The 115343-nt window shown below is 55.8% G+C and carries 109 protein-coding genes, 2 tRNA genes, 1 other RNA gene and 1 riboswitch (1 of these 113 cut by a window edge); of the genes, 58 read left to right on the top strand and 54 right to left on the bottom strand.

Annotated features, from left to right (window positions below):
• Positions 1 to 19 precede the first annotated feature (19 nt).
• Positions 20 to 1870 (top strand): VCBS repeat-containing protein, encoded by a 1851-nt coding sequence (locus IPM59_13790; GenBank protein ID MBK9216638.1) that lies wholly within the window; start codon positions 20 to 22, stop codon positions 1868 to 1870.
• On the opposite strand, the gene IPM59_13785 is transcribed toward IPM59_13790, so the two are convergent.
• The 4 genes from IPM59_13785 to IPM59_13770 form a co-directional block, all read right to left on the bottom strand.
• A complete protein-coding gene (locus tag IPM59_13785) occupies positions 1863 to 2627 on the bottom strand; it encodes an inositol monophosphatase (protein ID MBK9216637.1) in 765 nt (254 codons plus the stop codon). The two genes, IPM59_13790 and IPM59_13785, sit on opposite strands and share 8 nt — an antisense overlap.
• Before the next feature lie 86 nt (positions 2628 to 2713).
• Positions 2714 to 3958 (bottom strand): M24 family metallopeptidase, encoded by a 1245-nt coding sequence (locus tag IPM59_13780; GenBank protein MBK9216636.1) that lies wholly within the window; start codon positions 3956 to 3958, stop codon positions 2714 to 2716.
• A 25-nt stretch (positions 3959 to 3983) separates the two neighbouring features.
• Entirely contained in the window at positions 3984 to 4271 is a 288-nt protein-coding gene (locus tag IPM59_13775; protein ID MBK9216635.1) for a zf-TFIIB domain-containing protein, read from the bottom strand.
• Positions 4272 to 4345: 74 nt separating this feature from the next.
• Positions 4346 to 5281, bottom strand: a complete 936-nt coding sequence (locus IPM59_13770; protein MBK9216634.1) for a DUF2270 domain-containing protein — start codon at positions 5279 to 5281, stop codon at positions 4346 to 4348.
• Positions 5282 to 5394: 113 nt separating this feature from the next.
• On the opposite strand from IPM59_13770, the gene IPM59_13765 reads away from it, so the two are divergent.
• The 3 genes from IPM59_13765 (at position 5395) to aqpZ (ending at position 6838) form a co-directional block, all read left to right on the top strand.
• Positions 5395 to 5853 carry a nucleoside deaminase gene (locus tag IPM59_13765; GenBank protein ID MBK9216633.1) on the top strand — a complete coding sequence of 153 codons (459 nt, stop codon included), beginning with the start codon at positions 5395 to 5397 and terminating at the stop codon, positions 5851 to 5853.
• A gap of 52 nt (positions 5854 to 5905) precedes the next feature.
• Positions 5906 to 5995 (top strand) — tRNA-Ser (locus IPM59_13760).
• Between the two features lie 93 nt (positions 5996 to 6088).
• Positions 6089 to 6838: an aquaporin Z gene (gene aqpZ / locus IPM59_13755; protein ID MBK9216632.1), complete on the top strand. Its 750-nt coding sequence runs from the start codon at positions 6089 to 6091 to the stop codon at positions 6836 to 6838.
• 56 nt (positions 6839 to 6894) lie between these two features.
• On the opposite strand, the gene ffs is transcribed toward aqpZ, so the two are convergent.
• The 6 genes from ffs to IPM59_13725 all read right to left on the bottom strand — a co-directional run bounded on the left by ffs (position 6895) and on the right by IPM59_13725 (position 9617).
• Positions 6895 to 6993: signal recognition particle sRNA small type (gene ffs / locus IPM59_13750), an RNA gene on the bottom strand.
• 5 nt (positions 6994 to 6998) lie between these two features.
• Positions 6999 to 7088 (bottom strand) — tRNA-Ser (locus tag IPM59_13745).
• A gap of 69 nt (positions 7089 to 7157) precedes the next feature.
• A complete protein-coding gene (gene gatA / locus IPM59_13740; GenBank protein ID MBK9216631.1) occupies positions 7158 to 8555 on the bottom strand; it encodes an Asp-tRNA(Asn)/Glu-tRNA(Gln) amidotransferase subunit GatA in 1398 nt (465 codons plus the stop codon).
• Positions 8556 to 8559: 4 nt separating this feature from the next.
• Positions 8560 to 9018, bottom strand: coding sequence for a hypothetical protein (locus tag IPM59_13735; GenBank protein MBK9216630.1), 459 nt, complete (start codon positions 9016 to 9018; stop codon positions 8560 to 8562).
• 3 nt (positions 9019 to 9021) lie between these two features.
• Positions 9022 to 9303, bottom strand: a complete 282-nt coding sequence (gene gatC / locus IPM59_13730) for an Asp-tRNA(Asn)/Glu-tRNA(Gln) amidotransferase subunit GatC (GenBank protein MBK9216629.1) — start codon at positions 9301 to 9303, stop codon at positions 9022 to 9024.
• A 26-nt stretch (positions 9304 to 9329) separates the two neighbouring features.
• Positions 9330 to 9617: a DUF721 domain-containing protein gene (locus IPM59_13725; GenBank protein MBK9216628.1), complete on the bottom strand. Its 288-nt coding sequence runs from the start codon at positions 9615 to 9617 to the stop codon at positions 9330 to 9332.
• Between the two features lie 106 nt (positions 9618 to 9723).
• Here IPM59_13725 and maf point away from each other — a divergent pair, with 106 nt between their 5' ends.
• Positions 9724 to 10296, top strand: coding sequence for a septum formation protein Maf (gene maf, locus IPM59_13720; protein MBK9216627.1), 573 nt, complete (start codon positions 9724 to 9726; stop codon positions 10294 to 10296).
• Between the two features lie 102 nt (positions 10297 to 10398).
• On the opposite strand, the gene IPM59_13715 is transcribed toward maf, so the two are convergent.
• The 7 genes from IPM59_13715 to IPM59_13685 form a co-directional block, all read right to left on the bottom strand.
• Entirely contained in the window at positions 10399 to 10905 is a 507-nt protein-coding gene (locus IPM59_13715) for a TlpA family protein disulfide reductase (GenBank protein ID MBK9216626.1), read from the bottom strand.
• A gap of 61 nt (positions 10906 to 10966) precedes the next feature.
• A complete protein-coding gene (locus IPM59_13710; protein ID MBK9216625.1) occupies positions 10967 to 11821 on the bottom strand; it encodes a pantoate--beta-alanine ligase in 855 nt (284 codons plus the stop codon).
• A gap of 1 nt (position 11822) precedes the next feature.
• The gene (locus IPM59_13705) at positions 11823 to 12185 is read right to left on the bottom strand and encodes a DUF86 domain-containing protein (GenBank protein MBK9216624.1); all 363 of its coding nucleotides are present in this window, start codon (positions 12183 to 12185) and stop codon (positions 11823 to 11825) included.
• A complete protein-coding gene (locus tag IPM59_13700) occupies positions 12175 to 12474 on the bottom strand; it encodes a nucleotidyltransferase family protein (protein MBK9216623.1) in 300 nt (99 codons plus the stop codon). Before IPM59_13700 ends, IPM59_13705 begins: the two co-directional genes overlap by 11 nt.
• A complete protein-coding gene (panB, locus tag IPM59_13695) occupies positions 12471 to 13331 on the bottom strand; it encodes a 3-methyl-2-oxobutanoate hydroxymethyltransferase (protein ID MBK9216622.1) in 861 nt (286 codons plus the stop codon). The genes IPM59_13700 and panB overlap by 4 nt, the downstream gene beginning before the upstream one ends.
• Before the next feature lie 137 nt (positions 13332 to 13468).
• Positions 13469 to 13975 (bottom strand): 2-amino-4-hydroxy-6-hydroxymethyldihydropteridine diphosphokinase, encoded by a 507-nt coding sequence (gene folK, locus IPM59_13690; GenBank protein MBK9216621.1) that lies wholly within the window; start codon positions 13973 to 13975, stop codon positions 13469 to 13471.
• Between the two features lie 78 nt (positions 13976 to 14053).
• The gene (locus tag IPM59_13685; GenBank protein MBK9216620.1) at positions 14054 to 15430 is read right to left on the bottom strand and encodes an AAA family ATPase; all 1377 of its coding nucleotides are present in this window, start codon (positions 15428 to 15430) and stop codon (positions 14054 to 14056) included.
• Positions 15431 to 15921: 491 nt separating this feature from the next.
• Between IPM59_13685 and IPM59_13680 the strand changes: the two genes are divergently transcribed.
• A complete protein-coding gene (locus tag IPM59_13680) occupies positions 15922 to 16932 on the top strand; it encodes a hypothetical protein (protein ID MBK9216619.1) in 1011 nt (336 codons plus the stop codon).
• Between the two features lie 202 nt (positions 16933 to 17134).
• Here IPM59_13680 and IPM59_13675 read toward each other — a convergent pair whose 3' ends face one another.
• Positions 17135 to 17851 (bottom strand): class I SAM-dependent methyltransferase, encoded by a 717-nt coding sequence (locus IPM59_13675; GenBank protein MBK9216618.1) that lies wholly within the window; start codon positions 17849 to 17851, stop codon positions 17135 to 17137.
• A 58-nt stretch (positions 17852 to 17909) separates the two neighbouring features.
• Here IPM59_13675 and IPM59_13670 point away from each other — a divergent pair, with 58 nt between their 5' ends.
• Entirely contained in the window at positions 17910 to 18638 is a 729-nt protein-coding gene (locus IPM59_13670) for a hypothetical protein (protein ID MBK9216617.1), read from the top strand.
• A gap of 103 nt (positions 18639 to 18741) precedes the next feature.
• Here IPM59_13670 and uvrC read toward each other — a convergent pair whose 3' ends face one another.
• Positions 18742 to 20592 (bottom strand): excinuclease ABC subunit UvrC, encoded by a 1851-nt coding sequence (gene uvrC / locus IPM59_13665; GenBank protein ID MBK9216616.1) that lies wholly within the window; start codon positions 20590 to 20592, stop codon positions 18742 to 18744.
• A 62-nt stretch (positions 20593 to 20654) separates the two neighbouring features.
• Here uvrC and IPM59_13660 point away from each other — a divergent pair, with 62 nt between their 5' ends.
• Entirely contained in the window at positions 20655 to 21596 is a 942-nt protein-coding gene (locus tag IPM59_13660) for a threonylcarbamoyl-AMP synthase (GenBank protein ID MBK9216615.1), read from the top strand.
• Here the strand turns inward: IPM59_13660 and IPM59_13655 are convergent, their stop codons facing one another.
• The gene (locus tag IPM59_13655; protein MBK9216614.1) at positions 21597 to 23075 is read right to left on the bottom strand and encodes a glycosyltransferase family 39 protein; all 1479 of its coding nucleotides are present in this window, start codon (positions 23073 to 23075) and stop codon (positions 21597 to 21599) included.
• A gap of 45 nt (positions 23076 to 23120) precedes the next feature.
• On the opposite strand from IPM59_13655, the gene IPM59_13650 reads away from it, so the two are divergent.
• The gene (locus IPM59_13650) at positions 23121 to 24119 is read left to right on the top strand and encodes a Gfo/Idh/MocA family oxidoreductase (protein MBK9216613.1); all 999 of its coding nucleotides are present in this window, start codon (positions 23121 to 23123) and stop codon (positions 24117 to 24119) included.
• Here IPM59_13650 and IPM59_13645 read toward each other — a convergent pair.
• The gene (locus tag IPM59_13645; protein MBK9216612.1) at positions 24116 to 24556 is read right to left on the bottom strand and encodes a hypothetical protein; all 441 of its coding nucleotides are present in this window, start codon (positions 24554 to 24556) and stop codon (positions 24116 to 24118) included. The genes IPM59_13650 and IPM59_13645 overlap by 4 nt on opposite strands.
• A gap of 75 nt (positions 24557 to 24631) precedes the next feature.
• Between IPM59_13645 and IPM59_13640 the strand changes: the two genes are divergently transcribed.
• The 3 genes from IPM59_13640 (at position 24632) to IPM59_13630 (ending at position 28222) form a co-directional block, all read left to right on the top strand.
• The gene (locus IPM59_13640; protein MBK9216611.1) at positions 24632 to 25744 is read left to right on the top strand and encodes a beta-lactamase family protein; all 1113 of its coding nucleotides are present in this window, start codon (positions 24632 to 24634) and stop codon (positions 25742 to 25744) included.
• A 77-nt stretch (positions 25745 to 25821) separates the two neighbouring features.
• Entirely contained in the window at positions 25822 to 27015 is a 1194-nt protein-coding gene (locus tag IPM59_13635) for a VWA domain-containing protein (protein MBK9216610.1), read from the top strand.
• Between the two features lie 61 nt (positions 27016 to 27076).
• Complete coding sequence (locus IPM59_13630) at positions 27077 to 28222, top strand: VWA domain-containing protein (protein MBK9216609.1); 1146 nt, start codon at positions 27077 to 27079, stop codon at positions 28220 to 28222.
• Here the strand turns inward: IPM59_13630 and IPM59_13625 are convergent.
• Positions 28219 to 29514 (bottom strand): glucose-1-phosphate adenylyltransferase, encoded by a 1296-nt coding sequence (locus IPM59_13625; protein MBK9216608.1) that lies wholly within the window; start codon positions 29512 to 29514, stop codon positions 28219 to 28221. The genes IPM59_13630 and IPM59_13625 overlap by 4 nt on opposite strands.
• 61 nt (positions 29515 to 29575) lie before the next feature.
• Between IPM59_13625 and IPM59_13620 the strand changes: the two genes are divergently transcribed.
• Together IPM59_13620 and IPM59_13615 are read left to right on the top strand one after the other, a co-directional pair.
• Positions 29576 to 29929 carry a four helix bundle protein gene (locus IPM59_13620; GenBank protein ID MBK9216607.1) on the top strand — a complete coding sequence of 118 codons (354 nt, stop codon included), beginning with the start codon at positions 29576 to 29578 and terminating at the stop codon, positions 29927 to 29929.
• 54 nt (positions 29930 to 29983) lie between these two features.
• Positions 29984 to 30775 carry a transglycosylase domain-containing protein gene (locus IPM59_13615; GenBank protein MBK9216606.1) on the top strand — a complete coding sequence of 264 codons (792 nt, stop codon included), beginning with the start codon at positions 29984 to 29986 and terminating at the stop codon, positions 30773 to 30775.
• Between the two features lie 63 nt (positions 30776 to 30838).
• On the opposite strand, the gene IPM59_13610 is transcribed toward IPM59_13615, so the two are convergent.
• The 11 genes from IPM59_13610 to IPM59_13560 form a co-directional block, all read right to left on the bottom strand.
• Positions 30839 to 32995 (bottom strand): S46 family peptidase, encoded by a 2157-nt coding sequence (locus IPM59_13610; GenBank protein ID MBK9216605.1) that lies wholly within the window; start codon positions 32993 to 32995, stop codon positions 30839 to 30841.
• A gap of 136 nt (positions 32996 to 33131) precedes the next feature.
• A complete protein-coding gene (locus IPM59_13605) occupies positions 33132 to 33776 on the bottom strand; it encodes a M23 family metallopeptidase (protein ID MBK9216604.1) in 645 nt (214 codons plus the stop codon).
• Between the two features lie 430 nt (positions 33777 to 34206).
• Positions 34207 to 34410: a hypothetical protein gene (locus tag IPM59_13600; protein MBK9216603.1), complete on the bottom strand. Its 204-nt coding sequence runs from the start codon at positions 34408 to 34410 to the stop codon at positions 34207 to 34209.
• Positions 34411 to 34439: 29 nt separating this feature from the next.
• Positions 34440 to 35189, bottom strand: coding sequence for a B-box zinc finger protein (locus IPM59_13595; GenBank protein MBK9216602.1), 750 nt, complete (start codon positions 35187 to 35189; stop codon positions 34440 to 34442).
• On the bottom strand, positions 35189 to 35971 hold the full coding sequence (locus IPM59_13590; protein MBK9216601.1) for a zf-HC2 domain-containing protein: 783 nt from the start codon (positions 35969 to 35971) through the stop codon (positions 35189 to 35191). The genes IPM59_13595 and IPM59_13590 overlap by 1 nt, the downstream gene beginning before the upstream one ends.
• A 115-nt stretch (positions 35972 to 36086) precedes the next feature.
• Entirely contained in the window at positions 36087 to 36662 is a 576-nt protein-coding gene (locus IPM59_13585) for a sigma-70 family RNA polymerase sigma factor (protein MBK9216600.1), read from the bottom strand.
• Between the two features lie 243 nt (positions 36663 to 36905).
• Entirely contained in the window at positions 36906 to 38729 is a 1824-nt protein-coding gene (gene terL, locus IPM59_13580) for a phage terminase large subunit (protein MBK9216599.1), read from the bottom strand.
• Positions 38730 to 39025: 296 nt separating this feature from the next.
• Positions 39026 to 40192: a DUF262 domain-containing protein gene (locus IPM59_13575; GenBank protein MBK9216598.1), complete on the bottom strand. Its 1167-nt coding sequence runs from the start codon at positions 40190 to 40192 to the stop codon at positions 39026 to 39028.
• Positions 40193 to 40291: 99 nt separating this feature from the next.
• Positions 40292 to 40726 carry an IS200/IS605 family transposase gene (gene tnpA / locus IPM59_13570; protein MBK9216597.1) on the bottom strand — a complete coding sequence of 145 codons (435 nt, stop codon included), beginning with the start codon at positions 40724 to 40726 and terminating at the stop codon, positions 40292 to 40294.
• A 948-nt stretch (positions 40727 to 41674) separates the two neighbouring features.
• On the bottom strand, positions 41675 to 42826 hold the full coding sequence (locus IPM59_13565; GenBank protein MBK9216596.1) for an adenine-specific methyltransferase EcoRI family protein: 1152 nt from the start codon (positions 42824 to 42826) through the stop codon (positions 41675 to 41677).
• 137 nt (positions 42827 to 42963) lie between these two features.
• Positions 42964 to 43350, bottom strand: coding sequence for a hypothetical protein (locus tag IPM59_13560; GenBank protein MBK9216595.1), 387 nt, complete (start codon positions 43348 to 43350; stop codon positions 42964 to 42966).
• Positions 43351 to 43781: 431 nt separating this feature from the next.
• Here IPM59_13560 and IPM59_13555 point away from each other — a divergent pair, with 431 nt between their 5' ends.
• From IPM59_13555 to IPM59_13535, 5 genes are all read left to right on the top strand, one after another.
• Entirely contained in the window at positions 43782 to 44843 is a 1062-nt protein-coding gene (locus tag IPM59_13555; GenBank protein ID MBK9216594.1) for a flippase-like domain-containing protein, read from the top strand.
• An 83-nt stretch (positions 44844 to 44926) separates the two neighbouring features.
• The gene (gene nrdR / locus IPM59_13550; GenBank protein MBK9216593.1) at positions 44927 to 45412 is read left to right on the top strand and encodes a transcriptional repressor NrdR; all 486 of its coding nucleotides are present in this window, start codon (positions 44927 to 44929) and stop codon (positions 45410 to 45412) included.
• Between the two features lie 933 nt (positions 45413 to 46345).
• Entirely contained in the window at positions 46346 to 46684 is a 339-nt protein-coding gene (gene nrdR, locus IPM59_13545; protein ID MBK9216592.1) for a transcriptional repressor NrdR, read from the top strand.
• A gap of 83 nt (positions 46685 to 46767) precedes the next feature.
• A protein-coding gene (locus tag IPM59_13540) for an IS3 family transposase (protein ID MBK9216591.1) occupies positions 46768 to 47921 on the top strand; the annotation gives its coding sequence in 2 pieces (ribosomal slippage) (positions 46768 to 47020 and positions 47020 to 47921; 1155 coding nt in all).
• A 450-nt stretch (positions 47922 to 48371) separates the two neighbouring features.
• Complete coding sequence (locus IPM59_13535; GenBank protein MBK9216590.1) at positions 48372 to 49211, top strand: Bro-N domain-containing protein; 840 nt, start codon at positions 48372 to 48374, stop codon at positions 49209 to 49211.
• A 166-nt stretch (positions 49212 to 49377) separates the two neighbouring features.
• On the opposite strand, the gene IPM59_13530 is transcribed toward IPM59_13535, so the two are convergent.
• The gene (locus IPM59_13530) at positions 49378 to 50139 is read right to left on the bottom strand and encodes an HNH endonuclease (GenBank protein MBK9216589.1); all 762 of its coding nucleotides are present in this window, start codon (positions 50137 to 50139) and stop codon (positions 49378 to 49380) included.
• Positions 50140 to 50333: 194 nt separating this feature from the next.
• Between IPM59_13530 and IPM59_13525 the strand changes: the two genes are divergently transcribed.
• The 9 genes from IPM59_13525 to trxA all read left to right on the top strand — a co-directional run bounded on the left by IPM59_13525 (position 50334) and on the right by trxA (position 57952).
• Positions 50334 to 50531 carry a DUF433 domain-containing protein gene (locus IPM59_13525; GenBank protein MBK9216588.1) on the top strand — a complete coding sequence of 66 codons (198 nt, stop codon included), beginning with the start codon at positions 50334 to 50336 and terminating at the stop codon, positions 50529 to 50531.
• A 5-nt stretch (positions 50532 to 50536) separates the two neighbouring features.
• Positions 50537 to 50773, top strand: coding sequence for a hypothetical protein (locus IPM59_13520; protein ID MBK9216587.1), 237 nt, complete (start codon positions 50537 to 50539; stop codon positions 50771 to 50773).
• On the top strand, positions 50760 to 51098 hold the full coding sequence (locus tag IPM59_13515; protein ID MBK9216586.1) for a type II toxin-antitoxin system PemK/MazF family toxin: 339 nt from the start codon (positions 50760 to 50762) through the stop codon (positions 51096 to 51098). The genes IPM59_13520 and IPM59_13515 overlap by 14 nt, the downstream gene beginning before the upstream one ends.
• A gap of 100 nt (positions 51099 to 51198) precedes the next feature.
• Positions 51199 to 53571, top strand: a complete 2373-nt coding sequence (gene lon, locus IPM59_13510) for an endopeptidase La (protein MBK9216585.1) — start codon at positions 51199 to 51201, stop codon at positions 53569 to 53571.
• 311 nt (positions 53572 to 53882) lie between these two features.
• Positions 53883 to 55361 carry a lytic transglycosylase domain-containing protein gene (locus IPM59_13505; GenBank protein ID MBK9216584.1) on the top strand — a complete coding sequence of 493 codons (1479 nt, stop codon included), beginning with the start codon at positions 53883 to 53885 and terminating at the stop codon, positions 55359 to 55361.
• A gap of 100 nt (positions 55362 to 55461) precedes the next feature.
• Positions 55462 to 55887, top strand: coding sequence for an Rrf2 family transcriptional regulator (locus tag IPM59_13500; GenBank protein ID MBK9216583.1), 426 nt, complete (start codon positions 55462 to 55464; stop codon positions 55885 to 55887).
• A gap of 8 nt (positions 55888 to 55895) precedes the next feature.
• Entirely contained in the window at positions 55896 to 56543 is a 648-nt protein-coding gene (locus tag IPM59_13495) for a YceI family protein (GenBank protein ID MBK9216582.1), read from the top strand.
• Positions 56540 to 57547, top strand: coding sequence for an NAD(P)-dependent alcohol dehydrogenase (locus IPM59_13490; protein ID MBK9216581.1), 1008 nt, complete (start codon positions 56540 to 56542; stop codon positions 57545 to 57547). The genes IPM59_13495 and IPM59_13490 overlap by 4 nt, the downstream gene beginning before the upstream one ends.
• Positions 57548 to 57625: 78 nt before the next feature.
• Positions 57626 to 57952, top strand: a complete 327-nt coding sequence (gene trxA, locus IPM59_13485) for a thioredoxin (GenBank protein ID MBK9216580.1) — start codon at positions 57626 to 57628, stop codon at positions 57950 to 57952.
• A 77-nt stretch (positions 57953 to 58029) separates the two neighbouring features.
• Here trxA and IPM59_13480 read toward each other — a convergent pair whose 3' ends face one another.
• Positions 58030 to 59565 (bottom strand): VCBS repeat-containing protein, encoded by a 1536-nt coding sequence (locus tag IPM59_13480; protein MBK9216579.1) that lies wholly within the window; start codon positions 59563 to 59565, stop codon positions 58030 to 58032.
• A 165-nt stretch (positions 59566 to 59730) separates the two neighbouring features.
• A complete protein-coding gene (locus IPM59_13475) occupies positions 59731 to 61428 on the bottom strand; it encodes a VCBS repeat-containing protein (protein ID MBK9216578.1) in 1698 nt (565 codons plus the stop codon).
• 196 nt (positions 61429 to 61624) lie between these two features.
• Between IPM59_13475 and IPM59_13470 the strand changes: the two genes are divergently transcribed.
• Positions 61625 to 62728, top strand: coding sequence for a VWA domain-containing protein (locus tag IPM59_13470; protein ID MBK9216577.1), 1104 nt, complete (start codon positions 61625 to 61627; stop codon positions 62726 to 62728).
• Here the strand turns inward: IPM59_13470 and IPM59_13465 are convergent.
• Together IPM59_13465 and IPM59_13460 are read right to left on the bottom strand one after the other, a co-directional pair.
• Positions 62725 to 63111 carry a type II toxin-antitoxin system VapC family toxin gene (locus IPM59_13465; protein MBK9216576.1) on the bottom strand — a complete coding sequence of 129 codons (387 nt, stop codon included), beginning with the start codon at positions 63109 to 63111 and terminating at the stop codon, positions 62725 to 62727. The two genes, IPM59_13470 and IPM59_13465, sit on opposite strands and share 4 nt — an antisense overlap.
• On the bottom strand, positions 63108 to 63359 hold the full coding sequence (locus IPM59_13460; GenBank protein ID MBK9216575.1) for an AbrB/MazE/SpoVT family DNA-binding domain-containing protein: 252 nt from the start codon (positions 63357 to 63359) through the stop codon (positions 63108 to 63110). The genes IPM59_13465 and IPM59_13460 overlap by 4 nt, the downstream gene beginning before the upstream one ends.
• Before the next feature lie 64 nt (positions 63360 to 63423).
• Between IPM59_13460 and IPM59_13455 the strand changes: the two genes are divergently transcribed.
• Genes IPM59_13455 through IPM59_13445 form a run of 3 tightly spaced genes read left to right on the top strand, consistent with a single transcriptional unit; the run spans position 63424 to position 66357 of the window.
• Positions 63424 to 64605, top strand: coding sequence for a phosphopentomutase (locus tag IPM59_13455; protein MBK9216574.1), 1182 nt, complete (start codon positions 63424 to 63426; stop codon positions 64603 to 64605).
• A gap of 4 nt (positions 64606 to 64609) precedes the next feature.
• Complete coding sequence (locus IPM59_13450; GenBank protein MBK9216573.1) at positions 64610 to 65665, top strand: DUF885 family protein; 1056 nt, start codon at positions 64610 to 64612, stop codon at positions 65663 to 65665.
• On the top strand, positions 65662 to 66357 hold the full coding sequence (locus IPM59_13445; GenBank protein MBK9216572.1) for a DUF885 family protein: 696 nt from the start codon (positions 65662 to 65664) through the stop codon (positions 66355 to 66357). Before IPM59_13450 ends, IPM59_13445 begins: the two co-directional genes overlap by 4 nt.
• Before the next feature lie 78 nt (positions 66358 to 66435).
• Here the strand turns inward: IPM59_13445 and IPM59_13440 are convergent, their stop codons facing one another.
• Both IPM59_13440 and IPM59_13435 read right to left on the bottom strand, forming a co-directional pair.
• A complete protein-coding gene (locus tag IPM59_13440) occupies positions 66436 to 66843 on the bottom strand; it encodes a hypothetical protein (GenBank protein MBK9216571.1) in 408 nt (135 codons plus the stop codon).
• 86 nt (positions 66844 to 66929) lie between these two features.
• Positions 66930 to 68378 carry a DUF2779 domain-containing protein gene (locus IPM59_13435; protein MBK9216570.1) on the bottom strand — a complete coding sequence of 483 codons (1449 nt, stop codon included), beginning with the start codon at positions 68376 to 68378 and terminating at the stop codon, positions 66930 to 66932.
• A 50-nt stretch (positions 68379 to 68428) separates the two neighbouring features.
• On the opposite strand from IPM59_13435, the gene IPM59_13430 reads away from it, so the two are divergent.
• Together IPM59_13430 and IPM59_13425 are read left to right on the top strand one after the other, a co-directional pair.
• Positions 68429 to 68734 carry a DUF4286 family protein gene (locus tag IPM59_13430; protein ID MBK9216569.1) on the top strand — a complete coding sequence of 102 codons (306 nt, stop codon included), beginning with the start codon at positions 68429 to 68431 and terminating at the stop codon, positions 68732 to 68734.
• Between the two features lie 25 nt (positions 68735 to 68759).
• A riboswitch (SAM riboswitch) is annotated at positions 68760 to 68835 on the top strand.
• A 46-nt stretch (positions 68836 to 68881) separates the two neighbouring features.
• On the top strand, positions 68882 to 72586 hold the full coding sequence (locus IPM59_13425; protein MBK9216568.1) for a homocysteine S-methyltransferase family protein: 3705 nt from the start codon (positions 68882 to 68884) through the stop codon (positions 72584 to 72586).
• A gap of 55 nt (positions 72587 to 72641) precedes the next feature.
• On the opposite strand, the gene IPM59_13420 is transcribed toward IPM59_13425, so the two are convergent.
• Positions 72642 to 76331 (bottom strand): VCBS repeat-containing protein, encoded by a 3690-nt coding sequence (locus IPM59_13420; GenBank protein MBK9216567.1) that lies wholly within the window; start codon positions 76329 to 76331, stop codon positions 72642 to 72644.
• Positions 76332 to 76561: 230 nt separating this feature from the next.
• Between IPM59_13420 and IPM59_13415 the strand changes: the two genes are divergently transcribed.
• Positions 76562 to 77485, top strand: coding sequence for a 1-acyl-sn-glycerol-3-phosphate acyltransferase (locus tag IPM59_13415; protein ID MBK9216566.1), 924 nt, complete (start codon positions 76562 to 76564; stop codon positions 77483 to 77485).
• Positions 77486 to 77670: 185 nt separating this feature from the next.
• Positions 77671 to 80790: a VCBS repeat-containing protein gene (locus tag IPM59_13410; protein MBK9216565.1), complete on the top strand. Its 3120-nt coding sequence runs from the start codon at positions 77671 to 77673 to the stop codon at positions 80788 to 80790.
• Between the two features lie 165 nt (positions 80791 to 80955).
• Here IPM59_13410 and IPM59_13405 read toward each other — a convergent pair whose 3' ends face one another.
• Positions 80956 to 84357, bottom strand: a complete 3402-nt coding sequence (locus IPM59_13405) for a hypothetical protein (GenBank protein ID MBK9216564.1) — start codon at positions 84355 to 84357, stop codon at positions 80956 to 80958.
• Positions 84358 to 84712: 355 nt separating this feature from the next.
• On the opposite strand from IPM59_13405, the gene IPM59_13400 reads away from it, so the two are divergent.
• The 7 genes from IPM59_13400 (at position 84713) to IPM59_13370 (ending at position 89529) form a co-directional block, all read left to right on the top strand.
• On the top strand, positions 84713 to 85837 hold the full coding sequence (locus IPM59_13400) for a 6-phosphofructokinase (protein MBK9216563.1): 1125 nt from the start codon (positions 84713 to 84715) through the stop codon (positions 85835 to 85837).
• 3 nt (positions 85838 to 85840) lie between these two features.
• Complete coding sequence (locus IPM59_13395) at positions 85841 to 86308, top strand: transcription elongation factor GreA (protein ID MBK9216562.1); 468 nt, start codon at positions 85841 to 85843, stop codon at positions 86306 to 86308.
• Between the two features lie 91 nt (positions 86309 to 86399).
• Positions 86400 to 87041: a CDP-alcohol phosphatidyltransferase family protein gene (locus IPM59_13390; GenBank protein MBK9216561.1), complete on the top strand. Its 642-nt coding sequence runs from the start codon at positions 86400 to 86402 to the stop codon at positions 87039 to 87041.
• Positions 87034 to 87462, top strand: a complete 429-nt coding sequence (locus tag IPM59_13385) for a hypothetical protein (protein ID MBK9216560.1) — start codon at positions 87034 to 87036, stop codon at positions 87460 to 87462. Before IPM59_13390 ends, IPM59_13385 begins: the two co-directional genes overlap by 8 nt.
• Positions 87463 to 87468: 6 nt before the next feature.
• On the top strand, positions 87469 to 87750 hold the full coding sequence (locus IPM59_13380) for a hypothetical protein (protein MBK9216559.1): 282 nt from the start codon (positions 87469 to 87471) through the stop codon (positions 87748 to 87750).
• A 47-nt stretch (positions 87751 to 87797) separates the two neighbouring features.
• Positions 87798 to 89306, top strand: a complete 1509-nt coding sequence (accC, locus tag IPM59_13375; protein MBK9216558.1) for an acetyl-CoA carboxylase biotin carboxylase subunit — start codon at positions 87798 to 87800, stop codon at positions 89304 to 89306.
• Between the two features lie 13 nt (positions 89307 to 89319).
• Positions 89320 to 89529 (top strand): hypothetical protein, encoded by a 210-nt coding sequence (locus tag IPM59_13370; protein MBK9216557.1) that lies wholly within the window; start codon positions 89320 to 89322, stop codon positions 89527 to 89529.
• Between the two features lie 89 nt (positions 89530 to 89618).
• On the opposite strand, the gene IPM59_13365 is transcribed toward IPM59_13370, so the two are convergent.
• From IPM59_13365 to IPM59_13355, 3 genes are all read right to left on the bottom strand, one after another.
• Positions 89619 to 90206 carry a C40 family peptidase gene (locus tag IPM59_13365; GenBank protein MBK9216556.1) on the bottom strand — a complete coding sequence of 196 codons (588 nt, stop codon included), beginning with the start codon at positions 90204 to 90206 and terminating at the stop codon, positions 89619 to 89621.
• Between the two features lie 588 nt (positions 90207 to 90794).
• Positions 90795 to 91151: an iron-sulfur cluster assembly accessory protein gene (locus tag IPM59_13360; GenBank protein MBK9216555.1), complete on the bottom strand. Its 357-nt coding sequence runs from the start codon at positions 91149 to 91151 to the stop codon at positions 90795 to 90797.
• Positions 91152 to 91209: 58 nt separating this feature from the next.
• Positions 91210 to 92289 carry an Mrp/NBP35 family ATP-binding protein gene (locus IPM59_13355; protein MBK9216554.1) on the bottom strand — a complete coding sequence of 360 codons (1080 nt, stop codon included), beginning with the start codon at positions 92287 to 92289 and terminating at the stop codon, positions 91210 to 91212.
• 30 nt (positions 92290 to 92319) lie between these two features.
• Here IPM59_13355 and IPM59_13350 point away from each other — a divergent pair, with 30 nt between their 5' ends.
• Genes IPM59_13350 through IPM59_13340 form a run of 3 tightly spaced genes read left to right on the top strand, consistent with a single transcriptional unit; the run spans position 92320 to position 94521 of the window.
• A complete protein-coding gene (locus IPM59_13350; protein ID MBK9216553.1) occupies positions 92320 to 93219 on the top strand; it encodes a folate-binding protein YgfZ in 900 nt (299 codons plus the stop codon).
• A gap of 6 nt (positions 93220 to 93225) precedes the next feature.
• On the top strand, positions 93226 to 93474 hold the full coding sequence (locus tag IPM59_13345; protein ID MBK9216552.1) for a hypothetical protein: 249 nt from the start codon (positions 93226 to 93228) through the stop codon (positions 93472 to 93474).
• A 36-nt stretch (positions 93475 to 93510) separates the two neighbouring features.
• Complete coding sequence (locus tag IPM59_13340) at positions 93511 to 94521, top strand: NAD(P)-binding domain-containing protein (GenBank protein MBK9216551.1); 1011 nt, start codon at positions 93511 to 93513, stop codon at positions 94519 to 94521.
• Here the strand turns inward: IPM59_13340 and IPM59_13335 are convergent.
• Together IPM59_13335 and IPM59_13330 are read right to left on the bottom strand one after the other, a co-directional pair.
• The gene (locus tag IPM59_13335) at positions 94506 to 95147 is read right to left on the bottom strand and encodes a hemolysin III family protein (GenBank protein MBK9216550.1); all 642 of its coding nucleotides are present in this window, start codon (positions 95145 to 95147) and stop codon (positions 94506 to 94508) included. The two genes, IPM59_13340 and IPM59_13335, sit on opposite strands and share 16 nt — an antisense overlap.
• A 14-nt stretch (positions 95148 to 95161) precedes the next feature.
• The gene (locus IPM59_13330) at positions 95162 to 96616 is read right to left on the bottom strand and encodes an NAD-dependent malic enzyme (GenBank protein MBK9216549.1); all 1455 of its coding nucleotides are present in this window, start codon (positions 96614 to 96616) and stop codon (positions 95162 to 95164) included.
• A gap of 102 nt (positions 96617 to 96718) precedes the next feature.
• On the opposite strand from IPM59_13330, the gene IPM59_13325 reads away from it, so the two are divergent.
• Positions 96719 to 96955, top strand: a complete 237-nt coding sequence (locus tag IPM59_13325) for a hypothetical protein (GenBank protein ID MBK9216548.1) — start codon at positions 96719 to 96721, stop codon at positions 96953 to 96955.
• A 108-nt stretch (positions 96956 to 97063) separates the two neighbouring features.
• Here IPM59_13325 and IPM59_13320 read toward each other — a convergent pair whose 3' ends face one another.
• The 6 genes from IPM59_13320 to IPM59_13295 form a co-directional block, all read right to left on the bottom strand.
• Positions 97064 to 97339, bottom strand: a complete 276-nt coding sequence (locus IPM59_13320) for a hypothetical protein (GenBank protein MBK9216547.1) — start codon at positions 97337 to 97339, stop codon at positions 97064 to 97066.
• An 82-nt stretch (positions 97340 to 97421) separates the two neighbouring features.
• Positions 97422 to 98216, bottom strand: a complete 795-nt coding sequence (locus IPM59_13315) for an enoyl-CoA hydratase/isomerase family protein (GenBank protein ID MBK9216546.1) — start codon at positions 98214 to 98216, stop codon at positions 97422 to 97424.
• A gap of 1 nt (position 98217) precedes the next feature.
• A complete protein-coding gene (locus IPM59_13310; GenBank protein MBK9216545.1) occupies positions 98218 to 98499 on the bottom strand; it encodes a zinc-ribbon domain containing protein in 282 nt (93 codons plus the stop codon).
• 54 nt (positions 98500 to 98553) lie between these two features.
• Complete coding sequence (locus tag IPM59_13305) at positions 98554 to 99495, bottom strand: histone deacetylase (protein ID MBK9216544.1); 942 nt, start codon at positions 99493 to 99495, stop codon at positions 98554 to 98556.
• Between the two features lie 5 nt (positions 99496 to 99500).
• Positions 99501 to 100673 carry an FAD-binding oxidoreductase gene (locus tag IPM59_13300; GenBank protein MBK9216543.1) on the bottom strand — a complete coding sequence of 391 codons (1173 nt, stop codon included), beginning with the start codon at positions 100671 to 100673 and terminating at the stop codon, positions 99501 to 99503.
• Complete coding sequence (locus IPM59_13295; protein MBK9216542.1) at positions 100674 to 101087, bottom strand: VOC family protein; 414 nt, start codon at positions 101085 to 101087, stop codon at positions 100674 to 100676.
• A gap of 26 nt (positions 101088 to 101113) precedes the next feature.
• Between IPM59_13295 and IPM59_13290 the strand changes: the two genes are divergently transcribed.
• From IPM59_13290 to IPM59_13255, 8 genes are all read left to right on the top strand, one after another.
• Positions 101114 to 102280 (top strand): SAM-dependent methyltransferase, encoded by a 1167-nt coding sequence (locus tag IPM59_13290; protein ID MBK9216541.1) that lies wholly within the window; start codon positions 101114 to 101116, stop codon positions 102278 to 102280.
• Positions 102281 to 102339: 59 nt separating this feature from the next.
• On the top strand, positions 102340 to 102561 hold the full coding sequence (gene rpmE / locus IPM59_13285; GenBank protein MBK9216540.1) for a 50S ribosomal protein L31: 222 nt from the start codon (positions 102340 to 102342) through the stop codon (positions 102559 to 102561).
• Between the two features lie 164 nt (positions 102562 to 102725).
• Positions 102726 to 103865: a DUF1385 domain-containing protein gene (locus IPM59_13280; protein MBK9216539.1), complete on the top strand. Its 1140-nt coding sequence runs from the start codon at positions 102726 to 102728 to the stop codon at positions 103863 to 103865.
• Positions 103866 to 103946: 81 nt separating this feature from the next.
• Positions 103947 to 105023 (top strand): peptide chain release factor 1, encoded by a 1077-nt coding sequence (prfA, locus tag IPM59_13275; GenBank protein MBK9216538.1) that lies wholly within the window; start codon positions 103947 to 103949, stop codon positions 105021 to 105023.
• Between the two features lie 35 nt (positions 105024 to 105058).
• Positions 105059 to 105361 carry a nucleotidyltransferase family protein gene (locus tag IPM59_13270; protein MBK9216537.1) on the top strand — a complete coding sequence of 101 codons (303 nt, stop codon included), beginning with the start codon at positions 105059 to 105061 and terminating at the stop codon, positions 105359 to 105361.
• Positions 105345 to 105698, top strand: coding sequence for a DUF86 domain-containing protein (locus IPM59_13265; protein ID MBK9216536.1), 354 nt, complete (start codon positions 105345 to 105347; stop codon positions 105696 to 105698). Before IPM59_13270 ends, IPM59_13265 begins: the two co-directional genes overlap by 17 nt.
• 2 nt (positions 105699 to 105700) lie before the next feature.
• Positions 105701 to 106360 (top strand): histidine phosphatase family protein, encoded by a 660-nt coding sequence (locus IPM59_13260; protein MBK9216535.1) that lies wholly within the window; start codon positions 105701 to 105703, stop codon positions 106358 to 106360.
• 240 nt (positions 106361 to 106600) lie between these two features.
• Complete coding sequence (locus tag IPM59_13255) at positions 106601 to 109861, top strand: carboxypeptidase regulatory-like domain-containing protein (protein MBK9216534.1); 3261 nt, start codon at positions 106601 to 106603, stop codon at positions 109859 to 109861.
• A gap of 144 nt (positions 109862 to 110005) precedes the next feature.
• On the opposite strand, the gene IPM59_13250 is transcribed toward IPM59_13255, so the two are convergent.
• Positions 110006 to 111028 carry a tetratricopeptide repeat protein gene (locus IPM59_13250; GenBank protein ID MBK9216533.1) on the bottom strand — a complete coding sequence of 341 codons (1023 nt, stop codon included), beginning with the start codon at positions 111026 to 111028 and terminating at the stop codon, positions 110006 to 110008.
• A 122-nt stretch (positions 111029 to 111150) separates the two neighbouring features.
• Between IPM59_13250 and hflX the strand changes: the two genes are divergently transcribed.
• The 3 genes from hflX to IPM59_13235 form a co-directional block, all read left to right on the top strand.
• On the top strand, positions 111151 to 112845 hold the full coding sequence (hflX, locus tag IPM59_13245) for a GTPase HflX (protein MBK9216532.1): 1695 nt from the start codon (positions 111151 to 111153) through the stop codon (positions 112843 to 112845).
• Positions 112842 to 115271, top strand: a complete 2430-nt coding sequence (locus tag IPM59_13240) for an HDIG domain-containing protein (protein MBK9216531.1) — start codon at positions 112842 to 112844, stop codon at positions 115269 to 115271. The genes hflX and IPM59_13240 overlap by 4 nt, the downstream gene beginning before the upstream one ends.
• 69 nt (positions 115272 to 115340) lie before the next feature.
• On the top strand, positions 115341 to 115343 hold the start of the coding sequence (locus tag IPM59_13235) for a hypothetical protein (protein MBK9216530.1). Its footprint extends 537 nt past the window's final position; only the first 3 of its 540 coding nucleotides appear in the window; its start codon is at positions 115341 to 115343; the stop codon falls past the right edge of the window.

The following is a 115343-nucleotide window of genomic DNA, read 5'->3' as shown; positions in this document are numbered from 1 at the left end:
TGCTACCTTTCTAGCAAATATGACGAAAGCGATAAGGCTATTTTTGTTGTTGGGATTCCTTTCAGCCCCGGCTGCGGCGGCGGTCCGGACGTGGGACGGCGGCGGCGTGGATGCGAATTGGGGAACGGCTGCGAACTGGACAACCGATGTCGCTCCTGTCGCAGGCGATGATCTCGTGTTTCCGGCGACGTCGGCCCAGTTTGCGACAAACTGCAACATAGGTTTTCTCACAACATTTAATACGATCACGGTCGAGGGCGGAGCATACACATTTGGCGGCAATCCGATACGTCTGTCGAACGGCATTAACGCTACCGGCGGCACGCCGACATTTAATCTTGCGATCACGCTTGCCGGCCCGCAGACGATCACAACCGGGACCGGAGTCACGCTGACCATGGTGATCCTGTCGATCGGAAGTTTCCCGTTGACCGTTGACGGACCGGGAATCACGGGCATCGGTCTGCTTTCCGGCTCGGGCGTTATCACCAAGAATGGCCTCGGGGCTGCGGCGATCGTTGCGGCGGCGGGCTATTCGGGCGGTTTGATCCACAACAACGGGATCTTTGTCGTCGATGCGAATATTCCAAATAGCACCGTCAACATCAACAGTACAGCACCTAGCGGGACTGCTATCAGCGGTTTTGGCGGGACGGGCACAGTCGGTCATACAAATGTCAATTCAGGAGTGCTCAGCGCCGGGACGCTCACATCACCGACCGGAATTCTGAACATAAATAACGGCCTTACCTTCTCTCCGGATGGCAGCTATATCTGCAAGATCTCGGGGACCTCGCCTGGCGCCGGCGGGCATGACCAACTAAATGTCACCGGCTCGGTGACCCTAAATAATGCTCGTCTTGGACCATTGCCGCTAAATGCTTTTCGGCCTGCGGTCAATGATACGTTCGTGATCCTGAGAAACGACGGCACTGACGCGATCAACGGCACGTTTCTCGGTATTCCGGAGGGATCTGTTTTCTCGGGCCCACTGAATACGGCGTTTCAGATAACGTATCTCGGCGGTGACGGCAATGATATCAGTATCAAGCGCGTTGCTCGGGCGCCATTCGACATGGACGGCGACGGTATGACCGATATTTCCGTGTTTCGGCCATCGACGGGCACATGGTACGCGACGCTAAGCTCGAACAGTTTGGTCACGACGAATCCGTTCGGCCAAGCGAATGACAAGATAGCACCGGCCGATTTCGACGGTGACAACAAGACCGATATCGCGGTCTTTCGGCCGTCCAACGGCCACTGGTATATTCTGCGCAGTTCGGACCAGACGTTCACGATATCGCAATGGGGAGCCAACGGCGATCTGCCCGTCCCGAACGATTTTGATGGCGACGGCCGAGCGGACCTTGGCGTCTTCAGGCCGTCAAACGGGACATGGTACCAGATGCGCAGTCTGCTTAGCGATGTGTATCAGGAACAGTTTGGTCAGGATGGCGACGTACCGCTGATGGGTGATTTTGATGGCGACGGAATCGGTGATATCTCGATATTTCGCGGCGGAGTCTGGTATGTCTCGCGAAGTTCGGATGGCGAATACTCGATCACTCAATGGGGCCTCGCTACCGACCGGCCCGTTGCCGCGGACTATGACGGCGATGGAGCGTCCGACCTGGCCGTTTACCGCGACGGTTACTGGTATATTCTCGGCTCGACGCAGGGATTTGTCGCTTACAATTTCGGCCTGGCAACCGATCGGCCCGTGCCAGGCGATTATGACGGCGACGGCCGGGCTGATGTTGCGGTTTACAGGGACGGCGCGTGGTACCTGCTCAGATCAACGGCCGGCTTCGCGAGCTCGTTCTTTGGCAACGCAACCGATCGGCCCGTGCCGGCTGCTTTCAACTAAGGACCGCGAGCATTTGCGAGTGGATGAGTCCGTTGCTGGCACAGATCGGCGGATGGTAGATGCTGTGCCGCGAGCCGTCGTAATAGCTGACCTGGCCACCTGCTTCCTCGATCAGCAGCACACCCGCGGCCATGTCCCACGGATTAAGGCCCTCTTCCCAAAAACCGTCAAAGCGACCGCACGCGACATATGCCATATCGATCGCCGCCGAACCATCACGCCGGATACCGCGAGAATTTAGCAGAAATTCGGTCAAATGCCTTGCAAAATCGTCGCGACGCTTGATGTCGTAGGGAAATCCAGTCACGATCAGTGCGTCGCCTAGCGATCCGGTTGCGGAGACGCGAATTGGTTGGTTGTTGAGGCTCGCACCCCGGCCGCGCTCGGCTGAGAAAAGCTCGTCGCGTGTCGGATCATAGGTCACGCCTATCACGATCTCGCCGTTATGTTCGAGGGCGAGCGTAACGCACCAGCACGGATATCCATGGGCGTAATTTGTCGTTCCGTCGAGCGGGTCGATGATCCACTTCCACGCCGTGTCTCCTCCGGCTGCGGCCGCTTCGCCCGATTCTTCTGCGAGGATAGAGTGTTTTGGATAATAAGACCTGATGCGGTCGATGATCAATTCCTCGCTCGCGAGGTCAGCCTCCGTAACGAGGTTAATGTCGCCCTTTTTCGAAATGGCGATCCTGCGGCCAAACTTCTCGAGTAACAATCGTCCGGCGTCGCGGGCAGTCTCGATCGCAAAGTTGAGCATAAGATCATTCTAGCCACGTAGCACACCGAGGGCACAGAGGACATACGACAAAAACCTGTCCTCCGTGTTCTCCGTGGGCTCTGGGGCTATTTAAGGATCGCTATGATCTCGGTCTGGTGCGGAGCGGTGATGATCGCGTCGTTTTCGCTAACATAAACGTCGATCTCAGAACGGATACCGAACTTGCCCGCGAGATAGATGCCCGGCTCGATCGAAAACGCTGTTCGTGGGATCAGGCGGCGGGTGTCGCGTGTCTCCAGATTGTCGATATTAGCCCCGTTTCCGTGTCCGTCCTCGCCGATCGAGTGGCCCGTCCGGTGAAGGAATTGCTCGGCGTACCCGGCTCTCTTTATTACGCCGCGAGCAACATCATCGACCTCGGCACCTCGTATCGAGCGGCCGGCGCGAAACGCATCCTGGACGAACTTAAATGCCGCATTTCTTGCATCCCGGACGATTTCCCAGATCTTGACGTATTCCTCAGGCACGGATTCGCCGACATATCCGACCCACGTCAGGTCAACTGCGGGAGCTTTTGGCTTCGTGAGTTTTGAGGTTGCATCGATCAGGACAAGGTCGCCTTTCGTTATCGGAGCATTCCTGTTCTTTGTCGGAAAATAGTGTGGAGACGCGGCGTTTGCATTTACGGCAACGATCATGGGCGAAGGCTGCAGTCCCTCGTCGCCGAGCCGTTTCATCATAAACTGCTGCAGGTCGATCTCGGTGGTCGGGATATTCGCATTGACGCGGCGTTTTAGTTCGGCAAACCCATCGATAATGACCTTTTGAAGCTTGATGCATGCCTCCGTATGCATCGAGAGCTGTTCCGGCGTCCAGACGGCCTCAAATTGCTGCACGAGGTCCGCACTTGTTTCGATTGAGACCCCAAGCGAGCGAGCCATCTCGATCGTTCCCGCATCGACGCGAGAGATATAGGGAATATCGTTATTCGGAGAATACTGCATCGCGATACGCTTGCCCTTAACGGACCTGCCGCCGCCCGCGATCGCGTTTCGTATCTGGTCGCGCAGCAACTGCCATTCGCGATAGATCAGCTTCTTGCCCGGAAGCGAATCTAGTTGTCCCGGCTCGATTGCGTGGACGACCTTGACCGGCTCTCCCTGACGTGGAATGTAGTAGAACCAACGGCGCGATCCGCCGAGGCGCTCTGTTCTAAGTATTCTCGGTGCCAGCGGATCACTGCCCCGGAAATCGTAGAACAACCAGCCGGCAAGATCTGTCTTTTGCAAGGCCGCCTGAATCTCACCCACGCGGGCCGCCTGCTCCGACTGTGCCAGGCTGCTGCCCGCAAGGGCGAGGCAGGCGAGCATGAAGAATACCGATCTCGCAAACATGTTACTTAAAGAGTTTCCCGAACCAACCGGTCTCATCTTCCTTTCCCGCAATGTGGGTCAACTCGCCAGCATCCAGCCAGACGCCCGAACATTTGTCACAGACGTCGATCTTGATGTTATCGAAATCCGTTTCGATCAGTGTGCCATCGCATTTCGGGCACGATATCTCCAGGCTCTTAGCCTCGTCCTCCTGGAGCTTCGCTTTCATTTTTGCGATCAGTTCCTGTTCCTTACGGCGAAAATACTCGTTTTCCAACGCATCGCCTCTTGCTTCAAGATCAATTGCCATAGTTACAAGATAGGTGAAAAGGGTTAAAAGGGAAAAAGTGAAAAAGAATTAACGTCTTTTTCACTATTGCACTTTCAGGGTTCGGTCTTATGAACGGAGCGCATTCGCTGCCGCGCCTTCTTTGAGCGGCGGATCGTATTGCGGCGCTTCAAATTGCTGCCTGCCCAATCCGAAACACTCTTGAGTGGGTGCCACTCAAAGCTCTCGAGAGGCAAGACCTCGCTCGATGCATCCTTGAGTTTCATTGTGCTAAAGGCAACGAAAACGACGAGCAGGTTGAACAAGGCACCGGCCATTACCACCAACCAGCCCGGAGCCAGGCCAACCGTCGCACGCTGAAAGATGATCTCCCAAAATATCCTGCGGTCAGCCTCGGTCGTGGTTGGTATCGGTGAGGGATGAATATAGATCTTAAGCGTCCATGATAGGGCCAGCAAGACAAATATCCACAGATAATTTGCCCTCAGACGCCGGCCGACCGCTTCCCACGTGCTTATCGTAAAATGCGGTGCCAGCAGGTCTGCCGACAGATGCTCGGCCCACTCCTTGTCGGGCGGTAACGCGCGGTGCGAGAGCATCGGCCCAAAATAACCCGTTTCAAGCACTCTCACGCGATTGGCCCAGACCTCGTAATAGCGATACCGGCGGGCCTCCATAAAAAGAAAGATCGATACAAGTATCGAGTTTATCGGGATCGCAAAATGTGGATTGTCTGGCGAGCTAAAGACGAACGACAGCGTCGCACCGGCCGTGATAACGGCCCAATTCGTTGTCGCATCCAGCCGATTTCGCCAGACATTTGATCTCTGGACCTCGCCGCGATAGAAATGCACCATCGCGGTATTAAATTCCGCGGGCTGCAGCTTTTGCGAGATAGATACCGCCGTTGTGCGTGGCTTCTGGTGGCGTTTCTGGACCTCTTCAGCAAAGGCGCGAAACGACTGCGGCACACTCGTGATGTGAATGTCCGCATCGACGCCTTTGGGTTCGGTTCGAACCTCGTCGTTCATATTTTGACTGCGGTGAGCTCTCGAAGGGGACAGAAAGCGCTTTTACCAGTAATGGTTTAACATTTTGGGCACTCGGATGCAAGAAAACGCCCGTTTGGGCTAAACTCGATTCGATGCCTGATATTGATGAAAGCTGGATGTGGCGGGCCATCGGCATGGCCCGCGAGGCGGAAAAGATCGGTGAAGTGCCGGTCGGTGCGGTGCTCGTCGGCCCGGACGGCAAGATACTCGCCGCCGCTGGCAACCGAACCATCAAAGACATCGACCCGACCGGCCACGCTGAGATACGAGCGCTGCGTATCGCGGCGACACGTGTAGGCAATTATCGCCTGATCGGGACGACGATGTATGCCACAGTCGAGCCGTGTGCAATGTGCGCCGGTGCCCTGGTCAATGCTCGCGTCGCGAGGTTGGTCTTTGGTGCCCCCGACGAGCGGTTTGGCGCCGTCCGCAGTATCTTTCAGGTCTGTGACAACGAGAAGCTCAACCACAGGCTCGCTGTCGAGGGAGGCGTTCTTGAGGAAAACTGCCGACGCCTCATGCAGGATTTCTTCAAGGCGCGGCGCAAGTAGGCTTTCACCACTTTGTCCTTTATTCCTAATCATTTATACTTTCGTATCGCGCGGAGAGGTGCGAGAGTGGTTGAATCGGGCAGTCTCGAAAATTGTTGTACCTTTACGGGTACCGTGGGTTCGAATCCCACCCTCTCCGCCAGCTTTTCATTAACTTACAATTGCAACCAGTAATTAGCTACGGTGCGCCTTGCGCACGTTGAGATTTGCAAAAAATGCGAAAGGAGGTTGTTTCATGCCTTTAACAAAAAGGTTGTCGGCTGAGTTTTTAGGTACGTTATGGCTCGTTCTCGGCGGATGCGGCACAGCGGTGCTCGCGGGGTCGCAGGCCGGGAATGTCGGCATTGCTCTGGCGTTTGGCCTTACGGTTTTGACCGGTGCATATGCACTCGGGCATATTTCAGGGGCCCATTTCAATCCCGCGGTCACGCTCGGATTCTGGGCCGGTAAGCGGTTTCCTGCCAACGAGATACTACCGTATGTTGTCGCGCAGGTGCTTGGCGGGCTTGCAGGTGCCGGTATCCTGTATATCATAGCAAGCGGCAAGGCGGGCTTCTCGCTGACGACCGGCTTTGCGTCCAACGGGTTTGGCGATCATTCGCCCGGCAAGTATGAGGCTCTGGCGGCATTTGTCTCAGAGGTCGTGATGACGTTCTTTTTTGTCGTCGTTATTCTCGGGGCGACGCACAAGCGGAAAATGTCGCGCTTTGCTCCGCTTGCTATTGGCCTGTGTCTCACATTGATCCACCTGATCTCGATCCCCGTCACCAATACGTCGGTCAATCCGGCCCGCAGCACGGGCCCGGCGGTGTTTGCACAGGGATGGGCATTGAACCAGTTGTGGATGTTCTGGGTGGCTCCGCTGTTGGGGGCCCTATTGGCCGGCTTCCTGTATGATTGGCTCGGCAGTAAGGACGTCGCCGCTCCGGCTGCCGAAGTGAAGGAAGAAGCCGCGGGTGACGAGAAGGCCGAGGACGATTCCTAGCGAGCCCAAAAAACTGGAAAGGCCCGCCTGTAAAGCCCGGGCCTTTCTTATTTTGGAGGCTTCAGACCTGATCGCAACACAGGCTGTAATTGCTACCGTTGCTCGATTCCTCGCCTAGCGGAGTTCACAACACAAGCCTTGTGCGGGGCCTGAAGCCACATGGCGGAAAGGGTGGGATTCGAACCCACGGAACCCGTTAAGGCTCACAGCATTTCCAATGCTGCCAGTTCAACCACTCCTGCACCTTTCCGCGCGAGCGGAATTGATAGCATAGCGAATACCGGCAGAAACCGGAAATTGAAGTATGCGAACGCTTCGCCTATTCCGCAAAGATCGGCGGCCTTGCCCCGAGCGGATGCACCGTCTCGTATTTGTGCGCGAGATTGAGCAGCGTCGCCTCTGACCAGAAATTGCCGACTAGCTGCAACCCGATGGGCAGCCTTTCGCTCGATAATCCACACGGCACACTGATCGCGGGGACGCCCGCGAGATTTGCCGAGACCGTGTAGATATCGCTCAGGTACATCGCGATCGGGTCGTCCGATCTCTCACCTAGCTTGAAAGCCGTCGTCGGCGATGTAGGCGTCACGATGGCATCGCATTTCTTAAATGCCTCGACATAATCGCGTTTGACCAACGCTCGCACCTTTTGGGCTTTCGCATAATAAGCATCGTAATAACCGCTCGAAAGAACATAGGTCCCGAGCATGATGCGGCGTTTGACCTCGGGGCCAAAGCCCTCTTCGCGGGTCTTGAAATACATCTTGCGCAGCTCATCCGCCTCTTCCGCACGAAAGCCGTAACGTACGCCGTCAAATCTCGCCAGATTCGACGACGCCTCGGCCGTTGCGATGATGTAATACACGGCGATGCCGTATTTTGCGTAGGGAAGCTCGACATCAACGGTCTCGCAGCCGAGGGCTTTGAGGTTTTCGATAGCAGCCAATACCGACTCGCGAACCTCGTCGTCCAGCCCCTCACCGAGCAGTTCACGCGGCACGCCGATGACTTTGCCTGCGATGTCGTCGTCGAGGGTCGCCGCGTAATGCGGCACCGGCACGTCGGCTGAGGTCGAATCCTTTTCATCACGCCCTGCTATCACGCCGAGCACATCAGCCGCATCGCGTGTCGTCTGACCAAAAATGCCGATGTTATCGAGCGACGAAGCAAACGCCACCAGCCCATAACGCGAGATGCGGCCATAGGTCGGCTTTAGCCCGACAATGCCGCAAAGCGATGCCGGCTGCCTCACCGAGCCGCCTGTCTCGCTGCCCAACGCCGCGCGCACCACGCCCGAAGCCACCGCCACCGCCGACCCGCCCGAACTACCGCCCGGCACGCGCGTCACGTCCCAAGGATTCTTGGCCGGCCCAAACGCCGACGACTCATTCGATGAGCCCATCGCGAACTCGTCCATGTTCGTCTTCCCGATGACGATCGCCTCGGCTTCATTCAATCTCGTAATTGCGGTCGCATCGTAATGAGCCCTGTAATTCCCCAATATTCGCGATCCGCAAGACGTTCGCATGCCCTCGGTGCAGATGTTGTCCTTAACGGCTATGGCGATGCCTTTCAACGGGCCGGCGCCGTCGGTCATGTCGAGCATTTCAGAGCGCGCGAGCGCATGATCACGCTCGATCGACAAGAACGAGTTCAGTTCGGGGTTCAGCCGCTCGGCCTTATGAAGTGTCTTTTCGGTCTCCGAAAGAATGGACATAGATCTATCTGGTTTTGGACCCGACACCGTCGAGGCGCCACTCGTCGCCCAGCCTTACCATATTTGCGATCACTTCCTGCTGTACTGTCTTTTCGTCATCCTTCCAGTAGAGCTGTATCTGCAGGTCAACGTCGGTTGGCGATACCTCGCGGCATTCGCCGATCTTGAATGTTCGCGGATATTCGCGCGTCATCGTGAACGGGTCGAGATCGCTCGCCTCGCCGGCTGACAACATCTCGAAGTACCTCGGCGTCAGATACCGTTGACGGGCCTTAAGTCCCACATTCGAGGGGCTCATCTCATTTGCAAAATGAAATGAATAGAACCGCTTGCCGGCTTCACGAGCTGCCGAACAGGTTGTCGATTCAAGGCTCGGAGCGCCGCATCCTGCAATAAGAAATGCACAATTCAGAACGACGGCTAGGCCGATCCATTTTTGAATTCTGCATTTTGAATGTTGCATTTCCTACAGTACCTTCGGCACCTGAAAATGTCCTTCGACGGCCGATGGCGCCTGCGAAAGTGCAGCCTGCTGTCCGAGCGAGCCGCCCGGCGTGTCTTCTCGGATAGTATCGGTCGCCGAACCTTCGTCTGTGAGGCCGCCGAGCATCGGCGCGATATCGCCTGTGTCGAGCTCATTTAGCTGCTCGACGTACTTCACGATATTCGCCATCTGCGGAGTGTAGATCGCGACCTCTTCGTCGGTGATCTCGAGGTGGGCGAGTTTTGCTACGTGTCGAACGTCCATAAAAATCGAAACTCAAAATTCAAAAACTAGCTCTGTCTGATCCGGAACTCAATGTACTCAACCATTCCTTCGCCGGCGGCCTCGTTGACGCGGGCGACGAGTTGCGGGGCGAGTGCCTGCATATGCTTTTGCCACGTCTTGTCTTCGACGGCGACGACCAGCTTCTTGTCGGCGTATTGGATCGGCACGGCACGACGGCTGAGGGGTTCGCCGGCGGAGCGACGCCAAGCGGCGAAGACGACCGATTCCTCGGCCCGCGGCGTGTGCTCGATCTGCTTCAGAACGGCGGGAAGGACTGTAAATAACTGCTGCATTTGTCTTACACCGACGAAACTATCATTCTAGACGAGAAGCCGTCAGTAGCCCAAACGTGAGTGCGGGCGTGGCGGCGCCCTCCCTCACAGTCGGGCTACGGACACTATGATCGATCTACCAAAACTGATTCTCGCCTCGGGCAGCCCGCGGCGGGCCGAGATACTGAATTCCGTCGGCTGGCCGTTTGATAAGCACGTCGCCGACATCGACGAGACCGAACGCACCGGCGAATCGCCCGAGGATTACGTCGTCCGCTTGGCGCGTGAAAAGGCGGAAGCTGTCGCGCCATATTATCCCGGCGGACTCGTCCTCGGCGCCGACACGACCGTCGTCATCGACGGCAGCATCCTTGCTAAGCCCATTGATCTGGACGACGCTCGGCGGATGATCCGTATGCTCGCCGGCAATTGGCACGATGTGTTGACGGGCATCGCGGTTGTCAATGGCGGCACAACGACAGGCCTCGAACGCACTTCCGTAAAGTTCGCCCCGATGACCGATGCCGAGGTCAACTTTCTCGCCGAAATGGGCGACCCGCTCGACAAAGCCGGCGCCTACGCCATCCAAAAGCAAGCCGCGCTCTTTATCGAAAAGATCGAGGGCGACTATTGGAACATCGTCGGACTTCCGATCAGGCTGGCGTATGAGCTTGTCGGCGTGTCGGAACCGCCTGCGTAAGCGGGCGATCAGTTCGTTACACCGGACGAAGCAGCCGCCACGACCACTCAAACTTGAAACTCGCCAAAGGTACTGGCCGCCCGCATACACAGGCGGTTCTGACTAGAGCAGTTTATCTATCGCCTTCGACATCGGGACGGCGATGTCGTATTTCGGGTCTATGCCGCCGAAAGGCTCGCCCGACTGGTTGCCGTTCTTGTCGAGTATGACGAACGACGGTATCTGGTCGATGTCATATTTCTTCAGCGTCGCAGCTCCATCAGGGTCGCGCAATAGAGGCATTGCGAGCTTGTTCGTAAACGCCCATTTCTTGAGCGTCTCGGTGTCGGCAAAGTTCTTTGACTTGGTATTCGTCGAATCTGTCACGACGAAGTAGAACACCGCCGGCTTGCCCTGATATTTTTTCATCAGCGCGTTGGCATACTCAGCCTGTTTGTCGGAGAGCGGCAGCCAACTCGCACCGACGGCAAGCACGACGACCTTGCCGTGCTGCGCCTCAACATCGACACGCGAACCGTCAACCGACGTTAGGCTCGTCTGCGCCGTTGCGGCGGCCGAGACCAATAGCGCGAGAGTTAATGTTAAGAATGTCGCTCTTAGCGTTTTCATAGTCGTAGAGATGCACGAATGGCGTGATCTCACGGCAATTAGATGCAAGTTTGATACCAAACTACTGTTTTCGATTTAGTATCACGTTGTCGATCAGCCTTATGCCCTCGATCTCGACCGCGACTGCGATCAACGTCTCATCATCCCCAATCTTTTCAATAGTTTGCAGCGAATCGCGATCGACGATCGCGACATAATCGAGCGTCGCGGCCGGTTCGTCGGCTACACGGTTTCGCACGATCTCGGCGAGGTCTGCGGCATCTCGTTCACCTTTCTTGTATGCCGTTTTGGCCTCGCGCAATGCCTCGATGATGACCGCCGCTTTTTCACGCCCTTGCTCCGACAAACGCTCGTTTCGTGACGACATCGCGAGGCCCGAGTCCTCACGGACCGTCGGTATCACGACGATCTCGGTCTCAAACCCAAGGTCGCGCGTCAAACGCCTGATCACGGCGGCCTGCTGCGCGTCCTTTTGACCAAAAAAGGCCATGTCGGGCCTAATAGTATTAAAAAGTATCGTCACTACGGTCGCCACACCGCGAAAATGCCCCGGCCTCGACGCGCCTTCCATTGTGTCGGTCAGCCCTTCGACATTGACATAGGTCGAGAAGCCCTCGGGATAGACCTCGTCGGCGTCGGGAGCATAGATGAAGTCGACACTGTGTTCCGCGAGCATCGCCGCGTCGGCAGTCAGGTCGCGTGGATATTTTTCAAGATCGCCGGCGTCGTTGAACTGCGTCGGATTGACGAATATCGAGACGATCAATACATCGCAGCGCTGCCGAGCCTCCTCGACGAGCTTCAGGTGCCCTGCGTGCAACGCACCCATCGTCGGCACAAACCCCACTGTCTGAGCCTCACGTCGCAGCTTGCGTGCGATCGAGAACATTCGCTGTCGGCGGTTGATTATTTCCATGTCAGTCCGATTCCTCTGTGTCCTGGCTGAAATCATGGCGGATAATCGCCTCGATCTGCTCAGCGAGTGGAATCACACGGCGCTTTGCGGCCTTCCATACGGTTTCGAGACTCAGACTGTGGTACGCATGCACGATCACGTTTCTAAACGCAATGATCGCGCTCCAATCTATCTCGGGATAGAGCTCCTGCGTCGATTTACTCAGTTTGTTCGCCGCTTCGCCAATAATTGTGAAATTGAACAGGACAGCCCGCTGCAAAAGCATGTTCGTCCGGAACTCCTCAAGCGAGGCAGACTTTACGTGTTGGTCGATCAGTTCTGCGGCTTCGACAATATCGTCCAGGTATTGCCTTTCATCCCTCATAGATCAACTGCGCTTCGGCGAGGACGTGCGGGCGGATGAGCCTTTTCAGGCCTTTCTTATCTACCAGGTCGACCTTTGCACCAATTACTTCCTGAAGGTCGACCATCATCCTGGAATAGTCGAAAAGATCAACGTCAGCATCGGCCCTAAACTCAACCAACAGATCGTAATCACTGTCCGGCCGGTTATCGCCGCGAGCGCGCGAGCCGAAGATGCTCAACTCGCGCACCTTATTCTTCCGGCACAGCTCGGCGATCTTTTGTTTGGTTTCCTCCGAAAACTGCGTCATTTCGCTGCCATTTCCTTTATCGTCTCGGGCGTGAGGCCGTAGGATTCCTGATCGTTCGGGTACGCACCTGATTTTACGTCTGCGGCCCACGCCTGGATCGCGTCGGTCATGACCTGCCGCAGGTTTGCGTATTGACGGACGAATCGCGGCTGGCGGCCAAAGGTCATGCCCATCAGGTCGTGCAGCACCAGCACCTGAATGTCACAATCGAGGCCAGCTCCGATGCCGATGGTCGATATCTTCAGTTCTTGCGTGATCATCGCCGCGACCTCGCGCGGAACGAGTTCGAGGACTATCGCAAAAGCACCGGCATCCTCGAGCAATTTTGCATCCTCGATGAGCCGCTGCGCCTGCTCGGCGGTGCGGCCCTGAACCCGATAACCGCCCATTTTATACACGCTTTGCGGCGTCAGCCCGATGTGGGCAACGACGGGAATTTCCTCGTCCACGAGCCGCTTGACCAGATCGACGCGGTTGCGCCCGCCTTCGAGTTTTACCGCTTCGGCACCGCCGTGCTTCATCAGCTTGAGCGCATTACGCACGCTCTCGTCCTCGTTGACGTGATATGTGCCGTAGGGCAGATCCGCCACGACCATCGCCCGTTCTGTGCCGCGTTTTACGGCAATGCAAGCGGATGAGATCTCCTCCAGCGATACAGGTATCGTATTGCCATAGCCGTGGATGACATTGCCGATGCTGTCGCCGACCAGGATAATATCCACACCGGCCTCATCGACGATCCTTGCCGTCGGATAATCATAGGCCGTCAGGCATATGAGCTTCTCGCCTTTCTCCTTTGCCGCACGGATCGCCGGCAGGTAAACCTTGCCTTCTTTGTCAGGTTGCAGGTAGGCCATATTCTCGGTTCAGTCTAGCACACAAAACAAGCCAAACATTGCCGAAGCCCGACCGTAAGCGAGGGCGATACATTCGTCGTTGGATGCATCGCCCTTGCTCAAACGCGGGCTTTGTGCAACGCCTATTCATCTTCAAATCACGTGTTCGGATCCCATTTCATGACACATGTTGTATCGCCACACTCAGCCAGCATCTGCGTTATGTCTTTCCTGATGGCCGGATGCATGAAGTGCGGCGCGATCTCAGCCATTGGCATCAGGACGAATTTCCTCAGGTGCAGTCGCGGGTGCGGCAGCGTGAGAAACTGCGTTTCCATCACCATAGCGCCGTAGAACAGCACGTCAATATCGATCGTCCTCGGCCGCTTGAGACCCTTGTCGCCTCGGCCCATCAGGTATTCGATCCTCAGCAGCCTTGCCATCATCTGTGTCGGGCTGACGCCGTTCAAATATAGCTCGGCCGCCATATTCAGAAATAACGCGTCCGATTCGATATCAACCGGCTCAGTCTCATAGACGTTCGAGAGCCGGTTTACCACAAATCCGGCCTCGACCATGCACCTCACCGCCAACAGCAGATTCCCGGCCCGATCCCCAAGATTCGACCCTAACCCGACATAAGCCGTGACCTGTTCCCCTGACATTCCTGTTCGTTAATTAAATAGAGGAAACCACATCCACGCCCAAACAGCAAAAAATCGCTTTCGTTTTCCAAAAAGCCGTCATTCTTCGACCCTCGTCGTTGTGATGAAGTAGCCTTTGTTCTCCATCCGGCAGAGGCGGTTTTTTGAGTCGTAACGGTACCAGAGCGTGGGTTTGCCGTTATTGTCCTCGGACTCGATCCAGATGTTGCGGCCGTAGGCGTCGAGGGTGTGACGCAGGTTGCCGAATTGAGAACTGATAGTTGAAAATTGAGAACTCGGCTCGGGATCGCTGTCATTGGCGTCAGCGGCGGGAGCGTCGAGAGCGACTGCGCCTTCAGAGGCGGAAATTGGGGCCTCGGTTGTCGCGTGGTCGAATTCCTCACTATCGGGAACCTGGTCGTCGGCATGGGCGGCAGATTCGTGTTCCGGTTCGTTGTGTTCGGTTTCTTCATCGAGTTCATCATCGAGGTCATCATCATCCGACGGATCGTCTAAGAGGTCGTCGAAATAGCGCCCGAGGTCGGGCGTCCATTTTTTCAGGAGGCGTTCGACGCGGGATTTTGAGGTGCCGAGGTCTTTGGCGATGTCGCGGATGCTGCGGCCATTGTCGTGGAGCTTTTTTAGCTGGTAGATGAGCCTAGCGGTGTCTTCGTCGAGCTGTTCGGCGAAGCGCTCGTCGAATTTTGGCCCGATAAAGCCGCCCTCGCTGCGCTGTATCGTAAATCGCGGCGGCGCGGTGTGGTCCCAATAGATCGGCGCGGTGCGCGAGCGTGTCTGCTGGACGTATTGCGAGCCCGTGTAATGCGGATGATTGCCGATGCCGAAAACGCTGTCGGCGACATCACACAGCACGCGCGAGCGTTTGAGGTCGGCTTCGCTCACCGAGTTATCGTATCGGTGCTCGCGCGAGCCCGCGATGACCAGGATCGAAACGCCTTTTTCATAGATGAGCTCGCGCAAGGCGCGCATCAGCCGCAGCGTATGTTTTGTACCGTCCGCCGTCTGCTGCAGCGCCGACAGGTCGTCGATGATGATCACATCGATGCCGGCCGCGACCATGTCGCGAAGCCACGGCACAAGCTGTTCGGCCGACGGCGGACGGTCGATATAAAGGTTATCCGAGAAGCGGTAGTCGCGCTCCGTTTCAGGGTCGCTGTAACGCAGCCCAAACTGCGTGTCTGACAGCTTGAGATCGACGTAGAGCACTTTGCGACGCCGCTCGGGCATCACAAATCCCTCAATACCCTTGCCGCGGGCGATCCGTTCCGCCAGCAGCATCGCCAGCATGCTCTTGCCCGTGCCCGCTGCCCCAAACAGCAGCCCAAGCTCGCGCGTGTGCCAAAACGTGTCAAACAGCGGCTCGATCGGCGGGGCATAGTTGCTCATTTCCATCCGTTCGTTTGCGGTTCGCGGAAGCTGCGGTGTCGTGTGTGGTGAATTTATCGTGTCGTGCATGTTTGTCTCCTGGTGTCTTATTCGTGCATTCGCGGCTATCTCTCTTAAGCAGAATTAGCCACGAATGCACGAATGTGAGGTTGCGTGGCTAAAAGAATATCTTGACAATGCAATATCATTGTGATACAGTATCTTACATATGAAACAGCCGATGTCAAGAAGTTTTTTTTCAAAAACGGTCAAATGACACCGAAATATGTCTGTAACTGGTGCAAATACGATACTTAACCTGTCCCGCAAGGGTGCGGGACACGAGCGGGACATCGCGGAGCGTGTCAGTAGCCCGCACGTGAGTGAGGGCTCAGGTTCGGGTGATGCACCTGCCGAATTCACCGGTGCGCGACCGTATTGTAGGTTGAGCCCTTACTTACGTGCGGGCTACTGACACGTCGGGCTACTGACACATCTTTATGTGCAAGAGAGATTCATCAACGCCGTTCTTTAACCAAAGCAGCGACGCTCTCCCGAAATCTAAACCAGGAGTGATCCAAATGAAATACAAAAGATATGTGTCTTTCGCGGCGGCGGCGGCGTTTGCGTTTGTCTGTGCGGCGGCTGTGGCGGCGCAGGGGACGAGCTACAGGATCTCGTCGCCCTACTCGCACAAGAACCTGACCATCTTTCTGATCCATGGCAAGGACGAATCCAAAAAGAGCAACGTGATGACGCTGCAGGAGGCGATGGAGCGAAGGCTCTTTGTCGTTTACGAGACGTCGAATGTTAACGAGCTTGAGGTCGAGAACCTCTCAAAGGAGCAGGACGTTTTCATCCAGTCCGGCGACATCGTCAAGGGCGGCAAACAGGACCGCGTGCTGGCCGTGAGCATCATTATCCCGGCGCGTTCGGGCCGCGTCAGGATCGATGCATTCTGCGTCGAATCGGGCCGATGGGAAAAGCGCGGCAATGAGGAGGCCGGCAAATTCTCAAGCTCGAACGATCGCATCGTGACCAAGGAGCTCAAGATCGCCGCAAATGCCAAACGCTCGCAGCAAGAGGTTTGGGCAAGTGTGAGCAAGGCCCAGGATAGCCTGTCAAAGAATGTCGGCGGCGACGTGAAAGCAGCCGCGTCAGGGTCGAGCCTTCAGCTCAGCCTCGAGAACGGCAAGGTCGCGGCGAGCGTTGACGAATACGTCAAAGCTCTAAACGGCATCACCAACGGCAAGTCCGACGTGATCGGCTATGCATTTGCCATCAACGGCAAACTCAACAGCGCTGACGTTTACGTCTCGAACGCCCTTTTCAAAAAGCTCTGGCCGCGCATGCTCAAGGCCACCGCGACCGAGGCCGTTGTCGAATCGCGCGGCGTCCGCCTGGCCGAACCCGTCAAGGCCGCAGCCGTAACCGAGATGATCGCCGACGCAGAAAAGCCCAAAGCCAAGGAACGCGCCGTGGGCTCCGGCGGCAAGCTCGTCACGCGCGAGGACAAGGACAACGTAATGATCGACGCCGTCGATGACCGGTCGAAAACGATCATTCACAGGAGTTATGTGAAGAAGAACTAATAGTAGTGTCTTAATTCGTGCATTCGTGGCTATTCCTGAGTTCGAAAGACTAAGCCACGAATGCACGAATAGATCGAGATCAAGACACTACGAGTTTCGGGCCGTCGGGAATTGATGGATGCGGCTTCGTCGCTGTGCCGCGTTCATTGCCGACGGCCCGAATTTGAAAAGTAGCTATTAGCTAATAGCTATCAGCTAATAGCTACTTTTTTAGTACGCCAAGAATGTTCGCACGCAGCCCGGAAAAAGCCTCAGACGAGTTCACGATCCGCTCATACGCCATGAACGGGAAGAACAGCAGCCGCGAGCCGAGGCCGTACATAGGTTCTTTCTCGATGAGGTCGAGGCGCTCGACGGTGAGGCCGGCGGCTTTTGCCGCGCGTTCGATGGAGGCTCGGGTATTGAGGCGGTAATGAGTCGGATACGGATCGTGGCTCTCGGCGGGCAGGTTTCGCAGGCGGTTCGCGACAAGTGTGTGGAATGAATGAGGCGTCAGATGCGAGACCAGCGAGACGTAATGCCAGAAGTTTGGCGTGCGAAAGATGTAACTGCCGCCGGGCTTGAGCACGCGCCGTATCTCGGCGAGATGGCCCGTCGGGTCGGCGACGTGCTCGATCACGTAATTCGAGACGCACGCGTCGAAAGTGTTGTCCTCGAACGGATAAGCCTCGCCGTCGAGTACATGCGCGGCCGCGAGCGCTGTGTTGTCGCGCACGTCCGCGTCAATATCGACGCCGTGCAGGCGGCCGAGCGTTGCGAGGAAGTCGGAGGTGATATTCGTCGGCCCGGCACCGACCTCGAGTATCTCACCACCGGCGGCAATGACGCTCTCGCACAGGCCGTGGAAAACGACATTGCCGTCCACCCAGCCAGACTCAGCCGAGTAATATCTCGCGAGGTATTCGTCCTGCCAGGCCATGCTGTTCAATTCTAGACCGCCGGTGCGTGGAGCGCCAATTTGATGTAAAGTAACGCCTATGAAACCGTTGATCATCGCGATATTGCTGGCCGCCGCGGCGGTCTCGACATTCGCCCAGCGGGCGGCCGTCCTGCGCTGGGAAGACGAGATGTGCGAGTACTCAGGCACATACGATCCGAAGATCCATACGGCCGCCCGTCTGCGTAACACGCTCAAGCTCAGCCTGCCCGGCAGCTATCTGTTGGAGACGAACACGACCGCGTGGAGCTATGGAGATATTGCCAAACTCGACATCGCAGCATTCGATGCCGAGTACAAACGCAAGGTCGCCGAGCTCAAGGCACTCGATATCGTCAACGTGGCGTATTGGCAGGATCTCAAGGCACGAAAGATCCGCGAGCTTGAGCAGGTGTATAAGCTGGAGCGCACATCGATGCTAGGCTATTCGGATCCGGCAAAGCTGCTGGCGTACGAGGCAGCCCCCGATTGCGTCACGCGATACGCCCGGCCATTGGCCGCGGGCGGCGACCAACTGCTTGCGGCGTGGCTTAATGTCAACGTCGAGTCGCGAAAGAACAACGCCGATCCCGACCGGCTGCAGCGAATTTTCGACCAGCAACTTCGCTCGCCCGATAAGATGAAGTTCGCGCTCGTCGAGGTGATGAATTTCGGCTGGTCAAACTGTGCCAACGCCCTCATCGAGCGAATACAATACGACGGCACGCCCGAGGCTGAGTTCAAGAAACTATTCAAAAAGGCCCGAACGCTCCGCTGCTATGAACCGTAGGCGGTCAGCTCTCGCTCTTGCTCATCATGCCGAGCACCTGAGCGACTACGCCGCCGCCAATAGCGCCAATGACGGTCGAGCCGATAATGTCAGCCAAGCAAAGTCAAGGGCCTTTTAGGGTCGTGTTCAGAGCCCTTTGGGCCTCAAAGTGTTCGACGATCTCGGTCGCGGCCTTGGGGCCGACGAATGGCCTCAGGTCGTCGGCGGATGCCTTTGCAATGCGTTCGATCGAGCCAAATTCGCGCAGCAGCTTCATCTTTCGCTTGTCGCCGATGCCGGGAATCTCTGAGAGCTCGCTGCTGAAATCACGCTTCTCGCGACGTTTGCGGTGAAACTCGACGGCGGTCTTATGCGTTTCTTCGCGAATCTGCAAGATCAGGCGAAACGCCTGCGAGTTGCGGTCAAAGGGTATCGGCTTATCCTCGCGGCCGTAGATCAGCAGGTGCGATATCTCGCTGTGTCGTTTTGGCGGTTTAACGAGGCCGACGAGCATTATCTGTTCAAGGTCGAGGGCCTGCATTGCGGATGCGGCGGCCGACAACTGGCCTTTGCCGCCGTCGATAAAGACAAGCTGCGGCAGCGGTTTTTGCTCGTCCAACTGACGTTTGTAGCGGCGATAGACGGCCTCGTGCATCGAGGCAAAATCGTTCGCTCCCTCGACCGTTCGGATGATAAATCGGCGGTAATTCGCCCTCGCCGGCTTGCCGTTCTCAAAGCACACGATGCCCGCGACGTTCTCAGAACCGGAGATGTTCGAGATATCGAACGACTCGATACGCTCGGGGAAGTATGAAAGTTCGAGCAGTTCCTGAAGCTCCTCGAGCACCTTTTCGCTGTCGGGCTTTAGCACGCGGAAGCGCTGCTCGAATGAGATCTTTGCATTTGCCTCGACGAGGCGGACGAGGTGTTTGTTCTTGCCGCGTTTGGGGTCAAGGATCTTTACGCGGCGGCCGCGACGCTCAGTTAGCGCCTTTTCCAGCACTGCTCGGTCTGCGAAATCCTGAGGCACATGTATCTCGAGCGGCACATAATCGGTCGAATAATACTGTGCGAGCACGTTGCCGAGAAACTCGCCGGCGTCAAAGGTCTTGTCCTCGGGCAGGTCTTCCCAAAAGAACTCGCGGCGGCCGACGATTCGGCCCTCGCGTGTCGTAAATAGCTGCAACGCAAGCCGCTGCTTTTCGCGGTAAAAGCCGATCGTGTCAATGTCGCGCTCGGCGGTCGTCGCCATCTTCTGGGTTTCGCTCAGCGCGAGCACCGTGCGGTGCAGGTCGCGGTATTTGGCCGCAAGCTCGTATTTGCCGTCCTCGGAGAACTGCCACATACGGGCCTCGAGCGACTTTGCAAGCTCCTTGTTGCGGCCCTCAAGCAGCGTTCGCACGTCGGCCGCCGCCTCCTGATACTCGTCGGGCGAGCAAAGCCCTTTGACACACGGGCCGAGGCAGCGTTTGAGGTGGTATTCGAGACAGGGCCGCGGCAGTTTGCCGTCGATCTCGATCTCGCAGGTGCGAAGCTGGAACGCACGGTTGATCAGATTCAGCGTGTTGCGGGCCAGCGTCGCCGGCAGGAACGGGCCGTAGTAATTTGAGCCGTCGCGGACGATGCGGCGCGTGATGACGACCTTTGGGAAGGGCTCGTTGGTGACCTTGAGATGCGGGTATGATTTGTCGTCCTTGAGAAAGACGTTGAAGCGAGGCTTGTGCTTCTTGATGAGGTTCGCCTCGAGGATCAACGCCTCGACCTCGTTATCGACGACTATGAACTCAAAATCGCTTATGACGCGAACGAGCTGTCGCGTTTTCGGATCGTGATTGCGGCTCGATTGAAAATACGAACGCACCCGATTGCGCAGATTCTTAGCCTTGCCGACGTAGATGATCCGTCCGGCGTCATTCTTGTGAATGTAGATGCCCGCACGCGTCGGCAAGGTCTTGAGTTTCTCGGGAAGCGTCACAGGCCGATTATACCTGCTGCCGCGTTTTGATTTTAGTGCAGCGGTAGGACAGACTTTTTTGAATGAAGACGGTTCTCACAGATAACGTCAAGACCGCGGCCGCATTCGTACGCGACGGCGGGACGGTGGCGTTTCCGACTGAGACGGTCTATGGGCTTGGGGCGAATGTGTTTGACGAGGCAGCGGTCGCGAAGATATTCGAAGCAAAGCAGCGGCCGGCGGACAATCCGCTGATCGCGCATGTTGCTGCGGTCGAGCAGATAGGGGAATTGGCCACAGAGATCACGGAGAACACGGAGAAGTTTGTTGAGCGGTTCTTTCCGGGGCCTTTGACGGTCGTGTTGAGAAAGACTGACCGAGTTCCGTCGCTCGCGACGGCGGGTCTGGGGACGATAGGTGTGAGAATGCCGAGAGGCGAGGTCGCCCGACAGTTTCTGACGGCCTGCGGCGTCCCGGTCGCGGCTCCCTCGGCAAATTTATCGGGGCGGCCCAGTCCGACCACTTGGCAGGCGGTATTGGAGGACCTTGACGGGCGTATCGATTGCATTCTGCGAGGTGAACCAACCGAGATCGGGCTGGAATCGACGGTGGTTGACTGCACGGGCGATGTGCCGGTGCTGCTCCGGGCAGGTGCGGTTTCGCTGGATGAGCTTCGGGCGGTTGTGCCCGAGACGCGTGTTGCCTCGTCAGGCGAGCCGGAAGAAAGCCGCAGTCCGGGCTTGAAGCATCGCCATTACACGCCTAACGCCGAGGTCCGGCTCGTTAGTGACACAGTTCCGGCCGCAGATTGCAAGGACGCGGCCTGGATCGGCACTGGCGTCGATCCTGACAGTGGCTTTGCATTACTAAAGGTTTGCGCTTCGGTCGAGGAATACGCGGCGGCGGTATTCGAGTTCTTTCGCGAGTGCGACCGGCGAGGCATACGGGTGATCTATTGCCAAACGGTTGCGGAATCGGGCATCGGTGCCGCATTGATGGATCGGCTCCGGCGCGCACGCTTATAGCTAGTGATCGCCAGCCGTTACCGCGACGATAGCTATTTCGCCGTTGTCGCGAATAAGGTCAACTCGGACTTCGCCGGATGATGTGAGTTGGTCGAGGCGTTGCAGCGGAACAAGTACGAGGACACGATCGAGGCCGGTTCTCTGCATTTCGGAACGGAGGTCGGCCGGTGTTTCAAGTTCTTTCTGGGATCCGTCCGGTGCGCGGAGCAGGCGGCCGGCGGCGTAGAATTCGGCGCTGTGCGACACAGTCTGAAGGCCAAAAACGCGGTCGCTCGCATACCCGCGAGCGGCGGCGGCCTCGATCAGGCCCTTTACGCTATCGCCGTCGGCGTAGCGTGGGGCCGCCACCTGTGCAAGGAAGATAACAAACACGAACGCAGCGCAAGCGATCGCGATTGTCGCGAGCCTCCAGCCCTTCTTCGCGGATGATCGGTCGCTAATAAAGCAACCCGCCAACGCGATGGCAGCGGGGACGGCAGGCAGAATGTAGCCGGGCAGCTTTGAGCCGGAAAAGGAGAAGAAGGCAAGCGGGACGACGAGCCAGGACAGCAAAAAGAGAAGGAGCGGCGAAGAAGCGTCAGTTGTTCGCCGGCCCAAAGCCGTTTGCAGCAATGACCAGAGGCCGCCGAAAAAGAAGGGGAGCCATGGCAGCGTCATCAGAGGCAGTACCCAGAGATAGAAGTAGAACGGCTGCGGATGCTGGTACTTGTTTGACGTGAACCGCTGAAAATGGTGCTGGACAAAGAACTCGTCGATAAAGGGCCATCCGTGGCGAAGATACACGGGCAGATACCATGTGGCCGCGACGGCGGCCGTCAAAATAAGGCCCCACGACAGGCTGATAAGAAACTTCCGACTCGGCAGGCGGCGGGACAGCAAGTGATAGAGGCCGATCACGCCAAATGGAATGACGATGCCGATCAAGCCTTTTGCCAACAGTGCCAGGCCGACGAAGAAGTAGAACAACGCGAGTGGCACCGTTGGTTTGCTTTCGGCACGGTCAAAAATGAAATAGCCCGTCAGCGCCGCCGTGATCGGGAACGTAACGACGATGTCAAAACTTGCACCATGCGAGAAGCCGATAATGCTCAGCGTCGAAGCGCCGATCAGCGCGAAGGTAATTGCAGTTCGCCGTTCGCTGCTCTCTGCGCGGCCCAGAAACCAAAGCGAAACCACCGTTCCAAGGCCACAAAGAGTCGGTCCGATGCGGGCGGCAAACTCGTTTACGCCAAACAGCTTGAAGAAGACGATCTCGAGCCAATAGAGCAAGACCGGCTTCTCAAACCACGTGTGGCCGCCGAGCGTCGGCGTAAACCAATCGCCCCGCTCGAGCATCTCGCGTGCGACCTGTGCATATCGCGGCTCGTCCGGGCCCAAAAACGGCATCGAAAGGCCCGAAAAATAGGCCGCGAGGGCAAGCATCACTACAAGGACGCTTAGTATTGCGGGTCGGGGATTGCTAATCGCTGATTTTGTCATTCGACGGCATGTGGTCGAAAATATATTTTACTCATCTGAGGCACAATGCAGGAAACCATCGATCAGCTATCCGCGATCCGCGATCTACGCGTCGCTGCTATCGGTGTCGGCAGTCTCGGCCGGCATCACGCGCGCAATTATTCAGAGCTGTCGGGCAAAGGGCGTGTCGAGCTTGTTGGGATTTGCGATACCGACGCACCGACGGCGAGCGAGATCGCTCAACAGAATGGCTGTGAGGCGTTTGCTGATTGGCGCGACCTGCTTGGCAAGGTGGATGCGGTCTCGATCGCGACGCCGACCGAGACGCATTGCGAGATCGCGTGCGCGTTTCTCGAAAAGGGAATTCACGTTCTGGTCGAAAAGCCGATCGCTCTAACGCTCGACGAGGCGGACAGAATGATCGCCGCGGCAGCACCGTCGGGTGCGAAGCTGATGGTCGGCCAGCTTGAACGGTATAATCCGGCGATGGTCGCACTGAGGCCGCACGTGACCAGGCCGCTTTATTTTGAGATACACCGCGTGTCGCCGTATCCCAACCGGTCGCTCGATGTGGACGTTGTGCTAGATGTGATGATCCATGACCTCGACGCCGTTCAGTGGCTGGTGGGCGAGGACGTTGCGGTTTCGGCAATACACGCTGTTGGAATTCCTGTGATCTCGGACAAGGTCGATGCGGCGAATGCCCGCATCGAATTCGAGAATGGCTGTGTAGCGAACATCACCGCCTCACGCATCGGGACCGAGAAGATACGCAAGACGCGCTTCTATCAGACTAACGCCTACGTCGTGCTCGATTATGCGACGAAATTTGCGTCGCTCACGTCACTGAACTCCAACGCATCGCACCCGCTCGCAGGCATCTCGATAGATCGACTTGAGATCAATGACGTCGAGCCGCTGCGGGCCGAGATACTCGATTTTCTTGATTGTATCGAGAAAGGAAAGACGCCGCCCGTCTCAGGCGAGGATGGACGGCGTGCATTGAAATTAGCGGTTGGCGTGCTGGATAAGATCGCCGAACACTTCGCAAGCCTAAAGGTCTAGGCCGCGGCCTGCTCCGCCATCTGCTCCCGGATCGACTTCATCCACTCTTGCGTCTTTTTGATGCGTTCGGCACCGTCAGGACGGTCCATGATGACCTTTTCGATATTCTCAAAAGCTTCGGGCATCTGCCATTTTTCGCGAAGCTCGCCGATAAATGGCTCGATCTTGGAGAAAACACCGATGTGTTCGCCATTGGTCTTGTTAAATAGTTCGGCGTCTATCGCCCCGCTATTTACCATGGCTCCGGCCATGTCCCAGTATGAGAGGACCATGCGAAGATAGCCCCCGACCTCGGGATCCATCATAGTTTTTTCGACCTCGTCGGCGCTGGCCGGGTTAAAGCTAAAGAACCAATCGCGTGCCTTGCGCATCGTTGCTTCACGACGCAGGTCGTAGAGCTTCAGGATGAGTTCGGCGGATTCGAATTGAGAAGACATACATTTTAACCTCCAGAAATGTATTTTTTTTCTATCGCGGAACAATCAGGTTATTATTTTGACGGCGGCTAGTCAATGAGTTCTGAGATCAATAGATTCCTTTCCGAGCGGATCGAGGCGGGTGATTTTCCGTCGGCGGTGTATCTCGTTGCGGAAAAGGGTGAGATCGTGCTGCATGATGCACTTGGCTACGCCGTCGTCGAGCCGGAGCGGATCGAGGCGAGGAAAGACACGATCTACGATCTGGCCAGCCTGACAAAGGTCCTGGTCACGGGCCTTTTGACGGCGATCCTGATCGAGCACGACCTACTCGCTTTTACCGATGCCGTGTCGGAGCATCTTGCGGAATTCGATACTGACGAAAAGCGAGGCATTACCGTCGGGCAGTTGCTCACGCATACATCGGGGCTGCCGGCGTGGCTGCCGCTGTATCTGATGGCGAAGCGCAGGGCTGATGTGCGGCAAACGATCGCTGACACGCCGCTCGCATACGCGAGTGGTGAACGAGTCGTTTACAGCGACCTGAACTTCCTTACCTTGCAAGCATTGATCGAGAGCGTGGCTGGCGGGACACTCGACGTGATCGTCCGCGAGATGCTCATACAGCCGCTCGGGCTTAGCGATACGAGCTTTGGCCCTATCGCCGAACGCAGTCGAGTGGCGGCCAGCGAAACAGGCAATGCGTTTGAACGAGCCACATGTATCGAGAAGGGCTTTGCGATCGATGACGCCGAAAAGGGTGCCTTGCGAGAAGGCGTGATCTGGGGCGAAGTGCACGACGGGAACGCATACTTTCTAGGTGGCGTGGCGGGGCACGCGGGGCTCTTTTCAACGGCGACGGAGGTGTTCAGGATCGCTCAGCAGTTCTTGCCGAAATATTCTCAATTGCTGGCCCCGAAGGCCGGCGAGTTGTTCATGTCCAACTTCACGGCAGGGATGAATGAACACCGGTCGTTTGCGTTTCAACTTGCATCGACACCGGATTCGGCAGCGGGGAAGCAGATGTCGCCGCAAAGCTTTGGGCATCTTGGATTTACGGGCACAAGCCTATGGATCGATCCGGTCAAGGAACGCGTCTTCATCCTTCTTTCAAACCGGACGCACAACCACGCGCTGCCGTTCGTGAACCTCAATGGCGTAAGGCGTCGTTTTCACGATCTTGCGATCGAGTTTCTCGACGGAAAATAACGGCGAACGAAAGGGCTGAGGCGTTAATCAAACCAGCGCTTTCCCCGAAGCAACTGAACTCGGAGAGGATTGGACAGATGAAAAGGATACTGCTCTCGGCGACATTCGCCATCGCGTTGGTAACGGCAGCGATCGCTCAGAATGACACGACGACGCGGCCGCGCGTTGCCGTGACGCCCTCGGCTCCGACGATCACGAACGATCCATATCAGGGTAAGACCCCTTCGGGGCCGCCGGTATTGGCCGGCCGCGGCACATACCCGACGGCGTCGCCTACTCCGCCGGCCGAGGATGACGAGATCATTCGTGTCGAGACGAACCTGGTGACGATGCCCGTCTCTGTGCTTGATCGCGACGGGCGATTCATCTCAGGGCTCCAGCAGCGGGATTTCAGGATATTTGAGAATGGCGTCGAGCAGAAGATCGATTATTTTCAATCCGTGGAGCAGCCTTTCACGGTTGTTCTGATGATCGATGTAAGCCCGTCAACTGAGTTTAAGATCAACGAGATTCAGGACGCAGCAAGCTCCTTTGTAAATCAACTGCGGCCGTCAGATCGCGTGATGGTGATCGCCTTCGATCAGGACGTTCATGTGCTGTGTCCGCCGACGACCAATCGGAATCAGATGCGGAGCGCGATATATTCGACCCAGTTTGGCAACGGCACGAGCCTTTATGAGGCCGTCGATGATGTCATTCGGCGCCAGCTAAGCCGCATCGAGGGGCGAAAGGCGGTGGTGTTATTTTCCGACGGCGTGGACACCACGTCTCGACGCGCAGGGTATGACGACACGCTGCGAGCAACGGAGGAGGTGGATGCTCTCTTTTACACGATCAGATACGATACGTCGGCTGACATGGGCGTGGGACGTGGCGGCGGCGGTGGATATCCACCGAGAACCGGCGGACGGGTTACCCTTGCCGATATCCTGGCCGGGATCATACTTGGCGGCCCGATGAATACCGGTAGCGGCCGGGGCGGCGTAAACCAGGGCGATTATGCCAAAGGCAAAGCCTATCTCGAATCTCTCGCTAACAACAGTGGCGGACGGCCGTTCGAGGCAAAGTCGATCTATAACGTGGATGCAGCGTTTTCCGGTATAGCCGAAGAGCTGCGGCGGCAGTATTCGCTTGGATACTATCCTGAATCGGTCGGCATGGTCGGCGACCGCCGTCAGATCAAGATCCGAGTTATGCGGCCCAATGTGGTTGTCCGGGCAAAGACCAGCTACATCGTCGGCCAACAGGATCGAAAAATAGCGGGGCGATAGCCGCCCCGCTGCATCTCTTGAGGGTTTGACAGGCATCGTAGAATAGATCGTGCGGTGTCTGATGAGCCTTGCGCATTTCGTCGTGTCTTTGTCTCTCACGGTTGCTCTGGCGGCGGCTTCATTCGCGCAGGCCGGCCGCGGAACGGTCGGTAGCGGGACAAAGAGCAATGAGCGAGCGGCCGCGACGCCCACGCCCCCGCCGGAACCTGTGGCCCCGCTTGAGGCCGCGGGAATATCGGCCGATGACGACGTCATACGCGTCAATACCCAACTCGTTTCTATTCCCGTTCGTGTGATGGACAAAAAAGGGCGATTCATCGGAGGGCTCTCCCGAGATGATTTCCGTGCCGTTGAAGATGGCGTCGAGCAGGACATCGCCATGTTCTCGAACGAGAATGAATCGTTTACGGTCGCCTTGGTCCTCGACATGAGCTATTCGACGACGTTCAAGATCGCCGAGATACAAGCGGCCGCGATCGCGTTTATTGGCCAATTGAGGCCGCAGGACAGGGTCATGGTCGTGTCGTTCGATCAGGACGTGCATATGCTTTGTGAGGCGACCAGCGACCGTAATGCTATCTACAGGGCGATCCGCAGTACGAAGATATCGACCGGCACCAGCCTCTACGAGGCAGTAGATCTCGTGATGAATGACCGCCTGCGCCATATCGAGGGCCGTAAGGCGATCATCCTCTTTACGGATGGCGTTGATACGACCAGCCGCCGGGCCAGCGACCGAGGTAATCTGGACGACGCTATGGAACTCGACGCGCTGATCTACCCGATCAGGTATGACACCTTTGCCGACGTCCAGACGATGAGAGCGGGGACGCAGCCGACGGTCGATATTCCTTTACCGGGAGGAACGACGCTTCCCGTCAAGATACCGGTCAGGGTCGAACCGAACGTCTCGACCCAAGGGACGACCCCTGAGGAATATCAGCGTGCGAGGGAATATCTTGACCAGATGGCCTACAGGACCGGCGGCCGTTTATACGAGGCGATGACGATCGATAATCTCGCCGCCGCATATGCCCGGATCGCGAGCGAATTGCGCGAATTTTACAGCATCGGCTACTACCCGAAGAATGAACGGGTGCCCGGCAAGAGAACGACCATCAAGGTGCGTGTCAGCCGTCCGGGCGTGTCAGTACGGACCCGTGACGGTTACGTAATACCAAAGAGGACGAGGGTCCTTACCCGCTAGATCTCGGTGCCATCGGGAATGACGCCGTCCTTCGGCACGATGATGATCCGGTCGCGAATATAGAATGACCGGTCCGGCGCGTCATAATTCATGACCTCATCGCGATTGATCAGCTTCACATTCTCACCAATACGAACATTTTTGTCGAGAATCGCCCGTCGAACCGTGGTATTCGCACCGATACCGATGTGCGGACGTGCGACGCTCACGTTGTATTTGAGCTCAGACATCGATTCGAGCAGATCCGAGCCCATGACGATCGAATCCTCGATTTTGACGCCCTCATCGATGCGGCTCCGAAGGCCGATAATGGAATTACGAACTTTGACGCCCTTCAGGATGCAGCCTTCACAGACCATCGAATTATCGATTTCGCAATCATGGAGTTTTGACGGCGGCAGGTAGCGGCTGCGGGTGTAGATCGGGGCAGTCGCGTCAAAAAAGTTGAACTTCGGCAGCGGTGAGGCAAGATCGAGATTTGCCTCGTAGAAGGCGCGGATCGTCCCGATGTCTTCCCAGTAATCTTTAAAGAGATGTGCCTGGACGGTATATTTTCCTATCGCGGCCGGTATGATCTCACGGCCGAAATCAACCCATGAAACGTCTGCTTCGAGCAGGTCAACGAGCTTAGCATAATTGAAAACGTATATGCCCATCGATGCCAGGAAAGGCCGCTTTTCGGCCTCCTCCGGCGTAAGCCCGAGCCGCGTCGTATCGACACGCATCGCCTCAAGGACGTCTCCTTTTGGCTTTTCCTTGAACTCTACTAACTGTCCGTCGTCACCGGTTTTCAACAGGCCGAACCCTTCAGCCTCATCGGGCCGACACGGAACGACCGAGACGGTGAGATCGGCGCCGGTGGAGAAATGACGTTCGAGGAAGTTGCGATAGTCCATCCGATAAAGATGGTCGCCTGACAGTATCAGCAGCGTATCTACGCGCCAATCGCGCAGGTGGGGCAGCATCTGGCGGACGGCATCGGCCGTGCCTTGGAACCACTCTTCACTGTCGCCGGTCTGCTCGGCCGCGAGCACCTCGACAAAACCGGTAGAGAAGCTCGAAAAGCGGTATGTCCTTGAAATATGGCGATTTAGCGACGCAGAATTATACTGTGTAAGGACGAAGATCTGGGTGATCTCAGAATTGATGCAGTTAGATACAGGAACGTCGATCAGCCGATATGTTCCGCCAAGCGGGACGGCCGGCTTTGAACGTTCGCGCGTCAACGGAAACAGCCGCGAGCCCGCTCCGCCGCCCAATATGACCGCAACCACGTTGTCGTAACGTCCCACGGCTTCAATTGTAGAATGCACAATGCACAATGCACAATGTAAGATGCAAAGTGCATGATCAATGCAAGAGAATCCACTTAAAACCAAATCCTATGCATTCGCCCTACGGATCATTAAGCTCTACAAGCATTTGGCATCGGAGGGCAAGGAGCGTGTTCTATCGAAGCAGATACTGCGTTCAGGCACCTCTATCGGTGCGAACATTGTCGAAGCGAATCGAGGGCAGTCAAAGGGAGATTTTGTTCATAAACTCTCAATTGCCTTGAAAGAGGCTGATGAGACAGAGTATTGGATAAACTTGCTGCGTGACAGCGAGTTCATCACGGAGTCACAGGCAGCCTCAATTCTTGCTGACTGCCTTGAACTGCAAAAAATGCTGACTGCCTCGATCAAAACAGCAAAAACGAATGCGTAACATTGGGCATTCTGCGTTGTGCGTTGTGCATTGAATATGTGGTACTGGACAAAAATGCTCTTTTTCATACTCGCCGGGGCGATCGCGCTCTGGCTGCTGTATGAATTGGTCACCTTTCCGAATATCTCGAGCCTCAGGACCGAGAATCCGACGACGACCTCGATGATCGAATATCGGATATCAGAAGCCGTTGCTGAGGGACGCGAGCCGCGCAAATATATGATCTGGACGCCCATCGAGCAGATCTCGCCCAATCTGCAGCGTGCCGTTCTGGCCGGCGAGGATGCGAGATTCTTCCAGCACGACGGCTTTGACTGGGATGCGATCCAAAAGGCATGGGATGAGGCAGTTAAGGAAGGCGAAAAGGAAGCCCGCGAAGAATGCGAGGCCGAGGCTACTAACAAGCAGGAAAAGAAGGACTGCAAACCGAGCGATGACGACTGGATACCGCCGCTGCCGAGTTTTAAGCGGGGGGCATCGACCGTGACCCAGCAGTTGGCAAAGAACCTCTTCCTGTCGGAGGACCGCAACTTCCTGCGGAAAGGCCGCGAGGCCGTTTACACTTATTTTCTTGAGCGTGAATTGTCAAAAAAACGGATCCTTGAACTTTACCTCAATGTTATCGAATGGGGTGATGGCATCTACGGGGCCGAAGCCGCGTCTCGCAATTATTTTCGCAAGAGTGCGTCTGAACTGACGGCCCAGGACGCCGCTTATCTTGCAGCGATGATCCCGTCGCCGCTAAACGTATTCAATCCGTCAAAAAACAGAAAACGCGTTGTCCGGCGACAACGCGTCATCCTGCGCGGCATGAACTCTATCAAGCTCGAGTATGCAGGCAAATAGACCCAAAAAAACACGAGCAGCGCACGGGAAGTGAACTGCCCGTGCGGTTATCTGCTGAATGAACTAGGACTTTCTGCCGACCAGCGACATTTCATCAACGACCCATTTTGCGCCGCCGAATTTCTCGGTGACGAACAGGACGTAGCGAATATCGACCGAGATCGTACGGTTCTTTTCGGGATCGTAGTAGAAGTCATTGCCGAGACCCTCGTAGTTGCCGTCAAAACAGATGCCGACTTGCTCACCTCGTGCATTGAGTATCGGCGAGCCCGAATTGCCGCCGATAATATCGTTCGATGAGATGAAATTGACCCCGACGCTGTCGCCCGAACCGTAGCGGCCAAAGTCATGAGCATTCTGCAGATCGACCAGCTTCTGAGGCAGATCGAACGGCTTTTCACCGGTCTCTTTCTCGATCATGCCCTTCATCGTGGTAAACGGAGAGCGAAACTCGGCTTCGCGCGGGCTGTAGCCCTTGATGTTGCCGTATGAGAAACGCATCGTAAAGTTCGCGTCCGGATACGGCGTATTGCCGCGCATTTCTGCGAGCGCCTGCTGATACTGCAGCCGCAGATGATCGATCTTGGAGGCAAAGTTTGCGCCGCGAGCGGCCAGGGCAGCGCGTTCGTCAACGACTCCGGCGACAAACGGATGAGCAGCCTTGAGGGCGTCCCAACTCATCGAGTAAAGTGCAAGAATGTGTTCCGGTGAGACGAGCGGGCCTTGTGCGACCTCGGTTGCGAAGGCGGCCTCGGCGTCGCGACGAGCCTTACCCTTCAGATTATTGAACTTCGTATCCGCCGCCTCGAATCGAACGCCCGCGGGCAAATCGTCAAAGGCCTTGAAAAAGAACTTGAGCATCGCGCTCTCTTGGGCGGGTTCGCGCCCCTCAAGGGCCTTGGTGATGTCCGCGAGCTTCGCGGCCCGCTGGGCCTGTGTGAGTGTTCGCCCCGCTTTTACAGATGCGGCGGCCGCCACGATCTGGCCGAAAACCGCCATTGAATTCGGATCAGGAAATCGTCGCATGATGACGTCGCGGAGCTGTGTCGCATTGGTCTCTTCCGAGAGGGTCTTCAGTTCGCCCAGCACTTTTCCGTATTTTTGCTGCCGCGTTGGATCGGCCTCGATCCAGGTTGCCATCCGGGCCTCGTCGGCCTTTCTCTTTTCAACAACGTGGGCGCGTCGCAGCCGCAAATGGCCACCGCCAAAGACCTTTCTCGAGTTGTCAAAATTCGCGATGTCCGATTGAAACGCGATGCGCTTCTGCTCGTCATTAGCGCCAATTGCATTGAGACTGTCGCTCAAGGCCTGGAGCCATTTTTCGAGGAAAGGGAAGTTAGCATCGCGAGCGTATTCGATCGACCAACTTTCGCGATATCGCGTCGTGCCGCCCGGAAAACCGAGGACGAATACGAAATCACCGTCCTTCAGCCCGCCAATGTTAGCCTTAAGAAACTTTTTCGGCTTGAACGGCACATTGTTCGGCGAATATTCAGCCGCAGAGCCGTCAGGGGCGACGTAGGCACGCAGGAACGTGAAATCGCCCGTGTGCCGCGTCCATTCAAAATTATCGGGATCACCGCCAAAGACGCCGATGTTGCGCGGCGGAGCATAAACGACGCGGATATCCTTGACCTCCGTCGTTTGGTATAGATAGTAATAGTAGCCGTTATTGAGCATCTGGATCGTTATCGCCGATCCAGGGTGAGCGGCTTTTTCCGCAGCCGTCAGGGTGTCGGTGTTCGTTTTGATCGCGGCCGCGAGTTCTGCTCCCGAGAGATTCTCGGTGCCCGCCTTGATCTTTGCTGTCACGTCTTCTATGCGCTGCGTTAGCGTGATCGAATAATCCTTGGCAGGTATCTCGCCCGATCTGCTGCCGGCGTTAAAGCCGGTCTCAACCAGGTCTTTCTCCGGCGTCGAGGCCGAAACCAGTGCGTCAAAACCGCAGTGGTGATTTGTCAATATCAGCCCGTCCGGCGAGACGAACTCAGCCGAACAGCCAATGCTGAGACGGATAATGGCATCGGTCAGGCCGCCACCGTTCGGGTTATAGATCTCTTCGGGTTTGATCTTGAGCCCTTTCTTTTTCAGGTTGAGGCCCGCGATCTTGTCCGGCGGGAACATTCCTTCATCCGGAGCCGCAATGGCGAATGAGAACGACGAAAAAACAAGCGCGACCATCATCGCGAACGACAAGAATCGATTGGTTCTTAAATTCATAGTTGTGATCCCTCTGTTATTAGGCGAAAAATTCAGTATAGCCTACGGCGGCCGTTTTTCCGATGCGCGGAGGCGGACATCGCCGCAAAAAAAACGGGCCGCAGGGCCCGCTTCTGTTCTCAAAATGCCGTTCAGCTTACTTGGCCAGCTTTGCCAGGTCCACCGGCTCCGGCGGGAGGAAATGTCGGGGATTGATCGAGCGGTCACCGACGCGGACCTCGAAGTGGAGGTGAGGCCCCGTCGAGCGGCCCGTCGAGCCGACATAGCCGATAAGCTGTCCGCGTGCGATCGTATCGCCGTTTTCGATCTCGATCTTCGACAGATGGCCGTAACGTGTTGTCAGGCCGTTGCCGTGGTCGATCTCGATCATATTGCCGTAGCCGCCCTTGTAGCCGGCCGAGACGATCGTGCCATTGGCAGGGGCGACGACAAAATCACCACGCTCGCCGTCGATGTCCATTCCCGGATGAAACTCGTACGAGCGTCCGCCAAACGGATTGCGGCGAAAGCCGAATTCGTTATTGATCTTGCCGAGGTGTGCCCACATTGTGGGCAGGCTCGCGGGATCGGACTTTGTGCGAATGGCCTGCAGTTGATCCTCGAGTTCGCCGGTCTCGCCGTCCTCGTCGTCAAACTCCGGGCCGCCGCTGTTAAAAGCAAGCTCTCCGCTCGCCGTTTGGATATAGCTCACGTCCGCCGGTGCGGGCTGGGCCGTTACCTGTGAGAGTGCAGGATTTTGTGCTAATGCGGGCAGTTCGATATTTTTAAGAAGGCCGCTCAATCCAAATCCGATCGTTGTCAAACAAACTGCTGCAAAAATACCTAACGATCCGATATGCACCGAGCGCTTTCGAACCGCCAACCTCTTAATAGTAACCTTCGATTTTGATGAATGCGATAAAAGAAAAGTATAGAACTTGTCGTTTTTCTGCATTATGCTTTTAAGCTCCTTTAAATGATCTTTCGCACCGACAGCACCGCTGTCCGCACTTGGAATCACGCAAGAATAGCCTTGAAAAGACTAACGCGAAACCTTACAACAAGAGTAATAAAGTAAAACTAAAACTCCCGCTATTGTGGGAACAATAACCGCTTGTAAATCCAAATACTCACGTAAATGGAACTTATATAAAAACATAAGCCGCCTGAAATGGCAAACCGTTATAGGTCGCCAATTCTGCGGCATGTTTAACGAATGCTAACGATCTGGCCTAGCCGCCCGAGTTCCGGTTCGATTGCCAGGCACGGAGGACCATGAATCCGACCGTTGCAAAGACGATGATGAACGCCAGCACGATCAAAGCCTTGAGCGCAAATCCGACAAAGCCGACCAGCGCGATCAGTGCCTTGAGCAGGACTATTACCAAAGCGATGATAGCCAGGATGCTGCCGCCTATGGACGCTGCTTTTAGCATTTCTCAAAACTCCTAATAAAATTGCGAATCTAGATGTCTCTCCAGCTTCCGCTGCGCGAGCGGTCGGCAAATTCGGACGTGTTGTAGCGTGGCGGCCGAGCATTTACCTGTGTCAGTGCGAAGCTCGTTGCCGGCCCGGCATCGGACCATCTCTCATCGACGGCCTTTGGTTTGAAAATATATCCGCGAACGATGTAAATGCCGAGCCCGATCAGCATCACCGGTATCAGGAAACGAATGACTGAGCCGATATTGAAGAGGCGCTGAAAAACAAATGCGAGCCCCAACACGCCGAGGACAATGCCCCAGAGTTTCGGATTGCCCGAGAAACGCCTCACCAAAACGTCGTCGGCGACGTCCGGCGTCACGCCGGATCGGATCATCTGCGCCGTTCGCCAGGAATCGAGCAGTCCAAAAAACCACATCCCGATGAACCCAAGCACGAAGATCGGCATGCCACCGGTGAGCACGGCCATCTGAAAGAGGCCGACGAACACAGCGAAATAAACAAGGGCCTTTACCATCTGTCCGTTATACGCGGCACCGAGGCCGGGGCAGACGAACGAGAGCATCGTCGCGACGAATGGCGACGTCCTTTTCTTTACATATGGCTCGTAATTGTTTCGACTCTGCTGCCTGAGCAGATCGATGCCCTGGACGATGCAGTCGGTGCAATAAGGAAACCCTTTTATGCGGTGATCACAGGCCGGGCATAGCGGCCGGCCGCATCCGTTGCAGCTGACCGTTGCAGCGTGATGGCTGTGATAAACGCAATTCATTATTTATCTTCCTCGTTAGCAATGGTGGTCGTGCCGTCGATCGGCCGTCCGGCCTTGTCAACGTCCACAGGTTTGCCATTCCATGCATCAGCACTCTGCTGATACGTTGATTCGGCAAGTTCGAGGCTCTTTTGATAAATGCCCGCGAGCGAGCCGTCTGCCGACACGGTCTGACTGAAGACCAGGAACGCGATCATCAATAGCATCGCAACGGGCGCAAATTGAGGGATGCCGACCGGGAACCGAAGCCCGCGGGCCCATTCGCCGACGCGAGCGGCGAGCGAGGCCTTGACCTCGCGGGCATGTTCGGTGCCAAGCGTCAGGTTGAGGATCCGCTGGTGCAAGCCGGCGGGCACCGCCATCTCGTCCATCTTGTAGGTGTAACAAGCGCCGATCGAGCGAACGACCATGCCGGGCAGATCCTCGCACGTTGTGCAGAGAGCCGCATGGCGTTCCCAGCGGTGGAAAACAGCCGCGGGCAAGAATCCGTCGAGATAGTCGGTCAGATGATCCTCAAAATTCTCACACGCCATCGCCGTTTCGGGCATCGTCATCGAGAGCACGCGCGCCTCAAGCCGCGTTAGCGGCGAAGCCGGCGCGGCGATCTGACGGCACAGTTCAAGCGAATCCTTGACCTCATTCAGGAGCGAATGGCACAGCGGGCACGCCAAGGCGTGTTCGGCAACAGCGGTGTTGGCCGCCGTCTCGAGCGTCTTGTCGAGATAATCGGTCAGCAGCTCTTCGAACTGCGAGCAATTCATGATGTGCTTCGTCTCCTTCATAACCTAATCCCCTTGCACGAAGAGATGGAACCACAGATGCACACAGATAGACACAGATACAAAACCCCTTTCTTCTCTGTGTTTATCTGTGTCTATCTGTGGTTTCATTTCTTTCCTAAATAGTTACGACCCTCATTCGTCTCAATATCTTCGCTAATTCTATTCGTCCGCGGTTAATTCTGGATTTGACCGTGCCCTCGGGAATTTTCAATACGTCAACGATCTCTTGATATGTCAATTCCTCGATATCGCGTAATATCACACACGTTCTGAGGTCGGTCGGCAGCTTGTCGATGCCTTCCTGTACCTGCGAGGCAAGCTCCTTTCGCTCCATCTCGCGGTGTGCCGACGTTCCGGCGGCACGCAGGTGATACTGGTGATCGTCCACGGCGTCGGCCATCGAATTCTGCGGATTTCGCTGCCGGTGGCGGTAATCATCGATTATCAAATTGCGTGCGAGGCGCATCAGCCAATTCGCCAGGTCGCCCTGCTTCGGGTCGTACTGATCGAGCGACTTATAGACCCGAATGAAAACATCCTGCGTGAGGTCCTCGGCTGCGTCGGCGTTTGAGGTGAAGCGGTAGGCGAGATTGAATATCCGTCGGCTATACGCCGAGACAATGTCTTCCCACGCCGCGCCATCGCCTGAGCGTGCACGCCTCACGAGTTCCGCACCGTTTATCTCGGTCACAGCCTGAATAGCTTCCAATGAATCGTCTCCTCTAACCGATCCGTTAAGTCACCGACACGGCACGAACCCTCGCCTTGTCAATGATTGGTTACGAGACGCTAATTCCTAAAGTTCCACGAAAAAGGATATCAAACTTCGTGCCCGATGATGGTAGCTCCTTGATTCGTGCATTCGTGGCCAACAGTGCTTTCAACAGAATAGCCATGAATGCACGAATAAAACCAAATCAAGACACTGCCCCGATCAAAACGCCCATGCTCGGTTTCTCGCGCGGCCCATCATGCTTACGGCCAGCGAGACGGCGTCAACCTGGTCGTCGTGACGGGCGGCAGGGAATTGGCACACCTCATCGACAAACTCGTCTATCCAGGCCCCGCGCACGAGTATCACCTTGCCCTCTTCGGCGAGATTCAGCCACGCGAGGGCACGTGTCAGTTTATCCGTATCGACCCGCACGCCGCGAAACGCATAGCGGGCGAGGCCCGATTCGCGCCTCAAATCCTGCAAAAAAGCCTTGCCGTGCAGGGCCTCTTCAAAGCCGTGCTCGGTATTTTTCTCCGTCTTCATCTTCTCTATCGCAAATCGCCGCTGGTCGGGATACTCGATGCGCTTGCGAAAACCGTCCGCGATATACAAAAAGCCCTGCGCATCCTTGGCGCACCGAAAACTCGCCGTGTAATCCGCCGACGTCTTTGTCGAAACAGCCAGGTCGTAACCGCGCTTCCACTGCAGATTTGCTGGCGCGTGGTCAACGATCTTTCTAAACCATTCTCGCTTGAACCGCCCACCCTCAACCGGCGTCGGCCGCTGCTGATACAACGCCGAAAACGAGTACGACCCCAACTTGCGCCGTATCTTTAACAACGCCTCCTCGTTATACCGCTCCGGGCATAGCGCTTGCCCCGGCATGCGTCCTAATGCGTCTCTTTCGCGACCACGCTCACCTTCAGCATTCTCTAAGGCCTGGAAGGGCAGCTTGCTCCCGCCCGCTGTCGCTGGCGACTCCGTGGGCGGGGCCAAGGCCGCCTTCCCGACCTGCGAATTTACCGGTGTTGAATCTGATCCTTGAATACCTTCTGCCAATGCCGGAAGACTGATAACCTCCCACGCCTCGCCGCCGTCCGCCATTTCCTTCAGCAACCGTCCGGCCAGATCGTCCTCATGCCACCTCGTCTGTATCAGGATGATCGCCGCGTTAGGCTCCATTCGCGTGTAAATGTCGTCCGAAAACCATTCCCACACGCGGTCGCGATACGTCTTTGACTCCGCATCCGCGCGGTTCCTCACAGGGTCGTCGATCACGATCAGCCCCGCCCCAAAACCGGCGATGCCCGCGCCAACACCGACCGAACGCACCACTCCACCCGACGGCGTTTCCCACTCTGAAGCCATATTGAGTCTGCTTGAGGCGGGCGGGGCCAAGGCCGCCTTCCTGACCTGCGAATTGGCGGCAGTTGAATCTGACTGCTCATCGCCAGAGTGCTCTAAGGTCTGGAGGGGCAGCTTGTTTCCGCCCTTAGGGGTATCCAATCGTCCTTTCTGAACTATTCTCTTTATTTTGCGGCTAAACCTATCCGCCAGCCGCTGGTTATAGCTCCCCAGGATCACATTCAGCCCCGCATCGCGCATCAGCCGCCACGCCGTGTAGCGGACGGTGACCATCTCGCTCTTGCCGTGTCGCGGCGGCATAAAGATCATCAGCCGCTTACCCTTGCCCCGCGTGATCGCCGCCAGCCGCTCATAGACATAACGCTGATACCGCCACGACCACGTCCACTCGCCAAACTCGCTCGTCAGCCACTTTTCAAACTCGTCCTTCGGCGCGTTCCTGATCTCGCGTATCGTCAGCCCGCTATCCAGTTTGATGTCGAGCCACCCAAACCTCTCCGGCCACCCAAGCGTCTCTTTTCTGCCCCTCGCCCGCCTGTTGTATAAGACCTGCCGGTAAAACCCCGTCCACCCCAGCCCATGCATCTCCCGCTCAATAGCGGCTGTCTTCTTTCCCTCGTTCTGTAAATACAATGTCCTCGCATCCTCGACCATCTTCTGTGAAAGTTCGCGTCCCATGTCTGCTGCTCCTCGTTATGTGAAAAATATAGGTTTTAGATCGTATAACAGATATTGCAATCATTGTCAATAGTTGCTTGCGTGAGACAACCGGGAGTGAGAAAGTTATCTTCTTATTGCGGCTTTGCCGCTCTATTTGCGGAAAAGCTTCGCTTTTCCGGCAAGTGCCCCTAAACCCATTGCGGCTCTGCCGCCGTTCGGAGCGGCGGCATAGCCGCCAGTAGAGGATGACTCCCCGGAAAAGCAGAGCTTTTCCGCAAATAGAACGGCGGAGCCGTATACCGAGAACCCAAGGCCTATCTATTCCCCTTCGCCTGATTGTGCGTCTTGCAGAGCATCTCGCAGTTTTCGAGGGTTGAGGTGCCGCCTTTGCTCCACGCGGTCACGTGGTCGGCTTCCATTTCGGTTTGCTTGTAGATGCGGGTCTTGTTTGAGTCGTGGCCGATGGCGCAGAACGAGCAATTGGATTTGCCCTCAGCCTCTGCCGCCTGAGTTTGGCGCGCGTAGGCCGTTGATTTGGTGGCAACGTCAAACAGCCGTATATCGAGCAGCTGCGTCTTGGTCGAGCCGTCGAGAATATATTCAAAAATACCTTTCTTATTGACCACATACGGATCGGCGTAGAGCTTTTTGAGTTCGGCGGAGACTTTTTTCGGGTCGTAGGACGTCTTGTGGTACTTCTCATACCAGGCTCCCCATTCGAGCCCGCGCATTTCCTTTGGAACATCGAGAAAGACGCCCGAAACCCAATCGATCACCGTGTTGAAATAGTTCTTCAACTCGGTGATGTTGTTGTCCTTGCGGTGAGCACTCATGTATTTGCCGATGTTGCCCTTGCTCACCCAATCCAACGCCCGCTCCAGGAACTCCTGCCGATTAGCGCTGCCGCGGACGTATGCGCTCCATTTCTGAATATTCGCGTTCTGGCTGTTGCTAAACTCGATCTTCGCGGCTGACACGAACGGCCCGGAGTAAATGGCGTTCAGTAACTCCTGACTGTTGAGCGGCACGCCCGCGATGTTGATCGTCTCGAACCATTGCTTGATCTCGGTCTCTGTTCCTTCGCACTCATAGATCAATAACTTCGATTCCAGAATTCTTTTCCGTTGGTCGGCGGGCAGGCTGTCCATGTTCTTAGGATTGCCGTTGTCCATTATCGCGAACTTGTTCGTCACGAAGCGCCCAATACTTGTGATACGCTGCTGCCCGTCGAGCACCTCAAACTTGCCGCCGCCGACCGTGTTGAAATAGATCAGCCCAAGCGGATAACCCTTTAGAAGCGACTGAATGACGGCTTGCTCCCGCTTTCCTCCGCCGTCCGCGTAAATGTAGTTGCGCTGATACTCCGGTTGTATCGTCAGCTTTCCGCCGAGGCCATACAGCCCTTTGCCCTCGAATTGGTTATAAACAAACCCATCGCAGATGTCGGCGACGGTGAGATCGGTTCGCAGCTTCGTTTCCATAGGTTTGATTAATTGCCACTAGCTTTAGCTAGTTCGTTTGTCTTGATTAATTGCCACTAGCTTTAGCTAGTGGTTAAGGTCATGAAAAGGTACCGGGCTTTAGCCCAATCCTTTCTTAAAGCCTCCTCTCTCAAGAAAATCATCAAACTCGTCGTCAAACGGACGAACGCGATGATGCTCCTCTTGACCTTCGATGTACTTTTTGACACCCGGCAATACGGATTCGCTAACCGAAACCGCAAAATACTCCTCTTGCCAGCTAAAGCGGCCATGGACAAGCCGATTTTTGTTTATCCAGTGCGATGATTCACCTTTTAGCAGCCGCATTATCTCATCAAGATTTTGTCCGGAGCCCAAAGAAACAAGACAGTGAACATGCTGAACCCAGCCATTTAGGGCGGCGATAAAGATATTCTTTGATCGAGCGTTTTCGCGAATGTGCTCGAACACTTTGTGACGGATAGATTCCGTAAGCATTGGCTCGCGGTTTTTGGTCGTCCAGACGAAATGTATCCAAACACTTATGTGCGGCATAGCTTGTATTTCTTAGAATCTCCACTAGCTTTAGCTAGTGGACTGATTTCCTTTAGATTCCTGCGGCTTTAGCCGAATGTTGGGCTAAAGCCCAAAATCTGTGTCTGCCCGTTGACCACTAGCTAAAGCTAGTGGCAATTCATTCTCTCTGAATTTCCACTAGCTTCAGCTAGTGGGTTAAGTTTCACAATTGATCTCCGGCTTTAGCCGAATGTTGGGCTAAAGCCCAAGATCTGTCTGTGCCCGTTGACCACTAGTTAAAGCTAGTGGCAATTCATTCTCTCTGAATTTCCACTAGCTTCAGCTAGTGGGTTAAGTTTCACAATTGATCTCCGGCTTTAGCCGAATGTTGGGCTAAAGCCCAAGATCTGTCTGTGCCCGTTGACCACTAGCTAAAGCTAGTGGCAATTCATTCTCTCTGAATTTCCACTAGCTTCAGCTAGTGGGTTAAGTTTCACAATTGATCTCCGGCTTTAGCGGAATGTTGTGCTAAAGCCCAAGATCTGTGTGTGCCCGTTGACCACTAGCTAAAGCTAGTGGCAATTCATTCTCTCTGAATTTCCACTAGCTTCAGCTAGTGGGTTAAGTTTCACAATTGATCTCCGGCTTTAGCCGAATGTTGGGCTAAAGCCCAAGATCTGTCTGTGCCCGTTGACCACTAGCTAAAGCTAGTGGCAATTCATTCTCTCTGAATTTCCACTAGCTTCAGCTAGTGGGTTAAGTTTCACAATTGATCTCCGGCTTTAGCCGAATGTTGGGCTAAAGCCCAAGATCTGTGTGTGCCCGTTGACCACTAGCTAAAGCTAGTGGCAATTTATTCTCTCTGAATTTCCACTAGCTTCAGCTAGTGGGTTAAGTTTCACAATTGATCTCCGGCTTAGCCGAATGTTGGGCTAAAGCCCAAAATCTGTGTCTGCCCGTTGACCACTAGCTAAAGCTAGTGGCAATTCATTCCCCTTTTCGGCGGTGGCGGATGAAGATTCTGTCGTAGGTCCTTCTTCCATTAAGGATCGCACAACCGCCTCGATCCTCAGGATGGGGTGAATAACCCATCTGTTTCAACACTTCCGCTGGTGTGGACGCCCGAGTATTTCCACTTGCTTGCCAGATAATCTCGAACTGCTCCGGAGAGTACTTGTCGAGAAAACTGATCGGTACGCCCATCGTGCCTTCGTAGTCGCTCGCTATGGCATCAGTGAACGGTACTTCGATCGCAGTGTAGTTCTCGAAGACCTCATAAGCCGCTTTTCCACTAAGCTTCTTATTGAACTTCAAATTGTCCGCCATAGTCATGAGGTTCAGTCGCTGGTGGCGACGCCCATGATCTAGATTGGTAAACCACCGCACTCCCTTGACCCTTATGAACTTCGTTCCGTCCTTATCTACGCGCGAGCCGGCAGCATTGAGAGGGTAACTGTCGGGAACCTGAAATTCCCGGTCGCCACTGGTAATAGTTGGACCAAGCCACAGCTTGTCGCCCTGAAAATGTGGAAAGACTACCTTATATTTGATCGCGTTCAGGTTGCCAATGATTAGAAACTTCTTATTGTATTGGATGAGTTGCTCAATGTACTCACGGAACAGAGAGAACGGCGGGTTGGTGACCACGATGTCAGCCTGCTTGAGTAGGTCAATACATTCCTGGCTGCGGAAGTCGCCGCCCTGCGTCAGCGGTCGGCGCTTGTGAGGGTTTTGCTCAAAGAAAAGCTTAACGTCCTCAATGTCGGTCGCACCGTCTTCGTTGATGTCCGTAACTTGCTCGATCTCGAAGGCCACCGCCTTGGGCCTGTCGCGCCCGCCGTTTCCTTCGCTGTATTCTCCGAAAGTTAATTGTGCCCCCGCGATCGGCGAGCCGTCGTAGCTGGCAGTGACGAGCTTCTTGAGGCCAAGCTTGTTGAAGTTAGCGGCGAAGTACTTGAAGAAGTTGCTCTCAAACGGATCGTCACAGTTGCAGTAAACGACCTTATCGCGGAACGTATTCGGGTCGAACTCCAGATAAGCCTCGATCTCTTTCTGAATGTCGATGTATTGCGTATAAAACTCGTCCTTCTTCCCGGCCTTCGCGGCGTTCAGATCTCGATTCTGCGACTGTGTGCTCATCGGTTGGGAAAGGGCCCGCGGCATCGCTGCGAGTCGCCGCCGCATAATTGGGTGAAACTGGTTCAGGCGTTCACGCAGGCCCGCCGCAAATGTAGCACGAACCGGTGAATACTGATAGCGTCCTTTGCCGTGAGTGCTCACCTCGCGGTCCAGCCGTTGCCTACGGCGATGGTTTTGGCCAGTGGGAGCAGCATGATGCCGTCGTTTGTCATGTCTATCTCGTGAAAGAGGACGGTGCGTTCGATCTTGATCATCCAGTGTTTGCAGAATGGCAGTATGTGGACGACGCGGTTGCGGCCGTAGTCCTTTATTTTTAGCGGAAACGCGTTGCGGCGGCGTATGTCCTCTGGCTTGATGCCGATTATCCGCTCGTTCTCGTCGTAATGGAGTGTGACCGCCTTTGGTGCGCCGATAGCCTCAAATGCCTTTGGGTTGAGCCGCAGAACTCCGCGGTGATTGAGCGTGACCGTCACCGCATTTCGCGGGACGCGGTTTGGTGTTCCTTCAAATTCCTTTAGTCTCATGGCTTTATCTCCTGTGTAACTGTTAGGTCTATATATCATAGACGAAACATTGAATGATCGCAAGTCTTAATTCGTGCATTCGTGGCTGATCATGTCTTCAAAAGCAAATAGCCACGAATGCACGAATAAGACCAAATCTGCGCGATCCGTTGATCTGTTGAATTCCTGACGCTTCCGCACCCGCGAACCGTTGACGCGGACGACGCCCAAGCGGCGTATTGAAGCGGAACGGGCGCGAAAATTCACCAAAAAGTGTCGATACAACCGGTAAAATTTGTCGATACAAACGGCAGTTCTGTCGATACAGTTTTTGGGCGTTCCGGGCCTATGGTTCGCTGTCGGGGTTTAGGATTTTTGGGGGAATACGGTATCGTTTGTCTTTATGCTTAGTTGGCCGGGACTGTTATTGACGGTCGAATAGGGGCGAAGATTTGCGCAAGTATCTAAAATTCATCGTGCTGGTGCTCTTGATGCTGGTCCTGTTCTGGTACTTTGGCCGGAACCTCGACTGGCAGCAGGTGCGTGCCGGTTTGGCTAAGGCAGATCCGCTCTACCTCGGGCTTGCATTTGTCGGCATTTGCATCGGCTATTTTGTTCGTGCGGTCAGGTGGCAGGTGCTGCTCAGGCCGGTTGCCCATACAAGGATACGCGACCTTTTCGCGACGACGACGGTCGGCTTTGCGGCGATCCTGCTGGTCGGGCGTGCGGGCGAGATCGTGCGGCCGATGTGGCTGCCGATGCGTGACGAGCGCATCAGGCCAAGTGCGGCGTTGGTGACGATATTTATCGAACGCATCCTCGATCTGGCATCGCTGATGGCGTTCTTTTCGATCAGCCTCATCTGGTTTCGCAATCCGCCGGGCCACGAAGCAGAGTTTGCCTCGATCAAGGTCGTCGGCAATACGCTCGGCGGCATTATCGTGCTCGGTATCATCGGCCTGATCGTCTATTACCGGTATTCTGAGCCGATCATCGGCTGGTTCACGCGGCTGACTGACAGGCGGTTCATCCCGCGACGCGTGCGTGAGATATTCCTGAGCCTGCTCAAGCGGCTCGCCGTGTCGCTCGATATCCTAAAAAGCCCCGTCGATGTTGCCCTTGCGATCTTTTGGACGGCCGTGCTGTGGCTGGCGATCGCCCTTCCGACGTGGCTGATCCTGCTTGCATTCGGGCTGCCGGTGGCGTTTCTTGATTCGACGTTCGTGATGGGCGTGGCGTCGCTCGGTTCGCTGATACCGACGCCGGGCGGTGCGGCCGGGGCGTTCCATGCCGCGACGGCCGGCAGCATCATCATCCTCGGCTATGACCGCGACGTAGCCGCCGGCAGCTCGATAATGATGCACCTGATCTATTTCGTCCCGGCGCTGCTTTTTGGGCTATACTATCTGTTCCACGGCGATATCAGTGTCGAGAAGTTCCGCAGTCTGCTCTCAAGCGAGAACGCCGAGCGCGAGATCGAATCGGATTCGCCTGACTTCGTGCCGGAGAAATAGTGAACAACGAATAGCGAACAGTGAACAACGGACGCTATTCACTCTTAATTGCTCACTGTTAGTTATTCACTGTTCACTGCACTATGCGTTGTCCATTTTGCTCAACAATCGAAGATAAGGTCGTCGATTCGCGTGAGGCGAAGGATGGCGATTCGATCCGCCGGCGGCGCGAATGCCTGGGCTGCGGGCGGCGTTTCACCTCCTACGAACGCATCGACGAGATCCCGTACATGGTCGTCAAAAAGGACGGCAAGCGCGAGCATTTTTACCGCGACAAAGTAATGGCCGGCCTGCTGCGGGCCTGTGAAAAGCGGCCTATTTCCATGCCGCAGCTCGAAAAGATCGCCGACGAGGTCGAGCGCAACGTGCAGGACTCGCTCGACCGTGAGCTGTCCACGCAGGATATCGGCAAGACGATAATGCGCCGCCTAAAATCCCTCGACAAGGTAGCCTACGTCCGCTTCGCCTCGGTTTACCTGGAGTTCGAAGACATAGGAGCCTTTATGTCCGAACTAAAGATCCTCGTCGGCTCCCGAACGGCCGCCGATAAGAAAAAGAAGAAAAAATGACTTGAAATGCGAGGCGGTGGTAATAGAGAGGACGGGGTCAATCCTGCGATTTCGTTTGCATTCGTCTCGCCGTCCGAGATTCATATAAACGACTCGAATATCGCAGGATTGACCCCATCCTCTCACCATCCTCTCATCCGCTACCATCCGCTACTGCTCTCGCGTACGTTCCGTCTGCTTCGTCCTCGGTCTTTAGAACGTGGCCAATAATAGACCGTTCTCCCGCATTGATGCCGCCTCCCGACCCAGATGGGCTTTCAGGGGTCGATCGTAGCTGAGAGTATTTTGAGCCTCGGAAAGCACTTTCTTGGCCCACCTCCTAAAATCGGGAGCTTTTCGAACCAGTCGGCCCGACTTATCATAGTAATCACTTATGTAATACAGGCGACCGGGACGGAGAATATTGTTCTCGTGGACACAATGATTGAATTCGATTACCGGCGATCTAAGCTCATCGATGTGCCAATTATTCTGCGACGGCACGTGGATAGTGGATACCCCCGCTATGTCAGATTGTCTGACGAGATAAAAGTGATGCCACCGATTCCCATCTTCTATGAGATTGCTAGACTTAAGAACCCGGGGCTCCGGTCCGACAGATTTCTCGTGGAGTAACGCCGTTGGCTCCAGGGCGAGTAGATTTTCCTCTAAAGCCAAAAGGTCGTTCAAGGATAGATAGTATCTCAGCTGATGTCCCATGCTGCTAGAATGGCCAGACATATGGCTGCATGCCCGTCGCTTTAAAGATGTCATTATTCGCTGCTCGCTCACGAGCAACAGGAATGCCCCCCTTCGTTTGCCATCCCACTTGGTGGAACTCGACAGGTACCCCGTTCCTTAGAGCGGCAACATCAGCAAAGCGACGGCACTTTGCTCCGCCTGGGGTAGGGATATGATATTCCCTGGCTGGCCGTAGTCGACGAGATTCCTTACATGGTCGTCAAAAAGGACGGCAAGCGCGAGCATTTTTACCGCGACAAAGTAATGGCCGGCCTGCTGCGGGCCTGTGAAAAGCGGCCTATTTCGACGCCGCAGCTCGAACGCATCGCCGACGAGGTCGAACGCAACGTGCAGGATTCGCTCGACCGCGAGCTGTCCACGCAGGATATCGGCAAGACGATAATGCGCCGCCTCAAATCCCTCGACAAGGTAGCCTACGTCCGCTTCGCCTCGGTCTATCTAGAGTTCGAAGACATAGGTGCATTTATGTCCGAACTAAAGATCCTCGTCGGTGCCCGCACCTCCGCGGATAAGAAAAAGAAGAAGAAGTAGCCTGCCCACGGATCTGACCTGCTCCCGTAAAATTACCCCAAGTGGAAAGCAAGAATCAAATAGAATGGAGGAAGGTTCTTGCAATGAGGAAAAAGTATACGGAAGAGCAGATCGTGGGGATCTTGCGAGGGGCGGAGGCGAGCGGGAAAGGCGTTAAGGAATATTGCCGTGAGAAGGGAGTGCACGAGACGACGTTCTACGGGTGGAAGAAGCGGTTTGGGTCGATGGATGTCGAGGAGGTACGGGAGTACCGAACGCTGGTGCAGGAGAACGCACGGTTGAAGCGTCTGCTGGCTGAGCGCGATCTTGAGATCGACGCGATCAAAGAGGTGCTTAAAAAAAAGTGGTAGGCGTGTCGGACCGGCGAGAGGCAGTGAGGATAATGATCGGTGCGGGTATGAGCGAGCGGTTCTCGTGTGCTTTGTTGGAACTGGAGCGAAAGAGCTATCGGTACGAGCGGCGAGAGCGAGCACCTGACCCGATCTCAGAGCGGATAAAGGAGTTGGCGCTTGCTTATCCGCGATTCGGGTATCGGCGGATATGGGCGATGCTGCGACGGGCCGGAGAGGTGGTGAACATCAAGCGTGTGCATCGCTGGTGGAAGAAGCTGAAGCTGCAGCTTGCGAGGAAAAGGCCGAAAAGACGGCGTCAGGACGTGCAGATGATCGTTCCAAAGGCCGAGAAGGCGAACCAGGTGTGGACTTACGATTTTGTATTCGATCAGGCAGTTTCGGGGCGAAAGCTGAAGATGCTGACGCTGGTTGATGAATACACGAGGGAATGCCTTGCGGTCGAGGTCGCATCATCGATCACGGCGAGGGGCGTGAGACGGGTGCTTGAGCGGGTTTGCCGCGAGAGAGGATGCCCTCAGATGATCCGCTCGGACAACGGCAGTGAATTCATCGCCGGGGCGACCCGCGAATGGCTCTCGGCAAACAACATTCAGCCGATGTTCATCGCACCGGGCAAGCCTTGGCAGAACGGCAAATGCGAGAGCTTTAACGGCAAGCTGCGCGATGAACTGCTGGGCCAAAGGTGGTTCAGTTCGATGTGGGAAGCACGGGTAGTGATCGAAAGCTGGCGGAAATTCTATAACACGACGCGCCCGCATTCGTCGCTTGGCTATCTCACACCCGCCGAGTTTGCTGCCAGCCTCGCCTCCGGCTCGGCTGCCACCAAACTCGATCACGATCCGACGGCAGTTAGACCAAAAACACTAGCTTTCCACCTGGGGTAAAAACAGGGGGCTGGACAGATCGGCCACTTTGTATCGACAAATTCCCCGGTTGTATCGACAAAATTCCCCGGTTGTATCGACAAATTCCCCGGTTGTATCGACAAAATTCCCCGGTTGTATCGACAAAATTCCCCGGTTGTATCGACAAAATTCCCCGGTTGTATCGACAAAATTCCCGGGTCTATAGACAAATTTTCCCACCTATCGACAGAAAGGCGGCTCGTGCCGGAGTCGAATCGATGATCCCATGACGTGGAGGAATTCATTGAATCCCGGAAGCAGCCCGAACTACGGAATCGTCGATTCTCAATTCTCACCGTTTGGGGCCCACCCAAACACCGGCGGGTTCCTGACGCCAGAATTCCGAATTCTCCATTCTCCATTCTCAATTGAAGGAGCCCGCCCGCCCCCGCAAAAACCGCTCGGGCGCGGTATAATTTTGTGCAAAATATGGAAAGTGCTCTGGTAGCATTTGAGGCCTACAGGATACGCCGGCTTTACGACGAGCAGGCCGAGGCGTGGTATTTCTCAGTGATCGACGTGGTCGGGGCACTGACCGATAGCGCGAATCCGCGTGATTACTGGTTTAAGATGAAACGCCGCGTTAAAGGCGAGGATGGATTTGAACTGTCGACAATTTGTCGACAGTTGAAGCTGACCGCACCCGATGGAAAGATGCGTGAGACCGACTGTGCCGATGTCCAAGGCCTGCTGCGAATTATCCAGTCAATCCCTTCACCGAAAGCGGAGCCTTTCAAACAGTGGCTGGCGAGGGTCGGTTATGAAAGGATCAAGGACATGCGTGATCCGGCGAATTCGCTGGACCGGGCTCGCGATTATTGGAAGCAGCAGGGCCGAAGCGAGAAGTGGATCCAGCAGCGGATGATGGGCCAGGAGACCCGAAACAAGCTGACCGATTACTGGAAGGACCACGAGATCACGACGCAGGAAGAATACGCGATCCTCACCAACATCATCCATCAGGAATGGAGCGGCGTCACGGTCAAAGAGCACAAAGACATCAAGGGGCTCAAGACGCAGAACCTCCGCGATCACATGTCCGAGGCCGAACGGATCTTTACCGCGCTCGCCGAACTCTCGACCCGACAGATCGCCGAGAGCGAAAATGCGATCGGAATGGACGAAAACTCGACCGCCGGCCAAAAAGGCGGCCGCATCGCAAAACGCGCCCGCCTCGAACTCGAAGACAAAACCGGCCGCCGCGTCGTCACCGGCGAAAACTTCCTGCCGCCGCCAACCAGCCCTCAAAAGAAATTACGTAAGAAGTAAGAGAAAAGACGGCCCCGCGTTCGTACATTCTGAATTCTGAATTCTCACCGTTTTGGGCCTACCTAAACACTGGCGGGTTCCTGACGGCAGAATTCTCAGTTGAAAGCGCCCGCCCCCGCAAAAAACGGCCGTTCCGTAATTTAATCTGGGGCGGAAGCTGCAAGAATTAGCTTTTGAAAACCGACTCGTTATGAAACGCGAGGAAACCCGATTCAGGACGGAACTTGTCCGGCAGCGAGATTTCGCGATCTTCGTACTCAAGGAAGAATACTTGTACGAATTCTCGGCTGCTTGACTCTTTGAGGCGAGCGGAGACCTTCACCTTGAAGTCAGTCGTAATTGTAATTAGGCCTTGGTCAAACGCTTTGTCATGCAATGAGTTCAAGCAAAGACCGTTCTGCGGGTTCGTTCGGTTGGCAACGTCGCTGCGCCAAGGGACGATGTGACTGGCGACTAGAAGCGATGGCATATCCAGACCGGTGATACAGCATTTGCTTCCATAGATCGACATTACGGACTGACGAAAGAAACTCTGATTTACACGAACTCTGACAAGACTTTCCCTTTCATCGCCGACGGGCCGGCCTGAAAGATCAAGATCGGCGATTTGTTCGATTGTCTTATTTTCGAATTGAGCAACCAGGAGTTCGCTCTGAAATGCCAACTCCTCCCAGTTGCTATGGAACTCATCCCAGATCTCTTTATCGAGTTTGCCTGTATTTGGTAGACCTCCAATGCCGCGCTTTTTTAGCTCTGGGTCAAAGCTCCCGAAATTACCGAGCTTGAACGCAACTGCAGACGGTGTCCGTCCGATGAGCTTTGCGACCCTGATCACATCGGGATTACCTTGAACCGACTTGCTAAATGGGATCTTGCAATAGAGATTGAATGCAACGATTAGTTGTTCTCGCGTCCAATTGTTCGCCATAGTGGAACATATTTATCACAAAACTCAGGTCCCTGGGTTCGGAATCACCCATTTGTCCATGATTATTCGAGGCCGAAGGGGTTTTTGCCGTTTCTTTGCTCTCCCAATAACATAGAACTTTATGGTCGAGTTGGGGGATACGAATTGAGAACTGAAAATTCTGGCGTCGTTGGACTGTGCTAGTATCGAAGCGTATGGAAAACGAGCTTTTGGGGCGGATCACGATCAATCCTGAGGTTTGTCATGGCAAGCCGACGATCAGGAATAAGCGGTATCCCGTCGAGAACATGCTCGAATTGATGGCTTCGGGGATGAGCGCGGAGGAGATACTCGCGGACTATGAGGATCTCGAACAAGCTGACCTCGATGCTTGTCTGCTGTTCGCGGCGTAGTTGTTATGGAAGTAGTCAACCTAAAGGCCCATTTTGACGGGGAGCATATTGTGCTGAATGAGCCGTATGAGCTGGAGCCGGATACAGAATTGGTCGTTAGCGTCGTCCAGTCGACTAACGGCCATGGGGCGAACTTATATGCACTTGCGTTAGAGGGCTTGGAGCGCGCCTATGGCTCGGAAGAGCCGGAATACCCGACCGAACTGATCAAGGAACACAATCCTGCGTATGAAGGAAGGTGACATCGTCCTGGTGGCGATGCCTCAGGCCGATAACGCCGTCAAGAATCGCCCGGTCGTCTTTTTGCGCGAGATGCGGCCGTTTGCGGACGCGCTTGTGTGCGGCGTCAGTACACAGATGCGGCAGATGGTCGCGGGCTTTGACGAGTTTGTGTCGGGCGAAGATGAAGATTACAGTTCAACCGGCCTCGTCGAACCATCGCTGATACGCCTGGGATTCCTCGCCGTCATTCCCCAAAGCAAGATCGCCGGGTCTATCGGCGCCATCTCTTCGATTCGACATCGACGATTGCTTGAGAAATTGGGCAGCTACTTGACCCGGCAGTAGCGGTTTTTGCCGTTTCTCAGTAATTCCCATAACATAGAAGTTTATGGTCGAGTTGGATGAATTTCCGGTGGCGTTGGCTGAGGCTGAGATCGTTGAGCCGATGATGCAGATCCCGGCGGAGCTGCCGGTGCTGCCTTTGCGGGATATTGTTATTTATCCGTTTATGATCGTGCCGCTGTTTGTTTCGCGGGACAGGTCGATACGGGCGGTGGAAGAGGCGTTGAATAAGGACCGGATGATATTGCTGGTCTCGCAGAAGGACGTCAATAAAGAGGAGCCCGAGCAGGCGGACCTTTATACGGTGGGCACGGTGGCGATCATCATGCGGATGCTCAAGCTGCCGGACGGGCGAATTCGCATATTGATACAGGGGCTGTCGCGCGTGCGGGTGGACAAGGTCGATGGCGGCGGGCAGTATGTCACCTCCCAGGTCACGCCGATCACAGAGCCGATGGGCGGCGAGAATAACCTGAAGGTCGAGGCTTTGATACGCAATGTTCGCGGGTCGATGGACAGGGCCGCGAGCCTGGGCAAGAACATCTCGCCCGAGGTGCTGGCGATCATTGCGAACCTCGACGACGCGGGCCGGCTGGCCGATCTCGCAGCATCGAATCTCGAGCTAAAGGTCGAAGACGCTCAATCGGTGCTCGATATCGAGGACCCCGTGCCGCGGCTCAAGCGCGTGAATGATCTGCTGTCAAAAGAGATCGACGTGCTGACCGTTCAGCAGGAGATCAACGCGCAGGCGCGCTCCGACATCGACCGTTCGCAGCGGGAATATTTCCTCAGGCAGCAGTTAAAGGCGATCCAGGCAGAGCTTGGCGAGGGCAATGAGCTGTTTGAGGAGATCGAGCAGTATCGCGACAAGATCCTCAAGGCAAAGATGCCCGAGGCGGCCGAGGAAGAAGCGCTTAGGCAATTGAAGAAGCTCGAACGGATGCATCCCGACACGGCCGAGACGGCTACCTTAAGGAATTGGCTGGACGTAATGACGGAACTGCCGTGGTCGAAGCAGTCAAAGGACAATCTCGATCTCAAGAAGGCCGAGAGAATTCTGGACGCCGACCATTACGGCCTCGAACGCGTCAAGGAACGCATCGTCGAGGCGTTGGCCGTGCGCAAATTGCGTGAGAAGCCAAAGGGCTCGATCCTGTGTCTCGTCGGGCCGCCGGGCGTGGGTAAGACCTCGCTGGGAAGGTCGGTCGCGAGGGCTTTGAACAGGAAGTTTGTGCGGCTGTCGCTTGGCGGTTTGCACGACGAGGCGGAAATCCGCGGGCATCGCCGCACTTACGTCGGTGCGATGCCGGGGCGGATCATTCAGGGAATTCAGCAGGCGGCCACGAACAATCCGCTGATAATGCTCGACGAGATCGATAAGGTCGGTGCGGATTTTCGCGGCGACCCGTCGTCGGCGTTGCTCGAAGTGCTCGATCCGGAGCAGAATTTTGCGTTTCGCGACAACTATCTGAACCTGACATTCGACCTCTCGAACGTGATGTTCATGACCACGGCGAACATGCTCGACACGATCCAGCCGGCCCTGCGCGACCGCATGGAGACGATCTCGCTGTCGGGCTACACCGAGGAAGAAAAGCTCGAGATCGCCAAACGTCACCTTATCCCCAAACAGATCGACGAGAACGGCCTTGAGAAAAAGGACGTCAAATTCGAGGCGAAGGCCATCAAGCGGATCATCAGCGAATACACGCAGGAGGCCGGCCTCCGGCATCTCGAACGCGAGATCGGCAAAGTCTGCCGCCGTGTCGCCAAAGCAAAGGCGGAGGCCGACGGTGATTTTGCACCGACGCGTGTAACGCCGGAGAACCTGAAGGAATTCCTGCGTGTGCCCAAGATCTTTACTGAAGGAGCCTTGAAAAAGGATGAGATCGGCACCGTTACGGGCCTCGCGTGGACGGCGGTTGGCGGCGATATCCTGTTTATCGAGGCGTTGAAAACCAAGGGCAAGGGTAAGCTGCTGCTCACGGGCCAGCTTGGCGAGGTAATGCAGGAATCGGCACAGGCGGCGTTCTCTTACGCTAAGGCCCGAGCCGGCGATCTGGGCATAGACGACAGCGTGTTTGAGAATTTTGATATACATATTCATCTGCCCGAAGGTGCCGTGCCAAAGGACGGGCCGAGCGCCGGTGTTTCGATGGCAACTGCTTTGGTTTCAACACTTGCACAGCGTCCGGTGCGAAAGGATGTCGCGATGACCGGCGAGATCACGCTTCGCGGCAACGTGCTGCCGATCGGCGGCGTCAAGGAAAAGCTACTCGCGGCGCGACGGGCAAAGATCAAGACCGTCATTTTGCCCGCTCCCAACGAGCGAGATCTTGAGGACCTGCCGCAGGAAGTTCGCGACGATTTGACGTTTATTTTTGTCGAGAACGTGCGGCAGGTGTTCGACGTCGCACTCCGCGAGGCAAAGCCTCAGGTTGAAAAAGTGAAGGTCAAGGCATTGAAAGCGGCCTAGCTCGCAGGTTTGCTTAACTCTCTGCGTGTCACTGCGCATTTTCTCTGCGAACTCTGCGAGGAACAAAACTTCCACGCAGAGAGCACAGAGAGAAGACGCGGAGGTCGCGGAGGAGCAGTTTTCCGGGGTTCGAAAGCGTTGACAGCGGTTCTGATGAGGTGTAACCTAGTTTGAGTTATATGTCCGATAATTTCGCCTTATGGAAACGGCGGAACTTTGGGCTTATGTGTGCGTTTATATATTGGCATTGGTGATATTTCTTCTTGACCTTATTCGCCTCGCCTGATGTTTTTGGAGTCAGACGAAATTTAATGGGAAAAATCCTAAGCAGTTCTATTGTTCTTAGTTTGTTCTTTGTCTTTGTCCTCGGCCTGACCGCGAATGGCCAGACCGAGGACGTCGCTCGGACACAGGCCTTGATCAACAAGGTGCTGGATGATGCGGGCGTTTCATTTCGTGAAGGGCTGCTGGCCTATGCCGACAATGATCGACACGCGGCCGGCGAGAAGTTCAATAAGGCCGTCGAGGCCTTCCTTTATTCGACGATACAGCGTGATCAGCGGCTCGAGAGCTGTTATAGCCAGTTGATCGAGACGATCTACCTGATCGAGTTCCCGACAGACAGGAACACCCCGAAGGTAAGGAATCTCGCGTTGACCTGCGGCTGGAACAGCATCGATTCGTCACTTGCGGATCGAGTAGCCGCCATCACTCGCGCGACGCCAAAGACGCCGGTGCCTTCGTCGACGACGTTGGCAGCGAACCTGACACCGACCGAGACTGTTGGTTTCACTTCGCAGGAGCACACGCCGTCACCGCTGGATGATCTGACAAGATTAGAACTCAACGCCGACGAGCAGGACCTCGGCTCGTCTGCCGCTCAGGAGCAGTTTCAATATGCTCAGGTCGCAGTGGCAAATCGGTCGCTGGGCTTTTCGTTCCGCGTGCATCCGATGATCCAGCAGTACATCAACTATTATCGCGGCCGCGGGCGCACCACGATGGAGGTTGGGCTGTATCGGTCGGGGATGTTCATGCGTATGGCTCGGCGCATATTCCGCGAAGAGGGAATTCCCGAGAATGTTGCATGGCTCGGCCAGGTCGAATCGGCGTGGAAGCCGTCGGCATTGTCATGGGCGGCCGCTTCGGGCCTGTGGCAGTTCATCCCGGGAACCGGAGCCCGCTATGGGCTGCGCAGGACGGCCCACATCGACGAGCGGAACAGTTTTGACGAAGCAACACGTGCGTCGGCACGGTATCTGAAGTTTCTTGCCAATCGATACAACGGCAACTGGGAACTCGCGCTCGCTGCGTACAATTCAGGTGAAGGTAACGTTGATCGAGCCATCCGCCGTGCGGGCGTGGCCGATTTTTGGACGGCCTATCCGTATCTGCCGCAGGAAACGCGTAACTACGTGCCGAATATTCTCGCCACGATCCTGATCGCCAACAACCCGAACCAATATGGTTTCGGCCACATTCGCCCGGCGGCCCCGCTGATGTATGACCGCATTCGCGTGCCGGCCTCGACGAGCCTTAATGCCGTCGCTCAGGCGTCTGATACGACGGTGCAGTACCTGCGTTACCTGAATCCGCACCTTCGCAGCAATATGACGCCGCCTGAGCCTTACATCATCAACATTCCGCAAGGCAAGGCCAATGAGGCCGTAGCGGCATTCAGACGCTTTCCGGCCCAGGCTGAGCCTGTGGGCAACCGCGTCGTGCGGACCGGATCGTCGCGACCGACCGGTGCCCCGGCGGTCAGCCCAAAAGTGAAGCGTAAGAATTAGAAAAGGCGTTCTGTTTGGCGAACTCGCAGCCGGGGCTGGCAGGTCCCGGCTTATTGTTGCCTTGACATCACGAGTAACTGTAACTATACTGGTTACAATTATGGCGGCAAACAGTCAATTCTCGGTAGCTTTGCACGTCCTGGCCATGCTGGCCGGCGCGGGCGAGGACAACGTGAAATCCGAGTGTATAGCCGCCAGCGTCAACACCAATGCGGTCGTTATTCGACGCCTGCTTGGGCAGCTCGGGCACGCGGGGCTTGTTGCGTCGCAGACCGGCGCTTTTGGCGGGACACGGCTTGCCAAACCGGCGAGCAAGATCACGCTGTGTGATATCTACAAGGCGGTTTCGTGCGGCGAGGTGTTTGCCCTGCATCACAATCCGCCAAATCAGGATTGTCCTGTTGGGCGAGGGATCGAGACAGTATTGTGCAACCTGCAGAAAGAGATAGACCATAGCGTAGGTGAAAAGCTCAGCCAATATACGCTCGCGAGCGTGATGTCGATGGTCATGCAGGCAAATGCCTAATTATGGGTATGGATATGATGAGATCACTTTATCCGATAGTTCTGGCTGTAGTCGTGACGGTTTCGGCGTGTGCCGATCCGGCGGCCAATAAGCCAAAGGCGCAGACGAACGAGCCGACGTCGAACACGGCCGGTTCGCCGACCGACCTGAAGAGCAGCGGCACGGCGTTGAGCATTACGCCCGAGAACTCGAAGATCGAATTCACAGGCTCAAAGGTGACGGGCAAGCACGACGGCGGCTTTAAGAGTTTTAGAGGAATGATCGACTTGGTTGGCGAGAAAGCCGAGTCAAGCAAAGTGGCGGTCGAGATCGAGATGGCGTCTGTCTTTGCCGATGCCGACGGGCTCACGAAGCACCTGCAGACGGCCGACTTCTTTGATGTGGAAAAGTTTCCGCGTGCGACGTTTGTCTCGACCAAGATCGAGCCCGTGGCCGGTGGCGGCCATTCGGTTACAGGCGATCTTGAGCTTCGCGGCGTGAAGAAGTCCGTCACGTTCCCGGCAACGATCACGATCAAGCCGGACGCAGTCGAGGTCAAGGCTGAATTCTCGATCAACCGTAAGGACTTTGGCATCGTCTATGCCGGCAAGGCGGATGACCTGATCCGTGATGACGTGGTGATAAGGCTCGATTTGATGTCGCCAAGGAAAAAGTGAGAGCTTACGAGATAAGGAAATTTGGGATCGACAACCTGACGCTCGCCGAGCGTGAAGTGCCCGTGCCGGCCGCGGGCGAGGTACTGGTCAAGATGCACGCGGTGTCGCTGAACTATCGCGACATAATGATCGTCGAAGGCACCTATAATCCGCGGATGTGGCTGCCGGTGGTGCCGTTCTCGGACGGTGCCGGCGAGGTGGCCGCTGTCGGCGAGGGCGTGACAAAATGGAGCGTTGGAGACCGCGTCTGTTCGGTCGCAATTCCCGCATGGATCGATGGCGAGCCGTCGGTCGACAAATCAAGGTCGGCGATCGGCGCCGGTCGCGCTGACGGCGTGCTGAGAGAATACGCGACGTTCGATCAAGAGGCGTTGGTTGCGTGTCCCGATCACCTTTCGTTCGAAGAAGCAGCGACGCTGCCGTGTGCGGCGGTGACGGCGTGGAATTCGCTGGTCGTTTCAGGTAATGTGCAGCCCGGCGAATCGGTGCTGACGTTGGGGACCGGCGGCGTGTCGGTATTTGCCGTCCAGTTTGCCAAGATGTTCGGGGCCAGAGTGATCGCCACGTCGAGCAGCGACGAGAAGCTCGCCCGCATTCGTGAGCTGGGCGCGGACGAGACTATCAACTATCGCGAGACGGAGAATTGGGACGACGCCGTGCTCGCATTGACCGATGGGCGAGGCGTTGATCACGTCGTCGAGGTTGGCGGAACGGGCACGCTGACCAGATCGGTCAAGGCCGTTCGCGTTGGCGGTCATATAGCTCTGATCGGAGCACTCGATATGTCGGGCGGATTCAATCCGATACCGATCTTTATGAAGGGTATTCGCGTGCAGGGCATCTTTATCGGGTCGCGGCAGATGTTTGAGGATATGAATGAAAGGATATCGGCTGCTGAGATGCGGCCGGTGATCGACAGGACGTTTGGGTTTGATGAGGTGAGAGATGCCCTGATGTATATGGCCGCTAGCTCACATTTTGGCAAGATCGTCGTGAAGTTTTAGGCCGCAGAGGACAACCGCGGCGAGAATTAGTTAGTATTAACAACAAGCAATAATTTCAATGATCTTAGGAGATATCTAATGGCACATTTTGCAAATGAAGTGACAGACACAAATTTTGGGACCGATGTTTTGGGCTCGGACAAGCCGGTTTTGGTGGACTTTTGGGCCGAGTGGTGCGGCCCGTGTCGGATGATCGCACCGACCGTGGAGGCAATCGCCGAGGAATACAAAGACAATGCGAAAGTCTATAAGATGAACGTGGACGAGAATCCGAGCGTGCCGCAGCAATTCGGCATTCGCGGCATCCCGACGCTGATCCTGTTCAAGGGCGGACAGGAACAGGAACGCATCGTCGGGGCCGTGACACGTGACGCGATAGCAAGGGTGATCGACAAATACGTTTGATCGTCTGGTCAGCGAAACGAAATTAAGGCTGGGCGTTTGTCGCCCAGCCTTTTCTAACTCTCTCGACCTGTTGAGGATCAGTGTGTATTGTAGTCAGCAACGGGATAGTCCCCATTCTGGCCGTGAGTAAAGGCAAAGAAGCCCGCGGCGGAACCATTTACATAGAAAGCCGATTGGTTCGGTGTAAGACTTGTCCGGTACACGGCCTGATCGGTTCGCCCATCTCCATCGTAGTCGCCCTGGGCGCGATAGTCGCCCGAATTACCAAAGATCGTCTCGACGATCTGCGTGCCCGGAATCGAACTTGGGTCGTAGAACCAGTGCATCTGACCACTTATGGAACGTGTCACGGCCAGATCCGTCTTGCCGTCTCCATCATAATCGCCGGGAACGATAAAATCATCCGGCTTGCCAAAGACGATCTGCGAGAAACTGCCATCAAAGTAACGGATAAAGAATATCGCAGATCCGCCGGCACCTCGCTGCACGGCCGCATCCATCCGCCCGTCGCCATCATAATCGCCCGGTGCTTCAAAATCACCATACTGGCCCCATTGGATCGGGAGGTAGCCGCCGTCTGAACTCTTCCGAATGTGCCAGAAACTCTGCTCTCCGGGAGCGGCCCCTTTTCTATACACGGCGCAGTCGGTCTTGCCATCGCCGTCATAGTCACCGATTATTTCGGGGAAATCACCGGTCTTTCCCCATTGAACGGGCACGAAGGTCGAATCAGAGCTGCGCAGGATATAGAAAAAGGCCACTGGGTCAGGCCGCCATACCACCACGTCCGATTTGTGGTCACCGTCAAAGTCGCCCGAAAGCTGAGTATCGCGGGCAATGCCAAAGACGTCGGTCTGGCCGCCACCGACACCGTTATAAGACGTGAACCATGCTGTCTGGCCGTTTGCTCCGCCGCCGATGTTGCGAACGACCGTCCAGTCGGTTCGGGTGTCGCCATTCATGTCCACTACATGCTGTCCCTCCGCGACGCTGTTGAGGCTGAGGCTCGCCGCTGTTATCGAGCCCGTGTCGCCCGCTCCGTAATCCCGAACTCGAAGTGTCCACGTGCCATTGATCTGGCCGTTTGACATTCCGGCAAAGCTTGGCAGCATCAATGAATTGGTTCCACCGCTCGGCCCACCTCCTCCGTCTGACACTCTATAGGAACCGGGAGCCACCACCGTGCTCGGGTCTGCGGCGGCTGCCGCCTCCCACCAGCTTGGTGTTTCAGGGCTGCGGTCGGCAAACGAATAGGGGCCACCAAAATTCGAAGAGTCGCCGCACAGGGTCGGAGTCGTTGCTCCTGTGCGCGAGAAAACGAGCCTGCCATGAGTAAATCCGGGATTGATTAAGGCCACGTCCATATCACCCATCCAGGAATGTGTGCCCGTCAGGTTGACGCTTACATGAGTAAGGGGGCCGGCGAATCCGGATACCGTGAATGTAATGTCGAGCGGGGCTCCGGCCGTGCCGCAGGCGCCGGGGCCATCGGGGATCGGGCCGAGACTGCCGGGATTGGCGTTATAGGTCACAGCCGGTGTCGCGATCGCCGCCAAGACGATGATCGAACCTGTCATGACGGAGATCCAGGCAAAATTAAAAAGTGCTTTCATGTTATTCCCTCCTGTGTTGGGGCCGAAATAATGGTTGATATCTGGGTCTCATACACAATCTTCGGCGACAATTTCGATGGTGTCAATAGCAATGTGGTCGACCGAAAAAAAAAGCCGGTGGCCCAGGGCCACCGGCAGAAAAAGGGGATAAATTTGTCCTATTTGTTACCCTCCGCTAACGATCTCTTCTGCGACAATTTCGTCGCCGGTCTGGCCAAACGGGAAGAACTCCCAGACGCCGGTCGCCTTGCGGATCATATATGTGCCCGGCGAACCCGGCACCCACACGGCTATGTCCGTCCGCAGATCGCCGTCGTAGTCGCCAGGCGCCAGCTGCGCGGTTTGCGGGTCGATCCCGCCTATGGTATATGGCTGGGCCCCTGTCCCGCCTCCATCCGCCTCAAGGATGTAAAATTCACCGCCGCCCGGAATCTCACGAGCAACGGCGATGTCTGTGCGTCCGTCACCATCGTAATCACCCGGGACAAATGCATCTGTCGCCAATCCGAAATAGACCACGTTAAAGCTGCCGTTAGACGAATTGCGGATATAGATGACAATCTGGCCGCCTACGTCCCGTCCGACGACGGCGTCATATTTACCGTCTCCGTCGTAATCACCGGGTGCGGCCCGATCGCCGGCCTGTCCCCAACAGATCGGCGTGAAGTCGGCCCCGGGCACTGATGACGGACGATAGTAGAAAACCGATTTCCCCACACCGCACGGGTCGGCCGCCGTTCCGTTCTCACGGAATACCGCAAGATCAGCTTTACCGTCACCGTCCCAGTCGCCTGTAATACGGGATTCGTCGGTGCCGTTGCCGAACTGGTCGGCCCGGAATGTTCCGTTCGAACTATTCAGTATGTAGTAGTACGACCGATTGTTAGGGCCCGTGTCACGCCTCCAGACGGCGATATCAGCCTTGCCGTCTCCGTCATAATCTGCGGTAGCCTCCTCGTCCTCGTCTAATCCCCACTGACGGGCAAATGTGGTTGAGGAACCCGCATATTGGCCGTACCAGACCTTGAGGCCGCCCTCATTGCGTGCGACCGCATAATCTGAGCGGCCATCGCCGTTGAAATCAACGTGCGTTCGTCGCGTCTGGACCGGGCCGTTGGCCGTGACGCTGATGTTGTCGATGCCGAGCCACTCATCGCTGCCCCCCGCATTCGTTGTCAGGATGCGGATCTGCAGATTGGCCTGATTGTTCGCCTGCGGCGGAAGTGTCACGTCGATCGGCGTGTCCAGGGTCAGGCTGGGGCCGGCACTTGCGTCGGCGATGTAGCTGCCAGGAACATTCGAGAAGTCACCCGTACTCCCCACTCGATACTGGACGGCAACCTGCTGGACCGAATTGTCTGCTGTGTCGTCGATGTCGCGAACGAGGCACTGGAAACGGATATTGCTCTGGCCGGTCGTATTGAGATAAATAACGAGATTGGGTGCGTCCGCCGTTCCCGATCCCTGCAGGCCGACGACAGGATTGGTGATCTCAAACTCACCGACACCGCCGTTAGTGGCGGTCGCATTTGTGAGATTGGCGATAACGTCGAGCGTAGTCATGTCCACGAGGACCGTGCGGGGATCGACATTGGTGATCGCGCCCGCCGGATTGTAATCGCCCAGAAAGCCCTGGATGCCGGGAACAGCGGACCAGTCATCGGCGGTCGTGATCATGCCCGTATTCGTCCAGTCCTGCGTGAACGGCAGGGTCTGAGGTGTCGTGTTCGCAGGGCGCGTGGCAGCCACCGCCTTTCTGTCATCCGACCCCGAACGCTCGGCGAGAACGCCGGCTGTCTGATAGTTCAAACCTGCCGCTGCAGCAACGGCTGTGAGTGCTGCATAAAAAAGTACTTTCTTCATCATTCCTCTCCCGAAAATCTTGATCTCGAAATCTCTTCTACGGCCCCGGCAAGAGTGCGGACCGAGAACGAGCCATTAGCTACTCAATTTCTGTAAATCATAGCACACCGGAGTTGCAAGTTGTCACCAAGCCGGACACAAAAGCGCTTCGAGGTTTCTGCTACAATACGGGGAAACGGATGAGGCCGCTGTCCTAATGAGATCACGACTGCTATTTCTGTTGCTCGCTTGCTCTGTCGGACTGCCGTGTGCGGCCTTCGCTCAGGACCCCAAAGCAGATGACGTGATCAAAGTCGACACACAGCTCGTCGACGTTCCGCTGGCCGTGCTGTCACCCGCAGGCGTGCCGGTCCGCGGGCTAAAGGCGTCGAATTTTGTTGTTTACGAGGACGGCAAGCGGCAGGAGATCGCAGATTTCTCATCAACTGCCGAGCCGTTTGAGGTAGCGTTGCTGCTCGACACATCAGGCTCGGCGCGGAATGACCTGCAACTAATAAAGCGGGCTGCGCTCACGTTTGTTCGCTCGCTGCGGCCGGGCGACCGCGTTGCGATCATCTCATACAGGACCGAGCGAGACGAGCAGGCTGCCTTCGCCGTGAGTGAGGTCCTGAATCCGCTGACCTCGGAGCGAGCAAAGCTCGAGGCCGCGATCGAGCGTGTGAGCACCAGCAACAGCACGCCATATTACGACTCGCTCGAACAGGTCGTTGAGAAGGTATTCGGTAATCGACCATCCGAGGAATTCCGCGGCCGCCGCGCGCTCGTTGCATTGACGGATGGCGTTGATTCATCGAGCGCGGCCGATTTTGAGTCGGCGAAGGAGATGATCGAGGCGTCCGGTTTGATAACTTTTTTTATCAAGGTCGATACGCGTGAATTCTTTGAATCAAACCTGTCGGGCGATTGCGAGACGGCGATCCGCTTTTCGAGTGCCCAAATACGCCGATACTACCGCAGCATCAAAGCAAAGCCGGGAATGGAACGCGCTGTGAGCTTTTGCGACCTGGGCGAGTTTGAACGGCTGGCCGTCAGTAAGAGGCTCTATGAACTTGCCGACACGGAGATGGCGGATCTTGCAAAGGCGTCGGGCGGCCGCGTCTTCCCCATAGGCGACCTCAGCGATGCCCGCGCCGCATTTAAGGGCGTCGCAGACGAGATCGGCACAAAATACACGCTTGCATATTATCCGTCGAATACTAAAAAGGACGGGACCTACCGAAAGTTACGCGTCGATGTGACGGGCCTGCCAAAGGGGACCGTCGTTCGAGCCCGTGAGGGATACACCGCGCCGCTCAATTAGCGTATTAGTTTGATCTCGCAGCCGCTGACCTTTTGCCAGGTTCGATCTGCCGTGACCACCGCGGTTTTGTTGCGCATCGCGAGGGCGACGCATGCTCGGTCAGCGAGGGATAGGCCGAGGCCTTTCGTCGGTCGACACAATTCAGCCGCGTTCAATGCATCGCCCGCATCGAAATCCACGGCCTTGATCTCAAGCGCATCGAATGATTCGCGGATCGCTCCGGCATCAAGACCATCTTCCAACAGCTTGGTATATACCTCACATAGATTTACCGATGAGATGATCGGATCGGCTTCTTCGAGTAATTCCTGAGCTTTGCGCTTGCCCGGCTCATCGTAATAGATCGCGAGTATTGCCGATGAGTCGAATACAAGGCTATTCATTTTGCGGCTTCCACACGTCGCTCTTTGATCAACTCATCTACCACTGAGCGGCCGGGCTTGATGTGGGGTTTCATCATGTCCTCGATACGTTTGAAGGCGTTTGCACGGGTCGTTATCTCCAACGAGTCCTCTCTCAGAGTCAATGTGACGCTCTTGCCGATCTCGATGCCGAGGGCCTTTCGCATCTTTGCAGGTATAACGATCCGGCCGCCCTCGTTGACTTTGGTTTTTGTCGAGTGTTGAATCATAATGAATAAAAGGTCAATTACCTCAATTGTGTCATTCTACAAAAAGATGACAGAAAATGTAAAGATGACAGAATCAAGGTTCCGGCGCATTTGTTTGATGGTGTTGGACTCTGCGGGTATCGGCGAGATGCCGGATGCGGCGGCTTGGGGTGACGCAGGTGCCGATACTCTTGGGCATATCTTTGAATCGCGCACCGTCAATGTTCCCAATCTACAAAGGCTCGGCTTGGGGAATATCACCCGATTGAAAGGGCTCGCAGCAGTTGATTCGCCGACGGGGAATTACGGCAAATGCACGCTGAAATCTGACGGCAAAGACACGACGACCGGCCATTGGGAGATGGCGGGGATCATACTCAAGCAGGGCTTTCCTAAGTTTCCGGATGGATTTCCGCCGCGTATTATCAATGATTTTGTCGAGAAGGCTCGCATCCCCGGGATATTGGGCAATATCCCGGCGAGCGGCACTGAGATCATCAAAGACCTAGGTGAAGAGCATGTAAGTACCGGCAAGCCCATTGTTTACACTTCGGCGGACAGTGTTTTTCAGATCGCCGCCCACGAGGAGGTCGTCCCGCTCGATCGCCTATACGAGATGTGCGAGATCGCCCGCGGCATCCTGCGTGGAGAAGATGAAGTGGCGCGTGTGATCGCACGGCCCTTTGTTGGCAGCAATGCCGCCGATTTTAAGCGGACCGAGAACCGCCACGACTACGCCGTGCCGCCGCCGGGCGGAAATCTGCTGCCACAGCTCAGCGACGCGGGCCTCGATGTCGTCTGCATCGGCAAGATCGCGTCGATCTACGACGGCATGGGCGTAACCGAAGATCTGACCGCTAAAAACAACGAGCAGACCGTCGATCAGACGATAAGCGCGTTAAATGATGATTCTACGGGTCTTATCTTTAGCAATTTTGTCGATTTTGATATGCTCTACGGCCACCGGCGCGACACTGAGGGCTACGCGGCGGCGCTCGAACGCTTCGACGCTCGCCTGCCCGAGATCGTCGATGCAATGCGTGATGACGACCTGCTGATAATGACCGCCGACCACGGCAACGACCCGACCTATCCCGGCTCAGACCACACGCGCGAGTATGTTCCTCTGCTGGTTTTTGGCAAATCGGCCGCTTCCGGCGTCGATCTCGGCACACGGCAGTCGCTGTCGGATATCGGGCAGACGATCGCTGAGAATTTCGGCGTCAGAATTGCCGATGGCGTTAGTTTCCTGAACGAGATTTCATAAGTCTATGAGAAGAATATCGGTCCTTTGTGTTGTCGTAGCGATCATTGTTACGGCACTAAGTTCGTTTGTGTTCGGTCAGGCAAAGGCTGACGAGCTCACGGCCTACAGCGAAGCGCCCTCGCGGCTGCGGGGCGTGATCGAGAAGTTTGACGCCGACTACGGAATCCTGACCCGATATTATTCGGCGACGGCATCCCTGAACAGATCGGCGCGGCTCAAGGAGCTTTATTCTAGCTATCTTACGCTGCTTTCGAAGCTCGATTTTGACAAGCTGAATCACGACGAGCAGATCGATCACATTTTGTTCAGGAGTTATCTCGAGCATGAGATCAAGGAGCAGTCGCGCTTTGATGCTCAGTTGGTCGAGATGGCGTCCTTGATACCGTTTGCCCGGACGATCAGCGACCTTGAGGACAACCGGCGGAAACTCGAGTTTGCCGACGCAGCAAAGTCCGCTGCATTGCTCAACGATCTGGCAAAGACGATCACCGACACTCAGCGAACATTCGAGAACGCTTCCGCGGCGAACCCCAAACGAACGGTGGCCAATCGTGCTGCCCGCACTGTTGGTTCGCTCAGGCAGAATCTGCGTTCGTGGTACACGTTCTACAATGCCTACGATCCGACATTTACATGGTGGTGTGAGTCGCCGTATAAGGCCGCGGACGATGCTCTCGGCAAATATCAGACTTTTATCACTGAGAGACTCGTTGGCATCAAAGCCGACGACAAGACGACGATCATTGGCGACCCGATCGGCCGCAAAGCGCTCGTCGAAGAACTGAAATTCGAGATGATCCCGTACACGCCGGAGGAGCTTGTGCAGATCGCGAACAAGGAGTTCGATTGGTGCATTGCGGAGTTCAAAAAGGCATCTCGCGAGATGGGCTTTGGCGACGACTATATGAAGGCCATCGAGGCCGTCAAGCAAAAGTATGTCGAGCCGGGCAAGCAGCCGGAATTGATCAAGAAATTCGCTTATGAGGCCATCGAGTACGTTGAGAAAAATGATCTCGTCACCGTGCCGCCGCTTGCACGCGACGCTGGCGGATGGAGATGATGACGCCGGAACGCCAACTGGTCGCGCCGTTCTTTCTCGGCGGCGAGACGATACTGGTCGCCTATCCGACTGACGGCATGACTCACGAGCAAAAGATGATGTCGCTGCGCGGCAATAATCCGCATTTTGCCCGTGCGGTGACACACCACGAACTCATTCCGGGGCATCACCTGCAAGGGTTTATGGCCCAGCGTTTCAGGCCGTATCGCGGCGATTTCCGGACGCCCTTCAATACCGAAGGCTGGGCGTTGTATTGGGAATTCCTGCTTTGGGATCGGGGATTCGTCAAGACGCCGGAAGACAAGATCGGGGCATTGTTTTGGCGTTCGCACCGGGCGGCCAGGATCATTTTTAGCCTCAATTTTCATCTTGGCAACTGGACGCCCGAACAGTGCGTCGATCTGCTAGTCAACAAGGTGGGCCATGAACGCGATAACGCCCTCGCTGAGGTGCGGCGCTCATTTAGCGGCGATTACGGCCCGCTGTATCAGATGGCATACATGATGGGCGGGCTGCAGTTCTACCAACTCCATCGCGACCTCGTCGGTTCTAAGAAAATGACGGATAGGCACGACGCGATCCTGCACGAGGGGCCGATCCCGGTCGAGATGGTCAGGGCGATATTGACGAAGCAGAAGCTTGCGCGCGACTTTCAACCGAGTTGGCGATATTACAACTTGGATAAGAATTAACTGCGAAATACGCGAAACATACGAAATAGAAGGGAAACCTCTTTTTTCGTATTTTTCGTGTATTTCGCGGTAGATCTCTTACTTAGCGAGGCGATAGCCGATCAGAGCCATCGGGATGTATGAGATCAGGCTCGCGGCGACAAACCACATCGGCTGGCCCGGGACCAGGAAGAAAAAGTTAGCGATGCCGGCCGCCGTCAGAAATACCCCAATAATGAGAGAGAGCATCGGGCCCTCGCTCCATCGGCGACCCATCTTTTGCGCGACAAAGCCGCCCGCGAACGCGGCCACAATATAGCCGACGAGGACGATCGCAAAGACCATCAACGGCAGCGAAACGATGTAGGCCGTCCGTTCTTCGGCCGTCATGTACTCAAAGTTCTTTGGTGGCATCGGGGCCGCCGCGGTCGAGATCATCTGAAAGATCATGATGATCGCCATGGCTGTAATGCAGGCAACGATAACGGCAAGGATCTTGCGTCCCATAAATTCCTCCTAATGCAGAATCGAATGCTCAAGTTCTAACGCGAAACACCTAATTGTGCAAGTTCGCGGGTGGCGAGCGATCTGCGTCAAACGGCCTTTAACACTTCGTAGATATCAACCATCGCCCTCGTGTCCAATTCACAATACTCGAGAAGATTCTGAAAGATATGCTCGCGGTCGGCGTCGGACATCGATTCCCATTTGACGGCGCGAAACCAGCTAATCGACGCCGTCAGGCCCTCGCCGATGCCGAGGTCAGAGTATTTGGGCACATGCGGGCACAGCACCGGCAGGACTTTCTTGATCGACGAGCGGCCTTTGAAATCCGGGTGAATATAGAGGCGATCGGCAAATATCTTCATCAGATCGACGGTCTTTGAATTTACTTCCTCAAAGAATGCCGCGTAGTCCGGAAACATCTCGGCCATTTCGCTGTTGCGTGTCTTCTCGAACGATTCGTACCACACGAAGACCGTTCCGATGCCGCCGGACATTGCCTCGCGGAGGTGCCCGGCGAGCACGAGCGGCGGATTTGGCTCGTCGTGGCGCGCAAGAAATTCGCGGTGCCTGAGCGGCGAGCCCGGCGAATCGATCGTATGCAGCGAGTACTGAAAGCACATCTGCTGAAATGGGCGCACGCCGTCAAACTGCGGTATCGCGTACGAGAAAGTTTCGTAGTCCAGAAAATGCAGAGGGTATTCCCATGCGTTCATCCGTTCGCGTATCTCGTCGCGTTCGATAACGATCTCGCCCGAGCGGGCGGCATCTACCTGCTTGCGCTGCTTTTCAGACAATGGAAAATCGTCGGGCACATCGACGATGTTGACGACGCCCATTCCAAGCAACTCACGCCGTTTTTCGTTCTTGAGGTATGAGATGTCAAAGACCGTGTAGTCGGGCAGATCAGGAAAGTGCAGCGTGATGAACTTACACGCGAGCCGATTATCTGCGCAATAATCCAGAAGGGAAGGGACCGGCACGGTTTTGAGGTAATCGATCGCGGCCCTCGCCTGTTCGGCAGTAGCATTGCGCCTTTCTTCAACCTCCTGCGTTACGTCCGTGATCGTGAACAACTGCTCCGGATCGATCTCGCCGTGGCGGACGTAATCGCCATTCATCGTTATGACATAGCACCGTGAGACGGTTGAACCCATCGCCTCAGCGGACATCTTCTGAAACGCTACATCGTCGTAATGTTCCTCCTTGACCTTCGACGATCCCTTTATCTCGTAGATCTCGATCTCACCGGTCGCGACGTCAGTCACGACTATGTCGCTGCGGGCCGTAAAGTCTGCGGTCTGGAAGGTTCGCTGATAATCGACAGTGCGAGTGTTGCTTGGCTCGAACAGGGCAAGCTGCTTGACGTAACGCTCAACCTCATAGCCCTGTTGGCGGAGATGCTCGTATTCCAGCGAGTAGGGCTCGACCACGAGCAGCGGCTGATTGATGTATAGCCAAAACTCAGGCGGACACCGCAAATACCGCATGTATGCGGTCTTGCTCAGCCTAAAGTCGGTTCTTCTGCGGGGCTGCATTTTGAGGGCTAAGGAACGTCTATATGATATTCTACGCCTAAGTTGTCAAAATGAAAGTTACGTATGAGGTCACCGCGGTCGTTCCGCCGAAATTCGTCGAGGCGTTCGAGGAATACATGCGTCACCGGCACATCGCCGACGTGCTCGCGACGGGTTACTTCGAATCCGCGACATTCTCACGCACCGATGGGAAATATCGAATGAAGTATGTAGCCCGCTCGAGCGAATCGCTCGATCAATACCTGGCGAATGATACAATGCGGCTGCGAGACGATTTTTACAAGCATTTTCCGGACGGGATCGAGCTTTCGCGTGAGATCTGGGATGTTATCGAGGCGTTCGAGCATTCGGATTGACCGAACGAATGCGTTTAGTTAGAATTACGTTTGACGTGGTGAGTTATTGCGACTTGCGGCCACGAAAAAGAAGCGGCTAAACAGCAGGAGTTCAATTCGAAGGCTTTTACGAAACTCTGTGCTTGTTTGGCACGGGGTTTTTCATTTATGAGCAAGTTTCTCGATCTGCTGAAAGAAAAAGTCGTTGTCTTCGACGGCGCTATGGGAACGTATCTGCAGTCGCTCGATCTGTCGATCGATGAATGGGGCGGGCCGGCGTTTGAGAATTGCTCGGAGAATTTGCTCTACACACGGCCTGACGCGATCCGTGAGGTACACACAGCGTTTCTTGATGTCGGATGCGACGTGATCGAGACGAACAGCTTCGGCGGCAGCGAGGTCGTTCTGACTGAGTTTGGTATCGCAGAGAAGACATTCGACGTTAACTTCAGGGCGGCAGAACTCGCTAAACGTATCGCAAGCGATTATTCAACAACGGACAAGCCGCGGTTCGTTGCCGGTTCCATCGGGCCGGGAACAAAGCTGCCGACGCTTGGACACATCACATACCGCGACTTGAAGAAAGCATACGTCGAGCAGGTGCGTGGGCTCGTCGAAGGCGGGAGCGATCTGTTGATCGTCGAGACGTGTCAGGACCTGCTGCAGACGAAAGCGGCTCTCGCAGCGATCTTTGAGCATTTTGAGAAAATGAGATCGCGAATTCCGGTAATCGCGCAGGTGACGATCGAGGTTTTCGGCACAATGCTCAACGGTACCGAGATCGGGGCGGCGTTGACGGCGCTCGAACCGTTTCCGGTCGACGTGATCGGGATGAACTGCGGCACCGGGCCGAAGCACATGACGGACAGTTTCCGGTTTCTGTGTGAGAATTCACCGCTGCCAGTAAGCGTGCTGCCAAACGCCGGCCTGCCTGAGGTCAAGGACGGCCAGCAGCATTACGACGAGACGCCGGAAAGTTTTTCGGCGCAGGTCGAGCATTTTGCAAGAGATTTCGGCGCGAACATCGTCGGCGGCTGCTGCGGGACGACGCCTGAGCATCTTCGCCAGGTTGTCGAGCGCGTGGGCAGCCTGTCGCCGAAACAGCGCGACGCGAAGCTCGCGCCGTCCGCATCGTCCATTTATTTCCAACAGCCATACACGCAGGACGCGTCGTTCCTGATCGTCGGCGAACGCGTAAACGCATCGGGCTCAAAGAAGATGCGTGACCTGCTCGATGCTGAGGATTGGGACGGCCTCGTCAATCTCGCCAAGTCTCAGGAGAAAGAGGGTGCTCATATTCTCGATGTCAATGTCGATTTTGTCGGCCGCGACGGCGTTGCCGATATGCACGAGTTGGCGTTTCGGCTGGCGACGAACGTCAAGATCCCGATGATGTTCGACTCGACCGAGTGGGAAAAGATGGAAGCTGGCCTCGAACATGCGGGCGGTAAATCGATCCTCAACTCGACGAATTACGAGGACGGTGAGCCGCGTTTCTTAAAAGTCTTATCCCTCGCAAAAGAGTACGGAGCGAGCGTCGTTATCGGCCTGATAGACGAAGAAGGCATGGCACGAACTGCTGAGAAGAAACTCAAGATCGCGCGCCGCGCTTACGAACAAGCGACGGGAGGAGCGCGGACACTCTTGTCCGCAACGGGCGACGCTTCGTCGACCGTCCCCGCGTCAGCATCGACCTTGCCGGAGGAACCGGCGATGCAGACAAGAGTGTCCGCGCTCCCTCCGCACGATATTTTCTTTGACCCGTTGGCTCTGCCGATCTCGACTGGCATCGAGGAAGACCGCTCAAACGCTGCTGAAACTATCGCGGCGATCAAAGCGATCCGAGCCGAGATGGCCGACGCGAATATCATTCTTGGCGTATCGAACATCTCGTTCGGCTTGTCGCCCGCGGCACGCGTTGTTTTGAATTCAGTTTTCCTGCACGACTGCGTCGAAGCCGGAATGAACTCGGCGATCGTCAATGCATCGAAGATACTGCCGTTAATTCGTTTCAGCGAATTAGAGATAGAAACAGCGCGCGACCTGATCTATGATCGCCGGAAATTCGAAGGCGACGTTTGCACATACGATCCGCTGGTTGAGTTTACAAAGTTGTTCGAGGGCAAAACGGCGCAGTCGATAAAGCCGGACATCACAGATCTTCCTGTCGAGGAGCGACTTAAACACCACATCATCGACGGTGAGAAGATCGGCCTTGAGGATTCGTTAAAAGAGGCGCAGGAGAAATATCCGCCGCTCGACATCATCAACAACATTCTGCTTGACGGGATGAAGACGGTCGGCGATCTTTTTGGGAGCGGGCAGATGCAGCTTCCCTTTGTTCTGCAATCGGCAGAGGCCATGAAGGCGGCGGTGAAATTTCTCGAACCATTTATGGATCGAGTCGAGGGCGTCGAAAAAGGCACGCTCGTGCTCGCGACGGTCAAGGGCGACGTGCACGACATCGGCAAGAATCTCGTCGATATAATCCTCACAAATAACGGCTACAAGGTCGTAAACCTCGGCATCAAACAGCCGATCGATGACATCTTGCGCTCCGCCGAAGAAACAAAATGCGATGCGATCGGGATGAGTGGCCTGTTGGTCAAATCGACGCTGATCATGCGCGACAATCTTGAATTGATGAACGAGCGGTCGATCAATGTCCCGGTGATTCTCGGCGGCGCGGCTCTGAATCGGCGTTACGTTGATAACGATCTGATCCCTCTGTACAAGGGCAAGCTGTTTTATGCTCGTGATGCGTTTGACGGGCTGCACGCGATGGACGAGCTGACCCAGTCAGCACCACCTGCGGTAGTGGGTGGTTTATCGCGAGCTGTCGGCGCCGCTGCGAATGTTGAGGCTGACGTTCAACTGCCCGCTCCCGCAGGCGGTTCTGACTTGGAGGACTTGGTCGGCGAAGATGCAAAGCTCGGTGCGGTTGCGGCGAGAGTTTCTTCACGTTCGACAGGCGACACGACGCATACAACCCGTTCGGATGTTTCGGCCGAGGTTGCGATCCCAAAGGCTCCGTTCTACGGATCGAAAGTCGTCGAGATTAAGGATCTGACAAAGGTATTTGCGTTCGTCAACGAGACCGCGCTATTCAAAGGTCAGTGGCAGTTCAAACAGGGAAAGAAGACGCCCGACGAGTACAAACAAATTCTCGTAGAAACTGTTTATCCGAAATTCGCCGAGATCAAGGCGGCGGTGATCCGTGACAAGCTGCTCGAAGCAAAGGTAGTTTACGGATATTTTCCTTGCCGTTCAGAAGGCAATGATCTGATCATCTATCAGGAGGACGAGAAAACTGAGCGTCTTCGCTTTACTTTCCCACGACAACCGATAGAGCAGCGTGGCGGGAAAAATCTGTGTCTGGCTGATTATATTCGGAGTGCGGAGCACGAAGAGAACGTCGCCGGAGGAACCGGTGATGCGGACAAGAGTGTCCGCACTCCGATTGATGTCGTTGCTTTTCAATTGGTCACGATGGGACGCAAGGCAAGCGAACACTCGGCGAAACTATTCAAGGCCGACAATTATCAGGATTATCTCTTGTTTCACGGCCTTTCGGTCGAGTCGGCCGAGGCTCTCGCCGAACTTTGGCACAAGCGAATAAGAGAAGAACTTGGCATCGCCGACAAAGACGCAGCTGATCTGAGCAAATTATTTCACCAAGGCTATCAAGGTTCACGGTTTTCGTTCGGTTATCCTGCGTGCCCAAATATCGAAGACCAGACCAAGCTCTTTGAGTTGCTCCGGCCGGAGCGGATCGATGTCGGGCTGACCGACGTATTTATGCTGGAGCCGGAACAATCTACATCGGCCATCATCGTGCACCATCCTGAGGCGAAATACTTCAATATCCAATAGAGAAAGCCGGGCGATGTGACCATCGCCCAGCTTTGTGTTTGAGAATGCCAAGAGCTTACGGGATGTAGGTCTTGGGCATAGGCGTATCGGTCGGGGCACCGAACTGGACGCCGGTGTAGCCCGCTGTTGAGCGGAGCATGTGCCAGATGCCTGCTCGATAGACCGCACGGTCGTACTTGTTGTCGGCGTCGTAATCGCCCGGGACAGGAATATCACCGGTCGTGCCGAACGGTGTGAACTCGACCTGGCCGTCAGAACTGCGAAGCACGATCCACATGCCGTCACGGAACACGGCGATGTCGTCCTTATTGTCGCCGTCGTAGTCGGCCGGGACCGGAATGTCAGTCGGCAGGCCAAAGTTCGTCGTCGTACTGCTGCCGTCATTGTTGCGGATAACCCAGTCGCCGGCCGCGGTATCGCTTGCCGACGGGCGATAGCAGGCAAGATTCGCCTTGCCGTCGCCGTCAATGTCCATCGCATACGGCTTGTCGCCGCTCTGGCAGTGCGTGACGATCGTAAAGCCACCGTTCGCACCACTCGAATTGACGATGTACCAGACGTTGCTCGACGGACGGAACACCATGACATCGGTCTTTCCGTCTCCGTCATAGTCACCCGAGACAAATATGTCTCCGGCATTGCCCCAGACAGGATACTTGACCGTGCCCGTCGAACTCTCCAGATAGAAGAAGTCCGCCGGATCCGGTGGTGCCGGGCTGGTATTCAATTGCGAGACGCCAAAGTCGGTCTTGTTGTCACCGTCAAAGTCGCCCGCAATGGCTTCAAAGCCCGTGTTGCCGAACTGTATCCCAAAGAAGCTGCCGTTGCCCGAATACTGCGTGTAGAACGCACTCAGATTCGGTGCGAACGCCGTCGGCCGCCATACGGTAGTATCCGTCTTATTGTCACCATCATAGTCACCACGCGTGTGCAAAGGCGTCGGTGATGCACTCGGACTTGGAGAAGGACTCGGCGTCGGCGTCGGCGTCGGAGTAGGCGTTGGCGTAGGCGTTGGCGTCGGCGTTGGAGTCGGTGTCGGAGTCGGTGTTGGCGTTAGGCACGGTCCGCTAACGGCGACATTGTCAACCCACCAACCCGGAGCCGGAACCTCTACGTCAGAGCCCACGCGGAACCGCAATTTTACAGTTCGGCCATTCAGGTTCGGGCCGAGATTGACGATGGTGTTGATATAACCGTTGGAATTGCCGGACCACGCCTGACGGCCCGCCAATGGATTGCTGGCGGTGGTGTCGAGCGGGCCATTATAGCCGCCAACGAGAAATGAGTTCCCGAATAGCGCGTGCGTAATATCGAGGAATGTGCCGCCGACGATGCCCGATGCTGACATCTCGAGCACACCGCCATCCCAAAACACGCCATCACTGTATTCCAGATCGTACTTATGACGGAAGCTGATCTGGGCGTTCGTCGAGTTAACGACAAATGCGGGCGTGTCGATGCGCTTGTCTGAGATCACATTAGCATCGTCGATGAACAAGCTATTTGGGGCCGAGTTTGGCCCGGTGGTCGATGTCGTCCACAGCGGAGCCGGGCCCGTGGTGTTCACGGCTACCCATCCCGCCGGTAAGGCCGGGGCAGTAACGCCGTCAAAGTTCTCGATAAACACGTTACACGTGGGCGAGGGCGACGGCGTGGGCGTAGGCGTTCCCGGCGTTGGCGTCGGCGATGGTGTCGGCGTCGGGCCGCTGGTCAAAGTAAAGTTGTTGTTCGTGATGTCGAACCAAATATTTCCGACGGCCTCGATCTTGATGCGGCCCGTCGAAGTAGGCGTAACCGGCATGGTTACAGCTTCGCTGCCGTCATTCGCGGTCGATGCCAAGAGGACTGTCGGGAATGTCGCTCCTCCGTCACTCGAATAGAGGATCCTGACATTCGCGGCATTGATCGGGGCTCCGCTGGTCCCGGCTACGTTCCACGTTATGACATGACTCGTTCCCGTGCCTAGGATGTGTCCCGGTGCATCGGGGAAGGTGACCTTGAACGGGCCGGACGCGCCGTCAACCGTCAGGATCGATGTTGCAGTGTTAATGCCGCCTGCTCCGGCTCGGTTGTCGCGGGCGACGACCTGGAAGGTCATCGTTCGCGTGATCGCCGGCAAGAGTTCACCTGTCATAAAGCCGCCGGTATTGGTCGGCGGGATGTTGTCGGAGTTCAGGATATGCGTAAGGGCCGGGAATGTCCGCGTTCCCGATGACACCGGCGAAAACACTCTGAATATCGGCCGTGGATTGCCGTCAGCATCGGTATTTGGCGCTCCGGCCGGTGCCGGTCCGAGATCGTATTCTTCCCAATCGTAGGTGATCGAGTCGCCATTCGGATCAGTCGCCGATGCTGTCAAAGCGAATGGCGTCTGCTTCGGAATATTGAAATTGCCCGGACCGGTCACCGTCGGCGGTGTGTTGCCGCTGGCCGTGATCACTCCACAGTTACCGCCACCGGTTTGACTATAGCCAACGATAAGTTCGAGGCTCTTTACGTGGAAGGTGTCGATAGAGAAGTTCGCCAGGTTTTGCGGAGAGCAAAGGCCCGAATAGCCCATTATCGTGATGCCGCTACCCGGCTCGTAGGCCGTTGAACCAGACCTGTTGCCACTGCATCCGCCTGAGACGGCGTTAAATGTATGCGGCGACCCCCATTGGTGGCCCATCTCGTGCGAAACATAATCGACCGCAAACGGATCGCCTACCGGATTTGGCAGACCTGTCACGCCGCGAGCTTTGCCTCCAACGCACGGTGAATTTAGCTGCGCAACGCCGCCGCCGCCGGTACTGAATACGTGGCCGATATCGTAGTTACCCGAACCGATCACGGTGTCAACCGTGTTTTGGTTCTGGTCGAGCATCGCGAAGCCATTGTCATTTGTGTAAGGATCATTAGCGGCTGTGCAGGCTGAGCTTCCGCCCGGAACCGGGCAGGTCGTGTTATTACCCGCGAACACGATCAAGTTGTTATTCGCGATAATGTTCATCTGAATGGCAACGTCGCGATTGTAGATGCCGTTTACACGGTTCATTACCAGTACCTGGGCCGCAAGGCAGCCGGCGACCGTGTTGCCGCCGACCGTTGCGCAGTACTCATTTGTCGCTGCCAGAGCGAGTCGATATGTGCGCATTTGGGTCCCTGACGTGACCTCCGGCAACGCCGCGCCGCGCAGGAACTCAAGATCGTCCGGGTCGGCCGGCCTGAGCATCTCTCTGAATTCGTTCTCAGAGTTATCAAACAGGCATTCAAAGTGTCCGACGCGCGGCTTCTCAGTTTTGAAATAACTGATGTAATGCTCAGTATCCTCCGCCGAATATGGATCTACGATCACAGTGTTTCGGGCCGAGAGGACCATTGCATGAAAGCCGTTAGGCAGAAGATCGAGCCTTACTATCGCCGTCGGGTCGTCGAGCCCGGTGCCGCGGTAAGTGGCTCCGAGCTCCGGAAACTTCTTCAAAAGTCCTTTTTCCACGACGAGCGAGTGCTCGATGTTGAACCTCTGAAAAGTCCCGTCGGGCATTGGAATGGTCAGTATGGCACCGAGGCCGCCGGTGTTCTCCTCGGGAGCGCGGTCGAGGATCGCCTTCAATGCAGAGCGGTCGAGACGGAACGTATCATAGGACGCCGGCATCGAATTTGCGTCCATGGCGGGCTGACGCAATTCTGTTCGGTCGACGTGACTCCAGACTTCGTCATCAGATCGGACGCCGGCAAGCACGGCCGCGGACGCACAAACTAGCATGACTGCAAGGCAGACCGCCCTTCGGAAAAACTGACTATTCATTGAAATGGACTCCTAGAGATTTTAATGCTTATCCTCAGATCCAAGAGGATCGCCTTAGCGGCCGCTGATGACCGGCCTAAGTCAGATCATTTTGGCAAATGAAGGCTAAAGACTGACGATAATGATAGCGAAAGCGCCGTTCGATGTCTATATTCGGCGCGACGCGATGCTAAACTGACGTGGCGACGATGTACGACACTGAAAATGCACAAATCGAACACTGCGGGCCGACACTTCCGACTCGGGCGGAGATCGGCGTGCTCGCGCACAACGAGAGGTTCGGCTTCTGGCTGACGCATCGGATGAACGTCGGCGTGATGAAGCGGCTGATGACGTTCTTTCAGCGGCATATCGGCAGCCTCTGGATCTATCTGGCAACCTACAATCTGATGAACGTTTTCGGCATCGAAAACGTCGAGCGCACCGACGGGAGCCGCCCGCTGATATTGGTCGCGAACCACCGTTCGTTCTTTGATATGTACACGGTGTCGAGCGTGTTGTTTCGGCGCACGAAGCGGCCGATGGTGCTGTATTTTCCCGTACGGGGCAAGTTTTTTTACGATAATCCTGTGGGCTGGTTCGTCAATCTGGTGATGGGCTGGTTCTCGATGTACCCGCCGTTCTTTCGCGAGGCAAGAGACGCCGGAAAGCGCGAATTTGACAAGTATTCGATGAAGCGGCTCATCGAGCTTTGCAGCACGGGCCGCGGCCATGTCATCGGATTTCACCCCGAGGGCCGACGCAATCTCGAGGGCGGCCCTTACGACATGCTGCCGGCCCAGCCGGGCATTGGAAAGATAATATATGCAGCACGTCCGCAGGTCGTGCCCGTCTTTATCGCCGGACTCGGCAACGACCTGCCCAAACAGATCCTCGGCAACTGGAAAGGCGGCGAAAAGGTCCGCATATGGTTTGGCGCACAGATCGACCTCGACGCCTTTTTTGAGAAGCCCGACCGTCTTCGCACCCACAAAGAGATCGCCGATCACCTGATGAAAACGATATCCGATCTTGGAGAACAGGACGCCGGCTGGATGCAGGATAATGCGGCGGAGAATAAGCAATTAAACCGAGATGATCGCCCGTCACGCGAGGCCGACCCGTCGGAGTAGCTGGTCGTATCGCGGATCTGACCTGATCGACTCAAACTCAGGCGTGACCTTGATCCAGACGTGGTCGACATTTTATCGCGAGTGTCACTTTAGCGAAGGCTTTGCAGGATTGTGGTTGTTTTCGAGAAATGAGACGCGTAAGATTGGACACGCAATAACTTACCAATTTATCGGAGGGGATAAACATGACCGTGAACTTTACCGCTGGTGAATTCCGCCCGCGGGTTGCACATCTGGCTGCAGTGGTGTGCGGCCTTATTTTTGCTGTGGCTTTAGGTACTATCGCTGTGCGTGCACAGCTTTCGCTTAACACCGCCTTCACCGCCGGCGTTACCGACGGTAATGCCAACAACTTTGTTTCCGCAGTGCAGCCGGACGGCAAGATACTCGTTGGCGGGAACTATAACTTTGCAAACGGCGTCGAGCGATTCGGCCTGGCGCGCTTGAACTCAGACGGCACACTCGATCCTACTTTCAATGTTGGAGGACTTGGCCCCAACAGTAATTTGTACGATATCAAGATATTGGGCGATGGGAAGATAATGGTCGGAGGAGCATTCTCGACCTATAACGGCACTGCCGCGTCGGGTTTGGCGCGTTTGAATCCGGATGGTTCGCTCGATACGACGTTCAACGTCGGCGGGGCCGGAACCGTTGGCACGGTGCAGAATATTACGATCCAATCGGATGGTCGATATATTATCAGCGGCAGCGGCCTACGGTCGTACAATGGCACACAGCAGTTTTGCGTGATCCGCGTGAATACGGATGGCACGCGTGACGCAACATTCACGTCACCTTTTACGAATCAGCAGTTTGTCGAGCAGACCGGCGTCCAGTCGGATGGCAAGGTCATCATCGGCGGTGTGTTCGCTCTCAGCGGGTACAATAATCTCGCTCGCCTGACCTCGAGCGGAGCTCTCGATACGACATTCAATCCGGGCGGAGCCGGGCCCAATGGCGGCGTGTTCGCAGTTCATGTTCTTGCCGGCAACAAGATATTGGCCGGTGGTAACTATACGACCTACAATGGCGTTCCGCGTCTCGGCGGGGCACGATTGAACGCGGACGGGACGCTTGACGGCACATTCAATCCACCGGCAATGGATATCGCAAATGCCGAATATGTCGCTGTCAAGCCTAATGGCCAGTATTTGGTCGCGGGGGCATTTGTCGATGAGGACGGCAGTTTCCCAATTGCCCTTCTCAATACTGATGGTTCACCTGATCTGAGTTTCACCCCGCCCGAGGCCGATAATATTGGTTATCACGTTGGGCTGCAGCCGGATGGCAAGATCCTCCTCACCGGGTGGTTTCGCAACACCGAAACCGTTGGGAATCTTTTGAACCGCGGCATCATTCGTTTGAACTCGAATGGCACAAGAGATATCGATTTTAAGGCATCACTTACCAGATTTGGCACGGTTGGGGCCATGCTGCAGCAGCCGGACGGCAAATACGTAGTTACCGGCAACTTCAACATGGCAAATGGCAGCGGTCACTCGAGCATTGCGCGCTTTAATCCTGATGGAACGGTCGATAGTACATTTCAGTCCGGCGCAGGGCTTTTTAGCGTTGGAGCCGTTGCCTCGACAGCTCTCGCAAGACAAGCAGACGGAAAAATTCTCCTCGGAGGAAATTTCTATACGTATGATCTGAATCAATCGCGGAGCCTCGTTCGGCTAAATGCCGACGGCAGTTATGATGACACATATGTGCCGTTAGGGATCCAAGCGGGCAGTCCAATTGTAAACGATCTCCTTATGCTGCCCGATGGCAAGGTGATGGTGGCCGGCTCCGGCCTCGATATCGGCTTTCAGACATTGGTCCGCTTGAATACAGACGGCACGGGAGACATCAGCTTCGCGCCGGGAAACGGCAACGGCAATATTCAGAAAGTTCTCCGCCAGCCGGATGGAAAGCTCATCGTCGTCGGGAATTTTACGAGTTACGGTGCACTGCCGCAGGGTCACATCATGCGGCTCAATACCGATGGATCCCTTGATTTCACATTCGTCACCACCGGGGCAGCAAATGCGCCGATACTGACCGCTGCCTTGCTTGCAGATGGCAAGATCCTGATCGGAGGCAACTTCACCACTTTTAACGGAGTTGCCCGTAATCGCATTGCACGATTGAACTCGAATGGTTCTCTAGACACTACGTTTGCTCCAGTTTCCGGAGCAAATGCCAGTGTCGGATCGATCGCGGTCCAGTCGGACGGAAAGGTGGTGATCGGCGGCGGCTTTACAACATTCGACGGAGCGACTCGGATCCGTCTGGCTCGCCTGAATGCCGACGGAACGTTGGATCCGTCTGCCGATTCGGGCATTGTGAACAATTTTCGGTTCGGTGTCTCCCGCCTTCTGCTGACTGCCGATAACGAGATACTCGTTGGCGGCACATTTGCTTCCTATGGCGGCGTCGGTCGGGACAGTCTTGCGAAGCTCCACACGGCACCGCCCGCGGTCAGCGCACCGTTCGACTACGACGGCGACGGTAAGACCGATTTCTCCGTATTTAGGCCGGCCGATGGTGCGTGGTATCTGCAGAGATCGACTGCCGGCTTCCAAGGATTGCAGTTTGGGGCGAACGGAGACAAGTTGACACCGGCGGACTATGACGGCGACGGTAAGACGGATATTGCGATATATCGGCCGTCGACGGGCATTTGGTATATCCTGAACAGTTCGAATGGGACGGTGTCGTATCCGGTGTTTGGCGTGGCTGAGGACCTTCCGGCTCCGGGCGACTATGACGGGGACGGGAAGGCCGATCTGACGGTGTTCAGGCCGAGTCAGGGGACTTGGTATCGGACGAACTCGTCTAATGGGACGACGTTTGGGATGCAGTTCGGGGCGAATGGCGATGTTCCGACGGTCGGCGATTTTGACGGTGACGGAAAGAACGACCTTGGCATTTTCCGTCCGTCGATAGGCGACTGGTACAACATCCGCAGCTCGAACGGTTCTGTCTTCGGCGAGAGATTTGGCCAGACCGGTGATCGTATCGCTCCGGCTGATTATGACGGCGACGGCAAGACCGATATCGCTATCTATCGCCCGTCAACGGGCCTTTGGGTGATCCGCAACTCTGCAACGGCGACTTATTCGTACGAGGTCTTCGGCGCACCGGCGGACATTCCCATCGCAGGCGACTATGATGGCGACGGCAAGGCCGACATCAGCGTCTGGCGGCCTGCTGACGGGACGTGGTACATAAAACGTTCGTCAAATTCGCAATTCATCGTCTTCCCGTGGGGCCAAGATGGCGACCGTCCAACGCCTTCGGCGTATGGAAATTGAGAATGAAGAATTAAGAATGCCGTGCGTGTCAGGACGCTCACCCGTAAGCGACGTCATTTTGACCGCTGATAATGCGTATAGGAGGAAGCTAAAATTGTTAGTTCTATCCGCTTCTTTATCTACGGTTGATTACTTTCGACACATAGTGCCGGAGCGGCGTGGGGCTTAAGGAAAATAGGCTTTCGGCACCGGAATGTCGGTGCCCAGGCCAAATCCCAGTCCCGTGTAGCCCGCGCCCGAGCGGAGCATGTGCCAGACGCCCTGTCGGTAGATCGCCACGTCGTACAGACCGTCGGCGTCATAGTCGCCCGGAACAGGAATATCGCCCGCGGTGCCGAACGGGATGAACGCCACCTGAGCGTTGCTGCTGTACCAGATGATCCACATCCCGTCGCGGAATACGGCGATGTCGACCTTGCCGTCACCGTCATAGTCGGCTGGGACAGGTATGTCGGTCGCCACCCCGAAATTGATGGTTGTCACGCTGCCGCCGGCATCGCGAATGACCCAATCGCCGGTGGACGCACGGAAGTACGCGATATTCGCCTTTCCGTCCCCGTCAAAGTCCATCGGCATCGGCTTATCGCCGTTCTGTCCGTGAGTCACGGCTGTGACTCCGCCGAGGCTGTTCTGTATGTACCAGTCGCCGTTCGAAGGCCGCCATACGGCGATGTCCGCCTTACGGTCGCCGTCATAATCGGCACATACAGGCACGTCGCCCGGATTCCCCCAGACAGGATAGCTGAACGTGCTTGTCGCACTGTTCATCACGTAAAAGTCCGGGTCCATTCCATTCGAGTTGAGCCTCGCGACGGCGACGTCTGTCCTGTTGTCGCCATCATAGTCCGCCGGCGTGATGATATCGGTCGCAATGCCGAACTGGACACCATAGAAACCGCCGGTCGAGAACGACATATACCAAACGCCAAAGTCCGGCGGAACACCATCCGGCCTGTAGACAACCGCGTCGGTCTTATTGTCCCCATCAAAATCGCCCCGCGTGTACTGCGGCACGATGACGGTCGCGGACGACGTGGCAGTGGCCTCGATAACATTGGGGCCGCCGGTGAACGCCCTCCAGGTCGCATTATTCGTGACCGAGGATTGGATCTCGCTCGATACCGAAAGGCCCATCTGGATGCTCGTGACGCTCGCTCCCGGTGCCAGGTCGTAGGTCGCCCCATTGAAGATATTTCCATAGACCGTGTCGTTCAGGGTGTGGAACCCCAAGACCGTGTCGCCCGTGTTCGTCGCCCGATAGCAATAGTAAACAGTCGTGCCCGCCGGGACCGTGAGTGTTCTCGTCGGTGCACACACGCCCGGGGCCGTGCCCACCGTGATTGTCAGCGTAATAGCCGGCATCGGCGTCGGTGTAGGCGTTGGTGTCGGTGTCGGTGTCGGCGTCGGAGTTGCAGTGGGCGTCGGTGTCGGCGAGCCGGTTTTGCACTTACCTGCACTTCCGGCGTTGTAGATCGCCTGGATCTCCGCCTGACTGAGTGCCCGGTTGAAGAGTTCGACCTCGTCGATCAGGCCATCGAATGTATATTCCGAAACCACATAGTTCCGGCCGATCACGATAGGATCGGTCACCGGGTTTATGGCTCCGGTCTGCGGTGTGTTGGCGACCTCGACACCGTCAATATAGAGTTTCATCGCGGATCCGTCATAGGTCGCGGCAATGTGCTGCCACACGCCTACCTGAACGGCGTTTGCCAATCCCACAAAACGATAGTCACCGTCGATGTAGAGGGCAAGATAGAGTGCCGTCGGGTCATGCGCCGACGTTTCGAGCACATATCCGCCGGTATTCCCAGTTGTTCGTTTTTGGAAGATGGTCGCGCCGGTGTGGTAAGTGTCATGCTTGACCCACGCGTCTATCGTCAATCCCGTCCCAACGTTCTGGTTATCGTTGTGCGGTATCAACAACCGGTCGTCCGCGCCGTCAAAACTGAACGCCTCATCGACCATGCCGGGAGCGAAGCCGGCCCCGTTCTCCAACGTCGCATTGGCTTCGCCGATTATGTCGGCCCCAGTGCCATCTCCCGGCCACCAACCGACCATATTCGCCGGCGGCGGCGTGCAAATGCGGCATTTACCCGCCGACCCAGCGTTGTAGATCGCCTGGACCTCCGGTTGACTTAGAGCCCGGTTGAATAGCTCGACCTCATCGAGCTTGCCGTTAAAGGGAGCCACGGTTCCATAATTCGTATAGCCCGACCCGATAAAGAAAGCGTTTGACGTTTGGATGGATGCCCGTCCGGAACTGCCCTTCAATACGCCGTTAACATAAAGTTTTACTTCAGTCGCCGTACCGGTCAGGGCGATATGATGCCATGTGTTAAGGCCAACGGTGGCGTCGGAGACGATGCTCGGCGCCCCGCCGCTCCAGCCATTTACGCCGTAGACCTTGATCGTTGAATTCTTGTAGCGGATGTCCCAGCCTTCCCATCCGTCCGGATGCGATTTACCGACCATGGCGGTGTCAGCTGCGGCCGGATCCGTGCGGATGTAAGTCCAGAAATCTATGCTGAACGGCTCGGCCCCAAATTGACCGACCGGACTTCCGTCAGGCATTCTGACGCGCTTTAGGTCCGTGCCATCAAAATCAAATGCGTGCCTGACCATTCCGTTTGAGAAGGTAGCGCCTTGATTTATGCCATTCTCAAACGTGGGCCCTTGAATGTCATTGACGTTTCCTTCGCCCGGCCACCACTGCGTCATCCCGTCTGGCGGCGGCGTGCAACCACACTTTCCGGCCGCTCCGGCATTGTAGATCGCCTGGATCTCGGCTGCCGAGAGTGCTCGGTCATAGATGGCTGGCTCATCAAGCTGGCCTGTCCAGAACGAACCTCCCGCTCGATGTCCGATCGTAATGCCGTCGGAATTGATCACCGTATTAAGTGACATTTGGACAGAATTCTCCAATTGCCCATTTACGTAGATCTTGATGGTGGCCCCGTCATAGGTGATGGCCCCGTGATACCAGGTGTTCGGCAGAAGAACCGAGGTCCCGGCGAGGTCCGATGAGTGGCCGTAGAAATACAGCCTTCCCGGGGCGTTCGCCGATGTGATCATTCCAAACATCTGCCCGCCGCCCGGCGAGCCGTATTGAAACAGGCCGGACTCTGTCGATGTCGTTAGGTCAAGCGGGGTCTTGAACCACAGCTCGATCGTGCGCGGAGCGTTGCCAGCCGGCAAGTTCATCGTCGAAGCGACCTGAACGTAATCGCCGTTGCCGTCGAGGTTGAACGCCGTGCCGACCTCACCGGTGGCAAAGCCCGCATTCCCCATCAGGACACCGTTGTTAAGGTTCTTGTAGTCTGTAGCGTTGTTCTCGGCACCCCACCATGAGATCAGACCGCTCGGTGCCGTATAACATTCAACGGCGGGCCTCGATGAGCTATCGGGAGCACTCGGCTGCAGAGACGACGACCTGACCGTCTCTGTCCCGGAAAATAAAAAGACCGCTACGGACGTGGCGGTCATTAGCATGATCGTCGTCAAGACGAATAAGAGTTTGCGATTGCCCGGCCTATGGCCCGGTGCGGCTGTTGCTTCTCCAAACATCTGAGGATACCCCCTTTCTCCCGGCGGCGCTTAATATTAAAAGCCGTCGGTTCGCTAAGCACAGACAGTGCAACCTACGTGCCGTAGATACCCATATGAAATGCTTCAAAAGGGAAGCCGTAACTGATTGATGGGGTGTGGTTTGCGTTGCGGATATCGTTCCTGAGGGAACTTGGCTGCCGACGTTCATATGCGAATTTGTTCGCGCCAGCTAAAAAAACTCGCGGTCGGGCCGCCGACGCATACGAGGCAAGGTGCCCGCGTACCGACGGCGATTACTCGGGAGAGATGCCGGCGTTCCGCGATTCGGGTGGCGTGAAGTAAAATAACATTTTGCTTCACGCACTCGTTTTTTATGTATAAACAGATCGGGATCCTGACGGGCGGTGGTGATGCGCCGGGCTTGAATGCGGCGATACGCGCCTGTGTCAGGACGGCGGTGGGCGAATTTGGGATGACGTGCATCGGTATCGAGGACAGCTTTGAGGGCATCCTCGGTGAGACGCACACGGTAAAGCTGACGACGCGGTCGGTCAGCGGCATCTTGCCGCGCGGCGGAACGATCCTGGGTACACGGAATCGTGGCAGTTTCGTAAAAATGGTGGACGGCAAACCTGCCTATGCCGAATTGCCGCTGGGTGAGGCGCTCGCCAATCTCGACATCCTCGGGATAGAGGCACTGATCGCCATTGGCGGTGAGGGGACGCTTGCCATTGCCGAGCAATTCCATAAACGCGGCTTTCCGGTCATCGGTGTGCCGAAAACGATCGACAATGACCTTGCGGCAACGGAGTTGACGTTCGGATTCATGACCGCGATCGATATCGCGACCGAAGCCCTCGATCGCCTCCACACTACGGCCGCGTCGCACGACCGCGTAATGGTGCTTGAGGTCATGGGCCGGAATACCGGATGGATCGCGCTCAATGCCGGGCTCGCCGGCAGCGCTGATGTCATACTGATACCTGAGATACCATATTCATTCGATGCGATCGTCAGAAAGGTCGAGGCCCGCGAGGCCGCGGGATCGCGTTTTACAAATATCGTGGTCGCCGAGGGTGCTGTGGAACTTGGAAAGTCGGAGATCTATCAGGATTCCGAGGCGATCCGGCTGGGCGGGATCGGCGTCTATGTCAGCCGGCGGCTGGAGGAATTGACGGGCAAGGAATCAAGGTGCGTTGTGCTCGGCCACCTGCAGAGGGGCGGCAGCCCGAATGCTTTTGATCGAATGTTGGGCACGAACTTCGGTGCATGCGCCGTGCGGGCGCTGGCAAGCGGCGAGACGGGCAAGATGGTGGCCCTGCAAGCCGGGACGATAGTGAACGTACCGCTTAGCGAAGCTTGTGCGAATATCAAGACTGTCCCGGTTGATGGCCAGCTCGTGCGGACGGCGCGCGACGTCGGTATTTCATTTGCCGCACCTCGTGACACGAAGCTGGGCGACGAAGCGGCCTTTGAAGCGCGGACCAACGGTTCATAATTTATGGAAGAGATAAAAAAGAAGCTGCAGGCAGAACTTGACGAACTTGAGCAGGAACTCCATTTCAAACTGCCGAAAGCCATTCAGCACGCGCGCGAGTTTGGCGACCTGAGCGAAAATGCAGAGTACAAGGCCGCCAAAGAGCGGCAGACATTTGTGCAGGCACGTATCAGTTTGCTCCATCAGCGCATGTCAGAGGTCGATTCGATCGACCTGACAAAGATACCGACCGATAGGATCGCGTATGGATCTGAGGTTGTGCTCTACGACCTCGATAAGGAAGAAAAGGTCACATACCGGCTGGTCACATCCGAGGAATCAGATCCGGACGCAGGCGCTATATCGACCGTTTCACCTATCGGCCAAGCCCTGATGGGCAAGGATGAGGGCGACGAGATCAAAGTAAAAACGCCGACGGGCTGGCGAAATTTTGAGATCACGCGTGTTACGACGATACATGAGCAGGAGTGAAGGAAATTAAAAATTCAAAATGCAAAATGCAAAATTTAGGAGGGCATTCCTTTTTTTGAATTTTTCATTTTGAAGGTTTCATTTAGGCACGATGCTTGAGATTGGTGCGAGCATAGGACGCGGGGCGATGCGCATTATCGATGCGATGGTGCGGGGCCTCGCCTCGCTCGGGATACCGCCGAACGTGCTTACGATCATCGGCGTGACGATCAATCTCGGCTGCGGGGTATTGTTCGGCTTCGGCGAGTTTTTCTGGGCCGGTATCGTTCTGATCGTTGCGAATCTCTTTGACATGCTCGACGGAAACGTTGCTCGATTGACGGGCCGCGTGACCAAATACGGGTCATTCCTTGATTCAACACTCGATCGCTTGTCGGACATGGCCGTATTCCTGGGGATAATAGTGTTCTATTCGCGGTCGACTCCGCAGCATTCCGAGCTAAACGTATTTCTCGCCGGCGTAGGCATGATAGCGTCGGTCCTGGTGAGCTATACGACGGCCCGAAGCGAGGGGCTGGGCGTGAAGGCAAATGTCGGCTTCCTGCAGCGGCCCGAACGCGTCGTATTGTTTATCATCGGTGCGTTGTCGACCTGGAACTGGACATCGACGAACTGGTTTGCCAATCGCATGCCGCAGGTGTTGTGGGTGCTCGCGATCGGCTCGCTGTGGACCCTGATCCAGCGAATGGTCTATATCCGCGGCAAGCTGAGGGCTATGGACTCGGATGACTGACCGGCTATCGGCATTTTGGGACTCACTCACGGTGGGCAGCGTCCTGCTCGGCGTGGGGCTGTTCCTGGTTTCGCTGACCGTGAGCTTTATCGCGATCGCGATCGTCATGGTCAAGATACCTCCGAACTATTTCAGTACGCACTATAAGCAGGATTTTCTGCCCGGCAGCCATTGGACGGTCCGCTGGGGAGCGGTGATAATCAAGAATATTTTCGGAGTATTTTTGATACTGCTTGGCATCGTGCTTTCGCTGCCCGGCATTCCGGGGCAGGGAATCTTAACGATACTCCTCGGGCTGATCATGATAGATATCCCGGGCAAGCGGCCGCTTGAGGCCAGGATCATCAAGCGCCCGACCGTATTGGCCGCGATGAATAGCCTCCGAGCGAGATACGGCAAGCCGCCGCTTCAGCTAGATTAAATGGGCATGATCGACAGGATATTCAGACGAAAGCCGGCCGACCCTAACGCCCGCCGTCGCTTTCTGCTCGAGCACGGCCGCATTACGGACGGGACGATAATCGATATCAAAACGGACGAGAACGGACAAGAGTTGGTCGTCTTTGTTTATACGCTCAACGGCGTCGATTTTGAGTCGGCGGATGCCTTGACGTTCGAACAAAGGCAGCGACCAGACGATTACGTTCCGGGAGCAAAGGTCGGGATACGGTTCGATCCGAAGAACCAGTACAATTCGATTGTGGAGTAGCGGTCAGAACCGGGAGCGGTAGCGACCGGGTTCTTACGTCGAAAGGAATGTTCTCAAAAATACTCATCGCGAACCGCGGCGAGATAGCATGCCGAGTGATCCGCGCGTGTCGCGAGATGCGGTTCGGAACTGTTGCCGTGTATTCGGACGCCGATTGTGATGCTCTGCACGTACGTATGGCGGACGAGGCGGTGCACATCGGTCCGCCGGCGTCGAGCGAGAGCTATTTGCGAGGCGACAAGATCATCGCGGCTGCGAAAGCAACAGGAGCCGAGGCGATACATCCCGGCTATGGGTTCTTGTCAGAGAATGCGGCGTTCGTGCGTGAGGTGACAGCCGCTGGATTGACATTTATCGGCCCGCCGCCTGAAGCGATGGAGGCGATGGGCGGCAAGATCTCGGCGCGAAAGATAGCGATCGACGCGGGCGTTCCGGTCGTGCCGGGCATGACCGAGCCGTTGAACTCTTATGAAGAGGCGCGCGAGACGGCCGCCTCGATGGGCTATCCGGTCATGCTAAAGGCGTCCGCCGGCGGCGGCGGTAAGGGCATGCGGTTCGTCGAGTGCGAGGCCGATCTCAAGTCCGCTCTGGCAACGGCCCAGGCCGAGGCGATGGCCGGTTTTGGCGACGATGCGGTGTATGTGGAAAAGGCCGTTGTGCGGCCGAGACATATCGAGATACAGATCTTTTCCGACACTCATGGCAATCACGTTCACCTCGGCGAGCGGGAATGTTCCATTCAGAGGCGGCATCAGAAGGTCGTTGAGGAGGCCCCGTCGCCGATCAACTCGGCGGAGCTTCGGGCCGAGATGGGAGCCTGTGCCGTTAAGGTCGCTGCGGCCGTGAACTACGTTGGAGCGGGCACCGTTGAGTTTCTCGTCTCGGACGTTGATCGCTCTTTCTATTTTCTCGAGATGAACACGCGGCTGCAGGTCGAGCATCCGGTGACGGAATTGGTTACGGGCATCGACCTCGTCCGTGAACAGATATATGTTGCGGCCGGCGAGAAATTGTCGTTTACGCAGGACGACATTTGTTTGACCGGCCACGCTATCGAGTGCCGTGTGTACGCCGAGGACCCTGAGAACAACTTCCTGCCGTCGCCCGGACGGATCACGCGTCTCAGGCTGCCGCACGGGCCGGGCGTTCGCGACGACGGCGGCGTTTACGAGGGCTCAGAGGTCTCGATTCATTATGATCCGATGATCTCAAAATTCTCGGTTCACGGCCGCGACCGGGCAGAGGCCATTGATCGAATGAGGCGTGCGCTGGCTGAGTATGAGGTTGCCGGCATCAGGACGACGCTGCCATTCTTTCGAGAGTTGATGGACGACACGGAATTTGTTGACGGCAAACTCGATACAGGTTTTATTCCGCGATTTAATGAGCGGCGAAAGAGCGGTGATGCAGGCGAGGCCGAACGTGACATTGCGATCATTGCGGCGGCCCTTACATATTCTGAGCCAAAAAAGACCGAAGCAAGTTCGTCAGATAATGGAAATTCGAGCAAATGGGGCCGTGTTGGCAGGGAAATGGCATTGGCGAATAGACTATAGTTGGTTTTTGATCATGGAAGAGCTATTAAAACAGTTGATGGGAAAGAAGATCGATGTGACCTGCGGAACGAACGCGGCGTTTAGGGGTGACGTCATTGATGTAAAGAACGGCGTGTTGTATCTGAGGGACGAAGACGAAAGGGTCGCGTATGTCGCGATCGACAAGGTCGCCGTTGTTTACGAGATCAAGGATGAGCATCATCGGCCGGGATTTATCGTTTAGTTCTGAGTTCAGGGGCAAGCTAAAGCTTGAACTCACAAAAAAAGGCCCGCTGTACGTGGACATGCGGGCCTTTCATATTGCCTAAAAAACTAATTTGATGTTTGAGCGTCTGCCTTTAGTTTGCGGAAACCAACGATACGACTCGACCAGTAACCCTTGAACGGCGAATAAGTGATCCCCTTGCTCGATGAGGCATGGTAGAAGCCGTTCTCGTCGGCGACGATGCCCATGTGGCCGAGCCCGTTGAGAAATACGAGCGTGCCAAACTTGAACCGTTCAGCCCCGTCAACCGGCTCCGACTGGGCCCACATACTGCGTGCTGAAGTTCGTGTAAAATCGATGCCTGCATCCTTGAATGCAGCCCACACAAATCCCGAACAGTCGTACCGGTTTGGTCCTGTAGCTCCATAGAGATACGGTATGCCGTAGCGGGCTTTGATAGCATTGTCCAACCGGACGCTCGTCTGCATGCCATACATGGTTTTGCCGGCGGCGACCATCGCCGCAACGCTTGTTGCCGCTGTTGATGCTGTTTTTTCAACCACCGGCTCCCATGCTGGATCGGCCGAGCGGACAACGCGGACCTCGTTCGTGAGGACCGGTCGCGACGAAACCGTCGGGCGAACGCGTTCTACGGGTTGAGCGGTCGGCTGATTGATAGGCTGGCTCGATGTCATCTTTACAACGCGATCGCGGCCTTGAGCAAAAACCGATACCGATAGAACACAGCATGCGCACAGCGCGCAGGCCGAGAGAAATAAGCTCTTCTTAGAAAATATCAAAATAAGAAACTCCAATGATTATTTGTGGGAACTGCTGAGGAGAACCGGCGGCGGGAATGCCACCTACTTATAAGAAATCCTCAACACACAAATGATTCCTGAGAAATCAGGGATCGTGATCCAAAAGCAAACTCAAATTGTCACCCTTATTTGGACCTTGTTACTAACTGTCCGTTAGTATGACCTATAAGCAATACGAATGCAACCATAGCAGGAATGGTTATGGCACTACGCAGGAAGGGGCCTGTATGGCCCCGCCGCCCGCTCTTCTCCGTATTAGTTGTCCTGTTGGATAGGACAAGAGACACGCAATGGGCGAAGGCTTCCAAGAAAAAAATGATTTACTTCCACCTTGAGGTGGAGGTTGTGCAGTTCAAAGGATACCGGCATTAACCGAATCTCGCGGATTCGGCTAAAGCCGGCGTGTTTTGGGATCGCTAACCTCCAGGTGAAGCTGGAGGCAATTCAACAAGAAATGGCGTTTTACGCCGAGAACGACGTACCGCATCCGCAGCCGCCGCTTGCGTTGGGGTTTTCGAACGTGAAGCCCGAGCCCATCACGTTTGAGGTGTAGTCTATCTGAACGCCATTCAGGTACTGAGCCGAGAACATATCGACAAAGAATTTGATCCCGTGCTGCTCGACGAGAAAATCGCCCTGTCGCGACTCTTCCTCGACGTTGAGGCTATATTGAAAGCCCGAGCAGCCGCCCGGAACGACCCGCACGCGAAGCCCCGCCGTTTCCGGCAAGTCGTCCTCGGCCTCTATAAACTTTTTGATCTCGACCGACGCTGCTTCGGTGACATTCAATTCTACGCTCGGTGCTGCAACTGCTGACATAGTATATTCCTCTCAAAAAATGGATCCGCCTGAGCGAATCCTTACTTAATTGTAAATATTACTGAGATTTGGACAGAATTACAAGCTCTGGTTTCATCGCTTCGATCGACACCTGACGGGCAACTTCCTCAGCGACCCCACGGAAAGCCGCGGCCTGCGGCGAATCAGGAAATGCCGCGACGACCGGCGTTCCTTTGTCGCCGCCTTCGCGGACTTCCATACCTAGCGGGACCTCACCGAGAAAGTGGAGGCCGTATTCGTCCGAGAGCTTCTGGCCGCCGCCTTTGCCGAATATCTCGTATTTGTTGCCGGTGTCCGGGGCGATAAAGTACGACATATTCTCGATCACGCCGAGCACCGGGACGTTGACCTGCTCGAACATCTTCACGGCGCGGCGAACGTCCGATAGCGAAACTTCCTGCGGCGTCGTCACGAGCACAGCTCCCTGAACAGGCACGAGCTGAGCGAGTGACAATTGCACATCACCCGTACCCGGCGGCATGTCAACGATCAGGTAATCGAGTTGGCCCCAATTTACGTCGGACAAAAACTGCCGGACGACGCCGTGCAGCATCGGTCCGCGAAGGATCATCGGCTTATCCTGCGGCACGAGCAGGGCCATCGAGATCATCTTGATGCCGTGTGCCTCGGCGGGCACAAGCTGGCCGTTGAATACCTGCGGCTCGACGCCGGCTGCGCCGAGCATCATCGGGACGTTTGGGCCATACACGTCCGCATCCATCAGTCCCACCTTTGCACCGTTGGCTGCGAGCGCGACCGCAAGATTTACTGCGACCGTCGATTTGCCAACGCCGCCTTTGCCGGATGAAACGGCAATGATGTTCTTAACGCCGGGGATCGCCACATTATTGGCAACGCCGCGTCCCTGCGGCACTTCGGCATCCATCGTCACGTTGACACCGGTGACGCCTTCGATGGCCGAAACGAGCTCGCGTGCCTGCGATTCCATCTCTTCCTTAACGGGGCACGCGGGCGTTGTCAGGACGATACGAAAAGACACTTCACCGCCGTCGATCTTAAGATCGCGGACAAAGCCGAGCTTTACGATGTCCTTTCGCAGGTCGGGATCGATGATCTGGGAGAGGGAATTTAGGACTGTTTCTTCGGATAATTGCATCATTACGTTAAAGTAAAGATTGTAGCAAATATGAACGATACTGCCGAAAATGCTTATTACGTCATTCGCTCAGGCGGCGTCGCGGTGCACGAGCAGGAACGTGGGCTGGTCGCGGTTTGGGGTGATGAGGCTGTTCAATTTCTCGACGGCCTGATAACGAATGATGTCAAAAAACTCGCTGACGGCGAGCAGATGCTGGCGGCGTTCCCGAATGCACAAGGACGCTTGCTGGCGGTCGTACGTGTGCTGCGACAGGGCGAAAGGTTCCTCTTTGAGACCGAAGATACGACGCGAGAGAAGCTATTCCAGAATCTTTTTCGGTTTACGTTCGCCGGCGAATTTTTTGTTGAAGACCTGTCAGATCGGTATCGGTATTTTGAGCTGTTTATTTCAGATCTGAAATTTGAAATTTCAAATGTCGAGGATCTTATACTGTTCGAGGCAAAGACTGGCCGCGGCGTTTTTGTCGAGACCGGATCGGCCGACATTTTTCGTGATGGATTGATTAGTAGCGGCGCTGTCGAGATCGGTGATGAGCTCTACGAGACTTTGCGGATCGAGAACGGCATTCCGAGATATGGCGTGGACATGGACGAAACGACGATCGTTCCGGAACTCGGAATCGACAACCTCATCTCATACAACAAGGGATGTTATATCGGGCAGGAGATAATTGCGCGGATCCACTTTCGCGGGCACGTCGCCAAACGCCTGACCGGCCTGAACCTATCGGGTGATATCGAGCCCGGGACTGAATTGCTGACCGTCGACGGTAAGAATGCGGGGCGGATCACGTCAGTCACGTTCTCGCCGAAACTCGACAGCGTGATCGCCCTTGGATTCGCGAGATATGATCAATTGGCGGCCGGGACCGAGTTGTTTGGTGGTGAGGCAGCCGCCGTCGTCGCCGATCTTCCTTTTGTCAAATAAACGAATATGGCCGAACCGGACATTGACGCGAACAAGCTCGCCTACACGATAATTCAATCGCTGCTCGAAGGGCACGAGGCGCTCGGCGATCTTCTTGTCGTGATGTCACATGCATTGGATGAGGACACGCTGAAGGCTCTGACCAACACCGGCGAGTGGCAGAAGTATCTTGAATCTAAGCGGAATATGGAAGGCATGCACGCACAGATCGAGGTGCTGACTGACTCGCTAAAAGAACTCGATAAAACTAGCTAATAGCTGACAGCTAATCGCTATTAGCTACATTCTTAAATGTACGATCTGATCATCATTGGTGCCGGGCCCGCGGGGATCGCAGCGGCGTCTGAGGCTAAGAAGGCGGGCCTTGACTACGTCGTGATCGAAAAAGGCCTGATCGGGAACACGATCTATCACTATCCGGTCGGGCTGACGGTGTTTTCGACGACGAACGAACTTGAGCTTGAGACTGGTGGGCTCGTTCCGGCGCGGGAAAAGCCGACGCGAGAGGAGCTGCTTTCGTACTACGTTCGGTTTGTTTTGGATAACGAGCTGAACGTGCAGACCGAAGAAACGGTGTTGAGCGTATCGCCATTGCTCACGCGCGGGCTTTCGCAAAGTATGTTTAGCGTTGTGACCGACAAGACCGCGTATGAGGCTTCCTCCGTTCTGTTTGCGATCGGGGCGATGGACCATCCTCGCCGGTTGAATGTTCCGGGTGAGGACTTACCGCACGTTTTTGATCATTTTAGGGAAACCTATCCGTGGGTGAAAAAGAAGGCCCTGATCGTCGGCGGCGGTAATTCGGCGGGCGAGGCTGCGCTGTTTCTGGCTCAGGAGGGAGCCGACACGATCTTGGCGATCTTTCGGGACGACTGGGAAAACACCGATCCGAAGCAGGGTTGTATCAAGTATTGGGTCAAAGAGCCGCTTGAAGAGGAGCTAAAGGAGCATTGTCTCAACCTCTTTTTTCTTGGCAAGGTGATCGAGATACGCGAGGGCGAGATCGAGCTTGAGAATGAAAAGGGCGACCGCGTGGTGTTGGAGAATGACGTCGTTTTTGTGCTGATCGGTTCAGATGCCGACCTGACGATGCTCAAGGGCCTTGGCGTTCAAACCGAAACCGGCAAGTATGGCGAGGTACCGGTCTATGATCCTGAGACGTTCGAGACCAACGTGGCGGGAATATACGTTGCGGGTCATTTTACGAACCAGCGTCACATCAAGGGAGCGATCGACGCAGGCAGGAGCGCTGTTGCCGCAATATGCCGGAATACGGCGGTGGCCGGTCAGCCAATTACGTAACCTGCGATGGCGATAAAATGGACGATGCTCCCGAGCAGGACAAAGACGTGGAATATCGCATGATGATGTTTCAGACTGTGCCAGCCGAAAAAGATCGTGCCGAGCGTATAGCTGATGCCGCCCGCGACGACAAGAACCAGCGGCACAAGTCCGAGGGCGAGATATAACGGCTGCATGGCAACGATGCCGATCCAACCCATGCTCAGATACATGATCATACCGGCAACACGGGCAGTACGGCGTCGGTAGATGACTTTCATTGCTATTCCGAGCAAGGCGAGGCACCAGAGTAAAACGAGAAGGGCCATGCCAAAGCTCTCCCTCAACACAACGAGCAGGAATGGTGTATAGCTGCCGGCAATAAGCAGGTAGATACAGCAATGATCGACGATCTGAAGTACGCTCTTGCGTTCGGGGCTAATCGTCCAATGATAGACCGTCGAAGCCGCATAGAGCACCACTAGCGACAAACCGTAAACAATACTACTCGCAATGTGCCACGCGTCACCGTGCAGGATCCCGAGCGCTGTCAGGAACACGAATCCTGCGACGCTCAGGACAAGGCCGACGCCATGGGTCAGCGTATTCGCTACTTCCTCTACACTCAATTGTCTCAGCCGGATCATCAACATAGTTTTGGTCAGGCCATCGATGCCTCAAACGATATATCCGCGTTCGTCCTGTCACGACGTGCGACGCCGGATATGTATGCGGCATCCTCTACGCGGCTCGCCACGGCCTCTGCCACGCGGCGGTCAAAGACCGACGGGATGATATAGTCCGGATGAAGCTCCTCGTCAGAGATCGTTTCCGCGATCGCATTGGCCGCGGCGAGCTTCATCGGGCCGTTGATCTGTGCCGCCCGGCAATTCAGTGCTCCGCGAAAGATGCCCGGGAAACACAAGACATTATTGATCTGATTAGGATAATCGCTGCGGCCCGTGGCCATTACGGCGACGTGGCCTTCGGCATCCTCGGGCATGATCTCGGGCACAGGATTGGCCATCGCAAAGACGATCGGGTCCTTTGCCATCGTGTCCAGGTCGGCGGGTGTCAGCAGCCCGGGGGCCGACAGGCCGAAGAACACATCAGCACCTTTGATGACCTCGTGGACAGTGCCCTGCTCCTTGTCAGGGTTGGTGTTGCGGGCATACCAATCTTTGACCCAATTCATATTCTCTTTGCGGCCGTCGTAAATGGCTCCCGTCGTATCACAGCCGATAATGTTCTTGACGCCGGCGGCCATGACGATCTTTGAGCATGCGACGCCCGCAGCACCGATGCCGTTGACGACGACCTTTACGTCATCCATCCGTTTGCCGACGATCTTTAGTGCGTTGATCAATGCGGCAAGGACGACCACGGCAGTGCCGTGCTGGTCGTCGTGAAAGACCGGAATATTGAGTTCTTCCTTGAGTCGCTCTTCGATCTCGAAGCACCTCGGTGCTGATATGTCCTCGAGATTGATCCCGCCAAAGGCCACGGAAATATTGCGGATCGTCTGAACGATCTCGTGCGGATCTTTTGTATTGAGACAGATCGGGAACGCATCGACGCCGCCGAATTCCTTGAAGAGCTGGCACTTACCCTCCATTACAGGCATGGCCGCGGCCGGGCCGATATCGCCAAGCCCGAGCACAGCCGTTCCGTCCGAGACGACCGCGACCGTGTTCTTCTTGATCGTAAGATTAAAGCGCTTTTCGCGGTCCTTGTGTATCGCCTCGCATATTCTTGCGACGCCCGGCGTATATGCCATTGACAGGTCGCTGCGTGTCTTTAGCGGCATCTTTGAGACGATCTCGATCTTACCGCCGAGGTGCATGAGAAATGTGCGGTCCGAGACGTTGACAACCTCAACGCCGTCGATATCCTCGATCGCCGAAACTATCTCTTTGTCATGGGTTTCGCTGGCCGCGTTCACGGTGATATCGCGGATCAGAAAATCCTTGCCGACGCTGACAATATCGATGCCCTCGATGTCGCCTCCTGCGTTTCCGATGGCAGTCGTGATCTCGCCGAGCTTGCCGGGCTGGTTTTCGATGCGAACGCGTAATGTGAGGCTATAGCTCGCGTTCGGTGTTGGAGTATTGGGCATAAAGCAAAGGAAAGTATGACGAAAAAGGATGTTCGGGGCAAACGAATGCGAAGCATGCGGCCGTGACTACGATATCTATCGCAGAAAAAGACGGATTTATCGATGTCACAGGAAAGGACAATTCATCCCTCTTTGCTGCAGCGGAATCATCGAGGAGACGGCCGGGGCGGGACGTTTGTCGATTGCTACGGCAGCGGTGTCAACCATGTCACCGACAACCGGTTTGTGTACTGGGGCCGCATGAAGCTGATAGAGGAGGGTACCGCAATCGATGAGATCTGGGAGACGCGGCAGTTTAGCGGCGGCGTGGTCAAAAAGATCACGGGCGACCCGATCTAAAGAAGGAAGAAACCGTAACCAAGCCTTTAGAGGCGGGAGGCACCGCTTGTGCGAGCGGTGCCTTATGATCCTTGACGATCGGTTTTACGGTTTTGCCAGGTAGGGAGCTTAATGAATGTTCGGTGCAGTTGACGGATCGCCTATCTCGTCGGCGAGCAGATCGACTATCGAATGATCGGGATCTGCCAACGGAGAAGCCCCGTAGTAAATATCCACCACGGCCTCGGTAAACGTGGAGAACTCTTCGCGAGAGAAGTTTAGAACCATCCCGCGTACGGCCATGTGAACAGAATTGCAGCCGCCACACGGCCACAGCTTGACCTCGGCCATTTCTCTGATCGGCTTTGCCGTGCGAACTATGTGCATCGAGTCTGCTCCTTTCATATCAATTAATATTGAAAACGACATTCAATATCAAGATATAGATTCAAAACCGCCGTGTCAAGCCCACGCAGATGCTCTGTGATTATCTTCCGCCGAAATTAGCTGGGCGTTTTTCGAAGAATGCTGCGATGCCCTCTTTGAAGTCGGCCGACTTGCCCGACTCGATCTGGCACTGATGCTCGAGCGCGAGCTGAGCGGCGAGGTCGTTTGAGAATGTGGCGTTCAACATTTGCTTGATACGGCCGAGGGAGCCGGTTGGGCCTGCGGCGAGCTTTGACGCCATTGATCGAGCTTCGTCAAGCAGGGATGCGGCAGGGACAGCCTTATTGATCATGCCAATTGCGACAGCTCGTTCGGCTGTGACGGCATCGCCCGTCATGAGGAGTTCGGCCGCTATCTTTTCTCCCACGGCTCGCGGGAGGAAGAATGTCCCGCCGCAATCCGGCGAGAGGCCGATGCGGACAAATGCTTCACGGAACGATGCGTCATCTGCAGCGATGACGATATCGCATGCAAGCGCAAAATTGACACCGGCGCCGGCGCAGACGCCGTTGACGGCCGCGATGAACGGGACGGCTGTTTCTCGGATCAGTTGAATGACGCCGTGGAGGGCGCCGAGCGGTTCCTCAAGAAACGCCTCGATGCGGCCTTCTTTTTCCCACAGGGACTGCATTTCACGCAGGTCGCCGCCGGAACAGAAGGCACGGCCGCTGCCGGAAAAGATCACGGCCCTTGCGCCATCAAGTATCACCTGCCGAAACGCTCGGTCGAGGTCCGCGGTCAGCTGCTGCGACAGCGCATTCAGGGCGTCGGCCCGGTTCATCGTAACGGTCGCCACAGAACCGTCGAATTCGTAAAGGACTGTTTCGAGGTTCATATCAGGCGTTTCTCGCGCGCGAGCGACTGGATTCGTAGCAATCCTTGCAAAGGACAGATCGGCCGGTCTTTGGCTGGAAGGGCACGGTGTCGTGCTTGCCGCAATGGTCGCAGACGATCTCGTAACGTTTTGGTGCGTCCTCGCGCAACGCGGCTTTTTTTGAACGGCACCGCGGGCAACGCTGCGGCTGCATCATGTTGCGCTGGTAGTAGATCTCCTGGTCCTTTTCGCTAAAAATGAAGATCTCTTTGCACTGAACGCACGGTATCTCGATGTCCGGCATCGCATTTACCTCCTGGCTACAATCTTGTGATGGCGAATTTTATCACAGCTCCGGCTATCGACTTAACTCGGCAACATGGTTTCTCACGGTCTGGCCGAGCATCTCCAGGTTATAACCACCTTCCAGACACGAGATGATGCGTCCCGAGCACGTCTCAGATGCCCATTCCTTGAGCGTCGCGGTCATCGAAACAAAATCTTCATCCTCGAGCCGAAGTTGCCCGAGCGGATCCGTGAGATGAGCGTCAAAACCTGCTGAGATCATTATCAGGTCCGGTTTGAACTCTTTGCCGATATCCCAGACCGCCGCCTCGAACATTCGCTTTTGCTCATCGGAGCGTGTTTCGGCCCGGACTGGCACATTCATCGTCGTCCCAAGCCCTCGTCCGTGGCCTGTCTCGCCCCGGCTGCCGGTTCCCGGATACCACGGATACTGATGCATCGAGAAAAAGAAAACCGTGGCGTCGTTGTAAAAAATGCCCTGCGTGCCGTTTCCGTGATGGACGTCCCAATCGATGATCGCGACGCGGTCGATCTCTTTGTATTGGTTTTGAGCGTATTTGGCGGCGATGGCGACATTATTGAACAAGCAAAATCCCATCGCGCGTTCTGCCGTCGCATGATGGCCCGGCGGGCGAACGACAACGAACGCATTCTCTGCCTCGCACTGCATCACGGCATCGACGCCCGCAATCGCTCCGCCGGCAGCAAACAACGAGGCGTCGAAGGATTCCGGCGAGATCGTCGTGTCGGCGTCCAAACGGTCGTAACCGTTCTCAAAGGCGCTTTCGACACGCTTGAAGTGCTGCGGCGTATGGGCCGCCTGGATGACACCTTTTGACGCCTTTTCCGGCGTGATCTCGTTCAGGTTTGGCCAGAGCTGTCCATCCTCTCGGAGAGCATCCATCACGGCCGTGTACCGTTGCGGCGTTTCGGGATGTCCGACGCCGGTGTCGTGCTTTTCGTAGATCGCGTGATGAATGAGGGCCGTGCGCATGAGTATCAAATATAGCCGCTTTCGTGCAATAGTTCGCCACGAGCAAAACGGTCGAATCCGAGGCTCGAAACATCCATGAAACCTGCCTCGCCGTCGAGAATGCTCTCGGCCAAGGCCCTTCCCGTCGCGGGCGAGTGCATTACGCCGTGGCCGGAAAAGCCGCACGCGAGATAGAGGCCGTCAACTTCACATGCACCCAATATCGGATGATGATCGGGAGTGTTCTCGTAAAGCCCGGCACGGCACTTCTCATATACGATGCGCGCGCCGTTCAGGAACGGGGCACGGTGCGCGGCGCGTTCGCCGATCTTGTCGAGATACGTTTCGTCGAATTCGGTGGAGAAGCACGGCGGCTCGTCGGGATCGGGCCAGGCGAAGAGCACGGCGTTCCGGTCCTGTGCCTGTCCTGCGCCGTGATGGAAATCTTTGGCCGGGCGAAAATGGAAGCCGTCCTTCATATCGATGACCATCGGCGTTTCGGCCGGCAGCGGCTGCGGAGCCTCGGCCCACACGATCTGTCGCCGCTGCGGCGTGACCGGCAGGTCGATGTCGGCTGTAGCGGCAAGCCGAGTCGACCACGCTCCGGCGCAGATCACGGCCTTCTCACATTCAATGCGGCCGTCTTTCGTCTTAATTCCGGTGACGCGGCCGTCCTCTACGAGGATCTTTTCCGCCTCGATACCTGTCAGCACGCGCGTACCGCGTTGAGATGCCCCGACGATAAAACCTTCGAGCACGGCCAGCGGATTGATAAAGCCGTCCCGCGGCCCGAACGCACCGCCGACGATATCATCGACGTTCAGGCCCGGCACCATCGCTACGATCTCGTTCTGCGTTACGAGATGGACGTTGTCATAGCCTAGCTGTTGCTGACGCCTGATCGTGCGGTCAAGGTACTCGAGATGCACTGAGCTCGTGGCCAGGAAAAGATAGCCCTTTGGCTCATATTCGACCGGTTGGTCCCAATTTCGAAAGAAGTCGATCGAATACAAGGACATCCGGATATTGATGTCGGTTTCAAATTGAGCACGCACGCCGCCGGTGGCTTTCCCGGTCGAACCTTCGCCCAACGACGGCGCACGGTCAAGCACGACAATGTCGCGAACGCAGCGCTCCGCAAGATGCCATGCGACGCTCGCACCGATCACGCCGCCGCCGATGATGACGACCTCAGGCATCTACTTTGCGAAGACCTGCGACATATCGGCGAAGGCCTTGAACTCCAAAGCGTTGCCGCTCGGATCAAGGAAGAACATTGTCGCCTGCTCGCCGACCTCGCCGTGAAATCTAACCTTTGGCTCGATTATGAACTCGATGTCGGCCGCGCGGAGTCGGCCCGCCAACGTTTCCCAATCATCCATCGACAGGATCACGCCAAAATGCGGCACGGGCACGTCATCGGCATCGACTGGATTGTGCATCCGCACACCGGCGGCTTCGGGCGCGAGGTGCGTAACTATCTGATGGCCGTAGAGGTTGAAGTCGATCCAACGCTCGGAACTGCGACCCTCTTCGCAGCCGAGCACTCCGCAGTAAAAGCCGCGCGCCTCGTCCAGGTCATGGACGGGAAATGCGAGATGGAATGGATGCATAGGCCTTATGATAACCTCTTTGTCTAATGCTCGACACCGTCGAAAATTTTCTTACCGCATTTGCCGCGAGCCTGGCTGACGGGACGTTTGTCAAGGTGACGCTAGGCAATTATAGGGGCGCGGAGGAGCACCTGCAAAAGCTCAACATTCGCCTGATCGAAACGAAAAAGGGCCGTCGATTGTTCTTTTTGTACAAGTACGACACTCGCGACACCGCCAAGAACTATGACTTCGACGAAGGACAGCAACTAATAGCAAAATGCCTTGACGGCGAGTTCTTTAGCGGCCATCTGTTCACAAGCACAGCCGATCATCAGCTTGAGATCGGTAAGAAGGGGCGTTCGCGGCTAAATATTGCGAAACCGACGTTTATGGCTGCTCCCATGTTGGCGCATGACCGGAAAAAGACCGAGTTCGTCGATCGTCGGGCTCATTATCTGCGATCCCTCGGTATCACGACCGACCGCGGCGACATTCGCGACAAGCAGCAGGACAAATGGCGGCAGATCAACAAGTTCGTCGAAACCTTGGCACATCTGCTCGATAAGTCGCGTTTGAAAGGTCGTCCGAGTTTGCGTCTGGTGGATATGGGCTCGGGCAAGGGTTACCTGACTTTTGCCGCGTACGATTATTTCGCGAATGTTCGGGGGCTTGACGTGTCGATGGCAGGCGTCGATACGCGTTCAGAGCTTGTCTCGCTCTGCAACGACATTGCGGTCGCGAGCGAATTTGACGGCCTTCGATTCGTTGAGGGAAGCATCGACAGCTTCTCGCCCGACGACGTCGACATCCTGATCGCCCTTCACGCCTGCAATACTGCGACTGACGACGCTATCTACAAAGGCATTCGCTCTGAAGCCGAACTGATCGTCGTTGCCCCGTGCTGTCACCAGGAACTGCGTCCACAGATCACGCCGCCCGAGATGTTCCGTGACGTGCTCAAGCACGGCGTGATGCTTGAACGCGTTGCCGAAACGGTGACCGACGGATTACGCTCACTGCTGCTCGAACGAAGCGGCTATTCGACCAGACTCTTCGAATTTGTGGCCGCCGAGCACACGCCGAAAAACAACATGCTCGTCGGTACAAAACTCGACCGTCTGGCCGATCCGCGTCGTTTTGATGAACAGATTACAGCGATCAAGGAACTCTACGGGATAACCGGACAACGTCTGGAGACGCTTCTTGCTTGACCTTCAGGGCCATCGGACGTAATATTATCGTTTGCGCCGAGCGGCGCGAAGGTGAGGTTATGAAACAGGAAATTCATCCGAATTACACCGACATCACGGTGACGTGTGCGTGCGGACACAGTTTTAATACGCGCTCGACGATGGGCGAGGAACTCCATATCGAAATTTGTTCCGAGTGCCATCCGTTCTTTACGGGCAAGCAGAAGCTGGTCGATACGGCGGGACGCGTCGATCGGTTTAACAAGCGTTATCAACGTGGCGGTGCAGCAGCCGCGAAATGATGTTCCAGGCTAACTACCGGTATTAGCTTTCTAGAATCCGACGCCGACCTTTGGCCGATCGATCGAGGTGTGCAAACGCCCGCGATAGGTGAAAAAAGGTCGGCGTTAGTCGTTTTTGCATCTAACATCCTTGGGGCATGAGGCCGAACGGAAACATGAAGAATATGTCGCGAAAACTGAGATTCCTGCACACCGTATTTGCAATGGAGCGTGACCTGATCGTCGGCGGCCAGGCCGTGATGGAGGGCGTCATGATGCGGACTCCGACGGCATACGCCATCGCATGCCGCCGTCAGGACGGCTCGATCGTCACGACGGCCGAGACGCTGCCGAAGTGGAGCGATAAATACAAGTGGCTCAACACGCCCGTGCTTCGCGGCGGTGCGACGCTGATCCAGTCGATGGCTTTAGGCGTAAAGGCGTTGAACTTCTCGGCCCGTATCTACGAAGAAGATGCCGCTGCGGCCGAGGCGGCGGAGAAGGCAAAAGTTGTCGAAACGCAGGCTGTGCTTGCGACGGGCACTACGGACGAGGATTTCACGAAGGCTCCTGTAAAGGTCGTGATGCCGGAGAAGGCCGAAACCGGCAAGGCCAAGAAAGTGGGCCAGTCGGCGAGCGCTGTTGGATCGATCGTTTTTGCGTTGGGATTCAATATTTTGCTTTTTATCGTGGCTCCGTTGGTGCTGACGAATCTGCTCTTTATCTGGATGGGCTGGGCGCCGTCGCCTGAGATCGGGGCCGGCGCGGGCTGGTTCGAAATGGTCAAGGCATATGTATGGAAGATCAAGCTTGATTCGTTCGGCACTTGGGTGGCGTTCAATCTCATCGACGGCCTAATCAGGATGGCGTTTTTCATCTTTATGATCTATTCGATGTCGTGGATCAAGGATATTCGCCGTGTCTTTGAGTATCACGGCGCGGAACACAAGACGGTATTTACCTGGGAAAAAGGCCTCGAACTGACGCCGGCTAATGCGACCGGCCAGCGCCGCCAGCATCCACGATGCGGCACGTCGTTCCTGATGGTCGTGATGCTGATCGCGATCGTGTTGTTCTCGGTGATCAATTTTGAGGCGATGTGGCTGAACCTCGTCGTTCGTATCGCGCTGATGCCGCTGGTCGCGGGCCTTGCGTATGAGGTGATCCGTTACGCGGCAAAGAAGGAGTCCGGAGCGATATTCAAATTGATGACGCGTCCCGGGATCTGGCTGCAAAACATAACGACGCAGGAACCTGACGAACAGCAGCTTGAGGTCGCGATCAGGGCGCTTGATGAGTCGCTCAAATTGGAACCCGCGACTTAAGACGTTTGCCCACGAAAGACACGAAGGGCACTAAATAGGCTTCCTTTTTGTGTTTTTTGTGTATTTCGTGGGCTGAATTTTATGCTGGAAAAGTTGGCACAAATTGAGAAGACCTACGAGGAACTGACCGAACAGATCTCGAGCCCTGAGATCATGTCGGATATGAAGGCGTATGCCAAGGCGATGAAGCAGCATCGTTCCCTTGGCGAGATCGTCGAGAAGTATCGTGAGGTCAAGAAGATGCAGGAAGACCTGACCGGTGCCCGCGACCTGCTTGCGCTTGCGGATGACGACGACATGCGTGAGATGGCAAACCTCGAGATCGCCGAGATCGAGGAAAAACTACCTGTTGCCGAAGAGGAGCTAAAGGTCCTGCTCCTGCCAAAAGATCCTAACGACGAGAAGAACGTCATCCTCGAGATCCGTGCCGGAACCGGCGGCGACGAGGCGACACTGTTCGCCGGCGACATCCTGCGAATGTATGCCCGATACGCCGAACGCCAGGGCTGGAAGATGGAGATAATGGACGCCTCTGACACGGGCGTCGGCGGAGTCAAAGAGGTGACCGCGATGATCGAGGGCGATAACGTTTACTCGAAGATGCGCTTCGAGAGCGGTGTCCATCGCGTCCAGCGTGTGCCGCAGACGGAATCGAGCGGGCGAATTCATACATCCGCGATCACCGTTGCCGTGCTGCCCGAGGCCGAGGAAGTTGACGTGCAGATCGATCAGAACGACCTCAGGATCGACACATTCTGCTCGTCGGGGCCCGGCGGGCAATCGGTAAACACGACATATTCGGCGGTGCGCATCACGCACCTACCGACAAACACGGTCGTCTCGATGCAGGACGAAAAATCGCAGATCAAGAACCGCGAAAAAGCGATGCGCGTTCTGCGTGCCAGATTGCAGGAGATCGAGGAGCAAAAACAGCACGACGCGCAGGCCAGCGAGCGAAAATCAATGGTCGGCTCGGGCGACCGATCAGAGAAGATCAGGACGTATAATTTCAAAGAGAACCGTGTCACCGACCACCGCATCGGCATGACGGTCCACCAACTCGACCTCGTGCTCGACGGCCAGTTGGACGAGTTCATCGAAACGCTCAGAACGTACTATCAAACTGAGAAACTAAAGGGCGAAGCGGTCACTGCATAATGGTCTGTTGTATACTTCGTAGAGCGAGAATCTGAATGAATAACCGCGATGAAATACTTCGGCTTTTAGAGATGCACCGTGAGCCGATCAAGAGATTTGGAGTCAGGGAGATCGGCGTTTTTGGCTCGTTTGCCCGTGGAGACCAGGAGGCAACTAGTGACGTGGATGTATTGGTTGAGCTGGCCCCAGGTCACGAGACATTTCGCGACTATATGGACCTACTTTTTTACCTTGAGGACATCTTCGGGCGAAAGGTCGATCTTGTGATGAGGGACACCGTTAAGCCCATTATCCGCAATCGAGTCCTGAGCGAAACGGTTTATGCCTCGGGATATTAGCCTTTATCTCGCCGACATCATCGAATGCTGTGACCGCATCGCCGAGTACACGGGCGGACACACGCTCGCCTCGTTCTCGCAAGATCACAAGACAATCGATGCGGTAGCTCGTAATTTCGAGATCATGGGCGAGGCCGTTAAGAACGTTCCGACCGAGATTCTCGAAGCGCAGCCAGAGGTCCATTGGTCTGGGGTTGCCAGTTTTCGGGACGTAATCGCCCACCAGTACTTCAGAATCAAATTAACGGTGGTTTGGGACATTGTTGAGAATGAGTTGGACGGTATTCGTTCCGCCGCTTCAGTCTTGTATCACTTGCTACCTGCTACAGACGATTAAGCATGCCTCACCCCACTCGCCTATATCTGATCCGGCATGGCCAGTCGGCGGGGAACGCCGCGGGGCGTTTTGGCGGACATGGGCCGACGCCGCTGTCGCCGCTGGGTGAGAAACAGGCCGAGGCGACCGCGGCGCTGCTGGCAAAAGAGGGCATCAACGTCATCTATTCGAGCGACCTCCTGCGTGCGGTCCAGTCTGCTGAGTGCCTTGGGCGGGCCGTCGGACTGCAGATCCATGTATCAGATGCCTTCCGAGAGCGTCACGTAGGCGTGCTCGAAGGGCTGACCTTCGACGAGTCTCGCGAACGTCATCCCAAGGACTACTACGCGCTTGTCAACCGCAACATCAACCACGTCATATCGGGCGGCGAGAGCTATCGCCATCTGCTCCGGCGAATAACAACAAAGCTTCACCATGTACTACGCGACCATCAAGGTGAGCGGATTGCGATCTATTCGCACACAGGGGCCATTTGCTTTATGACGCTGCACCTGATGGGTGCGATCCACCGAGACACAAAGCAAACGCCGTGGCTGGTCACATCAAATTGCGGCATCAATCGCTTCGAGATTCGCACCCGTCGAAATATCCGCGTTCAGGCCCTAAATGACACGCGTCACTTGACCTCCGTAACGGGCAACGACGCCTTCGCCGCGCGCTGAGCCTCGTTTGGTCGTGTTCAGGTTTCTGGAACACTATTCAGAAATTTGGACGAATTTCGACTGCTTCGGGCCGGGGAGTCTCATAACCGCTGTATTTACTTGTTCGAGCACGTATGTTATCCTCGGCATACTAATTGCGTTTTCAGTTTAAGTATCACTGTATCCGGACCTTTCCATAAGGTCATGCTGCAAGGATCAGCAAACGGAATGAGCCGGAACACCAGAATTCGGAGGAATTAGATGAAAAGGGATTTGCGTATTATTTTGTTGTCGGTCATTGCCGTCATGATGGCGGTCGTTGCGGCGTCTGCACAAGAGACGACCGGAACTCTTGAGATCAGGGTCAAAGACGCGACAGGGGCCGTCGTTCCCAATGTCTCGATCAGGATCACAAGCACGTCAGGGAGTTTTCGTAGAACAGGGACTACTGACGATTCCGGCTATCTTCGTGTCGTTCAAGTTCCGCCCGGGCAATACACCGTTTCCGCCGATGCGACTGCGGGCTTTGCGGAGAAGAGAATCGAACAGATTACCGTGGCTCTTGGCCAGGTAACACCAGTCAACCTTGAAATGGCGGTGGGAACAGTAAGCGCAGACGTCACTGTCACGGCCGACAGCATGACTGGAATAGACATAACGGGTAATAATAATGAGGCGACTTTTACATCTGAGGTTGCAGAGCTTTTGCCTAAGGGCTTGAATTTTTCGTCGATCGTCAAGTTTGCTCCGGCAGCCAACACTAATGCGGGCCGTACGGGCCAATACCAGATCGATGGGGCGAGCGCATCAGAGAATGTGTTTGTGATCGATGGGCAGGAGGTTTCGGATGTTTTGAATGGGGCGTTGCTTATCAACAGCACTCTCCCATTCTCACTTGTCGAAGCAACTCAGATCAAGTCGAGCGGATATGAGGCAGAATTTGGCGGAGCCACGGGCGGCGTCATTAACGTGGTAACGAAGAGTGGCGGTAACGACTTCCATGGAGAAGTCGGCGTTACCCTTAGATCGTCTCGGTTTGAACCTACACCACGGTCTACATTGCTTTTCCCAAATTCACTCGAATATTATCCCTCGCGACGATCGCCGTCGAATGAGACCAACCCAACGTTTACCGCGCTTGGTCCTATTTGGAAGAACAAGGTATGGTTCTCGATCGGATATGCACCTCAAATCGTGACCTCGAATCGTGAATTGGTCTTTCGCGACAGGGATACGCGCGAACTGGTCGGGATGAGCGAGCATTATCGTTTTAAGCAAACGAATGAAAAGATGTTTTTGCGGTTGGACGGCCAACCTTTCAATAAACTCCACCTTACGGGTACCTTTCAGTTGAATCCGGTGCATTACCTTGGTGGCATACCGGGATATGCCTCAGAATTATTGACGGGTACTGGCTCGCCGCCCGTGTATAGTCTGCCATGCCAGGCCGGAAATCCGAACCTGTGCGGTGCAGATTACACAAATCAGACGGGCGGTCGGCTGAACTCGCTCAATGCCATGGTGAGCGGTTCCTATTTGATCGGCAGCAACCTCGTGGTTTCAGCGCGAAAGAGCCATTACTACTTCAATGACCGATTCGGGACATATGGCCTTGGCAATGCGACGACCCCTCGCATCTTTTGCGACCGGTCTGTGGGGTTCCCTGCACCTCCTCCTTTCCCAGCTAACTTCGGATGCAGCGCCGGCGGCGGTAATAATGTCGGAGCTGCGGCGTCGTCAAGTTACGATATGAACATTAGGGACCAACTCGATGGTGACGTCACCTATAGCTTTGGTCTCGCAGGCCGTCATGAGTTGAAGGGAGGCTTTCAGAACAACAAAACGAGAAATAACGTACTCCAGGAGAACAATGACATTATTAATCTCAAGTGGGGCACACTTCGCGTCCCCCAGGTTCCGGGGGGAACGGAGACGTGGCTGACCTCCCAAACCGGCGTTACTATGCCGGCGGCTCCCGGGGCAACGGGTTTCGGCAAGCTCACTTATTATGCAGTTGATGCTGATTCGTTGGGTGTCAATCGGGCGATCTATGTCCAGGACAAGTGGCAGCCGGTTTCGCGGCTAACCCTGAATTTAGGGCTACGCGGTGAGAGGGAGTTTGTTCCGGCCTTCTACGAGGGAATCCGGGGAATAGACTTCAACTGGAGTTCAAAACTTGCTCCGAGACTGGGAGCGGCATTTGACGTTACCGGTGATGGCAAGACAAAGGTCTCGGGCTTCTACGGTTTGTTCTACGACAGGTTTAAACTGACGATGTCCCGGCGAACCTTCGGCGGAGAGTCGTATCACTTCCTCTATTTTGACCTCTTCCCAACTGATACTTTAGCAACGCTAAATCGCGCTTCGATCACAGGTGGGATGGACTTTATTCGCGGCAGTTCGTGTAGTGCGAACACAGGCCCGATCCCGGGTTACGGACGCGTTCGATGTGATCAGGACACGAGTGATGACAACGCTGCCGACCCTAATATCGACCCGAATTTGAAACCATTCCAGCAGCGCGAGGTTACATTCTCGATCCAGCGACAGTTGAGTAAGAATTACTTGTTCACAGCTCGTTACTCTCGAAAGCAAGTTTTGCATGCGGTCGAAGATCTGGCATTTCCGGATCCCGATGATCCCGGTGCGACTGCTTGCTGCAACTATTGGGTCACGGGGAATCCCGGAGAGGGCCGGGCTAAAGAGGTCGCTGATTACTTCGGTTTTACTTCTCCAAAGGCCCAGCGGCAATACGACGCCTTGGAACTCCGGCTAGATAGACGGTATGAAGATGACTACTTTTTTAGTGCAAACTATACGTGGAGCCGTCTTTATGGAAACTATAGTGGCTCGGCCAGCACCGATGAGGAAGGCCGCTTGGAGCCAAATATCGAGCGATACTTTGATTCGCCCGGTTCAGGGTTTCGTATTACCGGCGGTCCGGACAATGGCCGGTTAGCGACTGACGTTCCGCACATGCTTAAAGTCTATGGCACTTACACGCTGAATTGGGACAAAATTGGTCTGTGGAAGTCGAACTCTACTGATTTTCAGATGTTCTATACAGCCGCCAGCGGAACCGTTCTCACATCGTTTGCGCAGCTTGATACCGTGGAACAGACGGTCTTGTATGGCCGTGGTGATCTTGGAAGGACGCCTACGTTCTCACAGACGGACTTTGCGATTCGCCATTCGATCAAATTCGGCAAGGATGGGCGGTTTAATCTGAAATTTGACGCTGACGTGATCAACTTGTTTAATCAGAGCGTCGTGCTCAGCACTGGACGAAGCAATCTTGCTCCGCTTTACCAGAGAGGTAATATGATCAGTCCCCAGAGCTTTGGGGCGTTGACGCCAAGCCTTGGATTGCTTACGCAGGCTCAGTACAATACATGTCAGGTCTGCTGCCGATTTCAGACCCTGCTGGGGCATCGCCTATCGCACTCTACAGGCCAATGGAGCACCTGGAATAATCAGTGCCGTAGCCCCTGGCGGCTCAGCACCCCGGAACCCTTACTATAATATTCCGGGGACGTTCCAGCCGAAACGGACTATTCGCTACGGTGTGAGGTTCTTCTTTTAACCTTTAGGCGATGGGTCTCGAAAAGGCCGTCCTCCGGGGACGGCCTTTTTGCGTTTCCGAACTGTAAGAAGTAAGTTCGACGGCTACTTTTTCGCTTTCGACCTTTCCTCAAACGTCACAATAAGTTGTCGGATCTTAGTTGCGTCGCGAGCGTCCGGCTGGGCTTTGAGAAACAATTTAAGTTCCCGTGCCGCATCCGCGAACCGACTCATGTCGTTTCCATACAACAGAGCAAGTTCCCAGTGTACGCGCGGCGTACTGCCAAAGAGGTCTTTCGCTTTTACCAATCGGCGCTCTGCTTCCTCAAACCGCTTGGCATGACGAAGCAGGACGGCATAGAGCAAGGCGGCGTCAAAAAAAAGTGCGTTTGCGTCGCTTGCCTGCTTCGCTGCCGCTAATGCCTCAGGATACCGCTCCATCGAATAAAGCGAATATGCTAATCCATACCAACTTCGAAAAGATCGCGGGTTGACCTCAACAGCTACTTTGAAGAGGATCTCGGCGGCGCGAAATGTCTCCGGTCGCCCCATCTGTACATATTCGCCGGCGAGTAGCTCTAGTGCAGAAAAATACTTAGGGAAAAGACTGATCGCTGCACGAAGGTGCTCCAGGGCCGCTTTTGTGTTCTTGTGTTTAAGTTCGTCAACAGCTTTCTCATATAGCGCTTCGGCGTCTTTGGGCACGTCCTGCAGAAAAACCGCTGCCGCCGCCGGATCGGCTCCCTTGCGCAGCCTCAAATATACGTCCTGCTGATATGTCGAATAGCCGCCAGTTCCTGAAAGAGTGAATGCATTCCTGATCTCGATAGAAACTTCCTGCTCCTGATAGGCAGTAAGAAATGGCCTGACCCGGATCGTGATATTGCCCGTGCCCACTCCGGAAAAGGTATAGCTTCCTAACCCGTCGGTGCGGGTTTGGCCTACGGTTCGGTATAGATCATCGAGTAGTTCAACATAGATATCGGACAAGGGACGGCGATCAAGGCCATAGACCACGCCGAAGACGGTATTCCCATTCTGAGCAGATACCAAAATCCGGCTGCCGGACAAAATGATCGCCGAGATCAGGACGCAGAAACATGCAGAGACTAACGCATGATGTCGCATATTGTTTAGAGTAGCCCGAAACGTGAAATGTTGCACTGCGCCAATTTCTAACGGGTGACATGGCAAAGCCCGTTCAATAGCGGTTTGTTATAATTTGAACGGGAGAGCATATCGCCAATAGCATGATTCGCGGATCAATTCGCGGCCTTAAGCACAACCAGCTTCGACGTATTGAGCGGCTCGGCACGAGGCGGGTGGCGTCGGATGAGATCGTTTCGGCGGAGCTGGCGCGGCAGATGGCGGAGGTGTCGCATGAGACGGGGCGTCAGGTCGGGGTGCTGCTCAATCGCAAGGGGCAAGTCGAGTATGTGATGGTCGGCACGGCGAAGCAGATCGAGATGCCGGATTTTGGCCGCGCACGCGTGTCAGAGGACAGGTTTCGCGGGCTTCGGTGTGTTCACACTCATCTGCTTGGAGAAGGGCTTACGCAGGACGACCTTACTGACCTCGCCCTGCTCCGGCTTGATCTGATGTCGATAATTCAGGTTGACCGGCGGACCGGACTGCCCGGGCTGGTCCACTCGGCGCACCTTGTCCCTTCGGATGCGGCCGATCTGGCCGACAACGGGCATTCGCTCCCCTACGCCTTTCTCGAACCTGCTATTCCGTCACAGCTTGATGTAAATGTTTCGGAGCTTATCGAATCGCTCGAGGACGAGATGGCGCGTGTTCGGATGACGGCTCGAACGCGTCATGCGGGACGTGATCGAGCGATCCTGGTCGGGGTTACGACCGGCGATACGGAGCGGGAAGAAGAATCGCTTGCCGAACTTCGTGAGCTGGCAGAATCGGCGGATGTCGTCGTCCTCGATACGGTCATTCAGCGGCGGCCGCAGATCGATTCGAAAACTGTATTGGGTAGGGGCAAGCTTGACGACCTGCTTATCCGGTCGATGCGGCTGGGGGCTGATCTCCTGGTATTCGACACAGCCTTGACGCCGGCGCAGGTCCGATCGCTGAGCGAGGCCACCGATCTGAAGGTCATCGACCGTCCGCAGCTCATTCTCGACATTTTTGCGCAACGGGCGCAGTCGCGCGAGGGAAAGCTGCAGGTCGAGCTCGCTCAACTAAAATACCTGCTGCCAAGACTCGTTCTTGGCCAGAATTCGGCATTCTCACGCCTTGCCGGCGGCATTGGCGGTCGCGGGCCGGGCGAAACAAAGCTCGAGACCGACCGCCGCCGCGTGCGCGACCGCATCTCGCAGCTCGAGCGGCAGGTCGATAAGCTAGGGCACCAACGACAGGAACGGCGTAAGACGCGAGTTCAAAAACACCTGCCGATCATCTCGCTTGTCGGCTATACTAACGCGGGAAAATCTACGCTGCTCAATGCACTGACGCAGAGTGACGTTTACGCCGAGCGAAAGATGTTCGCCACCCTCGACCCTACATCGCGGCGGCTGAGGCTGCCATATGATCAGGAGGTCATTATCAACGACACGGTCGGATTCATTCGCGATCTGCCGGAGGCTCTTGTGTCGGCGTTTCGCGCGACGCTTGACGAGATCGCGGACAGCAGCCTGCTTGTGCATGTGGTCGATGCCGCAAATCCGCGCGCGATGCAGCAGATCGTCGCTGTGGACAATATTCTCAAGGACCTCGGCCACGCCGATGTGCAGAGACTTATCGCACTCAACAAGGCAGACCTCTTGAGCGAGGACGAACTCGAGATGATCTCACGAGATGTCCGGCATGAGACCGAAGCGAAAAGCATTGCGATCTCATCCGTTCGGCGCGAGACGCTGCGGCCCTTGGTCGAGGAGATCGGTATGCAGATCGGCGAACACGATAAGACACGGCAGGCAACAGTTCGATGAGCAAGCGCATAAGGGATCTCAATTCGCCGGTGACGCGTTTCCTTAGACGGGCCGTCACCTTGGTCGTTGAACCGTTAGCTCGGCTGTCCGATACCCAGCAGTTTTGGCTCGGCTTCGGCGCGCTTGCGGTGCTAACCGCGCTTCTGATCCAAAACCCCTTTTGGCAGAGTGTGCGCGGGCCGGAATATCAGCCCGGTGATATTGCAAAGCAACAGATCACCGCGCCCGCAGATATCTATTCCGTTGACGAGGTAGCGACCGAACTCGACCGCGAAGACGCCCGTCGCAAGTTCAAACCGATATTCCGCTATTCGGCCAATCGCGGCGAGTCTGCCGTCCAGGCATTCGTCTCGGTGTGGGAGAACATCCGGAGCCATCCGGGCCAGTTGAAAGCGAAGTCGAATACGAATGCGAGCGGCGATACGCAATGGCCCGGATCGGCCGACGCGGGCAAGGTGATGGCCGCTCGCCGCTACACGGCCAACGAGATCGAGGCCGTCAAGACAGCTATCCGCGAGGCGGCGAGCGGCTATATCTACGACGACTCGGAAAAGCAGTATTTCGCTGATGAGGTGACGATATTTGATCGATCTCGTCCCGGAGCGAGGTCAACCGTTACGCTGCCGGAAACGAACTGGACCTCACTGTCTGAGGCCCGCGAAGGATTACGGCTGAAGCTGTCGGCAATTCGTAGCTTTTCGGGTAAAGAGATAGAGGCGTTCTACTCGGCCGGACAGATACTCATCGAACCGAGCGTGACGTTTGACAGTGTCGCGACCGAAGCCGGCCGCGAAGCAGCGACGGCAGCGGTCCAACCGCGTGTGATCAACCTTAAACGGGGCCAGAAGGTCGTCGGCGATGGTGAGGTCATCACATCCGACGCCTTGGCCAAGATCGCCGCGGTTTACAACTTTTCCTCGAAAACGAGACAGGCCAATCGCTTTCTCGGCCTGCTCGTGATCGTCGCATCGCTCTATTGGGTAGCGTGGCGCTTTGTCCAGCATCGCGGCGTTGTCCCAAGGCTCGCATTGACCGAACGACGGACATTCGCACTATTGGGCTTTGTCGTTCTGGTCCAGACCCTGATCGCGTCCGCTCTCTTTCGACTCGTCGAGTTCACGGCCGCTCAAAACGTCAGTGCTCCCTTGAACGACGCGCTGCTATGGTCGCTAGCGATACCTGTCGCGACGGGCAGCCTGGTAATGGCACTCCTCGCTGACAGGCCGACCGCCTTGGTGGCTGGCGTGGTCAATTCACTGATAACGGGGCTGTTAGCTCCGCGCGGGATCGAGTTTGCCGCATATTCCGCGATCGTTTCGTCTGTCGCCGTTTACGGTATCAGCCGTTACCGAAGCCGTCAAACGGTCACGCTCGCGGGCGGACTTATCGGAGCCGCAAGCGCCGTACTCGGGATCGCTTTGGTGGCATTTACTCAGGTTCCGTTCACCTTGAATACGGTCCTGCTGGCGATAGCATGCGGGCTTGCCGGCGGGATCATCACGGCGGCCGTGACGGCGGTGCTGCTGCCGGTATGCGAGTCATTTTTCGGTATTCTGACAGACGTAAAACTGCTCGAACTCTCTAATGCCGATCTGCCAGTCCTCGGTCAGCTTGCCCTTCGGGCACCGGGCACGAACCAGCATTCGCACGCCGTGGGCCAGCTTGCGGAAGAGGCGTGCCGCGTCGTCGGTGCAAATGGCCTGTTAGCCCGCATCGGTTCGCTCTATCACGACATTGGCAAGACCGCCGCGCCGGAGCATTTCGTCGAGAACCAACAGAATGAGAATCCGCACGACCGGCTCAACCCGATACAGAGTGCAAAGATCATCATCAGCCACGTAACCTACGGCATGAAGCTCGGCAAAGAGATCGGCCTGCCGGCTAGGATCGTGGATTTCATTCCACAGCATCACGGCACCCGCACCCTGCACTATTTCCTTAAGAAAGCGCAGGCCCAGGCACGGCCCGATGAGATCGTAGATGAGAACGACTTTCGCTATCCGGGGCCAAAGCCGCAGTTCAAAGAGGCCGCGATCATGATGATCGCTGATTCGTGTGAGGCTGCAGCTCGATCGCTTGCCGAGCCGACGCCGGAGAATATCCGGTTCATCGTCACAAAGATCGTGGATGCGATCCTGGCCGATGATCAGTTGGACGAGTGCGACCTGACACTGCGAGAACTGACGCGGATCAGGGAAGCGATGATAAGATCGCTCGTCGCGATCTATCATTCGCGGGTCGATTACCCGGGCTATGTGCCTCCGACTTCAGGACAATTTCGTCTCGCCGATGAGGTGGAGACAACCGGGAAAATGAGGTATTCAGACCCTGCAGAGATACCCGTTTCGCCGGGCGGCGAGATAGAGGACGAGGCGATAGACCGTTCGCATCAGCCGAATCGAGCCGAGGGAACATCTGCGAAGTGAGACGGCGTCGCTCTCGTGTTGGACTGGCTGGGCATTCGATAGTAAGCTTATCCTCTCTGGTAACACACTATG

It is taken from the genome of Chloracidobacterium sp. (genome assembly GCA_016715795.1).
Lineage (GTDB): Bacteria > Acidobacteriota > Blastocatellia > Pyrinomonadales > Pyrinomonadaceae > OLB17.
This window is presented reverse-complemented; position numbering and strand designations above follow the sequence as displayed.

Bases quoted from the DNA above. Each gene is read 5' to 3' on its own strand.
- IPM59_13790 (MBK9216638.1), top strand. From the start codon at position 20: ATGACGAAAGCGATAAGGCTATTTTTGTTGTTGGGATTCCTTTCAGCC.
- IPM59_13785 (MBK9216637.1), bottom strand. From the start codon at position 2,627: ATGCTCAACTTTGCGATCGAGACTGCCCGCGACGCCGGACGATTGTTA.
- IPM59_13780 (MBK9216636.1), bottom strand. From the start codon at position 3,958: ATGCTCGCCTGCCTCGCCCTTGCGGGCAGCAGCCTGGCACAGTCGGAG.
- IPM59_13775 (MBK9216635.1), bottom strand. From the start codon at position 4,271: ATGGCAATTGATCTTGAAGCAAGAGGCGATGCGTTGGAAAACGAGTAT.
- IPM59_13770 (MBK9216634.1), bottom strand. From the start codon at position 5,281: ATGAACGACGAGGTTCGAACCGAACCCAAAGGCGTCGATGCGGACATT.
- IPM59_13765 (MBK9216633.1), top strand. From the start codon at position 5,395: ATGCCTGATATTGATGAAAGCTGGATGTGGCGGGCCATCGGCATGGCC.
- aqpZ (MBK9216632.1), top strand. From the start codon at position 6,089: ATGCCTTTAACAAAAAGGTTGTCGGCTGAGTTTTTAGGTACGTTATGG.
- gatA (MBK9216631.1), bottom strand. From the start codon at position 8,555: ATGTCCATTCTTTCGGAGACCGAAAAGACACTTCATAAGGCCGAGCGG.
- IPM59_13735 (MBK9216630.1), bottom strand. From the start codon at position 9,018: ATGCAACATTCAAAATGCAGAATTCAAAAATGGATCGGCCTAGCCGTC.
- gatC (MBK9216629.1), bottom strand. From the start codon at position 9,303: ATGGACGTTCGACACGTAGCAAAACTCGCCCACCTCGAGATCACCGAC.
- IPM59_13725 (MBK9216628.1), bottom strand. From the start codon at position 9,617: ATGCAGCAGTTATTTACAGTCCTTCCCGCCGTTCTGAAGCAGATCGAG.
- maf (MBK9216627.1), top strand. From the start codon at position 9,724: ATGATCGATCTACCAAAACTGATTCTCGCCTCGGGCAGCCCGCGGCGG.
- IPM59_13715 (MBK9216626.1), bottom strand. From the start codon at position 10,905: ATGAAAACGCTAAGAGCGACATTCTTAACATTAACTCTCGCGCTATTG.
- IPM59_13710 (MBK9216625.1), bottom strand. From the start codon at position 11,821: ATGGAAATAATCAACCGCCGACAGCGAATGTTCTCGATCGCACGCAAG.
- IPM59_13705 (MBK9216624.1), bottom strand. From the start codon at position 12,185: ATGAGGGATGAAAGGCAATACCTGGACGATATTGTCGAAGCCGCAGAA.
- IPM59_13700 (MBK9216623.1), bottom strand. From the start codon at position 12,474: ATGACGCAGTTTTCGGAGGAAACCAAACAAAAGATCGCCGAGCTGTGC.
- panB (MBK9216622.1), bottom strand. From the start codon at position 13,331: ATGGCCTACCTGCAACCTGACAAAGAAGGCAAGGTTTACCTGCCGGCG.
- folK (MBK9216621.1), bottom strand. From the start codon at position 13,975: ATGTCAGGGGAACAGGTCACGGCTTATGTCGGGTTAGGGTCGAATCTT.
- IPM59_13685 (MBK9216620.1), bottom strand. From the start codon at position 15,430: ATGCACGACACGATAAATTCACCACACACGACACCGCAGCTTCCGCGA.
- IPM59_13680 (MBK9216619.1), top strand. From the start codon at position 15,922: ATGAAATACAAAAGATATGTGTCTTTCGCGGCGGCGGCGGCGTTTGCG.
- IPM59_13675 (MBK9216618.1), bottom strand. From the start codon at position 17,851: ATGGCCTGGCAGGACGAATACCTCGCGAGATATTACTCGGCTGAGTCT.
- IPM59_13670 (MBK9216617.1), top strand. From the start codon at position 17,910: ATGAAACCGTTGATCATCGCGATATTGCTGGCCGCCGCGGCGGTCTCG.
- IPM59_13660 (MBK9216615.1), top strand. From the start codon at position 20,655: ATGAAGACGGTTCTCACAGATAACGTCAAGACCGCGGCCGCATTCGTA.
- IPM59_13655 (MBK9216614.1), bottom strand. From the start codon at position 23,075: ATGACAAAATCAGCGATTAGCAATCCCCGACCCGCAATACTAAGCGTC.
- IPM59_13650 (MBK9216613.1), top strand. From the start codon at position 23,121: ATGCAGGAAACCATCGATCAGCTATCCGCGATCCGCGATCTACGCGTC.
- IPM59_13645 (MBK9216612.1), bottom strand. From the start codon at position 24,556: ATGTCTTCTCAATTCGAATCCGCCGAACTCATCCTGAAGCTCTACGAC.
- IPM59_13640 (MBK9216611.1), top strand. From the start codon at position 24,632: ATGAGTTCTGAGATCAATAGATTCCTTTCCGAGCGGATCGAGGCGGGT.
- IPM59_13635 (MBK9216610.1), top strand. From the start codon at position 25,822: ATGAAAAGGATACTGCTCTCGGCGACATTCGCCATCGCGTTGGTAACG.
- IPM59_13630 (MBK9216609.1), top strand. From the start codon at position 27,077: ATGAGCCTTGCGCATTTCGTCGTGTCTTTGTCTCTCACGGTTGCTCTG.
- IPM59_13620 (MBK9216607.1), top strand. From the start codon at position 29,576: ATGCAAGAGAATCCACTTAAAACCAAATCCTATGCATTCGCCCTACGG.
- IPM59_13615 (MBK9216606.1), top strand. From the start codon at position 29,984: ATGCTCTTTTTCATACTCGCCGGGGCGATCGCGCTCTGGCTGCTGTAT.
- IPM59_13610 (MBK9216605.1), bottom strand. From the start codon at position 32,995: ATGAATTTAAGAACCAATCGATTCTTGTCGTTCGCGATGATGGTCGCG.
- IPM59_13600 (MBK9216603.1), bottom strand. From the start codon at position 34,410: ATGCTAAAAGCAGCGTCCATAGGCGGCAGCATCCTGGCTATCATCGCT.
- IPM59_13595 (MBK9216602.1), bottom strand. From the start codon at position 35,189: ATGAATTGCGTTTATCACAGCCATCACGCTGCAACGGTCAGCTGCAAC.
- IPM59_13590 (MBK9216601.1), bottom strand. From the start codon at position 35,971: ATGAAGGAGACGAAGCACATCATGAATTGCTCGCAGTTCGAAGAGCTG.
- terL (MBK9216599.1), bottom strand. From the start codon at position 38,729: ATGGGACGCGAACTTTCACAGAAGATGGTCGAGGATGCGAGGACATTG.
- IPM59_13575 (MBK9216598.1), bottom strand. From the start codon at position 40,192: ATGGAAACGAAGCTGCGAACCGATCTCACCGTCGCCGACATCTGCGAT.
- tnpA (MBK9216597.1), bottom strand. From the start codon at position 40,726: ATGCCGCACATAAGTGTTTGGATACATTTCGTCTGGACGACCAAAAAC.
- IPM59_13565 (MBK9216596.1), bottom strand. From the start codon at position 42,826: ATGAGCACACAGTCGCAGAATCGAGATCTGAACGCCGCGAAGGCCGGG.
- IPM59_13560 (MBK9216595.1), bottom strand. From the start codon at position 43,350: ATGAGACTAAAGGAATTTGAAGGAACACCAAACCGCGTCCCGCGAAAT.
- nrdR (MBK9216593.1), top strand. From the start codon at position 44,927: ATGCGTTGTCCATTTTGCTCAACAATCGAAGATAAGGTCGTCGATTCG.
- nrdR (MBK9216592.1), top strand. From the start codon at position 46,346: ATGGTCGTCAAAAAGGACGGCAAGCGCGAGCATTTTTACCGCGACAAA.
- IPM59_13535 (MBK9216590.1), top strand. From the start codon at position 48,372: ATGGAAAGTGCTCTGGTAGCATTTGAGGCCTACAGGATACGCCGGCTT.
- IPM59_13530 (MBK9216589.1), bottom strand. From the start codon at position 50,139: ATGGCGAACAATTGGACGCGAGAACAACTAATCGTTGCATTCAATCTC.
- IPM59_13525 (MBK9216588.1), top strand. From the start codon at position 50,334: ATGGAAAACGAGCTTTTGGGGCGGATCACGATCAATCCTGAGGTTTGT.
- IPM59_13520 (MBK9216587.1), top strand. From the start codon at position 50,537: ATGGAAGTAGTCAACCTAAAGGCCCATTTTGACGGGGAGCATATTGTG.
- IPM59_13515 (MBK9216586.1), top strand. From the start codon at position 50,760: ATGAAGGAAGGTGACATCGTCCTGGTGGCGATGCCTCAGGCCGATAAC.
- lon (MBK9216585.1), top strand. From the start codon at position 51,199: ATGATGCAGATCCCGGCGGAGCTGCCGGTGCTGCCTTTGCGGGATATT.
- IPM59_13505 (MBK9216584.1), top strand. From the start codon at position 53,883: ATGGGAAAAATCCTAAGCAGTTCTATTGTTCTTAGTTTGTTCTTTGTC.
- IPM59_13500 (MBK9216583.1), top strand. From the start codon at position 55,462: ATGGCGGCAAACAGTCAATTCTCGGTAGCTTTGCACGTCCTGGCCATG.
- IPM59_13495 (MBK9216582.1), top strand. From the start codon at position 55,896: ATGGATATGATGAGATCACTTTATCCGATAGTTCTGGCTGTAGTCGTG.
- trxA (MBK9216580.1), top strand. From the start codon at position 57,626: ATGGCACATTTTGCAAATGAAGTGACAGACACAAATTTTGGGACCGAT.
- IPM59_13480 (MBK9216579.1), bottom strand. From the start codon at position 59,565: ATGAAAGCACTTTTTAATTTTGCCTGGATCTCCGTCATGACAGGTTCG.
- IPM59_13475 (MBK9216578.1), bottom strand. From the start codon at position 61,428: ATGAAGAAAGTACTTTTTTATGCAGCACTCACAGCCGTTGCTGCAGCG.
- IPM59_13470 (MBK9216577.1), top strand. From the start codon at position 61,625: ATGAGATCACGACTGCTATTTCTGTTGCTCGCTTGCTCTGTCGGACTG.
- IPM59_13465 (MBK9216576.1), bottom strand. From the start codon at position 63,111: ATGAATAGCCTTGTATTCGACTCATCGGCAATACTCGCGATCTATTAC.
- IPM59_13460 (MBK9216575.1), bottom strand. From the start codon at position 63,359: ATGATTCAACACTCGACAAAAACCAAAGTCAACGAGGGCGGCCGGATC.
- IPM59_13455 (MBK9216574.1), top strand. From the start codon at position 63,424: ATGACAGAATCAAGGTTCCGGCGCATTTGTTTGATGGTGTTGGACTCT.
- IPM59_13450 (MBK9216573.1), top strand. From the start codon at position 64,610: ATGAGAAGAATATCGGTCCTTTGTGTTGTCGTAGCGATCATTGTTACG.
- IPM59_13445 (MBK9216572.1), top strand. From the start codon at position 65,662: ATGATGACGCCGGAACGCCAACTGGTCGCGCCGTTCTTTCTCGGCGGC.
- IPM59_13440 (MBK9216571.1), bottom strand. From the start codon at position 66,843: ATGGGACGCAAGATCCTTGCCGTTATCGTTGCCTGCATTACAGCCATG.
- IPM59_13435 (MBK9216570.1), bottom strand. From the start codon at position 68,378: ATGCAGCCCCGCAGAAGAACCGACTTTAGGCTGAGCAAGACCGCATAC.
- IPM59_13430 (MBK9216569.1), top strand. From the start codon at position 68,429: ATGAAAGTTACGTATGAGGTCACCGCGGTCGTTCCGCCGAAATTCGTC.
- IPM59_13425 (MBK9216568.1), top strand. From the start codon at position 68,882: ATGAGCAAGTTTCTCGATCTGCTGAAAGAAAAAGTCGTTGTCTTCGAC.
- IPM59_13420 (MBK9216567.1), bottom strand. From the start codon at position 76,331: ATGCTAGTTTGTGCGTCCGCGGCCGTGCTTGCCGGCGTCCGATCTGAT.
- IPM59_13415 (MBK9216566.1), top strand. From the start codon at position 76,562: ATGTACGACACTGAAAATGCACAAATCGAACACTGCGGGCCGACACTT.
- IPM59_13410 (MBK9216565.1), top strand. From the start codon at position 77,671: ATGACCGTGAACTTTACCGCTGGTGAATTCCGCCCGCGGGTTGCACAT.
- IPM59_13405 (MBK9216564.1), bottom strand. From the start codon at position 84,357: ATGTTTGGAGAAGCAACAGCCGCACCGGGCCATAGGCCGGGCAATCGC.
- IPM59_13400 (MBK9216563.1), top strand. From the start codon at position 84,713: ATGTATAAACAGATCGGGATCCTGACGGGCGGTGGTGATGCGCCGGGC.
- IPM59_13395 (MBK9216562.1), top strand. From the start codon at position 85,841: ATGGAAGAGATAAAAAAGAAGCTGCAGGCAGAACTTGACGAACTTGAG.
- IPM59_13390 (MBK9216561.1), top strand. From the start codon at position 86,400: ATGCTTGAGATTGGTGCGAGCATAGGACGCGGGGCGATGCGCATTATC.
- IPM59_13385 (MBK9216560.1), top strand. From the start codon at position 87,034: ATGACTGACCGGCTATCGGCATTTTGGGACTCACTCACGGTGGGCAGC.
- IPM59_13380 (MBK9216559.1), top strand. From the start codon at position 87,469: ATGATCGACAGGATATTCAGACGAAAGCCGGCCGACCCTAACGCCCGC.
- accC (MBK9216558.1), top strand. From the start codon at position 87,798: ATGTTCTCAAAAATACTCATCGCGAACCGCGGCGAGATAGCATGCCGA.
- IPM59_13370 (MBK9216557.1), top strand. From the start codon at position 89,320: ATGGAAGAGCTATTAAAACAGTTGATGGGAAAGAAGATCGATGTGACC.
- IPM59_13365 (MBK9216556.1), bottom strand. From the start codon at position 90,206: ATGACATCGAGCCAGCCTATCAATCAGCCGACCGCTCAACCCGTAGAA.
- IPM59_13360 (MBK9216555.1), bottom strand. From the start codon at position 91,151: ATGTCAGCAGTTGCAGCACCGAGCGTAGAATTGAATGTCACCGAAGCA.
- IPM59_13355 (MBK9216554.1), bottom strand. From the start codon at position 92,289: ATGCAATTATCCGAAGAAACAGTCCTAAATTCCCTCTCCCAGATCATC.
- IPM59_13350 (MBK9216553.1), top strand. From the start codon at position 92,320: ATGAACGATACTGCCGAAAATGCTTATTACGTCATTCGCTCAGGCGGC.
- IPM59_13345 (MBK9216552.1), top strand. From the start codon at position 93,226: ATGGCCGAACCGGACATTGACGCGAACAAGCTCGCCTACACGATAATT.
- IPM59_13340 (MBK9216551.1), top strand. From the start codon at position 93,511: ATGTACGATCTGATCATCATTGGTGCCGGGCCCGCGGGGATCGCAGCG.
- IPM59_13335 (MBK9216550.1), bottom strand. From the start codon at position 95,147: ATGATCCGGCTGAGACAATTGAGTGTAGAGGAAGTAGCGAATACGCTG.
- IPM59_13330 (MBK9216549.1), bottom strand. From the start codon at position 96,616: ATGCCCAATACTCCAACACCGAACGCGAGCTATAGCCTCACATTACGC.
- IPM59_13325 (MBK9216548.1), top strand. From the start codon at position 96,719: ATGTCACAGGAAAGGACAATTCATCCCTCTTTGCTGCAGCGGAATCAT.
- IPM59_13320 (MBK9216547.1), bottom strand. From the start codon at position 97,339: ATGAAAGGAGCAGACTCGATGCACATAGTTCGCACGGCAAAGCCGATC.
- IPM59_13315 (MBK9216546.1), bottom strand. From the start codon at position 98,216: ATGAACCTCGAAACAGTCCTTTACGAATTCGACGGTTCTGTGGCGACC.
- IPM59_13310 (MBK9216545.1), bottom strand. From the start codon at position 98,499: ATGCCGGACATCGAGATACCGTGCGTTCAGTGCAAAGAGATCTTCATT.
- IPM59_13305 (MBK9216544.1), bottom strand. From the start codon at position 99,495: ATGCGCACGGCCCTCATTCATCACGCGATCTACGAAAAGCACGACACC.
- IPM59_13300 (MBK9216543.1), bottom strand. From the start codon at position 100,673: ATGCCTGAGGTCGTCATCATCGGCGGCGGCGTGATCGGTGCGAGCGTC.
- IPM59_13295 (MBK9216542.1), bottom strand. From the start codon at position 101,087: ATGCATCCATTCCATCTCGCATTTCCCGTCCATGACCTGGACGAGGCG.
- IPM59_13290 (MBK9216541.1), top strand. From the start codon at position 101,114: ATGCTCGACACCGTCGAAAATTTTCTTACCGCATTTGCCGCGAGCCTG.
- rpmE (MBK9216540.1), top strand. From the start codon at position 102,340: ATGAAACAGGAAATTCATCCGAATTACACCGACATCACGGTGACGTGT.
- IPM59_13280 (MBK9216539.1), top strand. From the start codon at position 102,726: ATGTCGCGAAAACTGAGATTCCTGCACACCGTATTTGCAATGGAGCGT.
- prfA (MBK9216538.1), top strand. From the start codon at position 103,947: ATGCTGGAAAAGTTGGCACAAATTGAGAAGACCTACGAGGAACTGACC.
- IPM59_13270 (MBK9216537.1), top strand. From the start codon at position 105,059: ATGAATAACCGCGATGAAATACTTCGGCTTTTAGAGATGCACCGTGAG.
- IPM59_13265 (MBK9216536.1), top strand. From the start codon at position 105,345: ATGCCTCGGGATATTAGCCTTTATCTCGCCGACATCATCGAATGCTGT.
- IPM59_13260 (MBK9216535.1), top strand. From the start codon at position 105,701: ATGCCTCACCCCACTCGCCTATATCTGATCCGGCATGGCCAGTCGGCG.
- IPM59_13255 (MBK9216534.1), top strand. From the start codon at position 106,601: ATGAAAAGGGATTTGCGTATTATTTTGTTGTCGGTCATTGCCGTCATG.
- IPM59_13250 (MBK9216533.1), bottom strand. From the start codon at position 111,028: ATGCGACATCATGCGTTAGTCTCTGCATGTTTCTGCGTCCTGATCTCG.
- hflX (MBK9216532.1), top strand. From the start codon at position 111,151: ATGATTCGCGGATCAATTCGCGGCCTTAAGCACAACCAGCTTCGACGT.
- IPM59_13240 (MBK9216531.1), top strand. From the start codon at position 112,842: ATGAGCAAGCGCATAAGGGATCTCAATTCGCCGGTGACGCGTTTCCTT.